This window comes from Ruegeria sp. CI5 (assembly GCF_056536885.1).
The window spans coordinates 618,831-730,272 of record NZ_JBQFQN010000001.1 but is presented as its reverse complement, the minus strand read 5'-3'; the positions used below and the strand labels follow the sequence as shown (position 1 = coordinate 730,272).

General features: G+C 59.8%; 115 protein-coding genes and 2 tRNA genes (1 of these 117 running past the window's edge). 52 read left to right on the top strand and 65 right to left on the bottom strand.

Annotation, left to right across the window (positions count from 1 at the left end):
* Positions 1-346: the 5' portion of a tRNA 2-thiouridine(34) synthase MnmA gene (gene mnmA / locus ACR0BA_RS03665; RefSeq protein WP_170367080.1), read on the bottom strand. It extends 800 nt beyond the left edge of the window; only the first 346 of its 1,146 coding nucleotides appear in the window; the start codon lies at positions 344-346; its stop codon lies off the left edge, out of view.
* A gap of 130 nt (positions 347-476) precedes the next feature.
* On the opposite strand from mnmA, the gene sciP reads away from it, so the two are divergent.
* The 5 genes from sciP to ACR0BA_RS03640 all read left to right on the top strand — a co-directional run bounded on the left by sciP (position 477) and on the right by ACR0BA_RS03640 (position 6,140).
* Positions 477-770, top strand: coding sequence for a CtrA inhibitor SciP (gene sciP / locus ACR0BA_RS03660; protein ID WP_480726488.1), 294 nt, complete (start codon positions 477-479; stop codon positions 768-770).
* Between the two features lie 84 nt (positions 771-854).
* Entirely contained in the window at positions 855-1,571 is a 717-nt protein-coding gene (ctrA, locus tag ACR0BA_RS03655; protein ID WP_170339250.1) for a response regulator transcription factor CtrA, read from the top strand.
* Positions 1,572-1,693: 122 nt separating this feature from the next.
* Positions 1,694-3,820, top strand: a complete 2,127-nt coding sequence (ligA, locus tag ACR0BA_RS03650; protein WP_480726486.1) for an NAD-dependent DNA ligase LigA — start codon at positions 1,694-1,696, stop codon at positions 3,818-3,820.
* On the top strand, positions 3,817-5,907 hold the full coding sequence (gene recG, locus ACR0BA_RS03645; RefSeq protein ID WP_170371084.1) for an ATP-dependent DNA helicase RecG: 2,091 nt from the start codon (positions 3,817-3,819) through the stop codon (positions 5,905-5,907). The genes ligA and recG overlap by 4 nt, the downstream gene beginning before the upstream one ends.
* 110 nt (positions 5,908-6,017) lie before the next feature.
* Positions 6,018-6,140 carry a hypothetical protein gene (locus tag ACR0BA_RS03640; RefSeq protein ID WP_261391793.1) on the top strand — a complete coding sequence of 41 codons (123 nt, stop codon included), beginning with the start codon at positions 6,018-6,020 and terminating at the stop codon, positions 6,138-6,140.
* A gap of 186 nt (positions 6,141-6,326) precedes the next feature.
* Here the strand turns inward: ACR0BA_RS03640 and ACR0BA_RS03635 are convergent, their stop codons facing one another.
* Positions 6,327-6,965, bottom strand: a complete 639-nt coding sequence (locus ACR0BA_RS03635; RefSeq protein WP_093962021.1) for a MarC family protein — start codon at positions 6,963-6,965, stop codon at positions 6,327-6,329.
* Between the two features lie 58 nt (positions 6,966-7,023).
* The gene (locus tag ACR0BA_RS03630) at positions 7,024-7,476 is read right to left on the bottom strand and encodes an iron-sulfur cluster assembly scaffold protein (protein ID WP_480726484.1); all 453 of its coding nucleotides are present in this window, start codon (positions 7,474-7,476) and stop codon (positions 7,024-7,026) included.
* Between the two features lie 48 nt (positions 7,477-7,524).
* Between ACR0BA_RS03630 and hisI the strand changes: the two genes are divergently transcribed.
* Positions 7,525-7,914, top strand: a complete 390-nt coding sequence (gene hisI, locus ACR0BA_RS03625; RefSeq protein ID WP_480726482.1) for a phosphoribosyl-AMP cyclohydrolase — start codon at positions 7,525-7,527, stop codon at positions 7,912-7,914.
* Between the two features lie 15 nt (positions 7,915-7,929).
* On the opposite strand, the gene gluQRS is transcribed toward hisI, so the two are convergent.
* The 4 genes from gluQRS to ACR0BA_RS03605 form a co-directional block, all read right to left on the bottom strand.
* A complete protein-coding gene (gene gluQRS / locus ACR0BA_RS03620) occupies positions 7,930-8,808 on the bottom strand; it encodes a tRNA glutamyl-Q(34) synthetase GluQRS (RefSeq protein ID WP_260066065.1) in 879 nt (292 codons plus the stop codon).
* Entirely contained in the window at positions 8,805-9,419 is a 615-nt protein-coding gene (locus ACR0BA_RS03615; protein ID WP_480726480.1) for a class I SAM-dependent DNA methyltransferase, read from the bottom strand. Before ACR0BA_RS03615 ends, gluQRS begins: the two co-directional genes overlap by 4 nt.
* 37 nt (positions 9,420-9,456) lie before the next feature.
* Positions 9,457-10,797 (bottom strand): methylenetetrahydrofolate--tRNA-(uracil(54)-C(5))-methyltransferase (FADH(2)-oxidizing) TrmFO, encoded by a 1,341-nt coding sequence (gene trmFO / locus ACR0BA_RS03610; protein ID WP_480726478.1) that lies wholly within the window; start codon positions 10,795-10,797, stop codon positions 9,457-9,459.
* Between the two features lie 274 nt (positions 10,798-11,071).
* On the bottom strand, positions 11,072-11,857 hold the full coding sequence (locus ACR0BA_RS03605) for an enoyl-CoA hydratase (RefSeq protein WP_480726476.1): 786 nt from the start codon (positions 11,855-11,857) through the stop codon (positions 11,072-11,074).
* A 58-nt stretch (positions 11,858-11,915) separates the two neighbouring features.
* Here ACR0BA_RS03605 and ACR0BA_RS03600 point away from each other — a divergent pair, with 58 nt between their 5' ends.
* Positions 11,916-12,359, top strand: coding sequence for a PaaI family thioesterase (locus ACR0BA_RS03600; protein WP_093962028.1), 444 nt, complete (start codon positions 11,916-11,918; stop codon positions 12,357-12,359).
* 62 nt (positions 12,360-12,421) lie between these two features.
* Here the strand turns inward: ACR0BA_RS03600 and ACR0BA_RS03595 are convergent, their stop codons facing one another.
* Entirely contained in the window at positions 12,422-12,649 is a 228-nt protein-coding gene (locus tag ACR0BA_RS03595; protein WP_170367090.1) for a DUF1127 domain-containing protein, read from the bottom strand.
* 99 nt (positions 12,650-12,748) lie between these two features.
* On the opposite strand from ACR0BA_RS03595, the gene ACR0BA_RS03590 reads away from it, so the two are divergent.
* From ACR0BA_RS03590 to ACR0BA_RS03575, 4 genes are all read left to right on the top strand, one after another.
* Positions 12,749-14,152, top strand: coding sequence for an aminotransferase-like domain-containing protein (locus ACR0BA_RS03590; RefSeq protein WP_170339228.1), 1,404 nt, complete (start codon positions 12,749-12,751; stop codon positions 14,150-14,152).
* A gap of 164 nt (positions 14,153-14,316) precedes the next feature.
* Entirely contained in the window at positions 14,317-14,775 is a 459-nt protein-coding gene (gene rplM, locus ACR0BA_RS03585; RefSeq protein ID WP_170339225.1) for a 50S ribosomal protein L13, read from the top strand.
* A 6-nt stretch (positions 14,776-14,781) separates the two neighbouring features.
* Positions 14,782-15,267, top strand: a complete 486-nt coding sequence (gene rpsI / locus ACR0BA_RS03580) for a 30S ribosomal protein S9 (protein WP_005983014.1) — start codon at positions 14,782-14,784, stop codon at positions 15,265-15,267.
* A gap of 222 nt (positions 15,268-15,489) precedes the next feature.
* Entirely contained in the window at positions 15,490-16,209 is a 720-nt protein-coding gene (locus ACR0BA_RS03575; protein WP_480726474.1) for a class I SAM-dependent methyltransferase, read from the top strand.
* 49 nt (positions 16,210-16,258) lie between these two features.
* Here ACR0BA_RS03575 and ACR0BA_RS03570 read toward each other — a convergent pair whose 3' ends face one another.
* The 9 genes from ACR0BA_RS03570 to ACR0BA_RS03530 all read right to left on the bottom strand — a co-directional run bounded on the left by ACR0BA_RS03570 (position 16,259) and on the right by ACR0BA_RS03530 (position 25,038).
* The gene (locus ACR0BA_RS03570) at positions 16,259-17,419 is read right to left on the bottom strand and encodes an ABC transporter substrate-binding protein (RefSeq protein WP_480726473.1); all 1,161 of its coding nucleotides are present in this window, start codon (positions 17,417-17,419) and stop codon (positions 16,259-16,261) included.
* 31 nt (positions 17,420-17,450) lie between these two features.
* Positions 17,451-19,337 carry an AMP-dependent synthetase/ligase gene (locus ACR0BA_RS03565; RefSeq protein ID WP_480726471.1) on the bottom strand — a complete coding sequence of 629 codons (1,887 nt, stop codon included), beginning with the start codon at positions 19,335-19,337 and terminating at the stop codon, positions 17,451-17,453.
* A gap of 5 nt (positions 19,338-19,342) precedes the next feature.
* Positions 19,343-20,116 carry an ABC transporter ATP-binding protein gene (locus ACR0BA_RS03560; RefSeq protein ID WP_170418921.1) on the bottom strand — a complete coding sequence of 258 codons (774 nt, stop codon included), beginning with the start codon at positions 20,114-20,116 and terminating at the stop codon, positions 19,343-19,345.
* Positions 20,113-20,877: an ABC transporter ATP-binding protein gene (locus tag ACR0BA_RS03555; protein ID WP_170338649.1), complete on the bottom strand. Its 765-nt coding sequence runs from the start codon at positions 20,875-20,877 to the stop codon at positions 20,113-20,115. Before ACR0BA_RS03555 ends, ACR0BA_RS03560 begins: the two co-directional genes overlap by 4 nt.
* Entirely contained in the window at positions 20,874-21,971 is a 1,098-nt protein-coding gene (locus tag ACR0BA_RS03550) for a branched-chain amino acid ABC transporter permease (RefSeq protein ID WP_149775120.1), read from the bottom strand. Before ACR0BA_RS03550 ends, ACR0BA_RS03555 begins: the two co-directional genes overlap by 4 nt.
* Positions 21,972-21,975: 4 nt before the next feature.
* Entirely contained in the window at positions 21,976-22,851 is an 876-nt protein-coding gene (locus tag ACR0BA_RS03545) for a branched-chain amino acid ABC transporter permease (RefSeq protein WP_005983028.1), read from the bottom strand.
* 75 nt (positions 22,852-22,926) lie between these two features.
* Positions 22,927-23,955 carry a zinc-binding dehydrogenase gene (locus ACR0BA_RS03540; RefSeq protein WP_480726468.1) on the bottom strand — a complete coding sequence of 343 codons (1,029 nt, stop codon included), beginning with the start codon at positions 23,953-23,955 and terminating at the stop codon, positions 22,927-22,929.
* A 232-nt stretch (positions 23,956-24,187) separates the two neighbouring features.
* A complete protein-coding gene (locus ACR0BA_RS03535) occupies positions 24,188-24,739 on the bottom strand; it encodes a hypothetical protein (RefSeq protein WP_480726467.1) in 552 nt (183 codons plus the stop codon).
* A 209-nt stretch (positions 24,740-24,948) separates the two neighbouring features.
* Positions 24,949-25,038, bottom strand: a tRNA-Ser gene (locus ACR0BA_RS03530).
* 123 nt (positions 25,039-25,161) lie between these two features.
* Between ACR0BA_RS03530 and ACR0BA_RS03525 the strand changes: the two genes are divergently transcribed.
* The 9 genes from ACR0BA_RS03525 to ACR0BA_RS03485 all read left to right on the top strand — a co-directional run bounded on the left by ACR0BA_RS03525 (position 25,162) and on the right by ACR0BA_RS03485 (position 32,632).
* The gene (locus tag ACR0BA_RS03525) at positions 25,162-26,004 is read left to right on the top strand and encodes a DUF2059 domain-containing protein (protein ID WP_170357817.1); all 843 of its coding nucleotides are present in this window, start codon (positions 25,162-25,164) and stop codon (positions 26,002-26,004) included.
* Positions 26,004-26,810: a DUF2059 domain-containing protein gene (locus ACR0BA_RS03520; RefSeq protein ID WP_170600559.1), complete on the top strand. Its 807-nt coding sequence runs from the start codon at positions 26,004-26,006 to the stop codon at positions 26,808-26,810. The genes ACR0BA_RS03525 and ACR0BA_RS03520 overlap by 1 nt, the downstream gene beginning before the upstream one ends.
* 208 nt (positions 26,811-27,018) lie before the next feature.
* Positions 27,019-27,633, top strand: coding sequence for a 50S ribosomal protein L21 (locus ACR0BA_RS03515; protein WP_480726464.1), 615 nt, complete (start codon positions 27,019-27,021; stop codon positions 27,631-27,633).
* An 11-nt stretch (positions 27,634-27,644) separates the two neighbouring features.
* Positions 27,645-27,914: a 50S ribosomal protein L27 gene (gene rpmA, locus ACR0BA_RS03510; RefSeq protein WP_005983052.1), complete on the top strand. Its 270-nt coding sequence runs from the start codon at positions 27,645-27,647 to the stop codon at positions 27,912-27,914.
* A 96-nt stretch (positions 27,915-28,010) separates the two neighbouring features.
* A complete protein-coding gene (locus tag ACR0BA_RS03505; protein ID WP_170368435.1) occupies positions 28,011-28,619 on the top strand; it encodes a LysE family translocator in 609 nt (202 codons plus the stop codon).
* On the top strand, positions 28,616-29,152 hold the full coding sequence (locus tag ACR0BA_RS03500; RefSeq protein ID WP_170523758.1) for a GNAT family N-acetyltransferase: 537 nt from the start codon (positions 28,616-28,618) through the stop codon (positions 29,150-29,152). Before ACR0BA_RS03505 ends, ACR0BA_RS03500 begins: the two co-directional genes overlap by 4 nt.
* 37 nt (positions 29,153-29,189) lie before the next feature.
* Positions 29,190-30,224, top strand: coding sequence for a GTPase ObgE (obgE, locus tag ACR0BA_RS03495; protein WP_480726462.1), 1,035 nt, complete (start codon positions 29,190-29,192; stop codon positions 30,222-30,224).
* Entirely contained in the window at positions 30,212-31,318 is a 1,107-nt protein-coding gene (gene proB / locus ACR0BA_RS03490) for a glutamate 5-kinase (RefSeq protein ID WP_480726461.1), read from the top strand. The genes obgE and proB overlap by 13 nt, the downstream gene beginning before the upstream one ends.
* Positions 31,319-31,369: 51 nt before the next feature.
* Positions 31,370-32,632 carry a glutamate-5-semialdehyde dehydrogenase gene (locus ACR0BA_RS03485; protein ID WP_480726459.1) on the top strand — a complete coding sequence of 421 codons (1,263 nt, stop codon included), beginning with the start codon at positions 31,370-31,372 and terminating at the stop codon, positions 32,630-32,632.
* 9 nt (positions 32,633-32,641) lie between these two features.
* Here the strand turns inward: ACR0BA_RS03485 and ACR0BA_RS03480 are convergent, their stop codons facing one another.
* Positions 32,642-33,238, bottom strand: coding sequence for a histidine phosphotransferase family protein (locus tag ACR0BA_RS03480; protein WP_170371080.1), 597 nt, complete (start codon positions 33,236-33,238; stop codon positions 32,642-32,644).
* Between the two features lie 45 nt (positions 33,239-33,283).
* Here ACR0BA_RS03480 and ACR0BA_RS03475 point away from each other — a divergent pair, with 45 nt between their 5' ends.
* The 5 genes from ACR0BA_RS03475 to tsf all read left to right on the top strand — a co-directional run bounded on the left by ACR0BA_RS03475 (position 33,284) and on the right by tsf (position 37,071).
* Positions 33,284-33,466 (top strand): DUF3553 domain-containing protein, encoded by a 183-nt coding sequence (locus ACR0BA_RS03475; RefSeq protein WP_170339192.1) that lies wholly within the window; start codon positions 33,284-33,286, stop codon positions 33,464-33,466.
* A gap of 108 nt (positions 33,467-33,574) precedes the next feature.
* Positions 33,575-34,330 (top strand): L-ornithine N(alpha)-acyltransferase, encoded by a 756-nt coding sequence (olsB, locus tag ACR0BA_RS03470; protein WP_170363472.1) that lies wholly within the window; start codon positions 33,575-33,577, stop codon positions 34,328-34,330.
* Positions 34,317-35,171, top strand: a complete 855-nt coding sequence (gene olsA / locus ACR0BA_RS03465) for a lyso-ornithine lipid O-acyltransferase (protein WP_480726457.1) — start codon at positions 34,317-34,319, stop codon at positions 35,169-35,171. Before olsB ends, olsA begins: the two co-directional genes overlap by 14 nt.
* A 168-nt stretch (positions 35,172-35,339) precedes the next feature.
* Positions 35,340-36,119 carry a 30S ribosomal protein S2 gene (gene rpsB / locus ACR0BA_RS03460; protein ID WP_170418899.1) on the top strand — a complete coding sequence of 260 codons (780 nt, stop codon included), beginning with the start codon at positions 35,340-35,342 and terminating at the stop codon, positions 36,117-36,119.
* A gap of 76 nt (positions 36,120-36,195) precedes the next feature.
* Positions 36,196-37,071, top strand: coding sequence for a translation elongation factor Ts (gene tsf / locus ACR0BA_RS03455; protein ID WP_170580407.1), 876 nt, complete (start codon positions 36,196-36,198; stop codon positions 37,069-37,071).
* Between the two features lie 345 nt (positions 37,072-37,416).
* On the opposite strand, the gene ACR0BA_RS03450 is transcribed toward tsf, so the two are convergent.
* From ACR0BA_RS03450 to ACR0BA_RS03440, 3 genes are all read right to left on the bottom strand, one after another.
* Entirely contained in the window at positions 37,417-38,169 is a 753-nt protein-coding gene (locus tag ACR0BA_RS03450; RefSeq protein WP_093962957.1) for a LuxR family transcriptional regulator, read from the bottom strand.
* On the bottom strand, positions 38,169-38,618 hold the full coding sequence (aroQ, locus tag ACR0BA_RS03445) for a type II 3-dehydroquinate dehydratase (RefSeq protein ID WP_170339183.1): 450 nt from the start codon (positions 38,616-38,618) through the stop codon (positions 38,169-38,171). Before aroQ ends, ACR0BA_RS03450 begins: the two co-directional genes overlap by 1 nt.
* Before the next feature lie 130 nt (positions 38,619-38,748).
* Positions 38,749-39,744, bottom strand: a complete 996-nt coding sequence (locus tag ACR0BA_RS03440) for an NADPH:quinone oxidoreductase family protein (protein ID WP_480726455.1) — start codon at positions 39,742-39,744, stop codon at positions 38,749-38,751.
* A gap of 154 nt (positions 39,745-39,898) precedes the next feature.
* On the opposite strand from ACR0BA_RS03440, the gene ACR0BA_RS03435 reads away from it, so the two are divergent.
* The 3 genes from ACR0BA_RS03435 to ACR0BA_RS03425 are packed head-to-tail and all read left to right on the top strand — an operon-like array spanning position 39,899 to position 42,580.
* Complete coding sequence (locus ACR0BA_RS03435) at positions 39,899-40,717, top strand: SDR family NAD(P)-dependent oxidoreductase (RefSeq protein WP_093962059.1); 819 nt, start codon at positions 39,899-39,901, stop codon at positions 40,715-40,717.
* Between the two features lie 32 nt (positions 40,718-40,749).
* Positions 40,750-41,775 (top strand): phosphotransferase, encoded by a 1,026-nt coding sequence (locus tag ACR0BA_RS03430; protein WP_480726453.1) that lies wholly within the window; start codon positions 40,750-40,752, stop codon positions 41,773-41,775.
* Positions 41,776-41,785: 10 nt separating this feature from the next.
* Positions 41,786-42,580: an IclR family transcriptional regulator gene (locus ACR0BA_RS03425; RefSeq protein WP_480726452.1), complete on the top strand. Its 795-nt coding sequence runs from the start codon at positions 41,786-41,788 to the stop codon at positions 42,578-42,580.
* 4 nt (positions 42,581-42,584) lie between these two features.
* Here the strand turns inward: ACR0BA_RS03425 and ACR0BA_RS03420 are convergent, their stop codons facing one another.
* The gene (locus ACR0BA_RS03420) at positions 42,585-43,190 is read right to left on the bottom strand and encodes a DsbA family protein (protein ID WP_480726450.1); all 606 of its coding nucleotides are present in this window, start codon (positions 43,188-43,190) and stop codon (positions 42,585-42,587) included.
* A 217-nt stretch (positions 43,191-43,407) separates the two neighbouring features.
* Here ACR0BA_RS03420 and ACR0BA_RS03415 point away from each other — a divergent pair, with 217 nt between their 5' ends.
* Both ACR0BA_RS03415 and ACR0BA_RS03410 read left to right on the top strand, forming a co-directional pair.
* Positions 43,408-44,625 carry a serine hydrolase domain-containing protein gene (locus tag ACR0BA_RS03415; RefSeq protein WP_480726449.1) on the top strand — a complete coding sequence of 406 codons (1,218 nt, stop codon included), beginning with the start codon at positions 43,408-43,410 and terminating at the stop codon, positions 44,623-44,625.
* Positions 44,626-44,674: 49 nt separating this feature from the next.
* Positions 44,675-45,544 (top strand): acyl-CoA thioesterase, encoded by an 870-nt coding sequence (locus ACR0BA_RS03410; protein ID WP_480726448.1) that lies wholly within the window; start codon positions 44,675-44,677, stop codon positions 45,542-45,544.
* On the opposite strand, the gene ACR0BA_RS03405 is transcribed toward ACR0BA_RS03410, so the two are convergent.
* Together ACR0BA_RS03405 and ACR0BA_RS03400 are read right to left on the bottom strand one after the other, a co-directional pair.
* Complete coding sequence (locus ACR0BA_RS03405) at positions 45,541-46,308, bottom strand: SDR family oxidoreductase (protein WP_480726446.1); 768 nt, start codon at positions 46,306-46,308, stop codon at positions 45,541-45,543. The two genes, ACR0BA_RS03410 and ACR0BA_RS03405, sit on opposite strands and share 4 nt — an antisense overlap.
* Before the next feature lie 130 nt (positions 46,309-46,438).
* Positions 46,439-47,668: an acyl-CoA dehydrogenase gene (locus tag ACR0BA_RS03400; protein WP_170600540.1), complete on the bottom strand. Its 1,230-nt coding sequence runs from the start codon at positions 47,666-47,668 to the stop codon at positions 46,439-46,441.
* Between the two features lie 96 nt (positions 47,669-47,764).
* On the opposite strand from ACR0BA_RS03400, the gene ACR0BA_RS03395 reads away from it, so the two are divergent.
* On the top strand, positions 47,765-48,676 hold the full coding sequence (locus ACR0BA_RS03395) for a LysR family transcriptional regulator (RefSeq protein ID WP_480726444.1): 912 nt from the start codon (positions 47,765-47,767) through the stop codon (positions 48,674-48,676).
* 1 nt (position 48,677) lies between these two features.
* Here ACR0BA_RS03395 and phoB read toward each other — a convergent pair whose 3' ends face one another.
* The 7 genes from phoB to ACR0BA_RS03360 all read right to left on the bottom strand — a co-directional run bounded on the left by phoB (position 48,678) and on the right by ACR0BA_RS03360 (position 54,088).
* Positions 48,678-49,367: a phosphate regulon transcriptional regulator PhoB gene (gene phoB / locus ACR0BA_RS03390; RefSeq protein ID WP_480726442.1), complete on the bottom strand. Its 690-nt coding sequence runs from the start codon at positions 49,365-49,367 to the stop codon at positions 48,678-48,680.
* Positions 49,368-49,379: 12 nt separating this feature from the next.
* Positions 49,380-50,081 (bottom strand): phosphate signaling complex protein PhoU, encoded by a 702-nt coding sequence (phoU, locus tag ACR0BA_RS03385; RefSeq protein ID WP_480726440.1) that lies wholly within the window; start codon positions 50,079-50,081, stop codon positions 49,380-49,382.
* A gap of 16 nt (positions 50,082-50,097) precedes the next feature.
* Positions 50,098-50,877: a phosphate ABC transporter ATP-binding protein PstB gene (gene pstB, locus ACR0BA_RS03380; RefSeq protein ID WP_260066122.1), complete on the bottom strand. Its 780-nt coding sequence runs from the start codon at positions 50,875-50,877 to the stop codon at positions 50,098-50,100.
* A gap of 70 nt (positions 50,878-50,947) precedes the next feature.
* Positions 50,948-51,994 carry a sensor histidine kinase gene (locus ACR0BA_RS03375; protein WP_170339160.1) on the bottom strand — a complete coding sequence of 349 codons (1,047 nt, stop codon included), beginning with the start codon at positions 51,992-51,994 and terminating at the stop codon, positions 50,948-50,950.
* Positions 51,995-52,010: 16 nt separating this feature from the next.
* Entirely contained in the window at positions 52,011-52,544 is a 534-nt protein-coding gene (locus ACR0BA_RS03370) for a gamma carbonic anhydrase family protein (RefSeq protein WP_480726438.1), read from the bottom strand.
* Entirely contained in the window at positions 52,541-53,182 is a 642-nt protein-coding gene (gene gmk, locus ACR0BA_RS03365) for a guanylate kinase (protein ID WP_480726437.1), read from the bottom strand. The genes ACR0BA_RS03370 and gmk overlap by 4 nt, the downstream gene beginning before the upstream one ends.
* Before the next feature lie 15 nt (positions 53,183-53,197).
* Complete coding sequence (locus tag ACR0BA_RS03360; protein WP_480726435.1) at positions 53,198-54,088, bottom strand: YicC/YloC family endoribonuclease; 891 nt, start codon at positions 54,086-54,088, stop codon at positions 53,198-53,200.
* Between the two features lie 237 nt (positions 54,089-54,325).
* On the opposite strand from ACR0BA_RS03360, the gene ACR0BA_RS03355 reads away from it, so the two are divergent.
* The gene (locus ACR0BA_RS03355; protein WP_480726434.1) at positions 54,326-55,000 is read left to right on the top strand and encodes a PAS domain-containing protein; all 675 of its coding nucleotides are present in this window, start codon (positions 54,326-54,328) and stop codon (positions 54,998-55,000) included.
* 54 nt (positions 55,001-55,054) lie between these two features.
* Here the strand turns inward: ACR0BA_RS03355 and ACR0BA_RS03350 are convergent, their stop codons facing one another.
* A complete protein-coding gene (locus ACR0BA_RS03350; RefSeq protein ID WP_170339151.1) occupies positions 55,055-56,425 on the bottom strand; it encodes a class II 3-deoxy-7-phosphoheptulonate synthase in 1,371 nt (456 codons plus the stop codon).
* A gap of 169 nt (positions 56,426-56,594) precedes the next feature.
* On the opposite strand from ACR0BA_RS03350, the gene ACR0BA_RS03345 reads away from it, so the two are divergent.
* Complete coding sequence (locus tag ACR0BA_RS03345) at positions 56,595-57,599, top strand: GlxA family transcriptional regulator (protein ID WP_093962075.1); 1,005 nt, start codon at positions 56,595-56,597, stop codon at positions 57,597-57,599.
* Between the two features lie 3 nt (positions 57,600-57,602).
* Here the strand turns inward: ACR0BA_RS03345 and ACR0BA_RS03340 are convergent, their stop codons facing one another.
* On the bottom strand, positions 57,603-58,013 hold the full coding sequence (locus tag ACR0BA_RS03340; protein WP_480726432.1) for a hypothetical protein: 411 nt from the start codon (positions 58,011-58,013) through the stop codon (positions 57,603-57,605).
* Between the two features lie 32 nt (positions 58,014-58,045).
* On the bottom strand, positions 58,046-59,143 hold the full coding sequence (locus ACR0BA_RS03335) for a PQQ-dependent sugar dehydrogenase (RefSeq protein ID WP_480726430.1): 1,098 nt from the start codon (positions 59,141-59,143) through the stop codon (positions 58,046-58,048).
* Positions 59,144-59,310: 167 nt separating this feature from the next.
* Between ACR0BA_RS03335 and ACR0BA_RS03330 the strand changes: the two genes are divergently transcribed.
* The 7 genes from ACR0BA_RS03330 to ACR0BA_RS03300 all read left to right on the top strand — a co-directional run bounded on the left by ACR0BA_RS03330 (position 59,311) and on the right by ACR0BA_RS03300 (position 65,872).
* Positions 59,311-60,492 (top strand): ABC transporter substrate-binding protein, encoded by a 1,182-nt coding sequence (locus tag ACR0BA_RS03330; RefSeq protein WP_170338589.1) that lies wholly within the window; start codon positions 59,311-59,313, stop codon positions 60,490-60,492.
* A gap of 131 nt (positions 60,493-60,623) precedes the next feature.
* Positions 60,624-61,412 (top strand): ABC transporter ATP-binding protein, encoded by a 789-nt coding sequence (locus ACR0BA_RS03325; RefSeq protein ID WP_093962961.1) that lies wholly within the window; start codon positions 60,624-60,626, stop codon positions 61,410-61,412.
* Positions 61,409-62,239, top strand: a complete 831-nt coding sequence (locus ACR0BA_RS03320) for an ABC transporter ATP-binding protein (RefSeq protein ID WP_170338588.1) — start codon at positions 61,409-61,411, stop codon at positions 62,237-62,239. The genes ACR0BA_RS03325 and ACR0BA_RS03320 overlap by 4 nt, the downstream gene beginning before the upstream one ends.
* A 107-nt stretch (positions 62,240-62,346) precedes the next feature.
* Entirely contained in the window at positions 62,347-62,898 is a 552-nt protein-coding gene (locus tag ACR0BA_RS03315; protein ID WP_480726428.1) for a hypothetical protein, read from the top strand.
* 210 nt (positions 62,899-63,108) lie between these two features.
* A complete protein-coding gene (locus tag ACR0BA_RS03310) occupies positions 63,109-64,119 on the top strand; it encodes a branched-chain amino acid ABC transporter permease (RefSeq protein WP_093962081.1) in 1,011 nt (336 codons plus the stop codon).
* Positions 64,116-65,429, top strand: coding sequence for a branched-chain amino acid ABC transporter permease (locus ACR0BA_RS03305; protein WP_480726426.1), 1,314 nt, complete (start codon positions 64,116-64,118; stop codon positions 65,427-65,429). Before ACR0BA_RS03310 ends, ACR0BA_RS03305 begins: the two co-directional genes overlap by 4 nt.
* A 188-nt stretch (positions 65,430-65,617) precedes the next feature.
* Entirely contained in the window at positions 65,618-65,872 is a 255-nt protein-coding gene (locus ACR0BA_RS03300) for a hypothetical protein (protein ID WP_170371053.1), read from the top strand.
* 42 nt (positions 65,873-65,914) lie between these two features.
* Here ACR0BA_RS03300 and ACR0BA_RS03295 read toward each other — a convergent pair whose 3' ends face one another.
* Positions 65,915-67,462, bottom strand: a complete 1,548-nt coding sequence (locus tag ACR0BA_RS03295; protein WP_480726424.1) for a helicase HerA-like domain-containing protein — start codon at positions 67,460-67,462, stop codon at positions 65,915-65,917.
* A gap of 470 nt (positions 67,463-67,932) precedes the next feature.
* On the opposite strand from ACR0BA_RS03295, the gene ACR0BA_RS03290 reads away from it, so the two are divergent.
* The gene (locus ACR0BA_RS03290) at positions 67,933-68,544 is read left to right on the top strand and encodes an invasion associated locus B family protein (protein ID WP_480726423.1); all 612 of its coding nucleotides are present in this window, start codon (positions 67,933-67,935) and stop codon (positions 68,542-68,544) included.
* Positions 68,545-68,594: 50 nt separating this feature from the next.
* On the opposite strand, the gene ACR0BA_RS03285 is transcribed toward ACR0BA_RS03290, so the two are convergent.
* Genes ACR0BA_RS03285 through ACR0BA_RS03270 form a run of 4 tightly spaced genes read right to left on the bottom strand, consistent with a single transcriptional unit; the run spans position 68,595 to position 72,842 of the window.
* Positions 68,595-69,803 (bottom strand): beta-ketoacyl-[acyl-carrier-protein] synthase family protein, encoded by a 1,209-nt coding sequence (locus tag ACR0BA_RS03285; RefSeq protein WP_480726421.1) that lies wholly within the window; start codon positions 69,801-69,803, stop codon positions 68,595-68,597.
* 9 nt (positions 69,804-69,812) lie between these two features.
* A complete protein-coding gene (locus tag ACR0BA_RS03280; protein ID WP_093962086.1) occupies positions 69,813-70,070 on the bottom strand; it encodes an acyl carrier protein in 258 nt (85 codons plus the stop codon).
* Positions 70,071-70,102: 32 nt separating this feature from the next.
* Positions 70,103-71,194: a UDP-3-O-(3-hydroxymyristoyl)glucosamine N-acyltransferase gene (lpxD, locus tag ACR0BA_RS03275; RefSeq protein ID WP_480726420.1), complete on the bottom strand. Its 1,092-nt coding sequence runs from the start codon at positions 71,192-71,194 to the stop codon at positions 70,103-70,105.
* Positions 71,195-71,231: 37 nt separating this feature from the next.
* The gene (locus ACR0BA_RS03270; RefSeq protein ID WP_480726418.1) at positions 71,232-72,842 is read right to left on the bottom strand and encodes a L,D-transpeptidase family protein; all 1,611 of its coding nucleotides are present in this window, start codon (positions 72,840-72,842) and stop codon (positions 71,232-71,234) included.
* Positions 72,843-73,196: 354 nt separating this feature from the next.
* Here ACR0BA_RS03270 and mepK point away from each other — a divergent pair, with 354 nt between their 5' ends.
* The gene (mepK, locus tag ACR0BA_RS03265) at positions 73,197-73,766 is read left to right on the top strand and encodes a peptidoglycan L,D-endopeptidase MepK (RefSeq protein ID WP_170338571.1); all 570 of its coding nucleotides are present in this window, start codon (positions 73,197-73,199) and stop codon (positions 73,764-73,766) included.
* 131 nt (positions 73,767-73,897) lie between these two features.
* On the opposite strand, the gene ACR0BA_RS03260 is transcribed toward mepK, so the two are convergent.
* The 10 genes from ACR0BA_RS03260 to iscR all read right to left on the bottom strand — a co-directional run bounded on the left by ACR0BA_RS03260 (position 73,898) and on the right by iscR (position 81,711).
* A tRNA-Arg gene (locus tag ACR0BA_RS03260) sits at positions 73,898-73,974 on the bottom strand.
* Between the two features lie 78 nt (positions 73,975-74,052).
* Positions 74,053-75,273, bottom strand: a complete 1,221-nt coding sequence (locus ACR0BA_RS03255) for a cysteine desulfurase (protein WP_170437553.1) — start codon at positions 75,271-75,273, stop codon at positions 74,053-74,055.
* An 11-nt stretch (positions 75,274-75,284) separates the two neighbouring features.
* Positions 75,285-75,851 (bottom strand): Yip1 family protein, encoded by a 567-nt coding sequence (locus tag ACR0BA_RS03250; protein ID WP_480726416.1) that lies wholly within the window; start codon positions 75,849-75,851, stop codon positions 75,285-75,287.
* Complete coding sequence (locus ACR0BA_RS03245) at positions 75,848-76,333, bottom strand: YIP1 family protein (RefSeq protein ID WP_480726414.1); 486 nt, start codon at positions 76,331-76,333, stop codon at positions 75,848-75,850. The genes ACR0BA_RS03250 and ACR0BA_RS03245 overlap by 4 nt, the downstream gene beginning before the upstream one ends.
* The gene (sufD, locus tag ACR0BA_RS03240) at positions 76,333-77,613 is read right to left on the bottom strand and encodes a Fe-S cluster assembly protein SufD (RefSeq protein WP_480726413.1); all 1,281 of its coding nucleotides are present in this window, start codon (positions 77,611-77,613) and stop codon (positions 76,333-76,335) included. Before sufD ends, ACR0BA_RS03245 begins: the two co-directional genes overlap by 1 nt.
* Positions 77,613-78,368: a Fe-S cluster assembly ATPase SufC gene (sufC, locus tag ACR0BA_RS03235; RefSeq protein ID WP_170339117.1), complete on the bottom strand. Its 756-nt coding sequence runs from the start codon at positions 78,366-78,368 to the stop codon at positions 77,613-77,615. The genes sufD and sufC overlap by 1 nt, the downstream gene beginning before the upstream one ends.
* Positions 78,369-78,416: 48 nt before the next feature.
* Positions 78,417-78,614: a hypothetical protein gene (locus tag ACR0BA_RS03230; protein ID WP_093962095.1), complete on the bottom strand. Its 198-nt coding sequence runs from the start codon at positions 78,612-78,614 to the stop codon at positions 78,417-78,419.
* Entirely contained in the window at positions 78,614-80,134 is a 1,521-nt protein-coding gene (sufB, locus tag ACR0BA_RS03225) for a Fe-S cluster assembly protein SufB (RefSeq protein ID WP_170508487.1), read from the bottom strand. The genes ACR0BA_RS03230 and sufB overlap by 1 nt, the downstream gene beginning before the upstream one ends.
* A gap of 18 nt (positions 80,135-80,152) precedes the next feature.
* Entirely contained in the window at positions 80,153-81,196 is a 1,044-nt protein-coding gene (locus ACR0BA_RS03220; RefSeq protein ID WP_222456673.1) for a cysteine desulfurase family protein, read from the bottom strand.
* Between the two features lie 56 nt (positions 81,197-81,252).
* Positions 81,253-81,711, bottom strand: a complete 459-nt coding sequence (gene iscR / locus ACR0BA_RS03215; protein ID WP_093962098.1) for a Fe-S cluster assembly transcriptional regulator IscR — start codon at positions 81,709-81,711, stop codon at positions 81,253-81,255.
* Between the two features lie 178 nt (positions 81,712-81,889).
* On the opposite strand from iscR, the gene ACR0BA_RS03210 reads away from it, so the two are divergent.
* From ACR0BA_RS03210 to ACR0BA_RS03190, 5 genes are all read left to right on the top strand, one after another.
* Entirely contained in the window at positions 81,890-82,543 is a 654-nt protein-coding gene (locus tag ACR0BA_RS03210) for an alpha/beta hydrolase (protein WP_093962099.1), read from the top strand.
* Positions 82,543-82,788 carry a hypothetical protein gene (locus ACR0BA_RS03205; RefSeq protein WP_093962100.1) on the top strand — a complete coding sequence of 82 codons (246 nt, stop codon included), beginning with the start codon at positions 82,543-82,545 and terminating at the stop codon, positions 82,786-82,788. Before ACR0BA_RS03210 ends, ACR0BA_RS03205 begins: the two co-directional genes overlap by 1 nt.
* 365 nt (positions 82,789-83,153) lie before the next feature.
* A complete protein-coding gene (locus tag ACR0BA_RS03200) occupies positions 83,154-83,489 on the top strand; it encodes a DMT family transporter (RefSeq protein WP_480726412.1) in 336 nt (111 codons plus the stop codon).
* Between the two features lie 74 nt (positions 83,490-83,563).
* Positions 83,564-85,381 carry a translational GTPase TypA gene (gene typA, locus ACR0BA_RS03195; protein WP_170338557.1) on the top strand — a complete coding sequence of 606 codons (1,818 nt, stop codon included), beginning with the start codon at positions 83,564-83,566 and terminating at the stop codon, positions 85,379-85,381.
* Between the two features lie 1,071 nt (positions 85,382-86,452).
* Positions 86,453-86,827: a hypothetical protein gene (locus ACR0BA_RS03190; protein ID WP_480726410.1), complete on the top strand. Its 375-nt coding sequence runs from the start codon at positions 86,453-86,455 to the stop codon at positions 86,825-86,827.
* A gap of 103 nt (positions 86,828-86,930) precedes the next feature.
* Here the strand turns inward: ACR0BA_RS03190 and ACR0BA_RS03185 are convergent, their stop codons facing one another.
* From ACR0BA_RS03185 to recA, 4 genes are all read right to left on the bottom strand, one after another.
* Positions 86,931-87,554: a transglutaminase-like cysteine peptidase gene (locus tag ACR0BA_RS03185; protein WP_170339104.1), complete on the bottom strand. Its 624-nt coding sequence runs from the start codon at positions 87,552-87,554 to the stop codon at positions 86,931-86,933.
* 378 nt (positions 87,555-87,932) lie between these two features.
* Positions 87,933-88,220, bottom strand: a complete 288-nt coding sequence (locus tag ACR0BA_RS03180; protein WP_093962104.1) for a DUF1330 domain-containing protein — start codon at positions 88,218-88,220, stop codon at positions 87,933-87,935.
* A gap of 1 nt (position 88,221) precedes the next feature.
* Positions 88,222-90,894, bottom strand: coding sequence for an alanine--tRNA ligase (alaS, locus tag ACR0BA_RS03175; RefSeq protein ID WP_480726409.1), 2,673 nt, complete (start codon positions 90,892-90,894; stop codon positions 88,222-88,224).
* A gap of 141 nt (positions 90,895-91,035) precedes the next feature.
* The gene (gene recA, locus ACR0BA_RS03170; RefSeq protein ID WP_170339099.1) at positions 91,036-92,100 is read right to left on the bottom strand and encodes a recombinase RecA; all 1,065 of its coding nucleotides are present in this window, start codon (positions 92,098-92,100) and stop codon (positions 91,036-91,038) included.
* A 306-nt stretch (positions 92,101-92,406) separates the two neighbouring features.
* Here recA and ACR0BA_RS03165 point away from each other — a divergent pair, with 306 nt between their 5' ends.
* Positions 92,407-93,000 carry a gamma-glutamyl kinase gene (locus ACR0BA_RS03165; RefSeq protein ID WP_480726407.1) on the top strand — a complete coding sequence of 198 codons (594 nt, stop codon included), beginning with the start codon at positions 92,407-92,409 and terminating at the stop codon, positions 92,998-93,000.
* On the opposite strand, the gene ACR0BA_RS03160 is transcribed toward ACR0BA_RS03165, so the two are convergent.
* The 3 genes from ACR0BA_RS03160 to guaB all read right to left on the bottom strand — a co-directional run bounded on the left by ACR0BA_RS03160 (position 92,997) and on the right by guaB (position 98,030).
* Complete coding sequence (locus ACR0BA_RS03160) at positions 92,997-95,288, bottom strand: ATP-binding protein (protein WP_480726406.1); 2,292 nt, start codon at positions 95,286-95,288, stop codon at positions 92,997-92,999. The two genes, ACR0BA_RS03165 and ACR0BA_RS03160, sit on opposite strands and share 4 nt — an antisense overlap.
* Before the next feature lie 104 nt (positions 95,289-95,392).
* Complete coding sequence (locus ACR0BA_RS03155; RefSeq protein WP_480726405.1) at positions 95,393-96,553, bottom strand: RsmB/NOP family class I SAM-dependent RNA methyltransferase; 1,161 nt, start codon at positions 96,551-96,553, stop codon at positions 95,393-95,395.
* 28 nt (positions 96,554-96,581) lie between these two features.
* Positions 96,582-98,030, bottom strand: a complete 1,449-nt coding sequence (guaB, locus tag ACR0BA_RS03150; protein WP_480726403.1) for an IMP dehydrogenase — start codon at positions 98,028-98,030, stop codon at positions 96,582-96,584.
* Between the two features lie 215 nt (positions 98,031-98,245).
* On the opposite strand from guaB, the gene ACR0BA_RS03145 reads away from it, so the two are divergent.
* The 4 genes from ACR0BA_RS03145 to ACR0BA_RS03130 all read left to right on the top strand — a co-directional run bounded on the left by ACR0BA_RS03145 (position 98,246) and on the right by ACR0BA_RS03130 (position 102,768).
* Entirely contained in the window at positions 98,246-100,288 is a 2,043-nt protein-coding gene (locus ACR0BA_RS03145) for an ASKHA domain-containing protein (RefSeq protein ID WP_480726401.1), read from the top strand.
* Positions 100,289-100,312: 24 nt separating this feature from the next.
* Positions 100,313-101,170: a class I SAM-dependent methyltransferase gene (locus ACR0BA_RS03140; protein ID WP_480726400.1), complete on the top strand. Its 858-nt coding sequence runs from the start codon at positions 100,313-100,315 to the stop codon at positions 101,168-101,170.
* A gap of 273 nt (positions 101,171-101,443) precedes the next feature.
* Positions 101,444-102,277: a helix-turn-helix transcriptional regulator gene (locus ACR0BA_RS03135; protein ID WP_170367134.1), complete on the top strand. Its 834-nt coding sequence runs from the start codon at positions 101,444-101,446 to the stop codon at positions 102,275-102,277.
* A complete protein-coding gene (locus tag ACR0BA_RS03130) occupies positions 102,274-102,768 on the top strand; it encodes an A24 family peptidase (protein WP_480726398.1) in 495 nt (164 codons plus the stop codon). Before ACR0BA_RS03135 ends, ACR0BA_RS03130 begins: the two co-directional genes overlap by 4 nt.
* 75 nt (positions 102,769-102,843) lie before the next feature.
* On the opposite strand, the gene ACR0BA_RS03125 is transcribed toward ACR0BA_RS03130, so the two are convergent.
* The 9 genes from ACR0BA_RS03125 to ACR0BA_RS03085 all read right to left on the bottom strand — a co-directional run bounded on the left by ACR0BA_RS03125 (position 102,844) and on the right by ACR0BA_RS03085 (position 111,337).
* Complete coding sequence (locus tag ACR0BA_RS03125) at positions 102,844-103,830, bottom strand: type II secretion system F family protein (RefSeq protein ID WP_170359189.1); 987 nt, start codon at positions 103,828-103,830, stop codon at positions 102,844-102,846.
* Positions 103,831-103,845: 15 nt separating this feature from the next.
* On the bottom strand, positions 103,846-104,874 hold the full coding sequence (locus ACR0BA_RS03120) for a type II secretion system F family protein (RefSeq protein ID WP_480726396.1): 1,029 nt from the start codon (positions 104,872-104,874) through the stop codon (positions 103,846-103,848).
* An 11-nt stretch (positions 104,875-104,885) separates the two neighbouring features.
* On the bottom strand, positions 104,886-106,280 hold the full coding sequence (locus tag ACR0BA_RS03115; protein ID WP_480726395.1) for a TadA family conjugal transfer-associated ATPase: 1,395 nt from the start codon (positions 106,278-106,280) through the stop codon (positions 104,886-104,888).
* 46 nt (positions 106,281-106,326) lie between these two features.
* On the bottom strand, positions 106,327-107,532 hold the full coding sequence (locus ACR0BA_RS03110; protein WP_170359183.1) for a CpaE/TadZ family protein: 1,206 nt from the start codon (positions 107,530-107,532) through the stop codon (positions 106,327-106,329).
* Positions 107,533-107,543: 11 nt separating this feature from the next.
* Positions 107,544-108,164 (bottom strand): TadE/TadG family type IV pilus assembly protein, encoded by a 621-nt coding sequence (locus ACR0BA_RS03105; protein WP_480726394.1) that lies wholly within the window; start codon positions 108,162-108,164, stop codon positions 107,544-107,546.
* Between the two features lie 14 nt (positions 108,165-108,178).
* Positions 108,179-108,670, bottom strand: a complete 492-nt coding sequence (locus ACR0BA_RS03100) for a TadE/TadG family type IV pilus assembly protein (RefSeq protein ID WP_170338526.1) — start codon at positions 108,668-108,670, stop codon at positions 108,179-108,181.
* Positions 108,667-110,148: a pilus assembly protein TadG-related protein gene (locus ACR0BA_RS03095; protein WP_480726392.1), complete on the bottom strand. Its 1,482-nt coding sequence runs from the start codon at positions 110,146-110,148 to the stop codon at positions 108,667-108,669. Before ACR0BA_RS03095 ends, ACR0BA_RS03100 begins: the two co-directional genes overlap by 4 nt.
* 19 nt (positions 110,149-110,167) lie before the next feature.
* On the bottom strand, positions 110,168-110,992 hold the full coding sequence (cpaB, locus tag ACR0BA_RS03090) for a Flp pilus assembly protein CpaB (protein WP_170363423.1): 825 nt from the start codon (positions 110,990-110,992) through the stop codon (positions 110,168-110,170).
* Positions 110,993-111,154: 162 nt separating this feature from the next.
* Complete coding sequence (locus tag ACR0BA_RS03085) at positions 111,155-111,337, bottom strand: Flp family type IVb pilin (RefSeq protein WP_093962121.1); 183 nt, start codon at positions 111,335-111,337, stop codon at positions 111,155-111,157.
* Between the last annotated feature and the right edge of the window lie 105 nt (positions 111,338-111,442).

Genomic DNA, 111,442 nt, shown 5'->3' with positions numbered 1-111,442 from the left:
GCACCGGAGTCGCGCCGGCCAGATAGCTGTCGGCGAACTCGTCAATCACGGCGTCCTTGAAGATGTTTTCATAATCCAGAACGTAGTGCGGGAAGCCGCGTTCCTCGGCCACACGGCGGGCGTCGTGGATGTCGATCCCGGCACAGCACGCACCCTTCTTGGCCAGCGCCGCCCCGTGGTCATAGAGCTGCAGCGTAACCCCAACAACGTCATAGCCCTGATCCGCCAGATACGCCGCCACGACCGAGCTGTCGACACCGCCCGACATGGCGACGACCACCCGCGTTTCCGACGGGGGTTTGGCAAAGCCAAGCGAGTTGAGCGGAGTCTCGGTATCGAGGGCCATGGGCTGTTCCAGTCCGGGTTAAGAAAGACCGGCAGAATATAGGAAAATTCTACGCACTCTCAAGGGGCGGTTTCACCGCGCATTAAGTAGACTGCCGTCAGCTTTGTGGCACCAGAAAAAGGGTCGAAAGATGTATTTGCACAAAGTTGAGGGACCAAGGTCAGTTACCCTGCCGGATGGGTCTGTTTTGTCCCGAGCGGATTTGCCGCCTGCGGATACGAAACGCTGGGTCGCATCAAGAAAGGCCATTGTCGTTCGAGGCGTGCTTTATGGATTGATCTCCTTGTCGGACGCCAAGAAACGATACGGCCTGAGTGACGAAGAGTTCAACACATGGGTGTCCGCGGTCGCCGAACACGGAATCGAGGCTTTGAAAGTGACGGCGCTAAAAAAATATAGACAACCTAAAGGCGAAAACGAATAGTTGATTCAACGGTAACGTCAGATTAACCATTTGTGATCAGGGTTAACCCGAACTGGAATAGTTGACCTGAATTGGAGCAGTGCAATGCGAATTCTTCTTGTCGAGGATGATCCGACCACGTCCAAAAGCATCGAGCTGATGCTGACGCACGCCAACCTGAACGTGTATGCGACAGACCTGGGCGAAGAAGGCATAGATCTGGCCAAGCTGTATGACTACGATCTGATCCTGCTTGATCTGAACCTGCCGGATATGAACGGACATGAAGTCCTGCGTCAGTTGCGCATTGCAAGGGTTGAAACGCCGATCCTGATCCTGTCCGGAGCCGACGACACCGAAAGCAAGATCAAGGGCTTCGGTTTCGGGGCCGACGACTACCTGACCAAACCGTTCCACCGCGAGGAGTTGGTGGCGCGGATCCATGCGATCATCCGCCGATCCAAAGGTCATTCGCAATCGATTATCCGAACCGGAAGAATCGCGGTCAATCTGGATGCCAAGACGGTCGAGGTCGACAATCAGGCGGTGCATCTGACCGGCAAGGAATACCAGATGCTTGAGCTTCTGAGCCTGCGCAAGGGCACGACCCTGACCAAGGAGATGTTCCTCAACCACCTTTACGGCGGCATGGACGAGCCGGAACTCAAGATCATCGACGTTTTCATCTGCAAGCTGCGCAAAAAGCTCAGCAACGCCACGGGCGGCGAGAACTACATCGAAACGGTGTGGGGCCGAGGATATGTATTGCGCGATCCGCAGACGGACACGGTGGAAAACACTCGCTTGGCCGTCGGCGCTTGAAAATCTGACCCATCTGCCACCGCGGTCCAGGGTGGCACTCGCACTCACGGCTCAGCACATCTGGACCTGACCATGACCTCGCCCTATCACTGGGGTCCAAGACGATGTGACAGGGCGAGGCCATGAGCAATTTGATTGCAGTAGAAGATCTGACCGAGGATCAGGCTCGAGAGGAGTTGGCACGTCTTGCGGAACTCTTGCAGCGGGCCAACGACCTGTATCACGGTCAGGACGCGCCCGAGATCTCGGATGCCGAATACGATGCCCTGAAACTACGGAATCTCGAAATCGAGTCGCGGTTTCCGCAGCTAAAGCGCACCGACAGCCCCAGCGATCAGGTTGGTGCGCGGCCGGTGGACGGTTTCGGCAAAGTGACCCATGCGGTCCGCATGATGTCGCTTGGCAACGCATTCGACGATGAGGACGTAGCAGACTTCGTTCGGTCCGTTCGAAACTATCTTGGGCTGAGCGAGGAGGCGCCCCTCGAATTCACGGCCGAACCAAAGATCGACGGTTTGTCGCTGTCCTTGCGTTATGTGGACGGCGAACTGGTGCAGGCGGCAACACGGGGCGATGGGGAAGTTGGCGAAAACGTCACGGCCAATGCGTTGACCGTTTCAGATATCCCTCAAAAGATCGCCGACGCGCCCGGGATCCTGGAGGTTCGCGGCGAAGTCTATATGTCTCATGACGATTTCGAGAAGCTGAATGCCAAGCAGGCAGAGGCGGGGGCGAAGTTGTTTGCGAATCCGAGAAATGCGGCCGCCGGTTCGCTACGCCAGCTTGACCCAGAAGTTACGCGCGCAAGGCCCCTGCGGTTCTTCGCCTATGCCTGGGGCGAACTGTCCGAGCCGTTGGGAACCACCCAGTCGTCTGCGTTGGATCGATTGAAGTCCTTTGGCTTTTCCACCAACGACCTGACTGCCGTTTGCAGCTCGACCGCGCAAATGCTGGAGCACTACCGCGCAATCGAAGAGCAGCGCTCTACGCTTGGCTATGACATCGACGGCGTCGTCTACAAAGTGAACGATTTGTCGTTGCAGGCCCGTCTTGGGTTTCGCTCGACCACACCAAGATGGGCGATCGCTCATAAATTTCCTGCCGAACTCGCCTGGACCCGGCTTGAGGCGATCGACATTCAAGTTGGCCGTACCGGCGCGCTTAGCCCGGTTGCGCGGCTGCACCCGGTGACGGTTGGCGGTGTTGTGGTGTCCAATGCAACCTTGCACAACGAAGACTACATCGCCGGTCGGGATTCGAAAGGCGAGCAGATCCGCGACGGTAAAGATATCCGTGTTGGCGATTGGGTGCAGGTGTACCGCGCCGGCGATGTGATCCCAAAAATAGCCGACGTCGACCTGAGCAAAAGGCCGGAACAAGCTGTCCCGTTTGAGTTTCCGACGAAATGTCCGGAATGCGGCAGCGACGCGATCCGCGAGGAAGGCGACTCGGTGCGGCGCTGTACCGGAGGGGTGATCTGCCCGGCGCAAGCGGTCGAGAAACTGAAGCACTTCGTTTCCCGCAAGGCGTTTGACATCGATGGGTTGGGGGCCAAGCAGATCGAAATGTTCTACAACGACCCGGACCTGCCGATCCGTACGCCGGCAGACATTTTCACATTGCAAAAGCGGGACGCTGCAAATCTGAACAAGCTGGCCAACCGAAAAGGCTGGGGCAGTCAGAGCGCCGCAAAACTCTTTGCCGCGATCGAGGAAAAGCGGACAATTCCGCTGGGCCGCCTTCTGTTTGCGCTGGGTATTCGACACCTTGGTGAAGCCGCCTCGAACCTGATCGCCAATCACTACGGCACGTGGGACGCGCTCGAGCAGGCTGTCACGGCTGCCAGCCAATTCAGCGGACCCGAATGGAATGAACTGCTGAATATCGACGGCGTCGGTGAAGTCATGGCCCGGACCCTGGTTTCGACATTTGCTCAGGACGCAGAGCGCCAAAGCATCGATGCGCTGGTCGCCCAACTGAACGTACAAGAGGCCAAACGGCCGGATACATCGGGCAGCCCAGTCGCGGGGAAAACGGTTGTCTTTACGGGTACGCTCGAAAAAATGACCCGGGCCGAAGCAAAGGCCCGCGCGGAAGCCTTGGGGGCCAAAGTGGCTGGCTCAGTCAGCGCAAAAACGGACTATCTGGTGGCCGGCCCCGGCGCAGGTTCCAAGGCCAAGAAGGCGGCAGAGCTGGGGATCGAAACCTTGGATGAAGACAGCTGGCTGCAGTTGATCGGGGACGCATGAGCGGCCGACCAGAGCAACTGTTCCCGCTTTTTGCAGGGCTCGAGAGGCTGGATGGTATCGGTCCCAAGACCGCACGCCTGCTGGCGCAGACCGGGCTGGAAACGCCACGCGATCTGCTGTTTGCATTGCCATATGCAGTGGTTGACCGGCGGCGGCGTGATACGATCCGGGGCGTCGATCTGCCCAAAACACTCACGGTGGAAGTCACCGTCGGCGCCCACCGCCCGCCGCACAACAGGGGAGGAGCCTATCGGATTTTCGTGCAGGACAGTCAGACCGATTTCCAGCTGGTCTTCTTTCACGCCCGGGCCGACTACCTGAAAAAGGTCCTGCCTGAGGGGGCGAGACGGGTGGTGTCCGGCAAGCTCGAACTGTTTGACGGTACAGCGCAAATGGTTCACCCGGACCACATTCTGCCGGTCGAACAGGCGAACAGCATCCCCGAGTTTGAACCGGTCTATCACCTTACCCAAGGTGTCACCCAAAAGACGGCCTACAAGGCGGCGCAAAGCGCGCTGGCACGCCTGCCAGATTTGGCGGAATGGGCGGATCCTGCACAGGTTGCCCGCCAGAGCTGGCCGACCTGGGCCGATGCAGTCCGGGCGGCTCACACACCGCAAGGTGCCGATGACGTGGCAGCGTTTGCTCCCGCGCGCGAACGTCTGGCCTATGACGAACTGTTCGCCCATCAACTGACTCTGGCTCTGGCCCGACTGCGAGAACGCAAAACTCGTGGAACCGTAAGTGTCGCGACCGGGGCGTTGCAGACCCGTGTACTGGATGCGCTTCCGTACAAACCCACTGGGGCGCAGTTGCGTGCCATACGCGAGATAACCGAGGACATGGGTGCTCCGACCCGAATGAACCGCCTGCTGCAGGGGGACGTCGGATCCGGCAAGACACTGGTTGCGTTCATGGCGCTTCTGGTTGCGGTAGAGGCCGGTGCTCAGGGTGTCATGATGGCTCCGACCGAGATCCTCGCGCGCCAGCATCTGGAGGGCCTTCGCCCCCTGGCCGAGGACGCCGGCGTGGTTCTCGAAATCCTGACGGGACGGGACAAGGGGTCCGAGCGCAAGGCGAAGCTGGCCGCGCTCAAGGCGGGTGACATCCAAATTCTGGTGGGTACTCACGCGGTTTTCCAGAACGATGTGGCATTCCATGACTTGCGTCTGGCGATTGTCGACGAACAGCACAGGTTCGGTGTCCGCCAGCGGATGGAGCTCTCTGAGAAGGGGCAGGGGGCCGATGTTCTGGTCATGACAGCCACACCGATCCCACGCAGCCTTGCGCTTGCACAATATGGGGATATGGACGTCTCGGTCCTGGATGAGAAACCGCCGGGACGCAAACCGGTCAAAACTGCGATTGTCAGCACTTCGCGCATGGAGGAGGTGGTCGATCATCTGCGCCGCGCGATCGAAGACGGAAAGCAGTGTTATTGGGTCTGTCCGCTGGTCGACGAATCCGAGGTCTCCGACCTCACCGCGGCCGAGGAACGGTTCAAACACTTGCGGGCCCAGCTGGGTGACGGAATCGTCGGCCTTGTGCACGGACAGATGCCCCCGGCCGAGAAAGATGCGGCAATGGCCGCCTTTCAGGACGGGCGGACCAAGGTTTTGGTTGCGACGACGGTCATTGAGGTGGGAGTAAACGTCCCCAACGCCACGATCATGGTCATTGAGCGGGCGGAAATCTTCGGGCTGGCCCAGTTGCACCAGTTACGCGGCCGGGTCGGACGCGGGCATGACGCGTCAACCTGTCTGTTGATGTATCAAGCGCCGCTCAGCGAAGGGGGCCGAAGACGGCTGGAAGTTCTGCGAGAAACCGAAGATGGATTCAGAATTGCCGAAACGGACCTCGAGATGCGCGGGGCAGGGGACCTGATCGGGACCGCTCAATCCGGTCTTCCCCGGTTCCAGATTGCCGACCTAGAACGGCAGGCTGGACTTATGGCTGTTGCCCAATCTGACGCGCGTGCGCTGCTGGCTTCGGACCCGAAATTGACCTCGGAACGAGGTCAGGCCGCGCGTGTTCTTCTTTGGTTGATGAAACAGGATCAGGCCATCCGTTTGATTTCAGTGGGTTAGCGGGTTGCGCGCAAAAAGTTCACAAATGTTCTCATAAAGTTCTTTACTGATCCCCGGAAATATGAGAACAAAAGGTCAACAAAGGATTAATTCCCGACCGGAGGTGAAACATGCTGACCCAGATCAAAAGCGCTTTCAGCCGTTCGCAAGCCACGCTTTTGCAGGATGCAGCCGGCGTAGCTTCGCTGGTTGTCATGCTGATGGTGGCGCTTCACGTGCCCGTCGGGTTCTAAGCCTTTCTGCCTGCGATCTCGTGCCGATCAACCCGCGTATGTCATCCCCATTTCAGTCAAGGGTGACCTGCCTGTCCCAAACCCCTTGAAGGGGCCGTGCCTCGGCCCCACGCGGTAATCCGGACCCCACGCGAGAAACGCATTGACTGCCGCCGCCCTTTCCGCCCGGAAGGAGCGGCGGTTTTTTTACAATTGACCGGTTTTGAAGATCTCAAGCAGGGCTGACAGGACCGAGTTGACGGCCACCGAGGCCAGAATCATTCCCATGACCCGGCTGATGATTGCCGCCCCCGAATGACCGATCAGCCGGATGATTGGCTCGGCCAGTAGCATCAACACAAAGGCGCAGGCCAGCACGGACAGCATGACCAGCGCAGTAATGCCCTGATCCGCCACGCTGTAGCGGTGGTTGTCCGTCAGAATGACGATGGCCAGCATAGCACCGGGTGAGGCCAATGACGGGACCGCCAAGGGGAAGATCGCCGGGTTGTGCCTGTGCAGCTTGTCTTCCATGTCTTCTTCGGCCTGGCGCTGTTCGATTTCCTGTTTGCTTTCACCAAAAATCATCGTCAGCGCGAACAGGAACAGGATGATCCCGCCGGCGACCTGAAACGAGTTGAGGCCGATATCCAGCGCCTCGATCAGCAATTGTCCAAAGACCAGAAAGAACAGAAGGATGCCGGCGCTGATCAGTGCGGCCAGCAGGGCAGTGCGCCGGCGCGCGGCGGCTTCGATACCCGCAGTGACGGCAATGAAAACCGGGATGGTTCCGATCGGGTCGATGACGACCCACAAGGTTACAAAATGTTCCAGAAGGTTGTTCAATTGGCTTCTCCGTCAAATTGGTCAGGAGGTTAGCCGCCTTCGATTCAAAAGACCATGTTCAGGCGCAGTTGGCTTGTTCGGCCTTCTCGAAAGCCTCGGCGATCGCGTCCAGGGCAAGCATGATCGACGCGTGCCGGTTCTTGTAATCGCGGGCGGGCCGCAGAACTTCCAGTTCGTCAAACGGCGCATCCGGGGTGGGGCCGTCACTCTTGAGCATGGCCGCCAGCTGGTCGCGCGCGGTTTCGATTTGGGGGCGGGTTGCCCCGATGACCGATGCACCGACCACTGCCGCTGCGGCCTGACCCAGTGCACAGGCTTTCACGTCCTGGCCAAACTCGGCAATCCGGCCGTCCCGCACCTTAATGTCCACGGCAACCGTCGAGCCGCACAAGGGCGACCGTTTCTTGACGGTCGCTTCCGGATCGTCCAACCGCTGCAGGTGCGGAATGTCGGCCGCCAGCGCCAGAATGCGCCCGGAGTAGAGCTTGATCAGGTCGGTTTCGCCGGACATGGGTTTCCCTCGGTGGATGTTCCCCATACATAGTGGCCATGTTCTGGGATGCAAAAGGTTTTTGCGATGTCGCGCTCTGCTACGTTCGACCCGTCGACGCTCAAATTCAATGAGGCTGGGTTGGTCCCGGCCATCGCGCAAGAGGAGAGCACCGGCGAGGTTCTCATGATGGCTTGGATGAACGCCAAGGCGATCCGAAAGACGCTGGAAACCGGGCGCGTCACCTATTGGTCGCGCTCGCGCCAGTCCTTCTGGGTCAAGGGAGAAAGCTCGGGACACGTACAGGAGTTGGTGGATTTTCGCGTCGATTGCGATCGGGATTGCCTGTTGGTTCTGGTACGACAAAGCGGCCCCGCTTGCCACACAAACCGCCGAAGCTGCTTCTACACCGCCGTCCGGGACGGGGAAGAGGTCGAATTGATGTCGCCGATGGCCTGAGGGCGCCTAGCGGGCCTAAAGACCGACCATTGCGCGGACGTCTTCGGGCGTCGCTCCTTCGGCCCGGTATTTCGCAATCGCCCTGGCGTCGTCTCGCTTGGCCAGCCGTTTTCCCGTTTCGTCCCGGATCAGTCGGTGATGGTGATAGGTGGGCGTCTCCAACCCCAACAAGCGCTGCAGCACCACGTGAATCCCGGTTGCGTCAAACAGATCCTGACCGCGAACCACATGTGAGATGTTCTGGGCCGCATCATCCAGTACGACTGACAGGTGATAAGACGTGCCCATACCCCGCCGGGCGAGGACGACATCGCCGACGCCGTGCAGCATCTGTTCGCCCGACAATTCTATCCAGCCAGTCGCGCCATCCGGACCGGACCCGCTCTCGTGAAACCTCAACCCGGTGGCGTCCCTCGCGATCCGGCGCAGCGCTTCGGACATATTGAGACGCAGGGCCACATCTTCCGGGATCGCGGACTGCACCTGATATGTCCATTTTTCACGGCATGTTCCGGGATATATGACGCCGTCAGGTCCGTGCAGAGGATACCCTTCCTGCGGCGCACTGGCGGCGGCCGCGATATCCTTGCGATTGCAGGTGCACGGATATAGCAGCCCTTGGGACCACAGCCGGTTCAAGGCCTGCCGGTAGACCGGCATACGATCGGATTGCCGCAACACAGGGCCAGGCCACGTCAAACCCAACCACGTCAGATCGTCATAGATCTGATCCTCCCAATGCCGACGCGCCCGGGACTGATCGATATCCTCGATCCGCAGCAGGAACGTGCCGGAGTTTCGGTCAGCGAGGCCATACGCAAGCAATGCAGAATACGCATGACCAAGATGCAATGGCCCGGTTGGAGATGGGGCAAATCTTGTGGTGAATTTCACGTCTTTTCAACGATATATACGTCGGATTTCAAGTCCAGACCTGGCAGGTGCGGTCCGTGTTCACGAAACAGGAGGCGCGCCGCTCCCATGTCCAGCCATTCGTTCAGGCGCCCGGTATAGCCGGGGTCGTCCAATGTATGGTCGTTGAACGAAAACGCCAGCAGGCCACTCTTTGGCAAGACTTTCATAAGCATGTCGAATGTCTGGGGCGGCGCGGCGCCGGCGCCGATCACTCCGATCGCGGCGATTGCCTTGTATGCCCCCGTCTCCAACGGGTTGGGATCGGTGATGTCGATGGCAGCAAGATTGCGGTAGACGCCCTTGGCAGCAGCACCTTTCAGCATCTCGGGTGTCGGAGCGACGCCGTCGATTGCCCGGTATCCGGCCTTGTGCAAGGCGACACCGGACAACCCGGTCCCGCAGCCATAGTCAAGGATAGGCGTGTCCGGTTCCGGCAACTTGGACCACAACGCCTCGGCCACGCGGCCGGGCGTGGCATACCCGTGCTCGGCCACCTCATCTTCGTAAGAGGCCGCCCATTTCTGGTAATGCGCTTGGGTTTCCTGCGGCGTGTTCAGATCATATGTGTTTTTGAGGAACTTCTCGCTCATGCCGTCAGTTTAGGCGCGTGGCCCGGTCTGCGTCCAGTCAGCTTTGCGTCAGCCACTGCTGCCATGCCTCCTTGGCGCGATCGGTATAGGCTTTGTAGCGATCCTTGCGACCACGGCGCCCACCTTTCAACCCGTCGACCGGTCGGAACAAACCAAAATTCACGTTCATAGGCTGAAAGGTTTTGGCCTCTGCGCCGCCGGTGATGTGATGAATCAGCGCGCCCATGGCGCTGTCCTGTGGAACCGGGGGCAGGGAGTGGCCAAGGATCTCTGCCGCTGCGAGACGACCCGCCAGCAGACCCATCGCGGCGCTCTCGACATATCCCTCAACCCCGGTGATCTGCCCGGCAAATCGGATGTTTGGCTTGGATTTCAGGCGCATCTGCGCATCCAGCAAGGTGGGCGAGTTGATGAAGGTGTTGCGATGGATGCCGCCCAGACGGGCAAAACTGGCATTCTCGAGCCCCGGAATCATCCGGAACACCTCGGTCTGGGCGCCATATTTCATCTTGGTCTGGAACCCAACGATGTTGAACAGCGTGCCCAAAGCGTTGTCGCGACGCAGTTGAACCACGGCATGAGGTTTTACGTCCGGCTGATGTGGATTGGTCAGGCCCACCGGTTTCATCGGCCCGTGACGGAGAGTCTCGCGCCCACGCTCGGCCATCACCTCGATCGGCAGGCAGCCATCGAAATAGCCAGCTGTTTCACCTTCGTGGAACTCGGTCTTGTCAGCGGCCAGCAGCGCGTCGATGAAAGCCTCGTACTGGTCACGGTCCATCGGGCAGTTCAGATAGGCGGTACGCTCTTCCTCGGTCTCACCTTTGTCATAGCGCGACTGCATCCACGCCTTGCTCATGTCGATCGTGTCAGCGTAGACGATCGGGGCAATCGCGTCGAAAAAGGCCAGCGCTTCGGCCCCGGTCTCGCGCTGGATCGCTGCGCCCAACGCTGGCGAGGTCAGCGGACCGGTGGCAAATATCCAATGTCCATCGTCCGGAAGCGTGGTGACTTCCTCACCGGTGACGGTGACGCGTGGGTGCGCCTTCAACTTGGCGGTCACCGTTTCGGCAAAGGGATCACGGTCCACGGCAAGAGCGCCGCCCGCAGGAAGTCGGTGGGCGTCAGCGGTGGTCATGATCAACCCATTGGCCGCGCGCATTTCCCAATGCAGCAAACCAACGGCATTCTGCTCGTCATCATCAGACCGGAACGAATTGGAACAGACCATCTCGCCCAGGTTGCCGGTTTGATGTGCAAAAGTGCCCACTTTGGGGCGCATTTCGTGAATCACGACGTCCACGCCCATTTCGGCGGCCTGCCAGGCGGCCTCGGATCCGGCCATGCCGCCGCCAACGATATGCAATTTCTGTGTCATGTGCGTCCAAATAGGGCAGGTGGCACGCGCGTGCAACGGCCAACGAAAAATGCCGCCAACAAGGCAGCAACGCTATGATTTTATTGGGAAGTCTTGGGGTCGCCGCTGCGGGAATGTCTGCGCCGGTGAGAGAAACCAGCTTGGAGGGACCTTCCGCCCACGGCGACCCAAAAGATAGTGAGGGCCTAAGCCCTGTCTCAGCTTTGCCACAGAGATGCCCTTTTGAAAAGTGCAAAAATGCGAACAGTCGATAATTTTAGCCATAACAATTGCGTCATTGGGTCCAATTTGGTGAACGTTTTTCGATAAATGCGGAAATACCTTCCTCGGTATCCCGGTGCAGCATATTTTCGGCCATCACGCCGCCGGTATAGGCATATGCCTGATCCAAAGGCATCTGAAGTTGCTGATAAAACGCCTGTTTCCCGATCTTTACCGCCGCGCCCAGTTTGGAGGCCAACTGCTCGGCCAACGACAGGGTCTCATGCTCCAACAGCGCTTCCGGAACGACACGATTGACCAGGCCCAGCTCGGCGGCCCGCTCCGCTGGTATGAAATCACCGGTGGTCAGCATCTCAAACGCTAGTTTGCGCGGAATGTTGCGGCTCAGCGCCACCATCGGCGTCGAGCAGAAGAGACCGATGTTCACGCCATTGACGCCGAATCGCGTTCCTTCGGCCGCCACGGCCAGATCGCAGGTCGCCACCAGTTGGCAGCCGGCGGCCGTTGCAATGCCATGGACCTGCGCGATCACCGGTTGGGGCAGGGATTGGATCGACATCATCATTCGGGCGCAGCGATTGAACAGTTCGGTGAAGTAGGCCTTGCCTCCATCTTCAGCCTGCCGGCCCGCGGTCATCTGCTTGAGGTCATGACCGGCACAAAACGCCTTGCCTGCCCCTGACAGTATCACAGCGCGGATCGTGCGATCATCGCGCAGCGTATCCAATTCAGATTGCAGTGCCTCCAGCATTTCGTCGCTCAGCGCATTCAGCCGCTCGGGCGTATTCATTTTCAGATGAGCGATCGCGCCCGTGTCGTTACGTTCCAAAATTGCCATCTTGCCCTCCTGCCGGCTGTGGGGCCAACTCTAGGTCGGCAAATCGAGGAGGGGAAGCATGTCATTGGCAATGAACAAGGAAGAGCTGACGGAATATCTGGCGCAGGTCTTCCCGCAGGTGCACAAGGATTTCGTCGTCATGGATCTGACCGACGACTCGATCCGCATGCGCCTCGTTGTCGAAGATCGGCATCTGCGTCCGGGCGGAACCGTGTCCGGGCCCTCGATGTTCGCCCTGGCCGATGTCTGCGTCTATTCGATGGTTCTAGCGCGAAAGGGCCGGCAATCGCTGGCGGTGACCACCAGCAGTTCCATGGATTTTCTGCGCAAACCTGCCGGTGGGGCCGACATGATTGCCGAGTGCAGGTTGCTGAAACTGGGGCGTACGCTGGCTGTTGGTGACGTCCTGATGTACTCGGAAGGGCAGGAGGCGCCGGTGGCGCGCGCCAGCATGACCTACTCGCTGCCACCTGCCGGGTCCGCCGCAGCTGCGTTCGGATAAAAAAAATGCCGGGGACAAGCCCCGGCACAGGAAGAGGTCCCGTAATTGGGACTGGGGAAATTCTAGCCAAGCCAGAATTGGCGGCGTGCTTCGCGGTCAGCCTCAAAGCGCGTCAGTCCGACATCCTTCAGCAGACGGTCGTCCAGCCTGCTCAGGTTGACGCGACTGCGGCGCCGGCGTTCCCATTGGGTGACAGTCGCCGCAAAACGCACGGCCAGCGCAGCGATCAGAGGCAGCCGGGGGCTGTCGTTCAGCAGCAAGAGGGCGGAGGTGTGCATTGCGCGTGTCATGGTAAGTATCCTTTCAAATTGTATTGACACAAAGCATAAATGTTCGGTACATTGTTGTGATACATTCGGGATTGTGTTGAACGCAAAGGAAGAATTGTAATGGATACAATTTGGCCGACAGACCTGCCAAAATCCAAGGGGCCAAAGTACACACTGGTCGCAGATACAATTCGAAAAGCCATCGAAAACAAGCAGCTGGAAGTCGGGGTGAAACTTCCTCCGGTGCGGGAGCTGGCGTATCGATTGCAAATCACACCGGGAACGGTCGCCCGGGCTTATTCCATTCTGACCGAGGAGGGGTTGCTGCAGGCCGAGGTCGGGCGTGGTACATTCGTGGCACCACCGAAAATGCCATTGCTGGACGATGTCTGGTCACGGCAGCTTCATCTTCGGGATGACAAGTATGACGCCAATGTCAGCCTGTTCAGCCCGCGACTGCCAGATGTCGGGCAGGTGTCCCTGATACGGTCATGCCTTGCCAAGGTGGCGCAGGGGGATCCGAAGATGTTCATGAACTATCCCACCCGTGACGCTTACCTGCCGGTGCGCCAGGCTGTTGTTGATTGGCTCTCCGACTTGCCGCTGGGTGCTTTGAACGCCGATGACATCGTTCTTACGCATGGCGGACAAAGCGGACTGTGCGTCGTGTTTCAGACCGTTCTGCGCGATCCGAAACCCGTTGTTCTGGTCGAAGACCTTTCTTATGCGGGGTTCCGTCGCGCCGGTGAGTTGATGCGCGCCGAAGTTGTCGGTGTGAAAATGGACAAATGGGGTATCAGCCCCGACGCGCTGGACCACATCCTTCGTCAAACTCGTGCGCAGGCGATCTGCGTGTCGCCCGAAGTTCAGAATCCGACCGGTGGCCATTCTCCTCTTGAACGCCGCAACGAGGTGATCGAGATCGCCCGCCGCCACGATCTGCAAATTATCGAGGACGATTGCTATCGTATGGGCGAGGCGCGCGCACCCAGTTACAGGGCTCTTGCGCCTGAACGGGGCTGGCACGTGTCGTCGATTTCCAAGACCCTTACGCCGGCGTTGCGCGTGGGGTTCGCCATCGCTCCGCGGGAACGCAGCGGAGACCTGCGCCGATCGGCGGAATACGGGTACTTCGGGTTGGCGCAGCCATTGGCCGAACTGACCCGCTTGCTCCTCAGTCACCCTCAATCCCGGCAAATGGCGCGGGATGTTCGCGCGAAGATGGGTGAGTATGTACGGGTGGCCGTCAATGCACTGGGTGGCTTCAATCTGAACTGGGACGCCGACATTCCCTTTGTCTGGCTAAGCCTGCCCTCCGGCTGGCGTGCTGCAGCCTTCAGCAGAGCCGCCGAGCGGGAGGGCATTCAACTCCGATCGGCAGATGAATTCGCGCTGAGGGATGGACGAGCGCCAAATGCCGTGCGCATTGCCATGAACGGGCATGTCTCGCTGAAGCAGTTCGAATCCGCCATGCTGCGTCTGCGCGCCTTACTGGACAATCCGCCCGAACAAATCAGCGTTTGATTTGGGGTAAATAGATACCTATTTTATAAGCTAATGTTTTATAATAATTAATTGGACGCTACCATTCTTGACGTGCACTTACGGGCCGTCTAAATACCCATCCATCGAATTCGGGCCGGTCCACCTTTGGGGCGGCCTTTCACATCAAACAGGATTGTCCTGACATGAAAACCTTCTCTGCAACTCCTGCAGACATCGACAAGAAGTGGATCCTGATCGACGCCGAGGGCGTTGTTCTGGGCCGTCTTGCCTCGATCGTCGCCATGCGCCTGCGTGGCAAGCACAAGCCGTCGTTCACCCCGAACATGGACATGGGCGACAACGTCATCGTCATCAACGCCGACAAGATCCAGATGACCGGCAAGAAGCGCGACGAGCACTTCTACTGGCACACTGGCCACCCGGGCGGCATCAAGTCGCGCACCAAGCAACAGATCCTGGAAGGCGCGCACCCCGAGCGTGTGGTCTTTCAGGCCGTCAAGCGCATGCTGCCGGGCAACCGTCTGTCGCGTCAGCAGATGACCAATCTGCGCATCTATGCCGGTGCCGAGCACCCGCACGAAGCCCAGGCCCCCGAAGTTCTGGATGTCAAATCCATGAACAAGAAAAACACCCGGAGCTAATGACCGATGGCTGATCAGATCAATACTCTCGAAGAGCTGAGCGCCGTCGCAGGCGTTGAAACCGTGGCCGAAGAAGTTGTTGTGCGCGAGCCCGTGCGTGACGAACTGGGTCGCTCCTATGCAACCGGCAAGCGTAAAGACGCTGTTGCCCGCGTTTGGATCAAGCCGGGTTCCGGCAAGGTCACCGTGAACGGCAAGGACCAGGACGTGTATTTCGCACGCCCCGTTCTGCAGCTGATCCTGCGCCAGCCGTTCCAGGTTGCCGGTGTCGAAGGTGAATTCGACGTTGTGGCAACCGTCAAGGGCGGTGGCCTGACCGGTCAGGCCGGTGCGGTCAAGCACGGCATCTCGAAAGCGCTGCAGCTGTACGATCCCAGCCTGCGCGGTGCCCTGAAAGCCGCGGGCTTCCTGACCCGCGACAGCCGCGTCGTGGAACGCAAGAAATACGGCAAGCGCAAAGCCCGCCGTTCGTTCCAGTTCTCGAAGCGTTAATCTACTCGCGTCTCGAGAATCAAGTATCTGGGCGCCTGCGCAAGCGGGCGCCCTTTTGCATTTGCATTGTGCAACAAGCCACAAAAGAAATTTGCGTTCGGGTACAATGCATTTGGCCAACCAGCTTCGGTGTAAGAACATTTTCCGGTGGGCTGCATCGATTTCAGGACAGCGGATCGTTAGCTGGCGCGTCAACAAGTAGCACCTGACCCCGGGACAGCAATGGACGACAAATCGATTGACCAAATTGTCGAACACTCGATCCTTGGGAGTTCGAATAGACAAGAGCTTTGGGTCAATCTGGTCGCGGGACTGGAGTGTCGAACGATTTGTGAAGTAGGTGTCTGGAAAGGGCGATTTGCCGAAGTATTGCTGAACGGCGTCCCATCAATCGAGAGCTACACCCTAGTCGATCCTTGGCGCAACCTCCCCGATTGGAACAAGCCTGCGAACAAGTCGAGCATTGAGTTCGAAGGCATACGGAACGAAGCGCTGACCCGCGTCGCACCTTTCAAGACCAAAGTGTTCGAGATCCGAGATACGACGAAAAACGCTCAATCACGAATACCTAATGGCTCCCTGGATATGGCCTATATTGACGGCGATCATACGCTGCGCGGGATAACCATCGACCTCTATTCGATGCTGCCCAAAATAAGACCGGGAGGTTTCATCGGTGGGGACGATTTTACCAAGTCGATCTGGCAACACTCCGAAGAATTCAGCCCCAGCGAAGTGTTCCCATACGCCATCTATTTTTGCGAGGCGCATGATTTGCCGATTTACACTTTGCCGTTTGATCAGTTCATGATCGTCAACACTGCAACCGGCTTTCGCGTGGTTGATCATGGCGAATACGCGGGTTTGGAACCGAGAGAAATCTACGCTCTTCCAAAGAGGCGTTCGTTCAGGAACAAGTTGAAAAAGATATTCAAGTCTTGAAACCGGAAAGGGGCTGCGGCCCCTTTCCGTTGAGCTATAGGTAGAGGCCTTACTCTTCGTAGACCATTTTCCACGCGCCGTTTTCCACCACGTTGACGTAGACCGTATCGGCGCCCTGATGGTCATCGGGGCCAAATGTCATGTGGTTGCCGACCAGTTCATCCTGATAGTCCAGCGTCTCCATTGCCGCGATAAAGCTTTCCTGGGTCAGGTCGGGGCCTGCCGCCTCCAGCGCCTTGACCATCATTTCGGCCGCGGCATAGCCCAGCATCGAAAAGCCCACCGGGTCTTCGCCGGTGGCGGCCTTGTATTCCTCGATGAAGGCCTTGGGGGCAGGTTCATCCGCGCGGGCCCACAAGTCCTGCCACGAGGCGGCGGCGTAGAAGCCGTCGGTCACTCCACCCGGCACCTGTGCCACCACGGTCAGGAAGCTGGCCGAGGTGCCCAGGAATTTCATGTCGGTCAGGCCCATCTTCTTGGCGGTGCCGACCACGGTGATGGCCTGCCGCACGCCCAGCGCGATGGTAACGATTTTGCAGCCTTCTTCCTTCAGCTTGCTCAGTGAGCCCACGAAATCGGTTTCGTCAGGTTTGTGAGTGGTTTCCGCGGCAAAGGTAATGCCGGCTTCCTTGGCGCCTTCTTGGCTGCCTTCCAGGATTTCCTTGCCGAAATCAGTCGGCAGATACATCGTGCAGACCTTGTCGCCACCGAATTCCTGAGCCAGATATTTCACGCCCACGCGCGCCTGGTCAAAGTAGCTGGAAAACGAGGTGAACTTGTTCTTCATCGGCTCCTGCAGCATCTGCCGCGCGGCCGACAAGGGGGCGACGTTGGGAATGCCTTTGGGGTCCAGCAGTTTGAATCCGGCCAGGTTCATCGGCGTGCCCAGCGATTGCAGCATGGCAAACACCTTGTCACGGTTCAGCAGCTTGTTGTAGCCCTGCATCGCGCGCGGCATTTGGTATCCGTTGTCCTCGACCACATAGCGGATCTTGCGGCCATGCACGCCGCCATTTGCATTGACCCGGTCGAACACCACGTTCGCGCCCTTGGTGGCCGGAACCCCGACGGCGGCGAAAATGCCGCTGAGGTCGTTGACCGAGCCGACGACGATTTCATCGTCGGTCACGCCTTGCGTTTCGGCCCAGCCCATCGAGGCCAGGGCGGACAGGGCGGTTGCCGCCGCCAGCCGTCTGATTGCTTTGGTCATGTGTCTTCCTCCCTTGGGATTGATCCCTGTTCTATTTGTACATGTCTTCAATGAGATGCGCGTGTTTCTTTTCCACCAAGCTGCGTTTCAGTTTCATCGTCGCGGTCAGTTCGTCATCTTCGGCAGTCAGCAGCACGTCGATCAGGCGGAAATCCTTGATCTGCTCGACCCGCGCGAATTCCTTGTTCACCGCCGCCACTTCGGCACCGATCAGTTCGCGCACCTCGGCTGCAGCGCAGAGCGAGGCGAAGTTCGAAAACGGCACCTTGCGGTCCTGCGCGAACTTCTCGACGTTTTCCTGATCGATCATCACCAGCGCCGTCAGGTACTTGCGGCGGTCGCCGATGATCACCGCGTCCGAGATGTAATGCGAGAACTTCAACCGGCTTTCGATCTCGGCCGGGGTGATGTTCTTGCCGCCGGCGGTGATGATGATGTCTTTGAGGCGGCCGGTGATGGTGACATAGCCGTCCGCGTCCACGTGCCCCATATCGCCGGTGCGCAGCCAGCCATCGGCGGTGAAGGTCTCGGCGGTTTTGGCATTGTTGCGCCAATAGCCCTGGAACACGTTCAGGCCGCGGATCTGGATTTCGCCCTCGTCCGAGATACGCAGGTCGATCCCCGGTGCGGGCTTGCCGATGGTACCGATGTGGTTGGCCTCGGGCGTGTTCAGCGTGGCGATGCCCGAGGTCTCGGTCATGCCGAAGCCCTCGACCAGCGGCACGCCGATGGCCCAGTACCATTTCAGCAACTCGGGCGAGATCGGGGCCGCACCGGACCCGCCGCGCCGCAGCCGGTCCATGCCTAGCATCCGGCGCAGGTTGCGCAGCACCAGCCGGTCCCACAGCCAGAAATTCGCGGCCACCGCCGGCGGCACCGGTTTGCCCTGCAGGATGTACTCGGCCCGTTTCATCCCGGCCTTCAGCGCCATGCCAAAGGCGGCGCGCCCGGCCGGGGTGGCCTCTTGCGCCATGATCAGCACCTGCGAATAGATCTTCTCCCACACGCGCGGGACGGCGGTAAAGGTCGAGGGCGACACTTCCTGAAGGTTGGCAAAGACCGTCTCGGGGCTTTCGGCGAAATTCACTGTGCATTTCGAGGCCAGCGGGAAATAGATCGACACGTCGCGCTCAAGGATATGACACAGCGGCAAAAAGCAAAGCTGCTCGTCCGTTTCCAGCGCGGGCAGGCAGCGTGCGCCGCATTCGATCGCGGCCATGATGTTTTCGTTGCTCAGCATCGCACCCTTGGGCATGCCGGTGGTGCCCGAGGTATAGATCAGCAGCGCCGTGTCCTGCGGCGTGGCCAGCGCGATTTCCGCCTCGAACCGGCCCGGTTCTTCGCGCTCGGCCGCGCGGCCGAGGGCATAGAGATCCTCGATCATCATGCAACGGGGATGGGCCAGGTCGTGCAGGCCTTCGTCTTCAAGGATGATGACCTTCAACAGGCCGGGCACGTCGTCTTCGATGTCCAGAAATTTGTCCAGCTGCTCTTCGTCCTCGACGATCAGAAAGCGGCTGTCGCTGTCATTGACCAGGTATCTCAACTGGCTGGCGGAATCGGTGGTGTAGACGCCCGAGGCGATGCCGCCGACGCATTGGATGCCCAGATCGAACCAGGCCCACTCCTTGCGGTCCTCGGACAGGATCGAGACGACCTCGCCGCGTTGCAGTCCCAGCTTGCGCAGCGCCAGCCCGATCCACTTGGCGTGCTGCCAGTAGTCGGCCCAGGAGTAGGATCTCCAGATGCCCAGATCTTTTTCCCGATGCGCGGTGCGGTCGCTCAGGGCGGCGCAGCGTTTCTGGAACAGCTCGGGGATGGTGACGCAGCCATCGACCCGCACGGGGCGCTGGCCGGGGGTGGCGTTGAACTGAACGCCGTTGATGGTGGTCTGCGGGGGCAGGGTGGTCATGTTCATCCGGCTCACCTCCACGTCTTCTTGCGTTTCCAGCGGCGGTTTTCCCGCGCGCCTTCCTCCTGCACGCCCAGATAGAAGTTCTGGATGTCCTCGGACCGCATCAACACGTCGGCGGGGCCGTCCATCACGATGCGCCCGACCTCCATGACATAGCCATGATCGGCCAGTTCCAGCGCGGCGTTGGCGTTCTGCTCGACCAGCATCATGGTCATGTTCTGCTCGTCATTTAGGCGTCTGAGGATGCCGAAGATCTCTTGGACCAGCAGCGGCGACAGGCCCAGCGAGGGTTCGTCCAGCAGCATGATGCGCGGGTTGGCCATCAGGCCGCGGCCGATGGCCAGCATCTGCTGCTGCCCACCAGACAGTGTGCCGGCCTCTTGGTTGCGACGTTCCTTCAGGACCGGGAAGTAGGAAAACACCAACTCGCGATCGCGCTCGATCTGGGCCTTGTCATGCAGGGTGTAGGCCCCGAGGCTGAGGTTTTCGTTCACCGTCAGCAGCGGGAACACCTCGCGCCCCTCGGGCACATGCACGATGCCCTTCTGGACGATCTTGTGCGGCTCCAGCCCTTGGATTTCCTCGCCGTCGAAGGTGATCGTTCCCTTTTCCGGGTCCATCACGCCCGAGACGGTCTTCATCAGCGTCGTCTTGCCCGCCCCGTTGGCGCCCAGGATTGAGACGATCTGGCCCGGGTGCACGTCCAGCGACACGCCGCGGATCGCCATAATCGGGCCATAGAAGCTTTCGATGTTGCGGATGCTCAGGATCGGTGCGCTCATGAGGCTTTCCCCAGATAGGCTTCGACGACGGCGGGGTGCGATTGCACCTGCGCCGGTGTCCCAAGGGCCAGTTTCGCCCCGTCGGCCATGGCCAGCACCCGGTCGGACACGCCCGAAACCAGCCCCATGTCATGTTCGACCATCAACACCGTGATCCCCATCTGCCGCCGGATGTCGTCGATCCACCAGCGCATGTCTGTTGTTTCCTCGACCGACAGCCCCGAGGCCGGTTCATCCAGCAGCAGCAGCTTGGGGTCGGTGGCCAGCGCACGCGCGACCTCGACCACCTTGCGCACGCCGTAGGGAAGCCCGGCGATCATCTTGTCGCGATAGGCCTGCAGATCGAGGAAATCGATGATCTCTTCGACCTTCTCGCGGTTCTCCAGCTCTTGCCGGCGGGCCGAGGGGGTAAAGAACACCTCGGACAGCAGGTTGGTCCGCCGGTGACGGTGCCGCCCGACCAGCAGGTTCTGCAACACGGTGGCATGTTCGAACAGCTCGATGTTCTGGAAGGTGCGCGCAACGCCATAGGCGGCCACGCCCGAGGGTTTGACCTGCAGCAGATCGTGACCGTCGAACCGGATCTGGCCCGCGAACGGGTCATAGAAACGCGAGATCAGGTTGAACACCGTGGATTTGCCGGCCCCGTTCGGGCCGACGATGGCAAAGACCTCGCCTTCTTCGACCGAGAAGGACAGGTCGTTCACCGCCGTCAGGCCACCGAATTTCAGGGTGACGTTCTCGAATTCCAGCAGGCTCATCTCAGGCGCTCCGTCTTGAGATAGGATTTCTGCCGCTTGAACATGTCCTTGCGGTAGAAGGGGAACAGCTCGAACCAGGTGCGGATTTTCAGCCATCGGCCGTAGATGCCCATCGGCTCGAACAGGATGAACCCGATCAGGATCATGCCGAAGATGCCGAATTCTAGCCCCGGAATGGCGACGGTTCCGCCACCGAAAAGGGCGCCCGCGTATTCCTTGGCGATCGACAGGAACTGCGGCAGAAACCCGATGACGATGGCGCCCAGAAACGCGCCGTGGATCGAGCCCAGTCCGCCGATCACGATCATCATCAGCAGCTGGATCGAGATCACAACGCTGAAGGTTTCGTTGTTGAAGGCCCCGGCATACAGGCCCATCAGCGCCCCCGCCCATCCAGTCACGGCGCAGGACAATGCGAAAGACACGGTCTTGGTGCGCGCGATGTCGATGCCCATCGCCTGCGCGGACACTTCCGAGTCGCGCACCGCGATGAAGCTGCGCCCCAGCGGCGTACGCAGAAGGTTGATATAGCCCAGCGTGACCAGAACCGTGACGGCCAGAACCAGCCAGTAGAACTGCTCGGGCGTGCCCCAGCGATCGACCAGATGGCCGAATATCTCGACCCCGCCCATGTATTTGCCCGCCACGCCGCCGGTGATCGGTTCGGCCAGAACGATGAGGTCGTCCATCAGGATCGACAGGGCCAGGGTGAAGATCGCCAGATAGATTCCGTGTAGCCGCAGGGCAGGGATGGCGACCGTGACCCCGGCGATACCGGTCAGGATGCCGGCCAGCGGAAAGGCCACCAGAAACGGCACGCCGGACTCGATCAGGATCACGTTGGCATAGCAGCCAAAGGCCAGAAACGCCGCGTGGCCCAGGCTGGCCTGGCCGGTATGCCCGGTCAGGATCATCAGACCCAGCCCGGCGATGGCCCAGATCAGAACGTTCGTCAGCTCTCCCAGATAGAACGCGTCCAGCCACCACGGCGCGGCAAAGACCACCGCCAGCAGGATCAGGTAGAGCGACAACTGGTATCCGTCCTTCCACGGGCGGATGTCCTGCATGTAGTCGGTTTTGAAAACGATCCTCATGCGCTCAGACCTTCTTGACCCGGACCTGGCTGAACAGGCCGTGCGGACGGAAGATCAGCACCGCCAGCAACAGCGCATAGGGCGCGATCTGGCTATAGCCTGCGGCGATGTAGCGGCTGGCGAAGGGTTCGATCACGCCGACGATCAGACCGCCCGCCAAGGCTCCGGGCAGGCTGCCAAACCCGCCGATGACCGCGGCCGCAAACGCCTTGATTCCCAGCAGCCCGGTGGTCGGATCGACCGAACCCTTGGCGGCGAACAGGATGCCCGCGATCCCGGCCACGACGCCGGCCAGACCCCAGATGAAACCCTGAACACGCTTAACCGGTACCCCCATGTAATAGGCCGCCAACTGGTTCTGCGAAGCGCCCTGCATCGCCAGCCCCAGCTTGGTCTTGCTGAAGAACACATAGAGCCCCCAGGTCAGCAGCACGGTCACGACGATGACCGCCACGTCCTCCATCCCCAGAACCAGGCCGCCAAAGCGGACCTCCTTACCGGCAAGCGGGTTTTCCAGCGTCTGCGGCTCGTGACCCCAGATCAGCCCGGCGACAAAGCGGATCACGAAGCCCAAGGCGATGGTCAGGATGACCACGGCGGTCTGGCTTTCCCCGAACAGGCGGCGGATGATCAGCCTGTCCAGCAGGTACCCCAGCGCGCCCATGATCCCCAGCGAGATGGGCAGGGCCAGCCAGAAGGGCAGGCCCATATATTCGGTATTGGTCAGCCCGATGGTGACGAAGGCGCCCAGCATCATGAAATCGCCCTGGGCGAAGTTCACGGCCTCGGTCGCCTTGTAGATCAACACGAAGCCAAGCGCGATCAGGCCGTAGACACAGCCATTCGCCAGCCCGCTGATCAGCAGCTGTGCGTTGTCCAAATTCTCCTCCCCATGCCGGTTTGCCCGGCGTCCTGACGCCCCGGATCTCCTCCAATCACCGGGGCGCCTGTTCTACTATGGCGTGATTATTACCTTACCGTCACTCTTTTTCAGTGCAACTGCCAGATCGGAAACGATTTTGTTCAGCGGGACATGCGCCGAGACATCCGTTTTCCACCGTCCGTCCGTAAAGCGGGCCTGCACCTCGGCAACCGCGCGCATCTGCTCTTCGGGCGGAGTGGACATCATCCATTTGGTCAGCCAGAAGCCCTCGATCCGTTTGCTCATAAAGATCAACTGGCCCATTTGGGTCAGCTTCGGAGGCTCGCTGCTGAGCTTGCCATAAGACACCCAGCGCGCGCCGTTGGGCATGGCGCAGAAGACCTGCTCGGACAGCTGATCCGAGACCGCATCCAAAAACACCCGCGGCTTGAGTTGCGCGCTGATGGAAGCAAACTTGGAGACGGCATCATCTTCGGTGGTTACGATGACCTCGGCCGCTCCGTGGCTTTTGAGCAGTTCGACCGTTTCAGGGCGCCGCACCATCGCAATCGGCTTCAGGCCAAGGTCTCGGCCCAGCCCGCACATCAGCTTGCCCAACTGGCTGGTGGCCGCGGAAACGACAAAGGCCTCTCCTTCGGAACGCGCGATCTCAACCATTGCCATCGCGGTCAGCGGATTGACGATCTGTGCGGCACCGTCATCGTCCGATATCTCGGGCCGTAAAGGAATGCACATCTGCGCCTGTGTCAGGGCATACTCGGCCCATGCGCCGGACCCGGAGGCGACGAAGGCGACCCTTTGCCCCTTCAGCGCTTCGGCGCCCGCGCCGGTGGCGACGACGTCCCCGCACCCTTCGAAACCGGCCGGTGCACCTTTGACCCGCGGCTGACCGTACTCACCTTTGATGAAATGGAGGTCTGAGGGGTTCACCGATGCGGTGCGCAATTTGATCAGCACCTGGCCAGGGCCAGGCGTGGGCACCGGGATCTCGGCATTCTCAACCCAGTCGGCGGCGTCCTCGATCGCCGGGCCCGTGGCGGTACCCGAGTATCCGTCAAATTTCTGGATCACGGCAAACATGGATTTGGGGAGGTCAGTCATTCTTTTTCCTTTGTTTCCGACATTTTCAAGCAAACGGGTCGATCCGAGTGCGCGCCCCGGGGCAGGGCGCACCGATGCCGACAATAGGTCGTCCCGACTTGATGCGACTGGTTGAGCCAAGCCAAACAAATGGCACCGGACAGGTCAATCGACCACAGGGTTAACGTTGGGGAATTGGGAAACCGGTGCAGGCGTGACAAGGCCGGACTATTGCCGGCCTTGTCGAATGATCTTACTGCGTCAACAGGTTGCGCAGTTCCTGGATCTTGAGTGCAGCCGTTTCCGGCGCTTCCTTGATGCCATCTAGGATCTTGATCACCTGGTCCTGGATTTCCTGGCTCAGCTGGCTGTTTTTCACGGATTCAACCATCGCGTCATAGTCGAACTGCTCGGCCGACAGCATGCCTTCGTCAACCCAGGTTTTCAGCAACTCCTGCCCTTGGGCAGTGAGTGATGCAACCTGATCGCCTGCCTGGTTGGCCAGATCCGTCGCAGCATCACCGGCCTGGTTTGCCAGATCCGTGGCTGTCTGACCGGCTTGCTCGGCGGCTTCACCGGCCTGTTCGACGGCGGCCGAGGCTGCGTCACCTGCTTGCTGCGTGGCCGTCGACAACGCCTCGCTGGCAGCTTCCTGGGCTGCGGTTGCGGCCTCGCCAACGGCCTCACCGGCTTCTTTGGCGGCAGATTGCAGTTTCTCGGCCGGGGTGGGCTCGGGCTGATTCAGGTAGAAATACGCGCCGGCACCCAATCCGGCGATGATAATCAGGATGATAATGCGGGACATTGGGGTCTCCTTTTCGGATGTGTGCCGCTGATGTGGGGAGAAACTACCTGAGATCAAAGGGGAAATCCCAAAGATTCGGCGCATGTTCGGGGTTTGGGCCACTCGGCGCTGATCAGTCAGACGATCGGCGGCAACAACACGCCACCGATGAAAATACACGGTTGCAACCAGCAGGCGAACAAGAAAGGGGGGGCTTCATTGGGAAGTAGTGGCGGAGAGACAGGGATTCGAACCCTGGGTGGGCTTGCACCCACAACGGTTTTCGAGACCGCCCCGTTCGACCACTCCGGCACCTCTCCGCGGGGGTCTGTGAGGGGGGGATTTAGTTGTGATCGCCGAGGGGTGCAAGCAGAAAATTCCCGAATTCGCCAAACCGTGGATTTTCCATTGCCAGTCCTACGAAATCTCCTAGGCTGACATGTATGAGACATCTTCTGCACCGCATTTCGCTTCTGCTCATCCTGCCCGTGTTCGCGTTCGCTCTGACGGCTCAAAACGCCTTGTCCGCCAGCCGGGATCGGATTGAGGCTTTTCTGACGACGACGGGTTTTGACGTGGCGCTGGAAAGCATCGCATTGGCCTCGGCTTCGGCGCCTCAGATGCTGGGGATCGACCCCGAGGGTTTTGGCTCGCAATGGACGCGTCTGACGGAAGAGGTGTTCGACACCGACGACATGCATGAAACAGCGGTTGCGATTCTCGAACAGACGCTGAGCGACGAGGCCCTGAACCACGCGGTCGAGTTTTATGCCTCGGATCTGGGACAACGGCTTGTCGAGGCGGAAAATGCCTCGCACCTTGTCGAGGATGACGAAGCCAAGCAACTTGAGGGGCAGGAGATCATATCCGATCTGGTCAAGTCCGGTTCGAGCCGCATCGAAAGCCTGAAGCGGATGAACAGCGCCATCGATGCCAGCGAAACCTCATTGCGGGCGCTGCAGGAGATCCAGCTGCGGTTCCTGCTGGCCGCCAGCGCCGCCGGAGTGATCGACCTGCAGTTGGACGCGGACGGGCTGCGCCAGATGATGAAGCTGAACGAACCCGAGATGCGGCAGTCATTGCAACTGTCCGCCTTGGCCAACGCGGCCTACACCTATCAGGATTTCTCTGACGCGGATGTCGACGCCTATACCAAAGCGCTGGAACAGCCGCTGATGCAGGAAGTCTACGAGCTGTTGAACGCAATCCAGTACGAGATCATGGCCATGCGGTTTGAAGTGCTGGCGGCGCGCATGGCCGAACTGCGTCCGGCTCAGGACATCTGATGCGGCTGTTTCTGGCTCTGTGGCTGGTTTTAGCCGGTTGGGCCAGTGCGGTCACGGCGGACCAGGTCGACCGTCTGACCAAGGCAATGCATTTGTCCGACGTGATGCAGGTTCTGCGTGATGAGGGTGTCGCGCAGGGGCGCGAACTGGACAAAAGCCTGCTGGACGGTGAAGGCGGATCGTTTTTCGAGGCCCAGGTTGAAGATTTGTACGACAAGGCGTGGATGCAGGCCAAGATTTATGACGCGCTGGCTGGCGGTATGTCCGAAGGGCAACTGGAGCAGGCTGCGCTGTTTTTCGAAAGCGATCTGGGCCGCGCCGTCGTGTCTCTGGAAAACTCGGCCCGTCGAACTTTTTCCGACGAAGCCATCGAAGAGATGGCCATGGCCGCCTATCGGGAGGCCGATCGTGATGCGGCCTATTTTCGTCTGATCGATGAGTATGTCGAGATCAACGACCTTGTTGATCGGAACGTGCGCGGGGCGTTGCAGGCCGATTACAATTTCTTCCGTGGGTTGGCGGACGGGCAGGGCATCACGGGCGACGACGGGGAAATGTTGGCCCAATTGCTGGCGCAGGGAGCGCAGTCCGAGCAACAAACCCGCGAGTGGCTGTACTCGTTCCTGCTGTTTGCGTACCAACCGCTCAGCGAGGCCCAGCTGCGCGAGAATATCGCCTTTTCACGTACCGAGGCAGGGCAAGCCTTGAACAACGCCTTGTTCGCTGGTCTGGACACCATGTTCAACGAGTTGTCATACCAGCTGGGCGTGACGGTGGCGCAGGTTCTGCAAGCGTCGGATCTTTAGGCCGGTTTGCTGTTGACTTTGCCGTGTGATCCGTGGATAAGCGCGCATCCCGGCCGGAACCTCCGCGCCGGGTATCGTTATTGTTGGCCTGACGGGTGCGCCCTGACGGTCGTTCATCCGCCCGAAAAGGGCGCGCTGTTCGAGGTGGCCTTGGCCGAAACACCCGTCTGACGGGGACCACAGAACGCGGTAGAAAAAGGAAAGACGCATGTTTGCAGTCCTCAAGACTGGCGGCAAGCAGTACAAGGTTCAGGCGGGCGACGTGCTCCGCGTTGAAAAACTGGCTGCCGACGCAGGTGAAAAAGTCCAATTCAACGACGTTCTGATGCTGGGTGGCGATGCTCCCGTTGTCGGTGCGCCGTTCATCGATGGCGCGGCCGTTCAGGCGGAAGTGATCGAACAGATCAAGGGTGACAAGGTCATCAAATTCGTCAAGCGTCGCCGCAAGCACAGCTCGAAGCGCACCGTTGGCCACCGTCAGAAGCTGACCCTGGTCAAGATCACCGACATCCTGCCCTCGGGCGCGGACAAGTCGGGCGTCAAGGCCGCTACCGGTTCGGCTCCGGCAGGTGAAGTTGCGAAAGCAGCGAAACCCGCCAAGAAAGCCGCTGCCAAGGCAGAGGCTCCGGCCGCTGCTGCTGCCGCTGACGATCTGACCCAGATCACCGGTGTTGGCCCCGCAGCTGCCAAGAAACTGGCCGAAGCTGGTATCGACAGCTTTGCCGCTCTGGCCGCCTTGTCGGACGAGCAGATTGCTGCTATCGAGACGGTCAAAGTGAAACCCGAATGGGTTGAGCAGGCCAAAGAGCTGGCCAAAGGCTAAGGAGAGAGAGAATGGCACATAAAAAAGCTGGCGGTTCCTCCCGTAACGGCCGCGACTCAGCGGGTCGTCGCCTTGGCGTGAAACTGTATGGTGGCCAGGCCGCCGTTGCAGGCAACATCATCGTGCGTCAGCGCGGCACCAAGTTCTGGCCGGGCGAAGGCGTGGGCATGGGCAAGGATCACACCATCTTTGCAACTGTCGATGGCGCCGTGAAGTTCCACAAGGGACTTAAAAACCGCACCTTTATTTCGGTCCTGCCAGTGGCGGAGGCCGCAGAGTAAGCCGAAACCCAGAAGGTTTAAGAAAAATTCATGGGGGACCGGCACAAAGTGCCGGTCCCCTTTCTCGTTTTGACACAGATTTGATCGAAAGCCCCGATGCCCGTTGCAACCACCAGTTTCCTGATCTTTGCCGCCAGCCAGGTCGGCACGCCGGGACCGGCCAACATGGTCCTGTTGGGAACGGGTGCGCGCTTTGGGTTCCGCGCGGCGCTGCCTTTCGTGGCAGGCGTGATTCTGGGCAAGCAGCTGATCATCTGGCCGCTGGGCTTTGGCCTTCTGCAACTGGCAGAACAGGCTCCGACAGCGTTCGCGGTTCTGAAATATGCTTCGGCGGCCTATATTTGCTGGCTTGCGTGGAAAATCGCCAACCTGCGCCTATCGCATCAGGACGCGGGCGAGGCGGTTCCCGGATTCTGGGCCGGGTTGGTGGTCCATCCGCTGAACCCCAAGGCCTGGGCGATGATCATCGCGGGATTCACCGGGTTCGTCGCGGCGGGAACATCGGTGCTGAGTGCGACGCTCACGATCGCGCTCGTTTTGTTGACCTGCCAGGTGGTCCTGCACCCGATCTGGACCTTTGCGGGCGATAGAATTGCCCGCGTGGTTGCGGGACGGCCGGCGGAAAAATATCTGATGTGGACTCTCGCGGGTCTGACTGTTGCATCCGTACTTTTCGTGTTGTTCGGAGGAGGAACACACCAATGAAACTTGAGGCAATCATAAATCAGCCGGTCATTGAAACCGAGCGGTTCGACCTGCGCCCGCTGCGCCGGTCGGATATGGGCCTGATCGAGCACTACGCAGGGGACGAGCGCGTGGCGCGCATGACCACGTCGATCCCGCACCCCTTGCCGCCCGGTTCGATCGAAGCTTTCGTGACCCGCGCCATGGCCGAGGACCGGGACGAGGACGTCTGGGCGATGGACGCCACCAAGGACGGCGGGCCTGAGTTGATCGGGGTGATCTCGCTCAAGCGGCTGGATCGCAATCAGTCCGAAGTGGGCTATTGGGTCGCGCCCTTGTATTGGAATACGGGCATCGCCTCGCTGGCGGTGGAAACGCTGGTTCATTCGAACCCGCTGGAAAACGCCACGATGTTTGCCAGCGTGTTTCAGGACAATCCCGCCTCGGCGCGGGTCCTGACTCATTGCGGGTTCCAGTACCTTGGCGATGCCGAAAGTTTCTCGGTGGCGCGCGACGCAAATGTGCCCACCTGGACGTACAGCAAAAAACTCTGACTTGTGGCCGATGGGGCCTTTGCAGTAGGGGACTGACATGAAATTTCTCGATCTTGCAAAGGTCTACATCCGGTCCGGGGCCGGCGGTAGCGGGTGCGTCAGCTTTCGACGCGAAAAGTACATCGAATACGGCGGCCCCGATGGCGGGGACGGCGGCAAAGGCGGGTCCGTCTGGGCTGAGGTCGTGGACGGGCTGAACACCCTGATCGACTTCCGCTATCAGCAGCATTTCTTTGCCAAGAACGGACAGCCCGGCCGGGGCCAGCAGCGCACTGGCAAGGACGGCGACGACATCATCCTGCGCGTGCCGGTCGGAACCGAGATCCTGGACGAGGATCAGGAGACGGTGATCGCCGACCTGACCGAAGTGGGGCAACGTGTCCTGCTGGCGCGGGGTGGCAATGGCGGTTTCGGCAACCTGCATTTCAAATCGGCCACAAACCAGGCGCCGCGCCGGGCCAATGCGGGACAGCCGGGCGTGGACCGTACGATTTGGCTGCGCCTGAAGCTGATCGCCGATGTGGGCCTGCTCGGCCTGCCGAATGCGGGCAAGTCAACCTTTCTGGCCGCCACCTCGAACGCCCGGCCCAAGATCGCCGACTATCCCTTTACCACGCTGCACCCAAATCTGGGCGTCGTCGGCGTGGACAATGTGGAATTCGTGGTGGCCGACATTCCCGGCCTGATCGAAGGCGCGCATGAAGGCCGCGGCATCGGCGACCGTTTTCTGGGCCATGTCGAACGCTGCGCGGTGTTGCTGCATCTGGTCGATGGCACGTCTGAGACCATCGCGCAGGACTATCACACCATCATCCACGAGCTTGAGGCCTATGGCGGCGCGCTGGCCGACAAGCCCCGGATCACCGTGTTGAACAAGATCGACGCGCTGGACGAAGAACAACTCGAACTGGCCAAGGCCGAGTTGGAAGAGGCCGTGGGCGGCCCGGTCATGACCATGTCGGGCGTGGCCCGACAGGGCGTGACCGAGGTTCTGCGGGCCCTGCGCTCCCAGATCGACGAAAACCGCCTGCGCCAGAAACCCACCGAGGAGCGCGAGACGTGGCAGCCCTGACCGACGCAAAGCGCCTGGTGGTCAAGATCGGCTCGGCGTTGCTGGTCGATCGTTCGACCGGCAAGCTGCGTTCGGACTGGTTGCATTCGCTGGCGCAGGACGTGGCGTGGCTCAAGGGGCAGGGGGCCGATGTGGTTCTGGTCTCCTCCGGGTCGATCGCCCTGGGGCGCGGTGTTCTGGGCTTGCCCGCAACCACCCTTTCGTTGGAGCAGTCCCAGGCCGCCGCCGCCGTCGGGCAGATCAGGCTGGCGCGGGCCTATGAAGAGGCGTTGGCCCCCCACGACATCACCACGGCGCAGGTTCTGGTGACGCTTGAGGACAGCGAGAACCGCCGCCGGTACCTAAACTCGCGCGCGACGCTGGAAACTCTGCTGGGGTTGGGTGTCGTGCCCATCGTGAACGAAAATGACACGGTGGCCACGGATGAAATCCGTTACGGCGACAATGATCGCCTGGCCGCGCAGATCGCCGTGACCGTCGGTGCGGATCAGTTGATCCTGCTGTCCGATGTCGATGGGTTCTACACCGGCAATCCAGCCGAAGACCCATCCGCCACCCGGTTTGACGTGATCGACGCGATCACGCCCGAGATCGAGGCGATGGCCGGTGACGCCGGTTCGGGGCTGTCCAAGGGCGGCATGAAGACCAAGCTGATGGCCGCGCAGATGGCGACGGCGGCGGGCTGTGACATGGCGATTACGGAAGGATCGCCTTTGAACCCGCTGAAACTGCTGAACAATGGCGCGAACAGCACTTGGTTCAAGGCCAAGCTGGACCCGCATGCGGCGCGCAAACGCTGGATCTCGGCGATGAAGCCGCGGGGCGAGATCACGGTCGATGCAGGGGCAGCGCAGGCGCTGGAGAATGGCAAAAGCCTGTTGCCGGCCGGCATCGTCGAAGTGACGGGCGATTTTGGACGGGGCGACCCGGTGGCCATCAAGGATCACGAAGGCCGGCGTTTGGGATTGGGCCTCAGCCGCTATACCGCGCACGAGGCCGACACCATCAAGGGGCGCAAATCCTCCGAGATCGAGGACGCACTCGGCTATCCCGGCCGTGCGGTGATGATCCACCGTGACGATCTGGCTTTGTAGCTGCGAAAACTGATAGATTTGGCTGGTCCGACGACCGGAAAGGCAGATGACATGAAGGACTTTGACAGCATTCCCGCCCTGATGGCCGATCTTGGCAAGCGCGCCAAGGATGCGTCTCGGGATCTGGCTTTCGCCTCGGCCGAGCGCAAACACGCCGCGTTGATCGCCGCGGCCGACGCCGTGTGGAAGAACCGCGCACAGATCATCGAGGCCAACAAGAAAGACCTGGACTATGGCCGCGACAAGGGTCTGAGCCCGGCCATGATGGACCGGTTGATGCTGGACGAGGCGCGCATTCAGGGCATGGTCGACGGGTTGCGCACCGTGGCCGAACAGACCGATCCGGTGGGTGAGGTTCTGGCCGAATGGGATATGCCCTCGGGGCTGAACATCCGCAGGGTACGCACCCCGCTGGGCGTGATCGGCGTGATCTATGAAAGCCGCCCGAACGTGACCGCGGATGCCGGGGCGCTGTGCCTCAAGTCGGGCAATGCCGTGATCCTGCGCGGCGGTTCCGAAAGCTTTCATTCTTCGACCGCGATCCACGCCTGCCTGGTCGAGGGGCTGAAGGCCGCAAACCTGCCCGAGGATGCGATCCAGTTGGTCCCGACCCGTGACCGGGCGGCGGTGCAGGAATTGCTGACCATGACCGACTATGTCGACGTCATCGTGCCGCGCGGCGGCAAGGGGCTGGTCGGGCTGGTCCAGCGCGAGGCGCGGGTGCCGGTCTTTGCTCATCTTGAAGGGATCGTGCACATCTACATCGACAAGGCTGCGGATCCGCAGAAAACGCTGGACGTGGTGCTGAACGCCAAGACCCGCCGCACTGGCATCTGCGGGGCGGCCGAATGCCTGCTGGTGCATCAGGATATCGCGGAAACGCTGGGGCACGACGTGATCGCCGCGCTGCTGGCCGCGGGCGTCGAGGTCCATGCCGCAGGTGCGCTGGCCATCGACGGCACCTTGCCGGCCAGCGATGACGATTGGGGCAAGGAGTTTATGGACAGCATCATCGCCGCAAAACCGGTGGCCGATATCGACGATGCAATCGCGCATATCCGGCAATACGGATCGAACCACACCGATTGCATCATGACCGAGGATCAGTCCGCCGCCGACCGCTTCTTTGAACGGCTCGACAGTGCGATCCTGATGCACAACGCCTCGACCCAGTTTGCCGACGGAGGTGAGTTCGGAATGGGCGCCGAAATCGGGATCGCCACGGGCAAGATGCACGCGCGCGGCCCGGTGGGGGCGGCGCAGCTGACCAGCTTCAAATACCTGGTGCGCGGCAACGGCACGACGCGCGCCTGAGGCGCTGCGTCAAAACCGCAGCACCACGCGGGTCGCGCCCGTCTCGGCCGACACCCGGCGGCCCTGAGCGGCCGCCGTCTGCGGAAGCAGGGCGAATTGCACCTGCGCCGGCGTGACCTTTTTGGCGAATGTGCCGGTCGGGAGGCCTTTCCACAGGTCGGGATCGACATTCATGCGGTCGGCCGTACCGGTGACCGTCCATTTATCGCCCACGCTGTCAATCTTGACCTCGCCGCCCATGGGCATGGCGCTTTCGCAGCACATGATGGCCAGAAAGGCCAGTTTGATCTGATTGCGCGGCATCGCCTCCGTGACGTTCCAATGCACCCGGACACGGCCCGCACGCTCAACATCGCGCAGCAATTCCGTCACTTCGCTGCGGCCCAGCGGCTGATCGCTGGCCGCGCCGAAGGCCACGCGGAAGAACCGGATCCGCGCCCCGGCGCTGCCGACGCTGCCGGTAATCAGCTCCATCTCGGGGCCCTGGGTGCCGCCAACCATCTCCAACAGTTCCAGACCGTTCGTGATCGCGCCGATCGGGCTGATCAGATCGTGGCAGATCCGAGAGCCGATCAACTCGGCTAGGTTGACGTTGGTGTCGCCCATGCGTACCTCCTGTGGTATCCCCCATGCCCGACCCGGAGCCGCCGCATGACAGATCTGAATGCCATTCTTGCACCGGGCATGTTTGTCCGCCACCCAGATTTCCCCGACTGGGGCGTTGGACAGGTCCAGTCCAATATTGGGGGCAAGATCACCGTGAACTTTCGCGACCAGGGCAAAGTGGTGATTGACGGAACACGCATCGCCTTGATGCCGGTTCTTGATCCATGAAACTGGTTTAGGAAAGGTTAACGGGGCTCGCCACCCGGTTCGTGTTGCCATTCGCCGCGCAGCTGCGGTATCAGCGCTGGGATCGCAACAAGACGACGACCATTCCACATGCCGGATACGGGCCCTTCATTCACTGTCAAACTTGCCGAAACCGACGAGGAACTGCGCGCGGCGCAACGGCTTCGTTATGACGTCTTCGTGCGTGAACTGGGCGGCGGCGGCGAGATGGTCGATCATGCAGAGGGCCTGGAACGCGACCAGTTCGACCCGTATTTTGATCACATGCTGGCCTATGACGACGCCACTGGAGAAGTGGTCGGTGTCTACCGGCTGTTGCCGGGTGACCGCGTAGCTGAAGTCGGACGGTTTTACTCCGAGGATGAATACGACCTTACCGTTCTGAAAAACAGCGGCCGCAAATTGCTGGAACTCGGCCGGTCCTGCCTGCATCCGGACTATCGCGGCGGAACCGCAATGTATCATTTGTGGAATGGCCTCGCGAAATATGTGTCCGAACGGGAGATCGAGGTTCTGTTCGGCGTTGCCAGCTTTCACGGCACAGACGTCAAGCACCTTGCCCAGCCTCTGTCGATGCTGCATCACAACCACCTGGCTCCACCCGAACTGCGGGTGCGGGCGCAGCCGGAAGTTTTTCAGAACATGAACTTGGTTCCGAAAGATGCGCTGGATCGACGGAGTGCGATGTTGCAGGTTCCGGCCTTGATCAAGGCCTATCTTCGATTGGGCGGGTTTGTGGGCGAGGGGGCATTCATCGACCATGCATTCAACACCACCGACGTTTGCCTGATCCTCGACACCACACGGATGAACGAAAGACAGAGACGCATCTATGGCGGAGCGTGACGTGCCAAACGGCGCTGTCTGGCACAGCTCGGACGACCCCGACCCGGTTGAGTTGGGTGTATGGGGTTGGATTTTGGTGATCCTGCGGGGGCTCCCTTTGGCTGTGCTGGTGTTCGGTGGTCTGATCGTTCTGTTGCTTGTGCGCCTGGTCGAAAGACCCATCTTTGGCCTGCGTCGGCCGGTAACGCCGTTCATTGCCCAATTCGTATGTCGCAATGCGTTTCGAATTCTTGGGATCGGATTTTCCAGCTCGGGTGAGTTGATGCAGCAGCGCGGGGCAGTTGTCGCCAATCACACGTCCTGGCTGGACATTTTCGCGCTCAACGCCCGCAAGCGTGTGTACTTCGTGTCCAAGGCCGAGGTGGCGAATTGGCCCGGCATCGGTTGGCTGGCCCGGGCCACCGGAACCGTGTTCATCGAACGTAATCCAAAAAAAGCGCGCGAGCAGACCAAGTTGTTCGAAGACCGTCTGAAGGCCGGGCACAAGCTGTTGTTTTTTCCAGAGGGCACATCGACAGATGGCCTTCGGGTTTTGCCATTCAAAACAACGCTTTTTGCGGCATTCTTTGCAGATGAACTGCGTGATTTCATGTATGTTCAGCCGGTTTCGGTTGTCTACCACGCGCCCGATGGGCAGCCGGACCGGTTCTATGGCTGGTGGGGCGACATGGATTTTGCTCCGCATCTTCTGAAGACGCTGGGCGCGCGGCGGCAGGGGCGGGTCGAATTGATTTATCATTCTCCGGCGCGGGTCAGCGATTTCGACAACCGCAAGGCTTTGGCCGCGCATTGCGAGCAGGCCGTCCGCCACGGGCATGCCTTGGCGCGGCCAGAAAAATAGGGGTAAAAGCCCCTTGCACCATCAGTCAACCTGCCGTATACGCGCGGCATTCAAATCCGCAGGCGGGGTTTGGTCGTTTTGAGGGAGACATCCTCATCAAGGCCGCCGGTTGGAGCAAACGCTTCTTTCACCCCCGCCAAGGCGAAAACCGGAAAAGGAAAACATAGCATGGCTCTTCCCGAGTTCACCATGCGTCAGCTGCTGGAAGCTGGCGTTCACTTTGGTCACCAAACACAGCGTTGGAACCCCCGCATGGCGCCGTTCATCTATGGCGCGCGCAACGGCATCCACATCATGGACCTGACCCAGACCGTTCCGATGCTGGATCAGGCGCTGCAGGCGGTACGTGACACCGTCGCCAAAGGTGGCCGCGTTCTGTTCGTCGGTACCAAGCGTCAGGCTGCACAGCCGATCGCCGAAGCCGCTGAAAAATCGGCCCAGTATTACATGAACCACCGCTGGCTGGGCGGCACGCTGACCAACTGGAAAACCGTTTCCCAATCGATCAACCGTCTGAACCAGATCGACGAAGCCATGGAATCGGGCGCTGAAGGCCTGACCAAGAAAGAGCGTCTGGGCATGGAGCGTGACCAGGCCAAGCTGCAGGCTTCGCTGGGCGGCATCCGCGAGATGGGCGGCGTTCCTGACCTGCTGTTCGTCATCGACGTCAAGAAAGAAGCCCTGGCCATCGCCGAAGCCAACAAGCTGGGTATCCCGGTTGTGGCTGTCGTCGACACCAACTGCTCGCCGGATGGTGTGGACTACATCATCCCCGGCAACGACGATGCTGCCCGTGCAATCGCACTGTATTGCGACCTGGCCGCACGCGCTGCGCTGGACGGCATGACCGCTCAGCTGGGCGCCGCCGGCGTCGACCTGGGTGAGTTCGAAGAAGCACCGGTTGAAGAAGCCGTTGCAGACGAAGCCGAAGCGTCGGCCGAAGCGTAAGCTGCCCGTCACGTAAATGACATATGGGGCAGGGTAGACCTGCCCCAATTCCGTTTGAATTGAGGAGAGCCAAGAGATGGCAATCACTGCAGCAATGGTGAAAGAACTGCGCGACTCGACCGGCGCAGGCATGATGGACGCGAAAAAAGCGCTGACCGAAACCGGCGGCAACATGGACGAGGCCGTTGACTGGCTGCGCACCAAAGGTCTGGCGAAGGCCGCAAAGAAATCCGGCCGTACCGCAGCAGAAGGCCTTGTTGCCGTTCACGTCGAAGGTGGCAACGGTGTTGCTGTCGAAGTGAACTCGGAAACCGACTTTGTCGCGAAGAACGCCGAGTTCCAGGAAATGGTCGGCAAGATCACCTACGCAGCCCAGGGCGTTGACTCGGTTGAGGAACTGCTGGCCGCTGATCTGGGCGGCAAGTCGGTTGCCGACACGCTGACCGACAAAATCGCCACCATCGGCGAAAACATGTCGGTCCGCCGCATGGCTAAACTGTCGGGCGACACCGTGGTCTCGTATGTCCACAACGCCGCAACCAACGGCATGGGCAAGATCGGTGTTCTGGTTGCTCTGTCGGGCGGCGATGAAGCCATCGGCAAGCAAGTCGCGATGCACATCGCAGCCGTGAACCCGGCCGCTCTGTCCGAAGCCGACCTGGATCCGGCCGTTGTCGAAAAAGAAAAGCAGGTTCAGATGGACATCGCGCGCGAGTCCGGCAAGCCCGAGCAGGTCATCGAAAAGATGATCGAGGGCCGCATGAAGAAATTCGTAGCGGAATCGACCCTGCTGAGCCAGCAGTTCGTTGTGAACCCCGACCTGACCGTGGAAGCAGCGGCCAAGGAAGCCGGCGCAACCATCACCGGTTTTATTCGCCTGGAAGTTGGCGAAGGCATCGTGGTCGAAAAAGAAGACTTTGCTGCCGAAGTCGCCAAAGCGGCTCAGGGCTGACACCTGTTCAGCCCGGGTTTTCCGGGCTGATCCATAAAACGCCCGAAACCGGTTGCGCGACGCGCGACCGGTTTTTTTTAGCGAATTTCCGATTGATTAGAGGAGTAATTGGAGGGCCCCGCAAGATGGGGATGGTCGAGGCCCCCCAAAATTTCCGACATCGGCACGTGGACGAATAAGCGCCCTTTGTCAGAGCGAACGGAGAGCCTTGGCAATACAAAGATCCGTCCAAATGTTCCTTGGCTAAAGCCACCACTCACGGAACAGTATCAATGTGCAATTTCTGCGCAGTTTTAGGAAGTCATGTATTCCTTACCTAAGGTCAACTGCCGCGCGACAGCGGATTCAGACCTCCATGACGAACATCTGATTCTGCAGCGAAGCCTTCAAAACCGCCTGTGCAGTCGTCTCGACAGAGAGAGCCTCGCGCGCCAGCCTGAGGTGTTTTTCAACAGTTGCCGAAGTCAATCCCATCAGCAGGGCAATGTCCTGGGTCGTTTTTCCGTCACCCACCCATTCCAGAGCCTCTCGCTGCCGCTTGGTCAAGGCGCGGTTCGGGGGATTGTAGGGCAGAGTCAGAATTTTGAGGTGGGCGATGTTGTTCATCAGCAGGATATCATCGCCGTGCTCAGCCCACATCTCGTCCATCTCGTCCTGGCTGCGGTTCAGAGCGGCCAGCGAAATTGCCCCCTTCGACCGCATGGACACCGAAGTGAAACTGATCGTGTAGCCGACGGTGATCCCTTTCGAGCGGTTGAACTCGTACACCTTGCGTTCTTCGTTGGTCATCGTGCCGCTGGACATCATCTCGCGGATCATGCTCCAGCTTGCGGCCCCTTCGTGATCCAGCGCCCATTTCAGCATGGGCGCATGGAAATAGAGACCATCCCGAAGGAAACCGTCCATGTATTCCTTGCAGTGATTGGTCAGGATCACGAAGTCTTCGGGGTCGCCCAAAGACGTTTGGGTGCGGTATTGTGTGTGTCCGTACAACAGGCGGTCAAAACCATACTTGGCCATCTGTTCGGTGTGCGCGGCCCAAAGCTCCTCGAGGGTTTTTACATAGCTCAGAAAGTTGAGGTATTCCTTGAGCGTCATCATGCGCCGCCACCCTCCTGAAGATGCGCGGCCAGCGCTTCCAGCGCTAGAACATAGCTTTGAGCGCCAAAGCCGCATATCTGCCCGATGGCGACGGCCGAGATGTAGGACTTGTGCCGAAATGCCTCGCGGGCGTGGATATTGGACAGGTGAACCTCGACCACCGGCAGTTGAGCCGACGAAATGGCATCCATCAACGCTATTGACGTGTGGGTATACGCGCCGGCATTCAGGACGATCCCGTCATGGGTTCCGCGCGCGGCGTGGATGGCATCGATCAACACACCTTCATGGTTTGATTGGGCGCACTCGACACGCAACCCGATCGATGCGCCATGCGAAACGCACAAGTCTTCGATCATCTTCAAGGTGGTATGACCGTAAACCTCGGGCTGCCGTGTGCCCAAAAGGTTCAGGTTCGGTCCGTTCAATACAAGAATACTACGCATTATTTTTCTGTCCCCATACCTGTTTCATAGCCGCGAATTGAAAACGCGTCTACCGGCTTTGCTCTCATGAGGCGAGCAGGCGCAGGTCAGGTCTTGGGGACAGGCGGTGAAACGACCGTGAATGTCGTTCCTAGTCGATGGACACGACAACTTTGCCGAGAACCGACCGGTCGCCCAACATCTCCAAAGCTTCGGCGGCGCGGGGCAAGGAGAAGCGGGCGCTGATACGCGGCTTGATCTTGCCGCCATGATACATGGCAAACAGTTCCCGCAAGTTTTCGGCATGTCCGGCCGGATCGCGGAATACGGACGCGCCCCAGAACACGCCGACGATCTCACAGCCTTTGAGCAAAGGCAGATTCAACGGGATGTTGGGGATACCGGCCGGAAAACCAACGACCAGAAACCGCCCCTTCCAGGCCATCGCGCGCAATGCTGGCTCGGCGTAGTCGCCGCCGACCGCATCATAGACCACGTCAACGCCATCACCGCCCGCCAGCTTCTTGACTTCGGCCGAGAACGCTTTTTGCGCCTCTCGCGTCATCTCCTTGGAGTAGACGATCGTTTCATCAGCGCCCAAATCCTTGCAGAACTGAGCTTTGTCTTCCGTGGACACCGCGGCAATTACGCGCGCGCCCATCGCTTTGCCCAACTCAACCGCGGCCGAGCCGACACCACCGGCGGCCCCAAGAACCAACAAGGTCTTACCGCCCTTGAGCCCGGCGCGATCCTTCAGCGCATGGTAGGACGTTCCGTAGGTGAAGATGAAACAAGCCGCATCCTCGTACGGCATGGACTCCGGGATCGGAACGGCGCTGGCGGCCGGAATGCACAGCTGCTCGGCGAAACCTCCGTGGCCTGTCAGGGCCAGAACGCGGTCACCGATCTTCAGATCGGAAACACCATCTCCGACGGCGATCACATCGCCTGACACTTCCCCTCCGGGCGCGAACGGGCGCGGTGGTTTCATCTGGTACAAATCGCGGATGATCAGCGTGTCAGGATAATTCACACCTGCCGCACGTACCCGGATCAGCACCTGACCCTTTTTGGGCGTTGGATCGGGCAGGGTGGTCAGTTCCAGTGTTTCCGGACCACCCGGGGCGACGCTGAGTAATGCTTGCATTTCGTATTCCGATCCTCGCCATTTGTCGGCCCGAAGGTCGGGTCCTGACACCATGTTGTCAAGGCAGATGTGAAATGCAATTCTGCACAGTGAAACTGATCCGACCTGAAATAGAACTCAGGACGCAACAAAAACGAATTATGGGGAGAGGCCGATGACACCGGAGAACTTATTTTCGCTAGCGGGCAAGACTGCTCTGGTCACGGGCGGCGCGACCGGCATTGGTCGGATGGCAGCCGAGGCTTTGCTGCGCGCGGGTGCGCGGGTGCTGATCGCCTCGCGCAAGGGCGAAGCTTGCGAAGCTGTAGCCGCCGAACTGAACGCGCTGGATGCTCCCGGAACCGCAGAAGGGTTTGCAGGTGACGTCAGCAGCGAGGCCGGCATTGACGCGCTGGTCGAAGAGGTGAGCAACCGCACCCAAAGGCTTGATATCCTTATGAACAATGCCGGCGTGTCATGGGGTGCGCCTATGGGACAGTTTCCCTATGACGCCTGGGACAAAGTCATGTCCGTGAATGTTGCCGGCATCTTTCATCTGACCCAGAAGCTGCTTCCTCTGCTGATGCAATCGGGCTCGGACGATGATCCTGCACGGGTAATCAACGTCGCATCGGTGATGGGAGAAGTTCCGATGGGTGATGGCGCCTACAGCTATTCCGCGTCGAAGGCGGCCGTCATCCATCTGACCAAGATCATGGCAAAGGAGCTGTCGCCCTACCGCGTGACTGTGAATGCTCTGGCACCGGGACCGTTCGTTTCGCGCATGACCGCCTTTGCCACGGCTGACGAGGAAAAACGCGAGAAAGTGGGCAAGTCGGTCCCGCTGGGCCGTGTCGGGCGCGACGAGGACATCGCGGGCTGTATGCTGTTCCTCAGCGGACGCGGCGGCAGTTACGTGACCGGCGCCGTGATCCCGGTCTCGGGTGGTATCAACGTTCTGACCGGAGGAAACATCTTTGCTGATGCCCTGTGAAACCCGGTCCAGTATCAAGCGAGGCCGATCGCATGAGCGATGACCCGAACACTCTCGACCTTGTCGCCGTAGATGACTATCTGCGCGCCAACCTGCAAGGCTATGCCGGTCCGCTTGAGGCGACGAAGTTCACAGTGGGTCAGTCCAATCCGACCTACGAACTGCGCACGCCTGGCAAATCTTATGTTCTCCGGCGCAAGCCGCCCGGAGTTCTGCTGAAATCTGCCCACGCGGTCGACCGCGAATTCCGTGTTCAGACCGCGTTGGCGCACAGCAAAGTGCCGGTGCCGCGCATGTACTTGCTGTGCGAGGATGACAGCATCATCGGCTCTGCCTTCTATGTCATGGAGCGTCTGGACGGTCGGAATTTTCTGGAACCGACCATGAAGGGCGAAACCAACGAAACCCGTAGCGCCGTTCTGGATGAGATGAACCAGGTTCTGGCCGAATTGCACATGGTCGACATCGACGCAGTGGGCCTGTCCGACTACGGACCGACCGGCAACTACTTTGAACGCCAGATCGCGCGCTGGACCAAACAGTATCGCGCCTCGGAAACCGAAACGGTTGCCGACATGGATGCGCTGATCGACGCGCTGGAAAGCTCGATCCCGGCGGATGATGGTCAACGAACGCTGGTTCATGGCGACTATCGCATCGACAATCTGATGTTCGAGCGGGACGGCACCCGTTGCATCGGGGTCCTGGATTGGGAACTGTCCACCATCGGCCATCCCTATGCCGATCTGGCGGCCGTAATCATGCAATGGCAGATGCCGCCGGGCAAAGAGGGTCGGGGGCTGGCCGGCGTTGACCGCGGCAGCCTGGGGCTGCCCAGCGATCAGCAGTTCATCGCCTCATATTGTCAGCGGCGCGGACTACCGGGCATCGACAATTTCGGCTTCTATCTTGCGTTCAATTTCTTCCGCATGGCCGGAATTCTACAGGGCGTCTACAAACGCGCGCTGGACGGGAACGCCTCCGATCCGGCCCGGGCGCGCGCTTTCGGAGCCTATGTGCCCATGTTCGCCAAACATGGCCTTGCAGCGCTGGGATAGAGGGGCAGGCGTGGTTTCCGAGACATCATCTAGCGCCGACACTGGCAAGGATCGGAACTTCGTCACCGCACTGGCGCGGGGGCTTGAACTGCTGCGGTGCTTTCGCCACGGCGAAACGGCCCTGACCAACACGGATTTTGCGGAACGCACGGGTCTGCCCAAGCCAACGATCTCGCGGTTGACCCATACGCTGTGCCAACTGGGTTACCTTGTTCAGGATCACGCAGGCGGTTCGTATCGGCTTGGCGTCGGAGTGCTGCGGCTGGGATACGGAGTTCTGGGTGCGGCTGACATATGCGAGCGTGCCGTCGAGGTGCTGAGGGAACTGCGCGATGGAGCCAATCCGTACCTGACGGCCGCCCTGGGCGAAGCGCATCGGGCCGAGGTCGTATACGTCGCGGTCAGCAGGTCGACGCAGAACGTGGCGCTTACCATGCATGTCGGATCCCGGCTGCCGTTATTCTCCTCGGCCATGGGGCGGGCCATTCTGGTCGGCATGACCGAGGATCAAAGGGAAACGGCGATTTACGCTGCTCGACGCGATCTGAACCTGCCCGAAAATCACCTGCGCGACTCGATAAAAACCGCGTTGGATGAATACGATACACAAGGCTATTGTACCGGATATTCTCTGTGGCGGGACGACGTCCATGCCATTTCCGTTCCGGTGTCCACCGCCAGCGACGGGCGGGTATTTGGATTGAATATCGGCGGACCCAGCTTTTACGTGACCCCGGAAGAGCTTGAAGGAGACCACGCGCACAAGCTGATAGATGCCGCCCGGCAATTGGGACTGCGTCCATGAAACCTCAGTGCAACGCCTCGAGTTCAAGTTCTACGTTGGCCAGGCTGTTCTTACCAAAAAACATCTCAGACCCGACAAACAGGCAGGGCACCCCGAAAACTCCGCGGCGAACGGCCGCTTTTGTCTGATCTTTCAGAGTCTGCTTTGCCAGATCGCCGGTGATCGCCTCACGGATTTTTCGTACGGGCAGGTCACGTTCTTGAATGATGTCGGTCAACACATTCAGGTCGTCAATTTTCTGTCCGTGCACCCATATTGCGTCAAAAACGGCGTCTACATATCTGTCTTCCCATGATTTTCCCATCGCTGCGACCGCGCCACGCATGGCGAATTTCGTGTTCAGCGGAAAATAGGGGCTCATATGAAAGTTCAGGCCGCGCCGCCGTGCAAAGCGGTGCAGGTCATGGGTCAGATACGCCGATTTCTTCCGATTTTCCGAGAACGCCTGAAATGGGCTCTGGTTGTTGGTAGCCTTGAAAACTGTACTCAGCAGAACCGGCACAAAGCGAATCTCAGCCCCATGACGCTCGGCGAGATCTGGCAAAACCTTATGAGCGAGGTAAGCGTTCGGGCTGCAAAAGTTGTATACGAATTCCACGTTCTGCGTCATCTGGCACCTCCGGCCGGTGGCGAATTCAGGGGTAACGGATGCAAATCACGAATCCAGAACGCCGTCAGTCTAGCAGCGTCGCGGGTCGTGGCCGAGAGCAGACTTGCAGACCGCTCGCCCGGCAATTTTCGCCGGCTGTGTTTTTGGGCTGTTTTTCTTTGCCACGGGGCGGCAGGATTGCGCGTAGATGAAAGAAAAAACGGGGAAATTTCGGCCAATGCAATTTGATCGGACGAGGCTGGACCGCATTCAGACATGGATGCAAAGGTATGTGGACGAACGAAAATACCCCGGGTGCGCCTTTCTGTTGAAGCAGCACGGGCGCGAAGTTTTCTTTCACGATTGCGGATTGCGCAGTCTCGAGAGTGATTTGCCGTTCAACCGCGAGACCTTGGTTCGCATCTATTCGATGACCAAGCCGGTAACCACGACAGCGCTGATGATGCTGGTAGAACAAGGTCTGATGCACCTTGAGGCGCCGGTATCCGAGTTTCTGCCGGAATTCGCCGAAATGAAGGCGTTGCGGAAAGACGCGCAATCCATTGAACAAACAGAAGACTCGAAGCCGCCGACCCTGCATCAACTGCTGACCCACACCAGCGGGCTAAGCTATCCGTTCAATCCGGGCGTTCTGCCTGCCGCAATGGATGCTCAGGACCTGATGTTCAAACCGGACCAGGGTCTGCTGGCCGATCAGGTTCGGGCCGTGGCTGCATTGCCGTTGGCGTTTCAACCGGGCAGCCGTTGGGAGTATTCGGTCGGCATCGACGTTATCGGACGGGTAGTCGAAGTCGTGTCCGGCAGGAGTTTGGACCAATTCTTTGCCGATGAGATCTTTGGGCCGCTTGGGATGGCCGAAACCGGGTTTTCGGTTCCCAAAGGGGCAGGGGACCGGTTCGCCTCGCTCTACACACCACTCGAGGGAGACGCGATGGCCCTGAACGCGGCCAGGTCCGGCGGCGAAACGTTGCGATTGGTGGATCAGGCCGGAAACTCGCCATTCGAAGCGGCCACGCTTTTTTCCGGCGGTGGTGGGCTGGTCAGCACGATCGACGATTTTGCCCGTTTCGCCGAGATGCTGCGCGCAAAGGGGAAAGTGGGTGATCAACGACTGCTGGGCCCGAGCACGGTGGATTTCATGATGCGCAACCACTTGCCGGGCGACATCGCGTCCATGGGGCCCCAAAGCTTTGCCGAACAGCCGATGGACGGCATGGGGTTCGGGCTTGGCGGCGCTTTGGTTTTGGACCCGGGCCGTGCACGTACCCCCGGATCGGTCGGAGATTTCAGTTGGGGCGGAATGGCGTCGACCTTTTTCTGGGTCGACCAAAAGAACGACATGTCGGCTGTTTTCTTTACTCAGTTGTCGCCCTCCAGCTCTTACCCGTCACGCTCAGAACTCAAAGCCCTGGTTCACGCCGCCCTCATTGAATGACCCGCGCGGGCCTGCTAGGCCGATCACGAACAGAACCAGAGAGAGTCGAATGACCGAAGCCGAACGCATCCTGTTGGATTTGCTGGACATTGAACGCCTTGAGGTAGACTTGTTCCGAGGCACCGGATCCGGCGGTGAAACGCCCACGCGGATATTTGGTGGTCAGGTCATCGCACAGGCTTTGGCAGCAGCATACCGAACGGTCGAAAACCGCCTTTGCCATTCACTGCATGCCTATTTTATCCGTCCGGGAGATCCGGAAATTCCGGTTATCTATCAGGTAGATCGCGCGCGGGATGGTGGGTCGTTCACCACACGGCGCGTGGTTGCAATCCAGCACGGCAAGCAGATCCTCAACATGTCGGCCTCGTTCCACATTCAGGATGAAGGCTGGAACCATCAGCACGCGATGCCTGATGTCCCATCGCCCGAAACGCAACCGTCCCGCGATGAATTGCGGCAGAAATACCTGAACCGCGTTCCCGATAGGCTGCGCGCCGAACTGCTGCGCGATCGTCCGATCGAGGTGCGCGAGATTGATCCCTTGGACATATTCCAGCCTGAGAAAAGCGACGACCGAAACCATCTGTGGTTCCGCATGGGAGCAGCGGAACAGGCTGATCACGTGACCCAACACCTGTTGCTGGCCTATGCCTCGGACATGGCGCTGCTGAGTTCCGGCATGCGGCCGCACGGGTTGAGCTGGTTCACGGGCGAAATCAATGGCGCGAGCCTGGATCACGCGATCTGGTTTCATGCACCGGTTCAATTCCAGAATTGGCATCTCTATTCCATGGAGTCGCCATGGACGGGGCAGGGACGCAGCTTCAACCGCGGGTCAATCTATGCGCAGGACGGAACCTTGGTCGCCTCCGTCGCGCAGGAAGGCCTTCTGCGCCGCGCCCGAAAGAAAGTCTAGGTATCGCCTGCAAACTGCTGATTTAACTTGTTCATTCCTGAAATCCAACGGTCGTAATCGGCGGTTTTCAAGCGCATGTAGTCCAGAACCTGCGGGTGCGGCAGAACCAGAAAGGTCTCGGTGCCAATGGCCTCGACACATGCCTGTGCCACGTCCTCGGGTTCTAGCATGCCATCAATCGCGGCAACTGAGTCTTCAAACCCTTTGGTCATTTCCGATCGGACGGCCTGAGGACACAAGACCGAGACCCGGATGCCTTTGTCGGCATAGGTCAAAGCCAGCCATTCCGCGAAACCAACCGCCGCATGTTTGGTGACTCCGTATGGCGCGGCTCCGGGCTGGTTGAGCAGCCCCGCAGCGGAAGCCGTGATCAATATGTAGCCGCCGTCGCGCGCAATCATCCGCGGCACCAGATGGCGTGCCGTCCACACATGAGACATGACGTTGATCTTCCAGATCCTTTCCCAATGCGCATCGGGAACATCGAGACCGCCAAGCGTCAGAATGCCGGCGTTGGCACAGAACAGATCAATGGGGCCGATCCTGGATTCAACGCTTTCGATCATTTGCTGGATATCGTGTTCGTCGGCCACATCGCATTTGAACGAATGCCCGCCAATGTCCTGGGCGACTGCTAGGGCGCCGGCTTCATCAATATCCGCACAGATCACACGCGCGCCGTCCGCCGCGAAGCGCGTCGCCATACCTTTGCCGATGCCTTGGGCTGCACCGGTAACAACTACGATTTTTCCCTGAAGGTCCATCAGCGCATCCTGTCTTGGGGTCACACAGGACCGTAACAGGTTGAAATAGCACCGCCAACGCGAACGTAGCGGTGCCAGGTCTCATAGTCTTATTTACATAATACCGATTACGCGCACTTTAGATTGCGGATCAGTAGAATGCCTGCAACCCGGTCTGCGCCCGCCCCAGGATCAACGCATGAACATCATGCGTGCCCTCGTAGGTATTGACGGTCTCAAGGTTGACCATGTGACGAATGACTTGGAACTCCAACGAGATCCCGTTGCCACCATGCATGTCCCGCGCCATCCGCGCGATATCCAACGCCTTGCCGCAATTGTTCCGCTTGATGATCGAGATCATCTCAGGCGCAGCTTCGGCATTGTCCATCAACCGTCCGACTGTCAGGCTGGCCTGCAAGCCCAACGCGATTTCGGTCTGCATGTCCGCCAGTTTCTTTTGGAACAGCTGTGTCTGCGCCAAAGGACGATTGAACTGCTTGCGATCCAATCCATACTGACGAGCCGCGTGCCAGCAGCATTCTGCGGCCCCCATGACACCCCAACTGATGCCATAGCGCGCTCGGTTCAGACATCCGAACGGCCCTTTCAGGCCCTGGACGTGCGGCAGCAAGGCACTTTCTTCAACCTCCACGCCATCCATCACGATTTCGCCGGTGATTGACGCGCGCAGGCTAAGCTTGTTTTGAATCTTGGGCGCGCTCAGACCTTTGGCGCCTTTTTCCAGTACGAAGCCGCGGATCTTTCCGTCATGCGCTTCGGACTTAGCCCATACTACAAACACATCGGCGATTGGCGCGTTTGAAATCCACATTTTGCTGCCGGTCAGACGGTAGCCGCCGTCGATCTTTTCTGCCCGGGTTTTCATTCCAGCCGGATCAGACCCCGCATCCGGTTCGGTCAGGCCAAAGCAACCGATCCATTCACCACTAGCCAGTTTCGGCAGGTATTTCCGGCGCTGCTCTTCACTGCCATAGGCATAGATCGGATACATCACCAGCGAGCTTTGCACCGACATCATCGAGCGATAGCCGGAATCCACACGTTCGACCTCGCGCGCGACGAGACCGTAGGTGACGTAACCGGCGCCAATCCCGCCGTATTCTTCGGGAATGGTGGTGCCCAGCAGGCCCATTTCGCCCATCTCACGGAAGATTTCAGGATCGGTTTCCTCGTTCTGAAACGCCTGAGTTACCCGAGGCTGCAGCTTTTCCTGCGCATACGCACGCGCGCTGTCGGCGATCAGGCGTTCATCCTCGGTCAGTTGATCAGACAGGCGGAACGGATCGTCCCAGGTAAAGCGGCCAAGATCGGGCGCATCCTTTGCGCGCAATGCAGGTTTGGTGTCGGGGGCGTTCATCTTCTGGCTCCAAACTGAAGTTCATACGCACCCTACCCTGCAATTTACGCAAAAAACAGCGAGACATTTGCAAGTTTTCATGAGTAAAACGCATAGATGGATACGCCTCGTCGACTTTTTCCGTCAATTTCTTCGCTTCGCGCGCTCGAAGCATTGGACAGGCTGGGGTCCGCCTCGGCCGCCGCGGAAGAGCTTGCGCTGACCCAGAGCGCCGTCAGCCGGCAACTGCAGACGCTCGAGACCCAACTGGGCGTGCAACTCATTCTGCGTGACAAGAAGCGATTGGCGTTGACGCCGGTGGCGCAGGACTATGTCGCGGAAATACGGCAAGGTCTGAACCAAATTGCGCAGGCCTCCCTGAAACTACACGTCGCGCCAGTGGGTGGAACGTTGAATCTGGCAATCCTGCCGACATTCGGAATGCGTTGGCTGGTGCCACGGCTGCCGGATTTTGCCCGTTTGCATCCTGACATCACCATCAACATGTCCACGCGCCTGAGGCCTTTCAATTTCTCGTCGGAACCCTTTGATGCTGCGTTACATTTCGGGGAACCGGATTGGCCCGGAACCGATCGTCTGCTGCTGAAGGTGGAAAGGGTTCTGCCGGTATGTGCCCCCTCGCTGCTGCCAGGAGGCGCACCGGACGATCCGCGCGAATTGCTGAAACTGCCCCTACTTCACATCCAGACCCGCCCGCGCGCCTGGCAAGACTGGTTCAAGCAAATGGGCGTTCCGCACACGGGCGCCCTGCCCGGTACGTTGCACGATCAATTCACGACCATTAATCAAGCCGCCCTGCATGGGCTGGGCGTCGCCCTGCTGCCCAACTATCTGATCGAGCAAGACCTGGCGACCGGCAGGTTTGTTGCAGCCTGCAAGGATCCGGTTGAAACCATGGGGGCCTATTACCTGGTCTGGCCAAGCTCAAAGTCCGAAGATCCGACACTTCGGCGCTTCCGTCACTGGTTGGCGTCTCAGGCCCAAAACGACGAAACTCTGCCCAGATAGGCTAATCCAGCGCGTATCCAGCACCTCGCACCGTTCGGAGGGGGTCGGCTCCGCCAAACGCCGTCAAAGCCTTGCGCAATCGACCAATATGGACATCCACGGTGCGGGAATCGACATAGACGTCGCGCCCCCAGGCACGGTCCAATAGCTGATCGCGACTGAACACGCGCCCCGGCTTTTCCATGAAGGTGCAAAGCAGCCGGAATTCGGTTGGCCCCATCCGGAGCGGCTTGCCCGCCCGACTGGCCTTGTGGCTTTCGAGGTCCACGACGATGTCGTGATATTCGAGGGTTTCCGCAGCCGCCGCCGGGCGTACCCGACGCAGTTGAGCTCGGATCCGCGCCATCAGTTCCGCCATCGAATACGGTTTGGCTACATAGTCATCGGCCCCCGTCTCCAAACCGCGCACCTTGTCCGCCTCATCGGACCGCGCCGACAGCATGATAATCGGAATCGCGCGGGTCTGCGGGCGTGCCTTTAGCTGACGACACAGCTCGATCCCACTGAGATTGGGCATCATCCAGTCAAGAACGATCAGATCAGGCGCCACCTCTTGGACCAGCACCAGGGCTTCTTCGCCGCTTGCCGCCTGAACCACTTCGTACCCGGCGGACTGCATGTTGTACGCCAGCACCTCGCGCAGTGCGGGCTCATCATCGACGATCAGGATAGTCGGCTGGCCCATTGGCATGCCGGCCACCTCTTACAGAGATTGCGAGGTGTTGTCTGCTTTCGGGCGGGCTTCGGTCGGCCGTTCGCCGGTCACCAGATAGATCACCTGTTCGGCGATGGCAGTGACGTGGTCGCCCATCCGCTCGATGTTTTTGGCGATGAAATGCAGATGCATGCAGGCCGTGATGTTGCGCGGGTCTTCTGCCATGAAGGTCAGCAACTCGCGGAACAGGCCGTTGTACATCTGATCCACTTCCTGGTCCCGATCGATGACGTCACGGGCCAACTCAGCATCCCGTTGAATATAGGCGTCCAATGCGTCACGCAGCATCCGCTCAACCTCACGCGCCATGCGGCGCAGTGCGGCGGTGCTGCCGCCGATCTGGTTGGCCTCGACCAAAATGGTGGTGCGCTTGGCGATGTTCTTTGCGTAATCGCCGATGCGTTCCAGGTTGGCCGAAACCTTGAGAACGGACAGCACCAACCGTAGGTCGCCGGCGGTGGGCGCCCGCAGAGCGATCACCCGGGCGGTTTCCTCATTGATCAGGTCCGCAAGCGCATCAATCGCCTTGTCGCCCTGCCGCACCTGCTGCGCAAGCTCCTCGTCCCGCGTTTCCAGCGAACGGGCCGCACCTTTAATCGCGGCTTCGACCAGACCACCCATTTTCATGATGTGGGCCTGAACCGCCTCAAGATCGCGGTCGAAGGCAGATGCAATATGTTGTTCGCTCATGGTCTTTTACCTGTTCTCAGCCGATGCGGCCGGTGATGTAGCTTTCGGTACGCGGGTCTTCGGGGTTGGTGAAGATTTGGGCGGTATCACCGAACTCGACAAGATTGCCCAAGTGAAAAAACGCCGTTTTCTGGCTGACGCGCGCGGCCTGTTGCATCGAATGGGTGACGATCACGACCGAAAACCTCTCACGCAGTTCATCGATCAGCTCTTCGACCTGGGCGGTGGCAATCGGGTCCAGTGCCGAACAGGGCTCGTCCATCAACAGAACTTCGGGTGCCGTGGCGATGGCGCGTGCGATACACAGGCGCTGTTGTTGCCCTCCTGACAAACCAGTACCAGGGGCATCCAGGCGATCCTTCACCTCGTCCCAGATGGCGCCGCGGCGCAAGGATTTCTCGACGATCTCGTCAAGTTCGGCCTTGGTCTTGGCCAGACCATGAATGCGCGGGCCGTATGCGATGTTGTCATAGATCGACTTTGGAAAAGGGTTGGGTTTCTGAAACACCATGCCGACCTTGGCGCGCAGTTGCACGGGGTCGATCCGCTTGTCATAGATGTCTTCCCCATCCAGGCGGATTTCACCCTCGACCCGACAGATGTCGATGGTGTCGTTCATCCGGTTCAGACACCGCAAAAAGGTAGACTTGCCGCACCCCGAGGGCCCGATGAACGCCGTAACGGTCTTGTCCTGGATTTCTACATTCACGTCCTTGATGGCGTGCGTGTCACCATAGAACACGTTCACGTTCCTGGCTGAGACCTTGAGGGTTTCGGTTTCCAATGCGCTATCCACGGGTGGCGGGTCCTTCGTTTTTTGGTCCGAGTACTCGGCTTGACCGTTCCTAGCCTATCACGCGCCAGTCTTACATGGGCAAAATGACGGTGAACACCGCGCCCTTTCCCAAATCACTTTCCACCCGCAACCGACCGCGGTGGCGGTTGATGATGTGCTTGACGATAGCCAGGCCCAGCCCCGTCCCCCCCAACTCGCGCGAGCGGTGGCTGTCGGCGCGGTAAAACCGTTCGGTAAGTCGAGGCAGATGAACCGGATCGATGCCAGGGCCCTTGTCGATGACCCTCACCCGGGCGGCCGGTCCCCGGATCGCGGTATCCTGATCTGAAACCGTCACTTGCACATCGACACCGCCACCGCTGCCGCCATATTTGATCGCGTTTTCAATCAGGTTGGTGAAGACCTGCCGCAGCTGGTCATTGTCGCCCGGAAGGCGAACGGGGTTATCCGGGGCGCTCAGAGACAGGCAAACGCCCGCGTCATCCGCCAAGGGGCGCAACGTCTCGAGCGTCACGCGCAGCAGCTCGATCAGTTCAATCTGCTGCCTTGGCCGAACGCGCTCTTCGCTCTCGACCCGATTCAACGACAGCAGGTCACCGACCAGACGGTTCATCCGGTTGGCCTCGGCTGTCATGATCTTCAGGAATCTGTCCCGGGCCGCCGCGTCATCCTTCGCCGGTCCTTGCAAAGTCTCGATGAAGCCCATCAGAGCGGTCAGTGGGGTACGAAGTTCGTGGCTGACATTGGCAACGAAGTCACGGCGCATCTGGCTGGCCTGTTCAAGGTGGGTCACATCCATGAACGTTGCCAGAACCGCGCCACCGGAAACCGCGCCAACGCCCTGCATGTACCGACAGTGGACCTGAAACGCAGTGTCCTGTGCGCCGTCGTTCGCCAGATGCCGGCTGTTGGCCGGCCCCTTGCTCCGCAAGCTTTTCTCCATCGCTTCGATGACCTGCGGCTGTCGCAGGATCGTCGCAAAATGGCGACCGTCGATGTTTCGGCCCAACAGCGCACGCGCATCCGCGTTCGAGGCGATGATCCGCTCGGTCTGATCGACCATCAATGCGGGCATCGGCAAAGCAGAGACGACTTCGGCAAGCAGTTCGTTGCTCATGACCGGTTCACAGGACCTATGCGACGGGCGAAACGGGCGTCAGCGTTTCCCGGAACTTGCGCATGTTCTCTTGATAGTGGAGCGCGCTGAACGTGATCCGCCGGGCCGCCGCTTCGTCCAGTTGCCGGACCACCTTGCCAGGGGCTCCCATCACCAGCGAGTTGTCGGGGATCTCCTTGCCTTCCGTGATCAGGGCCCCTGCCCCGATCAGGCAGTTCCGGCCGATCTTCGCGCCGTTCAGGACGATGGCTCCCATACCAATCAGGCTGTTGTCACCGACGGTGCAGCCATGCAGCATCACTTTGTGGCCGATGGTGCAGTTCTTTCCGATCGTCAGAGGAAAACCAGCGTCGATATGCATCACGCAGTTCTCCTGCACGTTGCTGCCCTCGCCCACGCGGATTTCTTCGTGATCGGCTCGGATCGTGCACCCGAACCAGACGGATGCACCTTGCTCAAGGACGACTTTGCCGATCAGGTTCGCGTCCGGTGCAACCCAGCTGTCTTCGTGGATCTGCGGGACGTCCTGTCCCAATGCGTAAATGGTCATGACATGCTCTCGAATTCGTATTGAAGGGCGCGGACGTGATCCTGCAACCGGGGCTGCTGAATACGGCGCATCCGCTCGGCGCTGACGATCGTCTTCAGCTTTTCCTCGGTTGCGGCCAGATCGTCATTGATCAACACATAGTCGTAGTATCCCCAATGGCTGATTTCGTCCCAGCTTTTCATCATGCGCTTGGAAATGACGTCGGCGCTGTCCTGACCGCGGGTTTCAAGCCGGCGGCGCAGCTCTTTGATCGATGGCGGTAGAATGAAAATGGACAAAGCATGTTTGCCCAGCTCGGAATTCCGGATCTGCACTTCACCCTGCCAGTCTACGTCAAACAGCACGTCCCGCCCGCTCTGGATCGCTTCGCGCACTGGTCCAGCGGGTGAGCCATAGAAATTGCCGAACACATGGGCATGTTCCAGCATCTGACCATTTGACACCTGCTGGCGGAAATCATCTTCGCTGAGAAAATAGTATTCGCGTCCATGTTCCTCGCCCGGGCGCGGGGCGCGGGTAGTGGCCGAGATCGAAAACTCGAGATCGGTGTCCCACTCCATCAGGCGACGGGCCAAAGTGGATTTTCCGGCACCCGAGGGCGACGAAAGGATGATGAGTAGACCGCGGCGATTCGCCATTACACTTTTCCTTGCTTATTCAACATTTTGCACCTGCTCTCTCAACTGATCGATCACCGCCTTCAACTCCAGTCCGATCGTTGTCAGGTCCGAATTCTGGGATTTGGAGCACAGCGTGTTGGCCTCGCGGTTGAATTCCTGCATCAGGAAATCCAACTTGCGGCCGACCGGGGCCTCCTGCTCCAGCAGAGCGCGCGCGGCTACGACATGCGCGGCCAGGCGGTCCAGTTCTTCGGTGATGTCCGCCTTGACCGCGATCAGAGCCAACTCCTGCGCCACCCGGTCGGGATCGGCGCCCTGGCTGTTTTCCATGACCCGCGCAAGGTTCTGGCGCAGAGTGTCGGCCATGGCGTCCTTGCGCCGCTCGGCCAGCTCGGTGGCCTGCTCGGTCAGGGTCTGGATCTGATCCAACTGGGCCGACAGGATGGAAGCCAGGGCTTGCCCCTCATCCCTGCGCATTGTCACAAACTCGGCCAGCAGGCTGCCAAATTCGGATTTCAACGCCTCGACCAGCGGCGCGGGATCGTTGTCTTCGGCTGCTGCGTCCAGCATCCCTTTGAGCATCAGCAGATCGCTGGCCTTTGACGGTGCAAGCGCGACGCCCTTAGTGACCGCCAATTCCTCGGCCTGCGCCAACGCATCCAGCGCGGCGCTCATTGCGCCTTCGTTCAGCTTCAGCTCGGCGGCGGTTTCTTCGCGGGCGACGCGCAAGCTCAACGTCACGTTGCCCCGGCTGATCTGTTTGGACATATCCGCGCGCAGCGCAGCCTCAAGTCCCGTCAGCCAGTCCGGCACCCGCAACCGCATGTCCAGACCCTTGCCGTTGACACTGCGCAGTTCCCAGCTCCAGCTGTGCGGCCCCAATGCGCCCTTTCCGGATGCAAAACCGGTCATGGATTTGATCATGCCTGCCCTTTCCCACTGCTGCGCAGCCTTGTTCTGCTGCACCTAAAGCTATCGTACCCCATAGGGCAAGACCTTGCCGGATGTGCAATTCATCGCAAGAAGTTAACCATTCCTTAAAGATTTGGTCCAAAATTGAATAAACCCGTGTCAATCTGTCAGTCGAAGGATGGGTCGGCCGCTATCGCTTTGCATGGCGCACGGACCGGATGGCCGCCAATCGACACGAGGTGCATGGTAATGAAAACCTTCTTCTGGAATGGTTCCGGGTCGAAAGCTGGAAAGATCATCGCAATGGATCGCTTTGACAGTGGGCGCAGTCTGTCCCCCATCCGTCAGGCTGAGGCGTATTGGACCGCGCTGCTGAGCGGCGACGGCGTTCCCAAGCGTTCCCAGATCGACCCACGCGGCCTCGAAAACATTCTGGAATACACATTCATTCTGGAACGCATCGCGCCCGGCCTCGCCCGGTTTCGACTGGCGGGAAGTCATCTGAACAAGATAGCGGGGATGGAGGTGCGCGGAATGCCTCTGACCGCCTTCTTTGATCCCAGCGCCCGTGATCAGGTGTCAGAGGCGCTGGAAGAGGTGTTCGCCGCTCCGGCGATCGGTGAGTTCAGCCTTGTTTCAAAAGGCAAGCTCGGCCGGACGCGGCTGCAGGCCCACATGATCCTGTTGCCCCTCAGAAGCGATCTGGGGGATGTCAGCCGGGTGCTGGGTGTGATGGTCAGCGATGGCACGATCGGCGCTACGCCGCGACGGTTCGGAATCGAGGACACTCGGATCCGCGCACTCGTGAACATTCAGGATCAAGCCCACAACAGCCGGCCTGTTGAGGCGGGCTTTGCCGAGGATCAGACCGATTTCCAGAGACCGGCGAAACACCTGCGGCTGATATTCTCTCGCGACGAGTGAAAAGCAGAACGGCGGACCCGAGGGCCCGCCGTTTGCGTTTCAATCCGACATGCCTCAGCTTGCCGCGCGGTCCTTTCGGTCACGGCGCAGGTTGGTCAGCTCTTCAGCCACCAGGAACGCCAGCTCCAGCGACTGCGATGCGTTCAAACGCGGGTCGCAGGCGGTGTGGTAGCGGTCCGACAGGTCCTCTTCGCTGACGGCACGGACGCCGCCGGTGCATTCGGTCACGTCCAGACCGGTCATCTCGAAATGCACGCCGCCGGGGATCGTGCCCTCGGCCTGATGCACGCCGAAGAAATCCCGCACCTCGCGCAGGACCGATTCGAACGGACGGGTCTTGTAGCCGGTGGCCGACTTGATCGTGTTGCCGTGCATCGGGTCGCAGACCCAGGTCACCTTGGCACCCTCTTCCTTGACGGCCTTGATCAGGCGCGGCAGGTGCTCGCCCGCTTTGCCCGCGCCGAAGCGCGCGATCAGGGTCAGACGGCCTTCTTCGTTGTCCGGGTTCAGCTTGGACATCAGAACCTTTAGGTCTTCGGCCGTTGTCGTCGGGCCGCATTTCAGGCCGATCGGGTTGAGCACGCCCCGGCAGAATTCGACATGCGCGCCGTCGGGCTGACGGGTGCGATCGCCGATCCAGATCATGTGGCCCGAGCCGGCCAGCCATTTGCCCGAAGTCGAATCCAGTCGCGTCAGCGCTTCTTCGTACTCCAACAGCAGTCCTTCGTGGCTGGTGTAGAACTCGACGGTCGAGAATTCATGGGTGGTATCCGCGGTGATACCGGCGGCCTCCATGAAGTCGATCGTGTCCTGAATGCGGTCGGCGATCTCGGAGTATTTCTGCACGTCCTGTTCGTTGGTAAAGCCCAAGGTCCAGGAATGCACACGGCTCATGTCCGCGAAACCGCCGGTCGAGAACGCGCGCAGCAGGTTCAGAGTGGCCGCAGCCTGGGTATAGGCCTGCAGCATCTTTTCCGGGTTCGGGATACGTGCTTCGGGCGTGAAGGCCAGTTCGTTGATGATGTCACCACGGTAGCTGGGCAGTTCCACACCATCGATCACTTCGGTCGGCGCGCTGCGCGGCTTGGCGAACTGGCCAGCCATACGGCCCACCTTGACCACCGGAACCTTGGCACCATAGGTCAGAACCATCGCCATCTGCAGCATCACCTTGAAGGTGTCGCGGATCGCATCGGCGCTGAACTGGTCGAAGCTTTCGGCGCAGTCCCCGCCCTGCAGCAGGAAGGCCTCGCCACGGCCGGCCGCGCCCAAGTGCTGTTTCAGACGCCGGGCCTCGCCCGCAAAAACCAGCGGGGGATACTGCGAAAGCTTGGCCTCGACTTTGGCCAGCGCGGCCGCGTCGGTATAGTCTGGCATCTGAACCCGCGGCTTGCTGCGCCAGTTCGTTTTTTGCCACTCGGTCATAGCTTTGATCTCCGCTGAGGTAATTCAGGTGGTCTCTATACAAAATCCATAGACCAGAGACCATATCCGATTTGCGCCTCTTGACGTCGGAAACAAGCTTTGAGCATGGTGTCGGTCAAATTCGCCGCAGGCCTCGGGCCTCGGCCCGCCGAATCAAGGACAGTTCGCCATGCAAGAGCAACGCCAAGTTGTCACTGTGGACAAGCGCGCGGCCAAGCCGCTCAATTTCGTATTCGTGTTGCTCGACAAGTTTTCGTTGCTGTCTTTTGCCTCGGCACTGGACAGCCTTCGGATTGCAAATCGTATGGCGGATCAGCAGATCTATACTTGGTCGCTGGCCGGCGAAGGCGGAGAGGTCGTCACCTGCTCGGCCGGCACGACGTTCGAGCTTGACCGCGACCTGGACGAACTGCAGCGGGACGAGGTGATCCTTGTTTGTGGCGGCGTCGATGTTCAGGCGGCGACCACCAAAAAGGTCTTGAACTGGCTGCGCCGCGAGGCCCGCAAAGGTCTGAAGATCGGTGGCTTGTGCACCGCGGCCTATACCCTTGCCAAGGCCGGCCTGCTGGACGGCAAGCGGGCCACCATCCACTGGGAAAACGCCGACAGCTTTGCGGAAGAGTTCGAAAACGTCGAACTGACGAAATCCGTCTTTCTGATCGACGGCAACCGGATGACAACGGCCGGTGGCACCTCGTCAATCGACCTAATGCTGAAACTGATTGCCGATGATTACGGCGAGGAGTTGGCCAATGCCGTGGCCGACCAGATGATCTATTCCTCGATCCGCACCGATCAGGACACCCAGCGCCTGTCGACGCCCACGCGGATCGGCGTGCGTCACCCCAAGCTGAGCCAGGTCATCCTGATGATGGAGAAGAACATCGAGGAGCCGATTTCGCCCTCGATCCTCGCCAAGGATGTTGGCATGTCGACCCGCCAGCTCGAACGGTTGTTCCGTCGGTATCTGAGCCGTTCGCCCAAGCGCTATTACATGGAACTGCGGTTGCACAAGGCGCGCAACCTGCTGATGCAGACCGACATGAGCGTGATCAACGTGGCCTTGGCCTGCGGTTTTGCCAGCCCCAGCCATTTCTCGAAATGCTACCGCGCGCATTACAACACCACGCCCTATCGCGAGCGTGGGACACAGAGCGGGCGGCTGTCGGTCTGACGCCTAGAACATGCCCAGAATGGGCTCGGCGCGTGTGTTGATGCTGAACTGCAGAACTAGCACGCCGTCGTCGCGTTGATGCAAAAGAGCATAATAGTAGAGATAGCTGTTCTTGTCGTTCCAATAGATCCGCATTTCCTGCGCGAACCCGTTCTCAAGCTCGACCCGTTTGGCAACGTCGGCATTGGTCAGGTAGTACGGAACAAGGTCACGTAGCTGCCCTTGCAGGACTTGCATCTGCTGCGGCGTGTAATCGTCGGCGCCGCCCAACCGGGTGATGACGTTCGAGAACTCGCGGTTCTTGATCTTGGTGTCGACGAAAGTTTCGTAACCGGCATAGGTCGGAAAGACCTCGTCGGCCGCGGCGGGAAGTGTCGAAAGGGACAAAAATATCGCTGCGAGAATGCGGAACATATTAATCCTCTTAGAAGTGTATCGCTGCACTCCTAGGACGAACGGGAAATCCTGTAAACCGCACCCTGCCCGACCGAGATGAACCAGATCGCACCGTCTGGGGCCTGCACGATGTCACGGACCCGTTCGGTCTCGGCGCCTTTGATCTGCTCGACCTCGCGCAACGGGTTTCCGGACAATCGTGCAATATAGTCGAATTTCAGCGAGCCCACGAAAATGTCACCGCGCCATTCGGGAAACATCCCGCCCGAATAGACCATCAAGCCCGACGGAGCGATGGACGGATCCCAATACAAGCGCGGCTGTTCCATTCCGGCCTTGCTGGTGCCTTCGCCAATCTTCTCTCCGGAATAATGCTTCCCGTAGGAAATGGCCGGCCAACCGTAGTTGGCGCCGGGTTTCACAAGGTTCACCTCGTCCCCGCCCTTTGCGCCATGTTCCGAGACCCACAACCGGCCGCTCGTATCAACATCAGCGCCTTGCGGGTTGCGATGACCAAAGGACCAGATCTCGGGGCGGATGCCATCTTGCGTGACAAACGGATTATCCGCCGGGATCGAGCCATCGCGGTTGATCCGAATGACCGTCCCCATGTGGTTCGAGCGGTCCTGCGCGCTTGGCCTATCGCCACGATCCCCCAAAGTGATGAACAGCGTCCCGTCCTGCGCCTCGACCAGGCGCGATCCGAAATGCCGGCCGCCCGAGCCCCCGGGAACGGCTTCGAATATCACCTTCAGGTTGGTCAGCCGCTTGCCGTTCTCGGACAGGCGCGCCACTGCAACCGCCGTACCGACCCCGCCGCTCTGCGGCTTCGAGAATGTGAGAAACACCTCTCTGGTGCGGTTAAACTCGCGGGCGATGGTTACGTCCAGCAGACCGCCCTGCCCCTGCGCCGCGACCTTCGGAACGCCCCGGACCTTGGTGGCCTTGCCATCACGCGCCAAAAGCAACTGGCCGTCGCGCTCGGTGACCAAGAAACTGCCATCCGGCAGCAGGCCGATCGCCCAGGGTGTATCGAGGCCGGCAAGCATGGTCGTGACCGAGACCTCGCCTGCGGATGTCTTCAATGACTCGCCCGACGCGACGCTGCCGCAAATCATCAGAATGAGAATCGTGAAAACCCTGATCATATCTATCGCTCCAATCCCGGTAAGAATGAGCCGCCCGGGAACCAAACCCTAGAAAACAAATAGAGTTGTTCAGCCAAAAGACACATTCCTGTTTGGACTTTTCTTTTCTGAACAGCTTGCCTAGGGTCTTGCTCAGAACGAATACGTTCCAACAAGGGAGTAACCTAATGAAAAAGCTGCTTACTGCGACTGCAGCAACCGCATTGCTGGCCGGTGCCGCAATGGCCGAAGACGTCAAACTGGGCGTTCTGTTCGGATTTACCGGGCCGATTGAATCACTGGCCCCGGCAATGGGTTCGGGCGCTGAACTGGCGATGGCCGAAGTGACCGAATCCGGCAAGCTGCTGGGCGGCGCCACCGTCACCCCGTCGCGCGCCGATACCGGCTGCATCGACAACGGCCTGGCCACCTCGAACGGCGAACGCATGATCGCCGATGGCGTTGCCGGCATCATCGGCGGCGACTGCTCGGGTGTGACTGGCGCAATCCTGCAGAACGTCGCTATTCCGAATGGCATGGTCATGATCTCGCCGTCGGCGACCTCGCCCGGTCTGTCGACGATGGAAGACAACGGTCTGTTCTTCCGCACCGCCCCGTCGGATGCGCGTGAAGGTCAGGTTATGGCCGACATTCTGAAAGACCGCGGCATCAACTCGATCGCTCTGACCTATACCAACAACGACTACGGCAAAGGTCTGGCCGACGCGATCCAGTCGTCGTTCGAGGCCGTGGGCGGTGAAGTGACCATCGTTGCAGCACATGAAGACGGCAAAGCGGACTATTCGGCCGAAGTCGGCGCACTGGCCTCGGCGGGTGGGGACATCCTCGTGGTTGCCGGTTACCTGGATCAGGGTGGTCTGGGCATCATCCAGTCCGCTCTGGACAGCGGCGCGTTCGACACGTTCGGTCTGCCGGGCGGCATGATCGGTGACTCGCTGCCTGCGAATGTCGGCCCCGATCTGGACGGCTCGTTTGGTCAGATCGCCGGTTCCGGCGGTGAAGGCGCCGAGAAATATTTCGCGATGGCCGAAGCCGCGGGCTTTGACGGCTCGTCGCCCTACTCGCCCGAAAGCTATGACGCTGCCGCGCTGTTCATGCTGGCCATGCAGGCCGCAGGGTCGGCCGATCCGGCCCAGTACGGTGGCAAGATCCTGGATGTGGCCAACGCCCCCGGCGAGAAGATCTATCCGGGTGAACTGGCCAAGGGTCTGGAACTGCTGGCCGCTGGTCAGGACATCGACTATGTCGGCGCTTCGGGTGTCGAACTGATCGGTCCGGGCGAAAGCGCTGGGTCCTACCGCGAGATCGAAGTGAAAGACGGCAAGAACGAGACCGTCAAGTTCCGTTGATCCGTCAGCTGACCGCATGATACCAAGCAGCCCGGGCCTTGTGCCCGGGCTGTTTCAATGACAAAAGGCGCCACCTTATCTTTGGGATGGGGCAACACGAAGAACCGCGAAAGCCGCGGACAGGGGAACACATGATCGTCGTCGAGGACGTGCACAAGCATTTCGGCGGTTTCCATGCGGTGGACGGGGCATCGCTGGAGATCGAAAAGGGCTCGATTACTGGCCTGATCGGTCCAAACGGGGCCGGAAAAACCACTCTTTTCAATGTGATCGCGGGTGTTCTGCCTCCGACCAGCGGCAAGGTCTGGATGGATGGCGAAGACATCACCGGCCTGCCGCCCCATGATCTGTTTCACAAGGGGCTGTTGCGCACCTTCCAGATCGCGCATGAGTTCTCGTCGATGACATGCCGCGAAAACCTGATGATGGTCCCCGGTGGCCAATCCGGTGAATCGCTGTGGAACACATGGTTCGGCCGCAAGCGGATTGCGGATGAGGAACGCGCCCTGCGCGCCAAGGCCGACGAGGTGCTGGAGTTCCTAACCATCGAACACTTGGCCGACCACAAGGCGGGTCAGGTCTCGGGCGGCCAGAAAAAGCTGCTGGAACTGGGCCGCACGATGATGGTGGACGCCAAGATCGTGTTCCTGGACGAGGTCGGCGCAGGCGTGAACCGCACCCTGCTGATGACCATCGCCGATACGATCCTGCGTCTGAACAAGGAACGCGGCTATACCTTCGTCGTGATCGAACACGACATGGATTTCATTGGCAAGATCTGCGATCCGGTGATCTGCATGGCCGAGGGCAAGGTGCTTGCGCAAGGCACGCTGGACGAGATCAAGGCCAACGAGCACGTCATCGAGGCCTATCTGGGCACTGGGCTCAAGAACAAAGACCAGTTGGAGGCCGGGGCATGAGCGACAATCCCTATCAGGACGACAAGGGCAACAAGGACGCCTCGATTACCAACACGCATGGCATCGGCACAATGACGCCGGCCCATCGGGTCAGCGGCAAGACCCACCGGGTAGAAGGCGGTCCATTCCTGATCGGTGACACCATGACCGGCGGGTACGGCAAAGGCCCCGACATTCTGCACGATTGCACGATCGCCGTGGACAAGGGCGAAATCGCCGTGATCGTCGGCCCCAACGGCGCTGGCAAATCCACCGCGATGAAGGCCGTTTTCGGCATGCTGGACGTGCGCGCCGGATCGGTGCGGTTGGATGGAGAGGACATCACCAACCTCAGCCCGCAGGACCGGGTGATCAAAGGCATGGGCTTTGTGCCCCAAACGCAGAACATTTTCACCTCGATGACGGTTCAGGAAAATCTGGAAATGGGCGCGTTCATCCGCACGGATGATTTCTCGGACACGATGGAACAGGTGTTCGAGCTGTTCCCGATCCTGAGAGACAAACGCAACCAGGCGGCGGGTGAACTCTCGGGCGGACAGCGCCAACAAGTGGCCGTCGGCCGCGCGCTTATGACCAAGCCCAAAGTGCTGATGCTGGACGAACCGACTGCGGGCGTTTCGCCGATCGTGATGGACGAACTGTTCGACCGCATCATCGAAGTGTCGCGCACTGGCCTTCCGATCCTGATGGTCGAGCAGAATGCCCGCCAGGCACTTGAGATCGCCGACAAGGGCTATGTGCTGGTCCAAGGCCGCAATGCATACACGGGAACCGGTAAGGAACTGCTGGCGGACGAGGAAGTGCGCAAGTCGTTTTTGGGCGGCTAACCGACGGTTTTCAGAATTCGGTTTTTTCATGGGGTCGGTCGGGATTCTCGACTGGCCCTTTTGCTTGATCGCTTTGCGCAAAATTGAAGGCCAGAAGATGGCAATAGGTGTTTCCGGCCACACCCTTCTTCCTTAAAACCCTTATTAGGCATCTGAAAAATATAAATTATTTCCTGGCAGCGCACCGCTTCAAAAAGCCTGTGGATTTTCCCGGAATGCCAATCTGCTGCTTTAATCAGGTCAAATTTCAAAAATATCGCTGCGCCCGAACCACTACACCAATCCCCGAAACGCGCCCCAATTGGGGGGCACAAAAATTGGAAGTCAAAATGAAGAAATGGATGATCGCCGCACTGGTCGCACACTTGGCAACTGGCGCTGTGGCTCAGCAACGCGAGTTTGTGTGCATATCGGATATTGATGGAACCGAGTACCGGCTGACACGGCTTGAAGGCGAGCAAAAGGGATCGGTCAAATTCGGTGACACGACCGGGGATGCTCAGGTGTTTCCTGGACTGAACAACATGACGTTCATCCTGGCGACCGAACAGCATGTCATGACCTTCTTCGTCAAAAGCCCTGATCTGTCCTACAACCTGTCCATTCGCCGTCCGGTCCTTCAGAATGACCGCGGCCAATGCATGGAAACCGGAGCCTAGTCCCGCAATCATCTGCGATTTCAGGCCGCGTCCCACATGGTGGCGCGGTCTTTTTCTTTCGGGGATCGGCAGACGGTTGGAGCGCGTGTGATGAATGTCCGCCAAACCGCATAAAAACATGCACAAAGCCGCAAAAATCATGCTCCAAATTGTTGTGTCTTTTGTCGGCGTCATGCCATAAAGCCGCACCCGGACAGTGAGAAGAACATAATGGACCTACTGAATGCGCTTGTTGCGCTTGCGAACTTTGTGATCGTGCCTGCGGTTGCCTATGGCAGCCAGTTGGCACTTGGGGCGCTGGGGGTCACCCTGATCTACGGCATCCTGCGGTTTTCCAACTTTGCCCACGGGGATACGATGGCCTTCGGCGCAATGATTGCCGTGCTGGTCACCTGGGGTCTTCAGGCCGCAGGGATCGGGTTCGGGCCCCTGCCGACGGCGCTTCTGGCGCTTCCGTTTGCGATCCTCGGGTGCATCCTTCTGGTGCTGATCACCGACAGGCTGGTCTATCGGTTCTACCGCGAGCAAAAGGCCAAACCTGTGATCCTTGTGATCGTGTCCATGGGTGTGATGTTCATCATGAATGGGCTGGTGCGCTTCATCATCGGCCCCGATGACCAAAGGTTCTCGGATGGGGCACGGTTCCTGATTTCTGCGAGGGATTTCAAAAAGATGACCGGGCTGGATGAGGGGCTTGCGATCAAAACCTCGCAGGGTATCACCGTGATCGTCGCCGTCGTTGCCGTAGCCTTGCTGTTCTGGTTCCTCAACAAGACCCGCACCGGTAAGTCGATGCGCGCTTATTCCGACAACGAGGATCTGGCCTTGTTGTCCGGCATCAACCCGGAACGTGTGGTGATGATCACCTGGATCATCGTTGCGGCACTGGCCACGACGGCCGGGGTTCTCTATGGGCTGGACAAGAGCTTCAAGCCATTCGTCTATTTCCAGCTGCTTCTGCCGATCTTTGCCTCGGCCATCGTGGGCGGATTGGGTAACCCGATTGGGGCTATCGCAGGCGGATTCATTATCGCCTTTTCCGAAGTCACGATCACTTATGCCTGGAAGAAGGTGCTGACTTACCTTGCCCCGGAAAGCCTGGAACCTTCGGGCCTGGTGCAGTTCCTGTCCACCGATTACAAATTCGCCGTCAGCTTCGTCATTCTGCTGATCGTGCTTCTGTTCAAGCCAACAGGTCTGTTCAAGGGGAAAGCGGTATGAACGAAGCAGTCAAAAACACCCTGCTTTTCGTGATTGTCGGCGGGCTGATCCTGCTGACCGGTTTCGTTCAAAGCTGGAATACGGCGATCTTGATTCTGAACATGGGTCTGATTTCCGCGATCATGGCGATCGGTGTGAACCTGCAATGGGGCTTTGCCGGACTGTTCAATGTCGGCGTCATGGGTTTTGTTGCGCTGGGCGGACTTGCGGTTGTGCTGGTCTCGACCCCTCCGACACCCGGAGCCTGGTCCGCGGGCGGATACGGGATCGTGCTGGCGCTTCTGCTGGGGGCGGCGACCGTTGTCGCAGCCGTGATGGCCGCGCAAAAAATGCCCAAGGGCCGGGCACGAACGCTGGCGATCATCGCAATCCTCGTCGTCGGGTTCTTCGTCTATCGCGCGGTGTTCGACCCGAGCATCGCTGCCGTCGAAGCCATCGACCCAGCCATTGCGGGAAATATCGGCGGGCTGAATCTTCCGGTGCTGCTTGCGTGGCCGGCGGGTGGGCTATTGGCCGCGGGCGCTGCCTGGCTGATTGGCAAGACGGCGTTGGGTCTGCGCTCGGACTACCTTGCGATTGCTACGCTGGGCATCGCCGAGATCATCATTGCGATCATGAAAAACGAGGACTGGCTGGCCCGAGGGGTCAAGAACGTCTACGGCATCCCCCGCCCCTCACCTATCGTGGGCTATGAGATTGACCTGCAGAGCGACCCGTCCTTCGTCGAACGTGCAGCCTCATTCGGGCTGGACCCGGTGACCGCTTCGACCCTGTGGGTGAAACTGGGTTATGCATTCCTGTTCCTGATCGTGCTTCTCATCCTGCTCTGGATGGCTCAGATGGCGCTCAAAAGCCCGTGGGGCCGCATGATGCGCGCGATCCGCGACAACGAGGTCGCCGCCGAAGCCATGGGCAAGGACGTCACCCGCCGTCATCTGCAGATCTTCGTTCTGGGCTCGGCCATCTGTGGCATTGCCGGGGCGATGATGACGACGCTGGACGGCCAGCTGACACCCAGCGCCTACCAACCGCTCCGGTTCACCTTCCTTGTCTGGGTGATGGTGATCGTCGGCGGTTCCGGCAACAATTTCGGCTCGGTCCTGGGGGCCTTTCTGATCTGGTTCCTGTGGGTCGAGGTCGAACCCATCGGTCTGTGGCTTATGAACCTGATCACCTCCAGCATGCCGGACGGCAGCGCGCTGAAGGCCCACCTGATCGAAAGCACGGCACATGTGCGCCTGTTCACGATGGGGCTTATCCTGCTGATTGTTCTCAGATTCAGCCCAAGGGGCCTGATCCCCGAGAAGTAGACATCTTTCATCACGAAACCGTCAGGCCGCGCCATGCGAATGGCGCGGTTTCTTGATTGCGGCTTGAAAAATCAATAGACGGCTTCACACTCTATGAACCATATCGGCGCATATTGTTCGAAACACCACTCACCTGATGCGCCGATCTTAACGAGTAAACTCTGACCCAGAAGAAAAGTTCTTGCACCATGAAGACTTCCACAAAGAAAATTGCCCTTATGGTTCCGGTCCTGGCTGTTGTGGCCGGATGTATCCCAAGCCCCCGTGAACTGGAAACCACACCCGTCCAGGTACAGACGCCCAAGGGCGTCGTGACCTGCCAACTGTATCGTCAGGATCGGGTTGACTGGGATCGCGCGATTGATTTCCCGGCCACCAAGATGTCGGTTCCCGAAGCTGACGCCTATTGCCAGCAGGAAGGACAGCGGCGCCTCAACCGCTGACGCGGCACGCCCCGCCAGTTCCGGCTGGCAGGGCGATGAAATTCAACGGTTGCGAAACAGCCCGCCTAGGATGCCGCGAACGATGCGGCGTCCTGTGGTTCCTTTCAGCTCTTTGATGACTGCCTCGCTCATGGCAGAGGCAAAGCTGTCTTGCTTTCGGACCGATCGTGCAGACGATCGCCCTACTCTGCTGCCGCTGTATCTGCGCGCCGCCGAATACTCCCGCTCGGACACCGACCGGGTGTCGTCTTGCTCCTCTGGTTCGGCCTCCTCGGCCTCGGCCGCGGCCTTGGCCGCGCGGGCCTGCAGGATTTCGAATGCCGATTTGCGATCCAGAAGCGTTTCGTATTTTCCGGCCATCGGAGACGCCTCAATCACAGCCTTGCGCTCGGCGTCGGTAATCGGGCCCAGTTGTGAACCCGGCGGACGTATCAATGTCCGCTCGACCATACCCGGCGCGCCCTTTCGTTCGAGCATCGAGGTCAACGCCTCGCCCACTCCGACCTCCCGGATCGCGGTTTCCGTGTCGAAGGCCGGGTTTTCCCGATAGGTTTCCGCGGCCAGCCGCAAATTCTTGCGATCGCGCGCGGTGAAGGCGCGCAAAGCATGTTGGACGCGGTTGCCCAACTGTCCGAGGATATCTTCGGGAATATCGGCCGGGTTCTGAGTAATGAAGTAAACCCCAACGCCCTTGGATCGGATCAATCGCGCGACCTGCTCGACCTTGTCCACCAGAACCTTGGGCGCATCATCGAACAACAGATGGGCTTCGTCGAAGAAAAAGACCAGCTTGGGCTTGTCGGGATCGCCGACTTCGGGCAGTTCTTCGAACAGTTCGCTCAGCAGCCACAAAAGGAACGTGGCATACAGCCCGGGCGCGCCCATCAGCTTGTCAGAAGCCAGGATGTTGACCATCCCGTGGCCGTTTTCATCCGAGCGCATCAAATCCGACAGTTCGAGCGCAGGCTCACCAAACAGCCGTGCGCCTCCTTGGTTCTCCAGCACAAGCAATCGTCGCTGTATGGCGCCAATCGAAGCGGTCGAGACATTTCCGTAGCGCAGCGACAGCTGTGACCGGTTTTCACCAATCCAGACCAGAAGAGCCTGCAGGTCCTTGAGATCCAGCAGCGGCATCCCCTCTTCATCCGCAACCCGGAAGGCGATGTTCAGCACACCTTCCTGCGCTTCGCTCAGGTCCAGAAGCCGGGAAAACAACAGCGGCCCCATCTCGGTAACCGTTGTCCGGACAGGGTGGCCCTGCTCACCAAACAGATCCCAGAACGTGACTGGGCACGCGGCATAGGAATAGTCTGCAAACCCGATACGCTGGGCACGGTCCATGAAGGCCTGATGCAACTTGTGATCGGGGCTGCCGGCACGCGCCAGTCCGGACAGGTCACCTTTGACGTCTGACAGGAAAACAGGTACACCCTGCTGCGAGAACCCTTCGGCTAGGATTTGCAGGGTCACGGTCTTGCCCGTCCCCGTTGCACCGGCAATCAGACCGTGCCGGTTTGCATATTTCAGCGTCAAACCCTGCGGCTGCTTGTATTCAACACCGCCACCGCCAACAAAAACGTTTTCCGTCATATTGATACGTCCCAAAACTTAGCGTCCCGGCACCACCATACAAACTTAACCTTTGACTGCGATAGTGATTTTGCCCGCCTCGCAATTCCCTCGTGTGGTGGGCAAACTTCCTCCCTGTCGACTGGCTGTGCTTTCGGGCACAGCCCTTTTTTTTTGATATTGCCAAGTTTCTGCTTGTGGAAACATTAAATTTCGCTGTTAGCAGTTGACCACTGGGTTCGCCTCTCGTAACGTTCGGGCATAACTAAGTCGGCCAGTCCGACGGGGAGATACATTGATTGAAGGGAGCCGCACGTACGGCTCCCTTTGTCGTTTGTACTCAAAGGCTTCTCGGCGTCACTTCAGGTGGCCTCCGATGTGTCGGCGAAAATCCGTCCAATCCCGCGTGCAGCGCGCGCTTTGCAACTGACATGGCCGAGCAGGAATGCTAGAGACGTTTGAAAAAGCTGTATCAGCACAATGAGGCAATGATGATCACCAAACTTGTTCCAGCCACCCTGGTAACGGCTGCATTGCTGGGCTCAGGCGCGTTCGCCCAGGAAGCCACGACTGAAACTCAAGAGCTGACCCAAGCCGGTCAGACCACGGATACCGGCTCCGACCTGGATCTGGGTCAAAGCGGCCCGCGTGTCGGCGAGCAATATGTCCGCGAGAAGTCGGGCGACTGGGAGATCTCCTGCATCAAGGCGCAATCCGGCGATGACCCCTGTGCGATGGTTCAGATTCTCAACGGTGCGCAGAATGAACCTCTGGCCGAGATCACCGTTGGCAAGCTGCCCGCCGGTGGTGCCGCCGCGGCCTGGGCGAACGTCATTGTTCCTCTGGAAACTCTGCTGCAAGCACAACTGGCCATCTCGATCGATGGCGCACCTCGCAAGCTGTACAACTATCATCACTGTGTTCCGGTCGGTTGTGTTGCGCAGCTGGGTCTGACCCAGGGCGACATTGACGCGATGAAAGCGGGAACGAAGGCTACCATTTCACTGGTGCCCGCACGCGCGCCCGATCAGGTTATCAACATGGATCTGTCGCTGAGCGGATTTACCGCTGCCTTTGACGGCCTGGAGGTCAACACCAACTGATCACGCCAAGATGAATGACCAAAGCCGCCATCCCCCGATGGCGGCTTTTTTCATACCTTCTTGAGGGCTAAGACCGCGTTCAGACCGCCAAACGCAAAGGCGTTGCTCAATGCCACATTCACCGCGGCCTCGCGCGCCTCGTTTGGTACGACGTCCAAAGCGCATTCCGGGTCGGGTTCTTCATACCCGATGGTCGGCGCTATCACGCCGTCACGGACAGCCATAATACAGGCCAGCAGTTCAACCGCGCCGGTCCCTCCAATAAGGTGGCCGTGCATGGATTTGGTCGATGAGATCATCAGATCGTCGGCATGGCGTCCGAACACATCCGCGACTGCTGCGCATTCGGTCTTGTCATTGGCGGCGGTTCCGGTGCCGTGGGCGTTGACATAGCCCACGTCACTTGCGTTCAGCCCCGCATCCTTCAGCGCCCCGGCCATGGCCCGTGCCGCGCCCTGTTTGCTGGGCATCACAATATCCGTCGCGTCCGATGACATCGCATAGCCCGCAACCTCACACAGGATTTCAGCGCCGCGAGCACGCGCATGTTGGTATTCCTCGAATACGAACACACCGGCGCCCTCGCCCTGGACCATGCCATTGCGATTTGCGCTGAACGGCCGGCAGGCGTCCTTGGACATAACCCGAAGGCCTTCCCAAGCCTTGACCCCCCCAAAACACAACATGGATTCCGACCCACCGGTAACCATCGCCGGGGCGGCGCCACTGCGCACCATCTGGAACGCCAGCGCCATCGCGTGGTTCGACGATGCACAGGCCGTCGAAACGGTGAAGCTGGGGCCTTTGAGATTGTGCTCCATCGAAATGTGGCTTGCCGCAGCGTTGTTCATCAGCTTCGGCACGACGAACGGATGGACCCGGTTCTTCCCGTCTTCGTAGACCGAGCGATAGTTGTCATCCCAGGTCGAAACACCACCGCCGGCCGTTCCCAGAACGACCCCCGACCGAACGGCCAATTCGCCGTGAAACTCCAGCCCCGACTGGTCGATCGCCTCTTTGGCCGCAGTCAGAGTGAATTGCGTGAAACGGTCATACAGCGCCATCTGTTGGCGATTGAACCGGCCTTCGGCCTCGAACCCGCGGACCTGACCGCCGATTTTTATGCTCAGTCGGTCGACGTCACGAAATTCAAGCTCGGAAATGCCGCAACGGCCTTCGCGCATCGCCTCCAGGGTGTCGGGCACGGAATGGCCCAGCGAATTGATCGTGCCAGCGCCGGTAATGACAACCCGTTTCATGACCGCGGATCAGACCTTTTCCGCGACCAGTTTTTCGATCCCGGCAATGATCGCTGCAACATTCGAGATGTCGAAATCGCTTGCCGTCGGTTCGTTGGCGTTGAAGGGGATCGAGATGTCGAATTCTTCCTCGATGGCAAAGATGCTTTCAACCAGGCCCATGCTATCGATTCCGAGATCTTCCAGAGAGCTTTCGGGCGTCACGTCGGACGGCTCCAGCACGGCCTGCTCTGCAATGATTGCGATGACGCGGTCGCTGATGCTCATGTCGTTCCCCTGATTGTCGCGTTGCGGTTGATTTAATCGCTCGACGAGGGTTTGAAAACCGTCTTTTTAAGCGCCTCTACGTCACGGGCCATGCGTGGAAGCCGACGCTGTGCCTTGTAGATTTCGGTGTGCGTTTCCATTTTCACGCCCGGATAGCCCATGATCACACGACCTGCCGGGACATTCGAAAGTATCTTGGTTCCGCCGCCCGCGATCACGCCGTCACCAATGAAGATATTGTCGACGACTCCGGTCTGGCCACCCAAAACCACGTTGTTGCCGATCTCGACCGAACCGGACACTCCGGTTTGACCGCACAGCAGACAGTCTCTGCCGACCTGGGTGTTGTGCCCGACATGAACAAGATTGTCCAACTTGGAACCGTCTCCGATGACGGTGTTGCGGATCGTTCCGTTGTCGATGGTGCAGTTCGCGCCAACCTCGACATCATTGCCGATCTGGACTGCACCGAGCGAATGGATGCGCAACCAGCTCTGCGCCTTGGCGTCTCCGGCGTCGCCCATGGTCTTGCGCACGTTTTCCACACCCGACACCTCGGGCGTGACAAAGCTGAACCCATCCCCGCCGATCCTGGCTCCGGGTTGCGCAATAAAGCGATCGCCAATGATGGCACGCGCGCCGATGCTGACCATCTCGCGCAACAGGCAGTTCTGGCCCAACACGACATCCATACCAACGTGGCACTGGGCGCCGATCACCGTTCCGGATCCGATGCGGGCCCGGGGGCCGACAACGGCCAGAGGCCCGATGGACACATCTCCGGCGATCTCGGCCGTCGGGTCCACGACCGCCGAAGGATGGATCCCGGGTGCGACGCCCTGCCCCCGGTCCAGCATCGTGGTAATTCCGGCCATTGCCATACGGGGGCGGCCAACGAACACGGCGCCCTCCAGACCCAGTGCGCGCCAGTCGGCACCCTCCCACAGAACGGCACAACGCGCCTGACCCTCAGCCAGCGCCTCGGCGTATTTCGGAGCCATCGCCATAGCCAGATCGGTTGGGCCGGCATCCTTGGGCTCGGCCGCCCTCAGAATCGTCAGGGTGGTGTTTCCCTCGGCCGGCGCCCCCAGAGCATCGGCGATTTGCTGTAAGGTGAACTGCATCGCGGGCTTCCTTGTCGCAGGATTTTGCGCCCCGTGCTTACCCCTGAACGTTCGGCAGGGCCACCCCTGCTTTTTGCAGGGCATCCCAAATCTTCTGATCCCGCCCGTAGACATCGCGCCGATACTGCACGTCGCCCTTCGGCCCGACGAATGCGGTACGGTAAATCAGATGAACCGGAACCGGCTGTTTGAGGTCAACCTTGGTTTCACGCCCGGTACGCAGCACCCTGTGGAAAAAGGCCTTGGGGTCCTCTTCCTGTTTTGCCAGCAAAGCATAGGCGAAATCAAAAGGTTGCGCCAAACGAATGCACCCGTGAGAGAAGGCGCGCACTTCGCGTGCGAACAGGCTCTTCTGCGGGGTGTCGTGCAGATAGATGTTGTACTTGTTGGGGAACATGAACTTGACCAGCCCCAAAGCGTTGCTCTGCCCTGGAGGCTGGCGCATCGCAAACGGGAAGCTGCGAGCCGTGAACTGGTTGAAGTCCACCGCATTGCGGTTCACCTGCCGCCCGCGCCGATCGGTGATCTCAAGATGCCGGACGGCATTGGGGTTGGCCCGCAACTTCGGCAGGTATTCCTTGGTGATGATCGAGCGCGGCACATGCCAGCTGGGATTGATCACCATGTGTTCCATCACGTCCGAAAACTCGGGGCTTTGACGATCGCTGGTGTTTTTGCCGATCACCGCACGGGTTTCAAATGTCACCCGACCATCGTCGACGATTTTCGCGGAAAAGTCGGCCTGATTGACCAGTACATGCCGTGCACCCCTCTCGCGAGGGAGCCAGCGTTCACGTTCCATCGCAACCATCACCGCCTTGAGCCGATCAGAAGGTGAACGGTTGATTTCGGCAATCGTTCCCTGGCCGGCGACACCATCTGGTTCAAGTCCATGGGCGCGTTGGAAGGCTTGCACCGCGGCCACCATAGAGTCGTCATATTCCGGGCTGGCCGTGGGCTTGAGGAACCCCATCGCAACCAGACGATTACGCAGCTTTAGTACACTCGGCCCTGTATCGCCGCGTTCGTATTTTCCGGTTGGAACGGTCGGCCCCCATTCACCATGTTCGTTCAGTGACTGCAGCGCCATCTTCTGCTTGAGCAGCGCCCGGTACTGACTGGACTGCGGCGGAAGCTGCGCGAGATAAGAGCCGTCGGTGGAATTCATCATCGCCGCAAGATGTTCCGAGGCCGGCTTCCGTTCGACCGCACGCACGAGGCCGGCGTCGATCTGAGCCGGGCGCAGCAGCCCGGACTGAATATCCTGCGCATAGCGGACAAACGCCTCGCTCAGCGCCGCCTCAAGCGCTCCGAGATCGCGGTTTGACCGAGCGCTCTGCATCTTCGCCATCAGGCCATCAACGTCATATCGTTCGGCCGGAAGCCCATGCATCTGGGCATGGGACAATGCTTTGATAAGTGCCGATCGGCGTGCCGCGTGACCAGAGGTAGCACCGACCCAAATCGGCGCGAACTCCTGCTCTCGGTAAAAGGACGCGATTTCCGGGGTTGTCCCTGCACTTTCCGCGACAGCCATCCGAAACGCGAAACTCTCAGCCTGGGTCGGAGCCGCCTGAACGGATGTGGCCGACACGGCGATGCTTGCGGCAAACAGAAAAATCGTACAGGTCCGACGGACAGAATTCATGGGATAGCCTTGGTTTTCAATAACTTGGAACACTAGTTTTCGCGCCCGACAATTATGTTTCACGCCTCGGGGGATTGTCCACTCACATTTCCAACAGCACATCACACCGCTGGCCCCCTGATGCGCGTTTGCATCGTCTGGAAAAAAACGAAAGGGATTCAGGCCTGTCCGCCACATTTTTTGTCACTTGCGCAGATTTTCGCCGAAAATTCCCCGTAAGAAAGCACAAGACCAAAAGATCACTTGGCGCAAGAATCCCTCTGTGGCATAAAATCCGCATCTGGGATGGGAAAGAATTAAGAAAGCGCACGTAACATCGTGTGCAGGCAGGAACTGTACGGGACGAAACACGTTATGACCAAGAGCAGTACCTCGGGGATGACCCGGCGTGCCCTATTGGGCGCATTCGCGGCAACGGCAGTTGTTGCAGCACCAACCTACTCAAACGCAGCAGGCTTCCTTCGCGGGGGTGGAGACATCCGCAGGATCCGTATGTATTCGGGTCGTACCGGCGAGCGCTTGGACATGATCTACTGGGTCGATGGTAAATACGTCAAAGACGCGGTCAAGGAAATCAACCACTTCATGCGTGACTGGCGCACCGATCAGTCAAAGGACATGGATCTGCGCACGATCGACATCATGGCCGCGGCCCACAACCTGCTGGATGTGAACGAGCCCTACATGCTGTTGTCGGGCTACCGCTCTCCGCAGACCAACGCCATGCTGCGCCGTCGGTCGCGCGGTGTCGCCAAGAACTCTCTCCACGTTAAAGGTCAGGCTGCGGACCTGCGGCTTGCCTCCCGCTCGGTCTCACAGATGGCCAAGGCAGCCATTTCGTGCCGTGCCGGCGGTGTCGGCCAATACTATGGATCAAATTTCGTGCACATGGATTGCGGCGACGTTCGCTCCTGGCGCGGCTAATACACTACCACTCACCAACCCCGCAAAAAGCCCCGGCGCATCACTGCCCGGGGCTTTTTGCTGCGCAGCGCCCATCTGGCAATGACGGACACAGGCGCGGAAGCGCTACGCCTTGAAACGCTGGAAGAAAGTGGCGCACCTGAGAGGATTCGAACCTCTGGCCTCTGCCTTCGGAGGGCAGCGCTCTATCCAGCTGAGCTACAGGTGCGTTGGCCGTTAGCTAACCTTGTTCCGATCCGGGTGCAACTGGATTTTGCATGTCGGAACTCGGTTTAGCGACGAACAATCAGGCAAACAATTCGTGCGCCAGTTCCAGCGCATCGATCAGTGTGTCGACCTCATCGGTGGTGTTGTACAGACCAAAACTCGCGCGGCAGGTGGCCGTAACCCCGAGATAATCCATCAACGGTCCGGCGCAATGGTGCCCCGCCCGAACGGCGACGCCCTTCTTGTCGAGAATGGTGGATACATCGTGTGCGTGGCCCGCACCGTCCAGCGTAAAACTGAAGATAGCGGCCTTGTCGGGCGTCGTCCCCTGAACCTGCAGCCAGTTCAGCCCGGTCAGGCGCTGCATTGCATAGTCGCGCAAGCCCGCCTCATGGGCCGCGATGTTGTCCATCCCCAAACTCATCATGTAGTCCAGCGCAACGCCCATGCCGATTGTCTGGACGATACCCGGAGTGCCGGCTTCGAATTTCATCGGCGGATCGTTGTAGATCACCCTGTCTTTCGACACTTCCTTGATCATATCGCCTCCTCCGATGAAGGGGCGCATCTCGGCCATGCGTTCCGATTTGATAAAGATCGCGCCGGATCCCGACGGGCCGTACAGCTTGTGTCCGGTAATAGCATAGAAATCACACCCGATATCCTGCAGATCCACCGGCATGTGAACCGCGCCCTGGCTTCCGTCGACCAGCACAGGCACGCCTTTGGCATGGGCGCCTTCGGTGATCGCCTTCACGTCAACCACGGTACCCAGAACGTTGGAACACTGGGTCACCGCCACCAGTTTGGTCTTGGGCCCGATGGCGTCGATCACGGCCTGCGGATCCAGCGCACCACTTGCATCCACGTCCACCCATTTCAGAACGACGCCCTGGCGTTCGCGCAGAAAATGCCAGGGTACGATGTTGGCATGATGCTCCATGACGCTCAGAACAATTTCGTCGCCGGCCTGCATCCGCGGCATGGCCCACCCATAGGCGACAAGGTTGATCCCCTCGGTCGTCCCGGAATTCAGGACGATCTCATCCTCATTCTCGACATTCAAAAACCGGGCGACGGTTCCGCGCACGGATTCGTACTTTTCGGTCGCCAGGTTCGACAGGTAGTGCAATCCGCGATGCACGTTCGAATACTCGTGCGCATAAGCATTGGTGACTGCATCTATCACCACCTGAGGTTTCTGCGCCGAGGCCCCATTGTCGAGATACGTCAACGGCTTCCCGTTCACCTCACGCGAGAGGATCGGGAAATCGGCGCGGATTTTCTGGACGTCATACATGAACGAATTCCCTAAACAGGCCCGCTTGGGGTCATCAACAGGACGAAGGGTATCGCCAGCAACCCCGAGATAAGGATGACCACGAAGGATTTGCCCAGCGAGTGGAACTGGTGCGCCTGATTGATGAAATGCAGGCTGATGTAGAGGCTGTACAGGCTCATCCCCAATACGAGGATCAGGAACATCGTCGGCGCAACCATCACCATGACGAAGATGATCAATTGGCCCAGAATCTGCAGAAATTGCAGCCAGACCATTAGCAGCATCATGCCTTCCAGGCTACCGGTGCCGCCAAGCATCCTGCCGACAAAATGGAACGCGAAGATGCCCAAGAGAACGGCCCCGGCCGAAGTCGCCAACGACTGCACGACCGGTTCAAACGCCATATCCAGAGATGGATCAAGCGCCGGAAACACAAGGGTCGACAGTGATTGAGACAAAGCGTTCAGGACAACGACCAGTGCCAGCGCTGTCCAAAGCACATCCCGACCGGGTACTCCGGCCAACAGACGCCTTGCCGCCTCGGCCGGATTTGCCAATGTCAGAACGGCCAGATGTCCCAGAAATGCGGCGTTCATGCCGGCGCCCTTCGTGTTTGAGAAAATCCGGAAAACCAGAACCAGACGAATACCGCAACCCACAGGGCCCCGGTCAGCGTCTGGACAGGGCCCGGACCGATGAAACCAGCCACCAGCCCGTTCAACAACACCAGCGGTGATGAGGCGAGCAGAGCCCAGAACAGCGCAAGCCGCGCCTGATAGGACGTGGTTGCACCGCCGAACATACGAGAAATCAGGTGAGTCCCCCAGGCAAGGACGTAAAGCAGCAAGGGTAGAATGAAGACCGACCCCAGCAAGGCCCCACCCATCAACATGTTCAGATCCAGCCCCTCTAGATGGGCACGGCGCGCAAGGCCCGGCAACTGCGCGATAAAGCCAATCACACAGAACGCCATGACAAAGGCCAGCGCGCGGTCTTCGCGCGGGCCCATGTCCAGCAGTCGACGCACAACCCGACCGGGCCCGCGATACGAGGCGACGATATCGGTGGTCACCGGCATCAGCTGTGCCGCGCCAACCAGCCTTCCAGCCGCGAGACGATGTCCTCGGCCAGCGCTTCGTCTTCGATCTCTTCGACGGCTTCGGCCAAAAAGGCCAGCGTCAGCATGTTGGTCGCCTCCTTTGCCGGAACCCCGCGCGAGCGCAGGTAGAACAGCGCGGTCTCGTCGATCGCGCCCGAGGTCGAGCCGTGCGAACAGGCCACGTCGTCGGCATAGATCTCAAGCTCGGGCTTGGCCAGGAACTGACTGTCGTCATCCAGAAGCAAAGACTGGCTGATCTGATACCCATCGGTCTTCTGGGCGCCTTCCTTGACCAGAATCTTGCCCTGGAACACGCCGGTCGCGCCGTTACGCAGAACCTTCTTGAACACCTGACGGCTTTCGCAGTTCACCGCGTCATGGGTGATGAACACCGTGTCGTCATGGTGGAAGTCGCCATCGCCCACGCAGGCGCCGGCCACATGCGCCACCGCATCGTCGCCGGTCAGCTCGACCACCTGTTCATTGCGCGTCAGCACACCATTCACGGTCAGGGTGAAAGACTTGTAGACGGAGTCCTTGCCCAACCGGGTGAACATATGCGTCGCGGCACGGCGCTGATGGTCCCTGCCCTGCGCCCGGACATGGTGCAGCGTGCCGCCATCGGCGATGTCGATCTCGATGCACTTGTTGAACCGCGAGGCCGCCGGGCCATTCTCGAGAATCGTCACCTCGGCGCCGCTTTCCACGCGGATCACGTGGTGCAGGAACGCGTCCGAGGTCTCGGAGTCGTGGCGATAGATCAGACTGATCGGCTTGGACGGGTTGCCGGTCACATGGATCGCCACGCCGTCCTGCGCAAAGGCGGTGTTCAGCGCCGCCAGCGGGCGTTGAACCGGGGTCTGGCCCCGCTCCTCGAGCACGCCGTACAGTTGCTTGGCCCAGTGGATGTCCTTGCAGCAGATATCCTCGAGCCGGTCGATGCTCACGCCTTCCAGCGTCAGGTCATCGCTGTCCTCGGGGCTGAACACGCCATCGACGAAGACGATTTTAAGGCGGTCGAACCCGTCAAAGACCATCGGTTCGTCGGTGTGGAATACCTCGGCCGTTGGGGCCTCGGGCGAGGTAAGCGTATCGGGACGCGTGTATTTCCAATACTCGTCGCGCCGCCCGGGCAAACCCATGGCGCGCAGCCGGGCCAGGGCCGCCTCGCGTGCGTCGCGGGTGCAGCCGGCTTCGGGCATGCGCAGCGTGGCCAGCCGCGCTTCGGTCGCGGATTGTTTCACGTCGGGCAAGGCCATCAGTTCACCTCGGCAAGAATGTCGGCGTAACCGTTGTTTTCGACTTCCAGCGCCAGCTCGGGCCCGCCGGTCTTGACGATCCGGCCATCGGCCATGATGTGCACCACGTCGGGTTTGATGTGGTCCAGCAGACGCTGATAGTGGGTGATCACCAGGAACCCGCGGCCTTCGTCGCGCAGCGCGTTCACGCCCTCGGCCACCAGCTTCATCGCATCCACGTCGAGGCCCGAGTCGGTCTCGTCCAGGATGCACATCTTGGGCTCGAGCATGGCCATCTGCAGGATTTCGTTGCGCTTCTTCTCACCGCCCGAGAAACCAACGTTCACGGGGCGTTTCAGCATGTCGGCGTCAATCTTCAGCGACTTGGCCTTTTCGCGCACCAGTTTGAGGAAATCCGCGGCCGAGAGTTCTTCCTCGCCGCGCGCCTTGCGCTGGGCGTTCACGGCGGTGCGCAGGAATGTCATGTTGCCCACGCCCGGGATCTCGACCGGGTATTGGAACGCGAGGAACACGCCGGCGGCGGCACGCTCTTCCGGCTCCATCTCCAGCAGGTCGGCGCCATCCAGAGTCGCCGAACCCTCGGTTACCTCATACCCGTCACGGCCCGAAAGCACATAGCTGAGCGTCGATTTGCCCGAGCCGTTCGGCCCCATGATCGCGTGTACCTTGCCGGCCTCGACCGTCAGATCCACGCCCTTGAGGATCTGCTTTTCCTCTTCCTCAAGTTTGACGTGCAGGTTATTGATTTCCAGCATGTTTTTTCCTTTTGCGTATCGTCGGGACGCGCCGGCCCCGGTTTATCCCTATCCCAGCACTCTGCGCAGCAGCCGCGCCGCGATCCATCCCAGGACCGCCCCGCCGCCGATTGCCCAGACCGGGTTGATGAAATCGGTGTAGTTGACGTTGACATAGGCCACGCCCAGCAAGCCGCCCAGAACCGGCAGTGCATAAGACGCTGCGGTCAACGCATCATCCCTGCGGTTGCGCGGCGAGCGAGCCATCAGCCGACCGAGCCTTCCAGCGAGATCGCGACCAGTTGCTGGGCTTCCATGGCGAACTCCATCGGCAGCGCCTGCAGCACGTCCTTGCAGAACCCGTTGACCACCAGCGCCACGGCCTCTTCCTCGTCCATGCCGCGCTGGCGGCAATAGAACAGCTGATCGTCATCGACCTTCGAGGTTGTGGCCTCGTGCTCGACCCGGCTGCTGTTGTTCTTGACCTCGATATACGGAACGGTGTGCGCCCCGCATTTGTCGCCGATCAGCAGGCTGTCGCATTGGGTGTAGTTCCGGCTGTTCTTGGCCTTGGGGTGCATCGACACCAGCCCGCGATAGGTGTTCTGGGCCTTGCCCGCGCTGATGCCCTTGGACACGATGCGCGACTTGGTGTTCTTGCCCAAATGGATCATCTTGGTGCCGGTATCGGCCTGCTGCATATTGTTGGTGATGGCGATCGAGTAGAACTCACCTTGGCTGTCATCGCCCCGCAGGATGCAGGACGGGTATTTCCAGGTCACGGCACTGCCGGTCTCGACCTGCGTCCACATCACTTTGGACCGGTCGCCCCGGCAATCGGCGCGCTTGGTCACGAAGTTGTAGATGCCGCCCTTGCCGTTCTCATCGCCCGGGAACCAGTTCTGGACGGTCGAGTATTTCACCTCGGCGTCTTCTTCGACGATGATCTCGACCACTGCGGCGTGCAGCTGCGCGGTATCACGCTGCGGCGCGGTGCAGCCTTCCAGATAGGACACGTACGAGCCCTTGTCGGCGATGATCAGAGTCCGCTCGAATTGGCCCGTGTTTTCCGCGTTGATGCGGAAATAGGTGCTCAACTCCATCGGGCAGCGCACGCCGGGCGGCACATAGACGAACGAGCCGTCCGAGAACACAGCCGAGTTCAGCGTGGCGTAGAAATTGTCCGACACCGGAACAACCGAGCCCAGATATTTCTTGACTAGTTCGGGGTGCTCCTTGATCGCCTCGGAGATCGAGCAGAAGATGACGCCGGCCTTCTTCAGCTCGGCTTGGAAGGTCGTGCCAACCGAAACCGAGTCGAACACCGCATCCACGGCGACCTTGCGGCCCTCGGCCGGGGCATCCTCGGCGCCTTCGACGCCTGCCAAAATCATCTGTTCTTTCAGCGGGATACCCAGCTTTTCGTAAGTGGCCAGCAGCTTGGGGTCGACTTCGTCCAGCGACTTGGGCTTGGTCTCCATCGACTTGGGCCGGGCATAGTAATACTGGTCCTGAAAGTCGATTTCAGGATAGTGGACCATGGCCCAATTGGGCTCTTCCATCTGGGTCCAGCGCTCGAAGGCCTTCAGACGCCATTCGGTCATCCACTCAGGCTCTTCGTTCTTTTCCGAGATCAGTTTTACGATATCGGGGTTCACGCCTTTGGGCGCGTACTCCATCTCGATATCCGTATCCCACCCGTATTTGTAGGTCCCGACCTCGCGCACCGCGTCAACGGTTTCCTGATCGACACCTTCTTTTACCTGGGTCTGGTCCAAAGCGGCCATGTTCCACCCTCCGTCAGATCACGCGGCCCGCGCGCGATGCTTTTTCTCTTTTTCCAGCCACGTCTCGGCGAAACGCAGCACGTCTTCTTCACTCGTCTCGGGGCCCAGCGAAACGCGTACCGCGCTGGCCGCCGTGGCCTCGTCATATCCCATCGCGGTCAGTACCGCGCTTGCCCTCACCTTGCCGCTGGAGCAGGCCGAACCGGCGCTGATCGCAAAGCCCGACAGATCCATCTGCATCACCTGCGTTTCGCCCTTCCAGCCGGGCGTCGCAAAGCACAGGGTGTTGGGCAACCGATCCTGATCTTTCCCGACAAAAATAGTAGATTTAGAACCAGCCTCAAGGGCCTTTTCTAGAATATTTCTAAGTTCTGCAACCTTTTCCCAAACCCCGTTTGCCAGATCTCGCGCCGCCGCTTCAGCCGCAGCGCCGAACCCCGCGATTCCAATGACATTTTCCGTCCCCGACCGACGCCCCATTTCCTGGCCACCACCCTTGATCCGGGCGTCCAGGTCGGTGCCGCGTTTCATAACCACGCCGCCCACACCCTTTGGCCCGCCCAGCTTGTGCGCCGAGACCAACGCCATCTGCACATCCAGCCAGTTGAAGGCGATCGGCAGTTTCCCGAACGCCTGCGTGGCATCGGTGACGGCCAGCCCCTTGGGCAAGGCCTGAATGATCCCGGTTTCAGAATTGGCGAGTTGCAACGTGGATCGGCCCGGGTCGGCCACGGTGACAACACCTTGGTGCGAAACCGGCAAATCCTCGACAGTCCAGGCCCTTACGGCATCATGTTCGATCGCCGCGCCATGCAGGTCGCGCCCTTCCAAGACCAACGCCGCGCCTTCGGTGGACCCGGATGTGAATACGATATCGGCCCCATCCGCGCCAAAGGCCGCGGCCACCTGAGCACGCGCCTTTTCGATGACGGCTTTGGCCGCACGCCCCTCGGCATGTACCGAGGAGGGGTTGCCGCAGACCTCCATCGCGGCGATCATTACGTCGCGCGCCTCGGGGCGCAGCGGGGTCGTGGCGTTGTGATCCAGGTAAACACGTCTCATGGACTCACCTTTTCATCCACGGCCACGCCCCTCGAGATTCCCAATCCGCTCACCGGTCAATCATCCACGACCGAGAACAGCCCCGGCACCGCCGGACACGGCGCAAGGTCGTTCTGGATCACATCGGACAAGCGTGTCTGGTGCAGGAATACGTAGACATGCGCGCTGAGACTTTCCCACAGGCGGTTGGTCAGCGACTGCGCCCGGCTGCCCGAGGATCCCCCCGACGCCCCGGCCCCCTTGTGCATGGCATCAACTGTTTCATCCACGGCTGACAGAATCTCGACCACGCGGATCTCCGACGCCGGCCGCGCCAAACGATAGCCGCCGCCCGGCCCGCGCACGGATGCAACCAGATCGGCACGGCGCAGCTTGACGAACAGCTGCTCCAGATAGGGCAGCGAAATGTCCTGACGCTCGGAAATCTCTCCCAGGGTCACCAGCGTGTCGGCGGGCTGAAGCGCGATGTCCGCCAACGCAACCATCGCGTAACGGCCCTTTGTTGACAGCTTCATTCTTCGATCCTCGTGGCTTGAACCGCGTGAAAACATTGACGTCGCCGCGGTCAGTGCGTATCTCCGACTGACAGCGTGTTCACGCTGCGATACTCAATTAGAACCGTTCTAAGGTGCCTGACGATAACCGTCAAGTATATCCCGGCGCCCGCGAGAAAAAGACAGGACAACCGCACACATGCCCGAGGTGATTTTTCCCGGACCTGAAGGCCGACTGGAAGGCCGTTACCACCCCCAAAAGGAAAAAGACGCACCGATCGCCATCGTGCTGCACCCGCACCCCCAGTTCGGCGGGACCATGAACAACAAGGTCGTCTACAACCTGCACTACGCGTTCTACAACATGGGCTTTACGGTCCTGCGCTTCAATTTCCGGGGCGTCGGCCGAAGCCAGGGCGAGTATGACCAGGGCGTCGGAGAACTCAGCGACGCGGCATCGGCGCTGGACTATCTGCAGTCGATGAACAACAACTCGAAACACTGCTGGGTCGCAGGCTTTTCGTTCGGAGCCTGGATCGGCATGCAGTTACTGATGCGTCGCCCCGAGATCACCGGCTTCATCAGCGTGTCGCCGCCCGCGAACATGTATGATTTTTCGTTCCTTGCCCCCTGCCCCTCGTCCGGGCTGATCATCAACGGGACGGCCGACCGTGTAGCACCGCCGGCGGACACCACCGCACTGGTCGGAAAACTGCACGAACAGAAGGGTATCACCATCACCCATACCGAGGTTGAAGGAGCCGACCACTTCTTCCAGGGTGAGCACATGGATACGCTGATGACCAACGTGACCGACTACGTCAAACGCCGCCTGACCGAGAACACGCGCTGATGTCCGACACCATCACCATTCTCGCGGCGAAACTGGCCGAGGATACGATGAAGGTCATGGACGAAACCGGCCAAGATCGGTTCTACGTCGAAGTAGGTGACGTGCTTGGCGCAGCCTCCCAATCGCTTGAGGAGGCCTTCCTCACCGAAATCCGCGTCCGGTTGGCCGAGCGCAAGGCGCGGCAATTCCTGATCAAGAGGCTGTCGGATCACCGATCCAAGGTGAAGGCGATCGAAAAGCAATAGGCGCACAAAAAAGGAGCCCGCGGGCTCCTTTTTCGTTTCATTCGTAGCGTTCAAACTGTTGTTGCGCTTGACCTATCAACCAATTTGGCTGCGTCAGTATCGACGGACCCCCCGTCAGCAAGCCACCCAATCGCCACGATTATTGCCGAAGCAAACACGACCGTTTTTGCAAATGTCGTCATGAAACACACTCGTTAAAAAGTAATCGAAAACGTGGAGTAGTTTACACGCTTTCCGGCCTTGCCATAGTCGGGTTTACCTGACCCTAGGTGAACCAACGAAAGGGGCGGCTGCCTGAATTTCCTTGCGCCGTTTCTGAATTCTGTGCTCAACGTCCCAGCAGATGCATCAAGGGTTCAAGAACCATGCCCCACGCCTACCTGATCCTCCTTCTCGCCGTTATTGCCGAGACAATCGGAACGACCGCATTGCAGGCCAGCCAGCAATTTACCCGGTTCTGGCCCTCGGTGCTGGTGGTGGTGGGCTATGGCTTTGCCTTTTACCTGATGGCGCTGACGCTGAAGGTAATGCCCGTCGGCATCGTTTACGCGATCTGGTCCGGGCTTGGCATCGTTCTGATTGCGCTGATCGGCTTTGTGGTTTTCGGCCAACGGCTGGACTGGCCGGCGGTTCTGGGCCTTGCGATGATTCTGGGCGGTATTCTGGTCATCCACCTCTTTTCGCAGACTGCGGGCCACTGATCGCGCGTTAGGGCTGGTAACTTGTGCCGTGCCGCGTTATGCGCGCGGCAACTTCCCGTTCAAAGGCTGACCTCATGGACCTGCGCAACATCGCAATCATCGCTCACGTGGACCACGGTAAAACGACCCTGGTTGACGAGCTACTCAAACAATCCGGTGCATTCCGGGAAAACCAGGCCGTGGCCGAGCGCGCCATGGACAGCAACGACCTGGAACGTGAACGCGGCATCACCATTCTGGCCAAGGCCACCAGTGTCGAGTGGAAAGGCACGCGCATCAACATCGTTGACACCCCCGGCCACGCCGATTTCGGCGGCGAGGTCGAGCGTATCCTCAGCATGGTCGACGGTGTTGTGCTGCTGGTTGATGCCGCCGAAGGCCCGATGCCTCAGACCAAGTTCGTGACCTCGAAGGCGCTGGCGCTGGGTCTGCGTCCGATCGTGGTGCTGAACAAGGTCGACAAGCCCGATGCCGAGCCCGACCGCGCCCTGGACGAATGCTTTGACCTGTTCGCCAACCTCGGCGCGGACGATGACCAGCTGGATTTCCCGGCCATGTACGCCTCGGGGCGGTCGGGCTGGGCTGACATGGAACTGGACGGCCCGCGCAAGGACCTGTCCGCCCTGTTCGACTTGGTAGTCGACCACGTTCCCGCCCCCAAACAAGCTGAGCGCAAGGATGAACCCTTCCGCATGTTGGCGACCACTCTGGGCAGCGACCCGTTCATCGGTCGCATCCTGACCGGCCGCGTCGAAAGCGGCACGCTCAAAGCGGGTGACAGCCTCAAAGCGCTCAGCCGTGACGGCAAGCTGATCGAGAATTTCCGGGCCACCAAGATCCTGGCCTTCCGTGGTCTCAGCCAGCAACCGATCGACGTTGCCGAAGCGGGCGACATCGTAACCATCGCAGGCATGAGCAAGGCCACCGTGGCGGATTCGCTGGTGGCGCCCCAGGTGGATGAGGCCCTGCCCGCCCAGCCGATCGACCCGCCGACCATCACGGTGACCTTCGGCATCAACGACTCGCCGCTGGCGGGTCGGGACGGCAAGAAGGTCCAGTCGCGCGTCATCCGCGACCGCCTGATGAAAGAGGCCGAATCGAACGTGGCCATCCAGATCACGGACACCCCCGGTGGCGAAGCCTTCGAGGTCGCGGGCCGCGGTGAATTGCAGATGGGCGTTCTGATCGAGAACATGCGTCGCGAAGGGTTCGAACTCAGCATCTCGCGTCCGCAGGTTCTGTTCCGCGAGGAAGACGGCCAACGCCTGGAGCCTATCGAGGAAGTCACCATCGACGTGGATGACGAATTCTCGGGCGCAGTCATCGAAAAGGTGACAGGCGCGCGCAAGGGCGAGTTGGTTGAGATGCGCCCCGCAGGCGTTGGCAAAACCCGCATTATCGCGCATGTACCGTCGCGCGGTCTGATTGGCTATCACGGTGAATTCCTGACCGACACCCGCGGCACCGGCGTTCTGAACCGCGTCTTCCACGGCTGGGCACCGCACAAGGGCCCGATCCCCGGCCGCCGCGCCGGCGTTCTGATCTCGATGGAGAACGGACAGGCCGTCGCATACGCGCTGTGGAATTTGGAAGAGCGTGGGCGGATGTTCGTCGGCCCCCAGACCGATGTGTATCAGGGCATGATTATCGGCGAACATTCGCGGGACAATGACCTTGAGGTGAACCCGCTGAAAGGCAAGAAACTGACCAACGTGCGGGCCAGCGGTTCGGACGATGCCGTTCGCCTGACACCGCATGTCCAGTTCTCGCTGGAGGAGGCCATTGCTTACATCGACGACGATGAGCTGGTCGAAGTAACCCCGAACGCGATCCGACTGCGAAAGCGGTTCCTTGATCCGCACGAACGCAAGCGTATGGCCAAGTCAGCCTGACCCCCGGTCCGTTCGATTTTGGACGGGTCGGAAACAATGGCGCGAATGTGACATTTTTGCGTCCATCTGAAACGGTGTTTTCTCAGGGAAGCCATGAATGGATCATGGCTTCCCTTTTGTTTTGCCTGCAATTTCGTCCATAAGATGAGTTAATTCCGCATCGCTATCGCGGTGTTGCCCTTGAAAATGCGACGTGATAGGGGTGTATTTGTGTTCAAAGTATGTCATCGCCAGGTTGTTCGGTGATGAGTTTAACGAGTTTAAGGAGGCGCGATATGCGCATCAAATCCCGTCTACTGACAATAGTATTTGCTTCAGCTTCATTGCCGCTGATGTCCGGTGGGCCTGTTGTCGCCGCGGACAAATGTACGATCCAGACAGCCCGGCAGTCGGTTTCCACAGAAACCCTGTGTGCCTGTACGGTCGTGGATGCACGGATGCTGCGTTACATCCAGCGTCGTGCCGATTTTGAAGACATTCTTGCCCGCACTTTGCAGACCTGCCCGGCTTTTGCAGCCGTACTGACGGATTTCCCTACCGCGTCGATCGGGACGGTTGATCAAAGATCCGGCGACGGCCCTTCGGAACAGAGCGGGAGCTCAGGCGGCGGTAGCTCAAGCGGCGGTAGCTCAAGCGGTGGTAGCTCCAGTGGAGGCGGTTCCAGTGGTGGCAATCCTCCACCGGCGGCACCTCCGGGAGGTTCAGGCGGTAGCTCCAGTGGTGGCAGCTCCAGCGGTGGTAGCTCCAGCGGTGGTAGCTCCAGCGGTGGTAGCGCCAGCGGTGGTAGCTCCAGCGGTGGTAGCTCAAGCGGCGGCAGCTCCAGTGGTGGGTCCGGCGACGGCGGTGGCAGCTCCAGCGGCGGCAGCTCCAGCGGCGGTTCTGGCGATGGTGGAAGCTCCAGCGGAGGCAGCTCCAGCGGCGGTTCTGGCGATGGTGGAAGCTCCAGCGGAGGCAGCTCCAGCGGCGGTTCTGGCGATGGTGGAAGCTCCAGCGGAGGCAGCTCCAGCGGCGGGTCCGGCGATGGCGGTGGCAGCTCAAGCGGCGGTAGCTCCAGCGGTGGGTCCGGCGATGGTGGTGGCAGCTCAAGCGGCGGTAGCTCCAGCGGTGGATCTGGTGACGGCGGCTCTGGTGGTGGCGACGGCGGTGACGGCGGCGGCTCCGGCGATGGCGGCTCGGGCGGTGGCGACGGCGGTGACGGCGGCGGCTCGGGTGATGGCGGCTCGGGCGGCGGCGACGGTGGCAGCTCAAGCGGCGGCAACGGTAACGGCGGCGGCAACGGTAACGGCGGCGGCAACGGTAACGGCGGCGGCAACGGTAACGGCGGCGGCAACGGTAACGGCGGCGGCGTTAACGGTAATAATGGCGGTGGAAATGGATCGGAAGGCGCAAGCCCTGGTCAGGGCAACAACGCCAACAACGACGAGGACTAACCGCCTTTGGGCGTGATGCCACGTTTCAATGGCAATCTGGCATACAAATGACAAAGGGCGATGAATTCATCGCCCTTTTTTGCTGGAGGCTCCAAGAAACTTAAATTCTCTGTTGCTTCTCAGCTCCGCCCGTAGATCCCCACCCAACGCTGGGGTTGTTTCGGGTCCTGCATCCGCAGGAACAAATAGCGTGTGGCCGACCAGGGTTTGATCCGATTGGTCAGGTTGTCCAGCACGAGATCACCTTGATTGGAGCGGTAAACCAGAACCGCGTGGGGGCCGCGGCGGGTGTCCAAAACGGTCGCCAGCAAAAGCTTGTTGGGATCAATGCCAGCCTTGATCAGGTCACGCTTTTTCAGCAGCGCAAAATCCTCGCAATCACCGCCGCGCGATGTTGGCAGGGCCCAACGCTCCCGCGTCTTGTACTGCACTTGGTCCGTGACCTCACGCGTTGTCGCATTGACCTGGGCATTGATTTGCTTGACCAGTCGCAATTCCTGATGGCTGGGCAGCGAAACCGACTTCTTGTTCGCACAAGCCCAAGCATACTGGCGGCACAAGGTCCGTGCGCCCGACGGCGGTGGCGAAGCCGAAAACCCCGAAATGAAAGCTGTCTCTGAAGCGCTGGCTTGTCCTGTCGCAAGAACGGCACCGCCGATCACTCCCAACACACCCAGAGCCAATGTGGCCTTGCTGGCCGCGCGACTTGCCACTGTGTTGAGCCTGTCCAAAACCCGTTTCATGCCTGTCCCTCGATCCCATACGTTCGACTGACTGCCGCTTCTGAGGACCATATTCTGCTTTTGGAAACTATCCGTTAACAGACTGGCTCTGGCAATCCTCGGTCAGGTTGTCGGCAAAAAACGGCGGAAATTCGTAACTCAATATGACCTTTTCCGCGCAAGAAAATGGCGAAGCCTGACACAATTAGAGGTAGAACGTCATGGTTTCGCCGCCACAAAAAAGCTCAACCCATTGAAAGTATTAGGGAATTTTTGTTGCGGGACGTGATCACCGGAACACTATCGGCCCAATTACAGGATCGGCGTCGCAACTTTGGCTGACGTTGCGTCACCCAAAGCGGGTTCCGGAGCCAATCCAAGACCGGATCCGGTTGATTCTCACTCGGTCGTTTCGACGACCAGCAATTCGCGCTCGCTTGCGCCCCGGGCGTGGCTCAGGGCTTCTTGGTATTCAGCCGAGTTGTAACAGGCGACGGCGGCTTCAACCGACGGGAACTTCGCCACGACATTGCGGGGCCGCTCTTTGCCTTCCAGTTGGACATAGCGTCCTGCACGGGCAATGAACGTGCCCCCATGTTTGGAAATGGCCGGGCCGGCAAGCTCGGCGTATTTGCCATAAGCTTCGGCATCAGTAACCGTGACATGTGCAATCCAGAGTGCTGGCATCTTATCCTCCCAAAACCTCTTCCGCGGCCTTGATGGCCGCCGCGGCGTTGGCGGCATCGCGACCACCGCCCTGCGCCATGTCGGGACGCCCGCCGCCGCCCTTGCCGCCCAGTTCCAGCACGGCGGCCTTGACCAGATCGACGGCCGATATCGACTGCGTCAGGTCGCTTGTGACACCGGCGGCGACTGCAGCCTTGCCGCCTGTGTCCGCGATCAGAAGAACGGCGCCCGATCCAAGCCGCGCTTTGTGCTCATCAATGAGGGCCGGCAGATCCTTGCCCGACACACCATTCAGAGCCTGTGCCAGGAACTTGACGCCGTTGATCTCTTTGGCCTCCGCGCCGCCGCCTTGACCGGCTCCACCGGCCATCGCCAGATCGCGGCGCAGCTGCGCCACTTCGTTCTGCAACGACTTGCGCTCGTCCAGCAGAGCTTTGATGCGATCCACGACATCATCCGGCTGCGCCTTCAACTCGGCAGCAATCTGACCGAGGCGCCGATCCTGCTCGGTCAAGTACCGCAATGCAGCGTCCCCGGTCAGAGCTTCGATCCGACGCACGCCCGCGCTGCTTGCACTGTCACCCAGAATGACAAAGGTCCCGATATCTCCTGTCTGGCGCACATGCGTACCGCCACACAGTTCGATCGACCAGGTTTGGCCGTCATGGCCCTTGCCGGTCTGGGCCTTGCCCATCGAGACGACCCGGACTTCGTCGCCGTATTTCTCACCGAACAACGCCTGTGCCCCCAAGGCGCGGGCATCGTCCGGGGTCATGATACGGGTTTCGACCGTCGAGTTCTGACGAATGAACTCATTCACCTCGCGTTCCACGGTCTGCAACTCAGCCTGTGTCAGCGCTTTGGCGTGGCTGAAATCAAACCGCAGACGGTCGGCAGCATTCAACGATCCGCGCTGTGCAACATGATCGCCAAGGGTTTCTCGCAGCGCTTCGTGCAGCAGGTGGGTCGCCGAGTGGTTCGCTCGGATGGCCGAACGCCGGTTGTGATCAACTTCGAGCTCGACGGCATCTCCTTTGGCGATCGCACCGCTGTCCACGACGATCTTGTGTGCATAGACCTTGCCATCCGCGAACTTCCGGGTGTCTTCGACCGTCGCGCTCTGGGTGCGATCTTCAAGACGGCGGATGCTGCCGGAATCGCCAACTTGGCCACCAGCCTCGCCGTAGAAGGGTGTCTGGTTTACGACCACCCAGCCGGATCCGCCCTGCTCGATACGGTCCACAAGGTCACCTTCGACCACCAGGGCCACAACCTGGCCCTCAGCCATTTCCGTTTCGTAGCCCAGAAAATCGGTCGCACCGCTTGCGTCCAGTATGTCGAACCAGACCGCCTGATCTGCTGCCTCGCCCGAACCAGCCCAGGCGGCGCGCGCCTTCGCCTTCTGCTCGGCCATGGCGGTGTCGAACCCATCGGTATCAACCGTCCGACCTTTTTCGCGCAGGGCATCCTGGGTCAGGTCAAGCGGGAAGCCATAGGTGTCATACAGCTTGAAGGCGGCATCCCCGGGCAGCGGCGCCCCGTCCGGCAGGCCCGCCACTTCGTCATCCAGCAGCTTGAGCCCCCGGTCCAACGTCTGCTTGAACCGGGTTTCCTCCAACAACAACGTCTCTTCGATCAGAGCCTGAGCACGACCCAGCTCGGAATACTGCGCGCCCATCAATTGAACCAGTGTCGGAACAAGTTTGTGCATGACCGGATCCTTGGCGCCCAGAAGATGCGCGTGGCGCATGGCCCGGCGCATGATCCGGCGCAGGACATAACCGCGACCATCATTCGAGGGCATGACCCCGTCAGCAATCAGGAAAGAGGTCGACCGCAAGTGGTCGGCAATTACCCGATGGTGCACATTCTGATCGCCGTAGGGGTCCACATGCGTGACTTCGGCCGAGGCCTCGATCAGTGTCTTGAAAAGGTCGGTGTCATAGTTGTCATGGCTGCCCTGCAGCAACGCGCCGATCCGTTCCAGACCCATGCCGGTATCGATCGACTGCATGTCCAGTTCACGCATCGAGCCGTCTTCGAACTGCTCGTTCTGCATGAAAACGATATTCCAGATCTCGATGAACCGGTCACCGTCTTCCTCGGCCGATCCCGGAGGTCCGCCCCAGATGTGGTCGCCGTGATCATAGAAGATCTCGGTACAGGGGCCGCAGGGACCGGTCGGGCCCATTTGCCAGAAATTGTCGCTGGTGGCGATGCGGATGATCCGGTCTTCGGGGACGCCGACTTTCTTCCAGATTTCAAACGCCTCGTCATCGGTATGATAGACCGTCGTCAGCAGACGGTTCTTGTCGATCCCGAACTCCTTGGTGATCAACTCCCAAGCGAACGGAATCGCTTCCGATTTGAAATAATCGCCGAACGAGAAGTTGCCCAGCATCTCGAAGAACGTGTGGTGGCGGGCCGTGTAACCGACATTGTCCAGGTCGTTGTGCTTGCCGCCGGCGCGCACGCATTTCTGCGCCGTGGTAGCACGTGTGTAGTCGCGGGTCTCAAGGCCGGTGAACAGGTTCTTGAACTGCACCATGCCCGAGTTAACGAACATCAGCGTCGGGTCGTTGCGCGGCACAAGCGGGCTCGACGCGACCACTTCGTGCCCTTGTTTGGCAAAGTAGTTCAGAAAGGTTGAGCGGATATCGTTCAGCGTGGGCATTGGGCTCTCTCAGCGCGCATTCATGATCTATCGCGACGGTTTAGCCCCCTGCCCGCCGATAGTCCACAGGATTGCTGCACCGCAAACGAAACAAGGTGAACCCGAAGGATCACCTTGCCAGTGTTCTCTCGGATCTTCCGATCAGGCTTCGAGAATATCATCCTCATCCGCCGCAGGCGGCATGTCGAAATCAAGTCCGTGCGCGGCACGGATCTTATCCTCGATTTCCAGCGCAACCCGACTGTTGTCCCGCAGGTATTGCTTGGCATTTTCACGCCCCTGCCCAATCCGCTCATCCCCATAGCTGAACCACGAGCCGGACTTTTCGACCACACCGGCTTTGACGCCAAGATCCAGCAGTTCGCCCATCTTGCTGATGCCCTCGCCATACATGATGTCGAATTCCACCTGCTTGAACGGCGGGGCCACCTTGTTCTTGACCACCTTCACGCGGGTCTGGTTGCCGACCACCTCATCGCGGTCTTTGATCGCGCCGATGCGGCGGATGTCCAGACGGACCGAGCTGTAGAATTTCAGGGCGTTGCCCCCGGTCGTAGTTTCCGGGCTTCCGAACATGACGCCGATCTTCATGCGGATCTGGTTGATGAAAATCACCATGCAGTTGCTGCGGGCGATCGAGCCGGTCAGTTTGCGCATCGCCTGGCTCATCAGCCGGGCCTGCACACCCACATTGCTGTCGCCCATGTCGCCTTCCAGCTCGGATTTCGGCGTCAGCGCCGCCACCGAGTCCACCACGACCATGTTGACCGCCCCGGAACGCACCAGCGTATCGGTAATCTCCAGCGCCTGTTCACCCGTATCGGGCTGCGAGATCAGAAGCTCGTCCAGATCCACCCCAAGCTTGCGGGCGTATTGCGGGTCCAGCGCGTGTTCCGCATCGACGAATGCACAGACGCCGCCGCGTTTCTGCTGCTCGGCGATACAATGCAGGGTCAGGGTCGTCTTGCCCGAGCTTTCTGGGCCGTAAATTTCGACAATCCGACCCATCGGAAGTCCGCCGATGCCAAGGGCGATATCCAGTCCAAGTGAACCAGTCGAACTGGCTTCGATCTCCTGACGAGCACCATCGCCCAGTTTCATGATCGAGCCCTTGCCGAACTGCCGCTCGATCTGCGCCAACGCGCTGTCCAGCGCCTTTTGCTTGTCGGGGTTTTTCTTGTCGTTCATTGTCAGAAGATCCGCCATTGTCCTGTCGCCTTCCCTTTTGTCACACCCATCACCGGGCGGCAATCGCTGCTTTGTTCGCCTCTTGTTCCTTATGAGATCAAAAAGAGAACATTTCAACAAAAACTTTCATTCCTTACCATTCGACGAAGAGGTTAAAGAGTCGTTTACTCTGATCTCGAAACTGCTCAATCATGCCCAAGGCTCTGTCTTTGCAATGAAACTTTGCTTGCACAGGCTGGCGATTTTGTGCGGAAGCAATTGACCTCGGCGGCTGAGGCGGACAATCATGCGGCACGACAGCCTTCGGCGCAGGAAAGACATAAAATGCTGATCTTCTTCAAGGAACGCCTTGCGCTTCTGTCTCTGCCCAAAACCGGAAGCACCGCCTATCAGGTCGCGTTGCGGGACCGGGCGGATATCGTGGTGTCGGGCCCACCGGATCTGAAACATGCGCCGGTGCGTCGCTACGACCGTTTCTTCCAGAACATTTTCCGCAAGATGTACGACACGGAAATGGAAATCATGGCCGTCGTGCGCGAACCCGTCGATTGGCTGGGCAGCTGGTATCGGTACAGGACGCGTACCGAATTGACGGGCCACCCGCATTCGACCGACGGCATGTCTTTCGACAAGTTTGTCCAAGCTTATATGCAGTCGCCCCGTCCCGCGTTTGCCGATGTCGGCAGTCAAACTGAGTTCTTTCGGACCCGCAGCAACGGCGCCGGTGCTTCGCATATCTTTCGCTACGAACACCAGGACGGGATTCTGAACTTCCTTCAAGATCGACTGAACGCCCGGATCGATCTGACCCGCGAAAATGTATCGCCCAAGCGGGAACTGATACTTTCGGACCAGACCTTGGATACATTCCGCAAGGCTCATGCCGCCGAGTTTCGTCTGCATCAGCAGGCGCGTTAATTGAGGTGCTGAAACACCGCCTCGGTCAATTGTGTCAGTGAAAAAGGCTTGGGCAGGAAGGTCGAGTGTCTGATCTCGGGCCCAGCATCCCCAAACGCGCCTTCGGTATAGCCCGACATGAAGACCACCCGCACATCGGGCCGGCTTTCCAGCGCCTTGGCAACCCAGGTTGGACCATCCATTCCGGGCATGACCACGTCCGTGACGAAGACGTCGACGTGCAGGTTCTGATCCTCGAGAATGCGCAACGCGTCCTCGGCCGAGCCCGCCTCAAAGACGGTATAGCCCTTGAGGCGCAAGGCACGGGTGGCAAAGGCGCGTACCGGTGCCTCATCCTCGACCAGCAAAACGACACCTTCGCCTTGATGCGCATTCGGCTCGGGTTGTGCCGGCGGTTCAATCGCAACCTCGGGGTCCCGTGCCAAGCAGACCGGCAGCATGACGTTGAACTCGGTCCCACGCCCTTCGGTGCTGTCCACGAAGATGAAGCCGCCGGTTTGCTTGACGATGCCATAGACCGTCGACAAACCCAGCCCGGTCCCCTCGCCTGTCCGTTTCGTCGTATAGAAGGGTTCGAAAATCTTCTGCAGCTTGTCTGACGGAATACCGACGCCACTGTCGATGACCTTGACCGAAACATATTCACCCACCGGAACGGTCGCCCTGTCCCGCATCAGCGGCTCGGTCAAAGAAAACACCTCGGTTTCGATACGGATTTCTCCGCCGTCGGGCATCGCATCGCGCGCGTTCACCACCAGGTTCATGATGACCTGTTCCAACTGCCTCTTGTCTGCGCGAACGGGCTTGAGAACCGGATCATGACTGAGGATCAGCTTAACCTTCTCGCCCACCAGGCGGTTCAACAAGTGGATCAGGTCGGAAATGGTATCGCGCAGATCCAGTACTTCGGGTCGCAGAGTCTGTTTTCGGGAAAAGGCCAGCAACTGGCTGACCAACGCAGCGGCCCGGTTGGCATTCTGGTTTATCTGGACGAGATCGCCGTAGTTCGGATCACTTTGATCATGGCGCAGCAGCAGCAGGTCGCAATGTCCGGAAATGGCGGTCAGCAGGTTGTTGAAATCATGCGCCACACCGCCCGCCAGCTGCCCGACTGCCTGCATCTTTTGCCCCTGGACGAACTGAGCCTCCAGCGTCTTGAGTTCGGTCGCGTCGTTCAGCACGGCAACAAGGCGCACCTCACCGTTCTTGACGATGCGGGTCAGGGTCAGTTGCACGAAGACCTCTCGGTCCTTTCCACCCAGCCGCAGGAATTCGGAACGTGGTGGCCCATCGCACGCGGCAACCTGAAGCAGCCAGTCCCGCAAGGGATGCCCCAACCCGCTCAGAATTGTGTCGATATTGGTCTGACCAAGTTCAACATCACCGATCAGCTTGCGTGCCAATCGATTGGCATCCAGAATCTCTCCGTCTGGAGCGAGGTGCATCATGGGCACCGGCACGTCGGCGAAAGTCGTGGTCCACTGATCTGCAGGCGCGTCGTCAAGCACGACCAGCGCTATATCCCGGCCCGCACTGGTTTTTTGAACCTCGCACAAGAGTACCCGCCGCGAACCTTCTTGAGCAGGCACGCGCAGAACCGTTTCACCTGATATGACCTCCGGCGTCAGAGCCTCGGCCGCGCCAACCTCGCTGCCTCGGAGCATCGCCTCGGCGGCGGCATTCATGTTCAGGACCACGTCGTTTCGCCCGAGCGTCACGATTGGAAGCGAAGCAGACGCCCAGGGTTGCCGACCCGAGGCCTTGATCCGCCACAGGTACAGATCATCGCCAAGGTCGATCGCCAGAACTGGAATTGTCGTGCCCTTTGTCACGATGTCTTCTGCCGCGCGCCCTTCGACTTGCGCCAATGACTGCATCCGAACCAGTATCGCCGCAGGATTGGCGAAAACGGACTGCAAACACATGTCCAGCCTTGCGCCTGTCGAGGCGTTGAACTTGTCCCGCGCTGCGGAGTTCACGATCAGCACCCGCCCGTTGGCATCCGTGATGAAACCCGGAGCGGGCTCTTTTTCCAGAAACGACGCGAGTATGGTCTGCGCCTGTTTGTCAACGCGGTACGAGAACCATCCGCGCAACAGAACAAACGCGCCAACGGCCAGAAAAGACCCTCCAACCGCCAGCAGGCCCGAAACCAACTGGGGTGAGATCGGAAAGAGTTGGGCGAGAATGACCAACAAAAGCGCGACACCGACCAGAGAAATGGCCCGCGACCAACTCGGAAAATGTCGTCCGGTCAAGCTTGGCGTAAATTGAGCGACCTCGGTCATCAACAACTCGATTCAAAATCAATCCACGGCATATCGTGGCACAAAGAGTTAATATCCGCTTAAGAAATCCAGCGGATATTCTCCTTTAAGTTGTTTTCAGCATATCAGCGTCGCGTCAAGTGGGCGGAATAGAAGCCGTCGGTGCCGTGTACAACCTGCCACAATCGGCTGAACGTGCATTGCCATTCCGGATGCGCCGACAGGAACGTGTCTATGACGCCTCTGTTTTCGACATCCAGCATCGAACAGGTGGCGTAGGCCAATACACCGTCATCACAGACGAGGGGTGCGGCCGCGTCCAGAATGGACAATTGTGTCTGAGGCAACTGGGTCAATTGCTCGGGCGTCAATGCCCATTTGCCCCCAGGTGCGCGCCGCCACGAGCCGCTCCCGGAACAGGGGGCGTCAGTCAGCACCAGGTCAAACGGGCCGTGTTCTTCCAAGTCATCCGTAGACAGGATGGAAATGCGCGCTCCCGCCCGTCGTGCTCGGTCAGGAAGGTCACGCATGCGCCCGGGGTTGGCGTCATGGGCGAAGACTTCGACACCGCCAGAGGCGGCCATGGCCAACGCCTTGCCGCCACCCCCGGCACAATAGTCCAGAACCCTCATGCCGGGTCTTAGGTTCAATGCAGCAACGACAGCCTGGCTCGCCGCATCCTGCAACTCGACCAAGCCGTCACGATAGCTTTGGGATTGCGAAACCTTCCGGGCACCATCGACGACTTCAAGCGCCGTCTCGCAGGCCGGGTGCGGCGCAGTGGAAATCCCTTCCCGCGCCAGTGCATCCACCGCCTCTTGCATGCTCGTGCGGGCCAGATTGACCCGCAGGTGAACCGGAGCGCGTGATTGCAGCGCGGCGGCGGCCTCTCTGGCATTTTCACCAAGCGACCGCTCGAAGACCGGCCAAAGCCACTCGGGTATGTCAAACTGCTCGGCTTCCGTATCGATTGGACGTCCGACCTCGTCCGCCGTGACGGGGTCTGGGGCGTGACCAACTCCGTTGAACAGATCGACCGGGTCCTGGCCCCGGGACCGCAGAGCGCCCAACATCAGGCCTCGCCCGGTCCTTGCACCGCCGATCGCAGCGTAAGAACGAAGATGCCGAAGCGCGTCAAAGACATGGTCGCGGATCGCCGCCCTGTCTTTCGATCCCGCAAAACGGCTGCGCCGCGCCCAGCCCGTCAACGCTTTCTCGGCGGGAGTTCCGCCCAGAAAATCGTCTAGGATTTCGATAGCGGCCTGAACGCGCGCGCCTGGGGTCATGTCGAGGTCCTGAGTCCGACGGAAACCGTCACATCACGCGGTAGTTGGGGCTTTCGCGTGTGATCTGCACGTCATGCACGTGGCTTTCCTTCAGACCCGCTCCGGTGATCTTCACGAACTGACAATTGCGGCGCATTTCATCAACAGTCGCGCAGCCGGTATAGCCCATGGCCGCACGCAGACCGCCGACCAGTTGATGAACGACGGCGCTGGCCGAGCCCTTGTAGGGCACCTGTCCCTCGATCCCCTCGGGCACCAACTTGTCATTCGCGGCGTCTTTCTGGAAATAACGATCGGCCGAGCCGCGCGCCATCGCGCCCAGGCTGCCCATGCCGCGATAGGATTTGAACGAGCGCCCCTGATACAGGATCACCTCGCCCGGGCTTTCATCGGTGCCGGCGATCATCGAGCCGACCATGGCACAGGACGCGCCCGCCGCGATGGCCTTGGCGAAATCGCCCGAGAACTTGATGCCGCCATCGGCGATGACCGGCACGTCACCAGCCGCAGCCGAGCAATCCATGATTGCCGTCAACTGGGGCACGCCGACACCGGCCACCATGCGCGTGGTGCAGATCGAGCCCGGCCCGATCCCGACCTTCACCGCGTCGGCACCGGCATCGATCAGGGCCTTGGTCGCGTCGCCCGTTGCCACGTTGCCCGCGATGATCTGCACTTCGTTCGACAGGGACTTGATCCGCTTCACCGCGTCCAGCACCCCTTGGGAATGGCCGTGCGCCGTGTCGACCACGATGATGTCGACACCAGAGTCGACAAGCTGCTCGGACCGTTCAAAGCCAGCATCGCCAACCGACGTGGCCGCCGCAACCCGCAGCCGACCCAGATGGTCTTTGCATGCCGTGGGGTTCAGCACCGCTTGTTCCGTATCCTTCAAGGTCAGCAGACCGGTCAGTTTGCCCGATCCATCGACGACCAGCAGCTTTTCGATCCGGCGAGCCTTCATCAGGCTTTTTGCCTCTTCCAGGTCGGCCGGTTCCTGCAGCATCGCCAGATTGTCCGTGGTCATCATCGCGCGGATCGGCTGGTCGTCCGACGTGGCAAAACGCATGTCGCGGTTGGTCACGATGCCTACGACGCGCCCGTCGTCATCCACCACCGGGAATCCAGTGAAGTTATAGCGCTCGACCAGGGCCTTGGCATCGGCCAGCGTTTGATTGGCGCGCAGGGTGACGGGGTTGTAGACGATGCCGGATTCGAAGCGTTTGACCCGGCGCACCTCACGCGATTGCTCCTCGACGGTCAGGTTCTTGTGGATCACCCCGATGCCCCCGGCCTGCGCCATGGCGATGGCCATCCGCGCCTCGGTCACCGTGTCCATGGCCGAGCTGAGCAGCGGTATGTTCATGGTGATCTCGCGCGTCACGCGCGTGGACGTGTCCGCCGTTGCCGGCAGCACCGACGAGGCCGCCGGAACCAAAAGAACGTCATCAAAGGTGAGTGCCTCACGAATCTGCATCTGCTAACCCCATGCAAAACCCCGTTTGGCGGTGACCCTATTGCATGGTTTCGACCAAAGGAAAAGCCCCTGCCCCAACTTGTTCGCCCACAAACCGCCGTGATGGCGCGGAAAACGACGCAAGCCGCGCAAAACCTGCCGCGGATTGGCCTTTCCCTTTGCCGCGAAACCCATATCTTGCCGCCATACGCGCGAACACCAAAAAGGCATCCGTCATGACCACCGATCCCCTTGTCGTCTTTACCCCTTCGGGCAAACGCGGACATTTCCCCGTTGGCACTCCGATCCTGACGGCGGCCCGGCAACTGGGGGTCGATCTGGATTCGGTCTGCGGTGGGCGCGGGATCTGCTCGAAATGCCAGATCACGCCCAGCTATGGCGAGTTTCCCAAACACGGCGTCACGGTCCGCGAAAACGCGCTGAGCGAATGGAACGCGGTCGAGCAGCGCTATGACGACAAGCGCGGGCTGAAACCGGGCCGGCGGCTGGGCTGTCAGGCCACCGTTCAGGGTGACGTGGTGATCGACGTTCCGCCCGAAAGCCAGGTGCACCGCCAGGTGGTGCGCAAGGCCGCCGCCGCGCGGGCCATTACCATGGACCCGGCCACGCGCCTGTATTTCGTGGTGGTCGAAGAACCCGACATGCACTCGCCCACCGGCGATCTTGAACGGCTGGAGCGTGCGCTGCGCGAGCAGTGGCAGATCGACGCCGTCACCGCCGACCTGTCGCTTCTGTCCAAACTGCAGCCGACCCTGCGCAAGGGCAAGTGGGAGGTCACGGTCGCCCTGCACAAGGGCCACAAGGACAGCGTGGCGCGCATCGTTGAAATCTGGCCCGGCCTGCATGAAGGCGGGTTGTACGGGCTGGCCATCGATTTGGGCTCGACCACCATCGCCGCGCATCTGACCGACTTGGAAACCGGCGAGGTGAAGGCCTCGTCGGGCCTGATGAACCCGCAGATCCGGTTCGGCGAGGACCTCATGAGCCGCGTCTCGTACGCGATGATGAACCCCGGTGGTGATCAGGAAATGACCCGAGCCGTGCGTGAGGCGATCAACGATCTGGTCACCTCGATCGCCGACGAGGCCGGGATCGACCCGGCCCTGATCGTGGAAACCGTTTTCGTGTGCAACCCGGTCATGCACCACCTGCTGTTGGGCCTGGATCCAGTTGAACTGGGCCAGGCGCCGTTTGCGCTGGCCACATCGGAAAGCGTCTCGCTGCCCGCGCGCGAGATGGAACTGACCACGATGAACCCCCGTGCGCAGGTCTACATCCTGCCATGCATCGCGGGCCATGTGGGGGCCGACTGCGCCGCCGTGGCGCTGAGCGAAGAGCCGGGCAAGTCGCAGGATCTGGTCCTGATCGTGGACGTCGGCACCAACGCCGAGATTCTGCTGGGCAACACGACCCGCGTGCTGGCCTGTTCCTCGCCTACCGGACCGGCCTTCGAAGGTGCGCAGATAAGCTCGGGCCAGCGTGCCGCGCCCGGCGCGATCGAGCGCATTCAGATCGACCCGGTGACCAAGGAACCCCGGTTCCGGGTGATCGGCTCGGACAAGTGGTCGGACGAAGAGGGTTTCGACGCCGACATCGCCACCACCGGCATCACCGGCATCTGCGGGTCGGGCATCATCGAGGCGGTGGCCGAACTGCGCATGGCCGGCCTGCTGGACGAGAGCGGCCTGATCGGCTCGGCCGAGCAGACCGGAACCAGCCGCTGCATCCCCGAGGGGCGCACCCATTCCTACCTGATCCATGATGCCAGCGCCGAGGGCGGCCCGCGCATCACCGTGACACAGGGCGACATCCGGGCGATCCAGCTGGCGAAATCCGCGCTCTATGCCGGGGCGCGGCTGCTGATGGACGAGATGGGCGTGGACCGTGTGGATCGCGTAGTGCTGGCCGGGGCGTTCGGCGCCCATATCTCGACCAAACACGCGATGGTTCTGGGCATGATCCCCGACGCGCCGCTGGACAAGGTCCAAAGCGCGGGCAACGCCGCCGGCACCGGCGCACGCATCGCGCTGTGCAACATCGCCGCCCGGGCCGAGATCGAACGCGTGGTGCGCGAGATCACCAAGGTCGAAACCGCGATCGAGCCGAAATTCCAGGAGCATTTCGTCGCCGCCAACGCGATTCCGCACAAGACCGACCCGTTCCCGGAACTGGTTAAGATCGTCACCCTGCCCGCTCCGTCCTTCAACACCGGAGGCGATGCGGAAAAAACTGGCCGCCGTCGCCGCAGAAAGGCATAGTCCGAAAAACTGCGGAGGACCCCCATGCAAACAGCAAACGAAGATCAGGCTGAATACTGGGGCAACTCCGAATCCGGCACCAAGTGGCTGACTTTTGAGGACAAACTGGACCACATGCTGGCCCCGGTTCTGGACCTCGTTCTGGATCAGGCCGAACTGGAACCCGGAATGCGCGTGCTGGACATCGGCTGCGGGACCGGCGCCAGCACCATCGCGGCCGCCCAGCGTGTCGGACCGCAGGGCCATGTTCTTGGCGGCGACATTTCTGAGCCGTTCCTAAGCCGAGCGCAGGAAAGGGCCTTTTCCGCGGGTGTTGAAAACGTCGATTTCCAATGCGTCGACGCTCAGGTCGCCCGGTTCCCCGAGGGCGCGTTCGACGCTGCGATATCGCGGTTCGGTGTCATGTTCTTTCAGGATTCGGTTGCGGCGTTCGCCAACATCGCCAAGGCTCTGGCCCCCGGCGGACAAATGACTTTTGCCGCATGGGGACCTCTGGCTGACAATCCCTGGTTCAGGATTCCCCACATGGCCGCCACATCGCATCTGGGCCACCCGCCAAAATATGGTCGGTACGCACCCGGCCCACTGGCCTTTCATGACATCGACCATGTGACCGGGATGATGGCAATGGCGGGTTTGGATGACATCTACGCCAACCCTGTAAGCCTCCGACTGCCGGGGCTTGTATCGGTGGAGGCCACCGCCGAGCTTTGCACCCGGGTCGGGCCGGCTGCGCGCGTGATAGCGCATTTTGAAAGCGATGAGGCCGACGAACGAAAAATCCAGAGCGCCGTGGCCCAGGAGTTTTCGAGTTTTCAAACGGCAGATGGGTTTGGCATCCCGGCAGTCATCAACGTCTTTCAGGCCCGTAAGCCCTCCTGAAATACCAGAGCGTGTCGCCCTTGGCCAATCACACCCGCTGACTGTTATTGTTTCTGATTGTCAACTCTTTTCAGCCTTTTGAGCCTAATTGTCTGCTTTTTTTCGTGTGTTTTTCTCCCCATCCGGAAACTTAATAAGATTCTTGGTGATTTTTGCGTAAAAATCGTAAAATATGAATGTATTGGGCAGAGTAATTCAAATCTACAGAAGCCGCTGAACCGGCTCGCTTTAGTGAGTAAGACGTTTACCAGTTGGTGCTACATGGACAGGGGGATGGGCCGTGCAGGTGCGTGGCTACCGAACACGCAACACACACGCGCATTGATCAATTTCATTCAATGGAGCCAGGGCGGAGTGGTTCTGGACGCTGCGTTGACCGAAGTTGTCAACGCGTTTGGAGCCGATTGCGGTACCCTCAGCCGTGTCTGGCTCAATAAAGTTGGCAGCCGAGTAGCTGCGCGCGCAGATACCCGTGACACGACAATAAGTCGGCCGCTTTTTCTTTCCTTCACGAATGACGTGATTGGTCCGTTTGCAAGCAAGCCAAAGAAAGGTGTCGTCTTCAGCCTCAAGGATCACGGGAAACCCGTAAACGAGTTTTCTGCCGTTGTTCTGGACTGGATCTCGCACCGCAAGCTGCACGATATCCTGTTCGTCTGTCTCGACAACCAAGGCTGCGAAATCGATTTTCTGGAGCTGCATTTCGCCAAAGGTCTCGAACCCGGCTGGCGCGAAGCGATAGAGACAGTCGCACCCGAAATTTCCGAAATCTACCGCAACAGACGCGCCGGTCTGATTACGGAAGCAATTTCCCGCCAATCCGTAACGACCATCCAAAGGGCGGTGAATGACGCGCCGCTGATGAGCCTCGAAAACCCAGCGGGCCTGACACGGGCCGAATGGCGGGTCTGCGTTCTGATTTCCCGGGGACTGTCGCAACAGTCTATTGGATCCGAGCTCGAGATTGGTCCCGCGACTGTGAGAACGCATCTCAAGCATATCTACGGCAAGACAGGAATGGAGAACTTCCACATGTTGGCCAGACGGCTGGTTTCGATCGAAGAACGCGAAGCCTTGCACGGCAGACACAATCAGGCACGCGCATGATGATTGATCTGCCTTGGCATATCTGGGTACCTCTGTGGTTGATGGTGCCGCTGTTTGTAGCGGTGGCGTGGACGGACCTAACCGAATACCGGATACCGAACCTGTACTGCCTGATAGGGGTTGCCCTGTTTCTGGTCGGGTCCCCTGCCCTCGGTTTGCATGAAATTGGATTGCGATTGATTGCCGCCGGGCTTTGCTTTGGGATCTGTTTTGCCCTTTTCGCCGCCGGTTGGCTGGGGGGCGGAGACGCCAAAATGCTACCGGTGGTCTTCCTGGCGATACCGACCCAAGCCCTTTCGACATATATGCTGCTGCTTTCTGCCGCGATGGCGTTTGGACTGACCAGCTTGACCCTGCTGCGCCTGTTCGTCCGACAACCGACAGGAAAGCTTGCAGCAACGCTCAGCGGACGCGAGTTTCCTCTTGGGATTGCCATAGGCCTTTCGGGCCTGATCCTGGCCGGCTGGTCGATGCTGCTTTACAGCGCCTGAAAGAACGCGACCCAAGTCGGGGACGCACAGTTGACCTCGTGTGGACCCGGGAGCGCCGCACCCACAAAAACAACGTCATTTCACGAAGGTTTCGACGTATCGAATGATGATCGGTGCAAGGATCAGCCCCGCGATCGAGGGCAACATCAGGCTCGCCATGACCGCGGACATCTGCACCGGCAACTTGTTGGCTTTCTCCTGCGCGCGAAGCTCTCTCAGTTCGCGCATTTCTTCGGAATACGTAGTCAAGGCGGCCGACAACGGGACGCCGAACCGGGACGACTGGAGGACGACGCTCACGAACGAACTCATTTCGTCGATCCCCGTTCGGCGCGCCATTCTCATCAACGCAACTTCACGGTCGCGCCCGGCCTGAATCTCGCTCAGTGCAATCAGAATTTCCTCGGACATTTCGGGCGATACAGTCTGCATTTCCACTGCAACTTTGAGAAGCGCCTGGTCAAAGCCCATTCCCGCCTCGATCCCAATCTGGAGCAAGTCCAGCATGTTCGGGAACGCATTCTCCATCCGACGTTTACGCTCCTTGATCCGAGCGCTCATCCAAAGCTGGGGGATGAAGAACCCGATGCCGCAGAGGATGCCAAGGTTCCGCAAGATCTGAAATGAATTCAGACCAGACACATAATCGTTGATCGTGGCGCCGATACTGGACGCAGGCTGCCAAGACATGAGGACAAGAAAGACAAGCGGCAGAAACGTCGCCAAGCCCAAACGGATCAGATAGAAATTGGCGATTGCATTCCGGCCGCGAAACCCTGAGCGCGCAAGCACTTGGCCAACTTCAAACCTGACACTTGCATCGCTGGGGATAAGTGCGGCGCTCAGCCCGGTCGGTGTATCGCCCTCCACCTTTTCCGGCACAAGACGTGCAAGGCTCTGGCCCCTTGTTCGTTTGGGCAGCATACGTTCGGCCGCTGTGGATCGATCGCCGAGCGACGATGATATCCCAAAGAATGCAACGATCGCGCCGGCGGCAACAACGCCCAGGATCATGAGTTGGGAAAAAAGACCAGTGTCGAGTAGCGAGTTCACGATTTCCATTTCGACAACCCTCCCTCAGATCCGGAAATTGACAAGCTTGAACAAAACGATGGCGTTCAGAACGATGGCCGCTGAAATGACGCTCATGACGGGCCAGAAAATCGGGTATTGCACCACGCTTCCGTAATAGTCCGGCGTCATGACCGTCATCACGAGGGCAATCCCGACAGGAATGAACGACAGGATATAGGCGGTCATCCGACCCTCGGCAGAAATGGCCTTGATCTTGCGCCGCAGAGACATGCGGGCACGGATGACGCGCGCCAATGTCCGCAGAATGCCGGCCAGATCGCCACCAGTGCCATGCTGCATCGTCAGCGCGACCGAGAGGTACTGGATATCCTCTTCATCTACCCGGTCTGCCATGTTGCGAATGGCGGTCGTCAACTCTTCCCCATAAGCGACTTGGTCCACGACCAGACCGAATTCAGTTCCGATCGGATCGGGCATTTCGTTTGCCACGCTCTGCAAGGTCGTGTTCAACGGATGTCCGACCTTCAACCCACGCGACATCAGGTCCAACGCATCCGGCAATTGCTTGATCAGCGCGGCCTTGCGCCGTCTGAGGTTGGCGCCAAGGTAGACCAACGGGGCCAACAGGAAGCACACAGCGCTCACAGGTATGACCGTCAGTGGGTTGGCCACCAGTGAGCCTCCGATTGCCGAAACCAGAAAAGCACCGCCACATCCCAACAGGAACATTTCCGGCACCATTTGCAGGCCCGATGCCGCAAGGGCACCCGGCAAGTCGCCGACCAGCGGAAACGACTTCATGAGAGGTTTGCTCTCCCGCGGTTTGAGCAATTCCAGAACGTCCTCGCCAGTCTTTCCCTGGTTCAGCATCTGGATGCGCCGGTTTATCGCCTCTTCCCGGTTTTCTCCGCGCTTCAAAAGCTGACGGACCCCTTCGAAGGCAATCAGGGCGCCGAGAAATATCAAGAGTGACAGAACAAAGCGGACATCGTAACCGCCCACTTCCATCTCTGGTCCGATCAACGAGTCTATGCTGTGCGTCGAAAAGAAGGATCTGAGATCTTCCAACATGGCCGGGTCCCTCAGTTGAACTTGATCGATAAAAGGTCGACACCCGCCGCCGCCAGCGCATCGCTGGATTTCGGTCGGATACCGGTCGGCATGAAGCGCCCGAGGATGTTGCCGGCCTCGTCCTTGCCTTCACGTTTGAAGACGAAGATGTCCTGCATGGTCACGATATCGCCCTCCATGCCGGTGATCTCGGCAATCGAGGTGACACGGCGGGTACCATCAGACAGGCGGTTCAATTGCAGAACAAAGTGAATTGCCGAAGCGATAGTCGCGCGGATTGCTGCATGCGGCAGCTCCAGCCCGCCCATTTGCACCATCTGCTCGACCCGGGAAAGTGCATCGCGTGGGCTGTTGGCGTGTACCGTCGTCATCGACCCGTCATGGCCGGTATTCATCGCCTGCAACATATCGAATGCTTCGGAGCCGCGCACCTCGCCGATGATGATCCGATCCGGACGCATCCGCAGCGCGTTTCGCACAAGGTCTCGTTGGGCAACGGCGCCAGTACCGTCGAGGCCAGCAGGCCGCGTTTCCATGCGCAAGACATGTTCCTGCTGAAGCTGAAGTTCGGCCGCGTCTTCAATCGTGACGATCCGCTCCCGAGGGCTGATATACGACGACAATGCATTCAGCATCGTGGTCTTGCCCGATCCGGTTCCGCCCGAGATCAGCACGTTCATCTTGGCTTCAACCAATCCCCGCAGCAGTTTGGCCGCGCTTTCGTTCAAGGCCTCATTCTTGATCAGGCGTTCCATCGTCAGCGGAACCCGCGAGAATTTTCGAATGGAAAGCGCCGGCCCGTCCAGTGCGCAGGGCCGAATGATCGCGTTGACGCGGCTGCCATCTTCCAACCGCGCATCCACCCACGGTTGCCGTTCATCAATACGGCGACCGATCCGGCTGACGATCTTGTCGATGATCCGCAGCAGATGACGTTCGTCACGGAAACGTGCCGATGTCTTTTCGAGGATGCCCGAGCGCTCGACAAAAATCTGCGTGTGGCCGTTCACGAGGATATCGTTGATCGTGGGGTCGGCCAACAACGGTTCCAGCGGGCCCAGGCCAAGCACCTCGTGCATCAGCTCTTCGACAAGCTGCTTGACCTCCTCGCTGCGCATCGCACGGCCTTCGGCGCGCAGCAGTTCGGTGACATGTCGCCCAATTTCACCCCGCAGTGTTTCTTCCTCGACCTTTTCGATAACGGCGAGGTTCAGCTTGTCCAGCAACGAGTTATGCAGTCGTGCCTTGAGATCTATCCGATCGTTCTGGATGTCATGCATCAATACGAGGTCATCGCCGGAGCCATGAACCGGCTTGCCGATCTGAGCAAACTGCCTGGTGTCCAACGGCACAACTTTCGAAGCGTCCGGTTTTTCCTGGCCTGGTCGGTCGAATTCTCGAAACATCTACTTAACCTTCTGCAAATATTTAACTATTCCGAAACACTCTGCCTCAGTGCTGGCCGACCCGAGGCGGCAAAGACAGGCATGTCTCGTGTGCCAGCTTTCGGATTGCGCGTGTCATCGGTGCGCGGGATGAAACATCTTCCAACGGCACGCCCCGATCGACCGACTCGCGTACTGTGCGCTCGTCGCGAGGCACCCAAAATGCAAAGTCCTTTTCAAGGAGTTTTGCCGCCGCTCTGTGGTGCGCCGCCGGAATGATGGGTTTCTTTTCAAGGTTGGCGACCAGTTGAATTTCCAGTGCTGGGTTTTCCGCTTGGTAGAAATCCATCAGCTTGCGGGCCGAGCGAACGGACGGAACGGCAACGTCCGTCACCAAATATAGGCGGTCAGCTTGCGTCAGGACGGGCGTAATCCATTCCACCAGCGCCCGCGGCAAATCTACCACGACGTAGTCATGGGTACGTTTGAGGGAATCCAGAATGGCCGAAATCTGCTCTTCCTTGATTGCAGTCAACGGACCATAGCGCGACGGAGCCGCCAGGATATCGACCCCGCAGGGCGACTTGACCATCGCCTGTTCCAAAAAGGCACTGTCGGGAATGCTGCCTTCCATGGCCATGCGCCACATCGCGTCGCTTTCGGCGACATCCATCAAGGCAGCAATCGAGCCGAACTGAAAGTCCAGATCCACCAGCGCAACCGAGTTCGACGCCGTCTTTTTCAGGAAGCCGGCCTTGGATTGAAGCTCGTTCGCCATATTGGCGGCAACCAAGGACGATCCGACGCCACCGCGAGATTTGCCAACCGCGATCAACTTGCCAAGTGTGGCTTGTCCACCCCAAACGGCGGGAAGCTGCGCCTGCCGTCGGGCACGGATCGCATCCACCTGCGGAATGATCTCCTCATGGATTGCATTGCGCGGCAGCACGTCATCAACTCCAAGCTTTTTGAGCTGTCGGGCCTTCTCAAGCGGCAGATCTTCAGACGCCAGGGCGATAATGATCGCATTGGGCATGCGCGCATCACAAATCTGCTTTGCGGTCTGCAACAGCTCTGGCGAACTGTCATCCACATCGAACAGAACCACGTCATGACGCGCTGACAAGGCAACGGCCGTCCCGTTGACCCGCGCGACAGTGTCCTTGCGGCCCGTAAAGCGGCAATTGCTCAGCCCCTCCAACGACGTTTCGATTGCCGCGAAAATCTCTTCGTCCGGTGAAATCAACAGCACTGAAATCTGCTTGGCACTCATGACTCTTCTCCTTACTCAACGGCACCGATGGCAAGATCCTCGGCCGGGACGGATGTGCTCATCGTTGGGATTGAAATGGTGTTGGGGCTGCTGGCGGATATGGCAGGGTTGCCAGCAGCAAGGGCGACCAACGGCCCAATTGGCAGCGCGAAATCGTAGTCCAGGTTTACCAGTTCGGCTGTAACCACCGGTGTATAGGGTCCACCAAGAAAACCAAGACGAGGATCGTGCGAATAGGTAATTTGCACATTTGCCGCGGTGGCCCCGGGTGGCAGCAGCATTTCGATCTCGTCCCAGATCCGGCTGCCATAGGCGCTTGATGCGTCAAGCTGACACGGCGCCGGCAGGTTCGGAGTGGCGCAGATGCTGCCGCTGCGGCACAGCGCGCCGAACTTGGTTGTTGCGGGGGCGCCACCGGCCAGCGTGTGCGTGTTTGGCATCGCGCCACACAGTGGCGGCCCGACCGTGGCAAGCCGAGAGGCCTTTTGCATCGCTTTCTGCGCCATCGTCGTGGACCAGTAGAGCCGTCCGTACTCGAGAATTCCAAACACGAGCACCAGGAACAACGGAACGACCATGCCAAGCTCGACCAGGGCCGATCCGTTTTCACGTCGCCAAAAAGCGCGCAGCATATGCAGGTTACCCGTCATACCCCAAACACTCGGCTCTGGTCCGAAATCTCGGTGTCGAGAGGCCCCAGCGCCGCCCCAAAAAGGCTGAAAACGTTTCCAAAAAGGTACTCGATCCGGATCTGAGCCGTGACCTCGACCACCGAAGTCGGATTGATCCGGTACACGCCAGCCCGCGAGATACAGCGCGGCGTGACGTCGATAACGGTTGTGCCATGCGGCATGATCGACGAACCGCCCAACTGGTTTTGGACGATGTCCGTGGCCAGAGCGTCATAGCTGCCGACTCCGCCCGCTGCGCACAAGTCCAACGGTGCGATCCGCGCGATCATACGCGAGGCATCGCGCACCCCGGCCGACGTTGCCTGATGAATCCAGGTGATACGCCCACCTTCGATGATCACGGCAAAGAACAGCAGGATCAACGGAAGTACGATCCCGAACTCGACCATCGGGGCGCCGGCCTCGCACGACCGCAACCGTCGGATATGCCGAACGAGCCGAGTCATCGATACAACCTCACGACATCGCGAAAGATTCCATCATCGCTGCTGCCACCGACTCCACCGCCGACCTGCTCGACCACCTCGACATAGATGTCAAAATCAGTCCCCGAGGATTCTTCGAGCGGCTGGATCAGGAAAACCTTTACAAACTCCTGCACCGGAACGTTCTCCGCGCGTCCCGCGACCGGATTGGCAGCGCAGTTTATGGCGGCTGCGATAAATGTGCGGCGGTCAGGGTCGTCCAGCGTTGTGCTCGCGCATTGCGGGCGACCGGACTCGCTGCGCCCGAACAGCACATCACCCGTGCCAGCCCTGGCGATCTCGTCGAGATACATTTCGTATCGCGTGTTTCCAGTCGGGTTGCCCAGCGGGTGTGGCGTCAGATCGTTGGCGGGGCCGTCGCCATAGTTCATGTCCAGATAAGCTGCTCTACCGGAGGTCCAGACACCGTTCCCAAAACGGCCCCCATGCGCGCAGGTGCCGGCGGCGAAGCAATCGTCGGGCGGAAACGGCATCGAGTCGGTCGAAACCTCGGGATTGTTCTTCAGGCAGCTTCCGCCAGAGTTTTCCCAGCCCGCGATGACCTGCGGTCCGGGCGCATAGTCTTCATCATTCTTGAGCTTGCTCATCGTCGAGTGAAAAATATCGAACCGTGAATTGTAGATTGCGCTGCCAATGCCATTGCGCTGACCGGGCTCGGTATCAACACCGCGCTGAGACACGCATTGCGTCAGGTTTCCATGCGCCGCGATCAGGCAGATATAGAGTTTTGATCCGGTCTGCCCCGCGCAAGGACCGTTGGGGTTTATGCCGATGTCCGTCGGGTCGAGGAAACCAAAATTCCCCGGACCCCAAGCGGCACCGTTACCTCCAGTGCGCAACTTGATGGTTGACCCTTTGTTTGCATTCGCTGTCCAGCCGGGAGGGATGCAGAACATCAACGGCGTCACATCACAGGCATATTGGGTGTAACCCGCAATCGCGACGGCCTCGACATCCTCATCCGGGCGCGTCACCCCCAACAGATCCGCGAGGGCCCGACCGAAAGGAAGGAAAACGGTTCTAGGGGTCGCGGTCACCTCAACCAGAACGGCAAGAGCGGGATCGGTCGTAACAAACCCATCGACTGGATCATTGTCATCCGGATCGGCGGCAGGATCGGGCAGTCCCGACAGAAACCGCAGCGAATAATCTGCGGCCGTCCCCAGATCTTGGCTGCCCTCGGCAAAGAACTGGGAGTCTTCGATCATTCCGGCTGCTGCAGCCGTGGCGCGTGTGATCGCGTCACTGCCGCCATCCAGTTCTCCGGCGGCGGCCAGAGCCACGTGATCGGTATAAGCCTGCAGGTCGGTCTGCGTAGAAGCCAGTCGCCCAAGATCAAAGGTCAACGCCGCCATGCCAACGATCACGGTCATGCAAATTCCGACGAAAACCAGAATGGTCCCCTGTTCGTCGTCCTTTATGTTGCGCAACGTGGGCATGAACAGACCTCGCGAGCGATCAGTTGGACACGGTTGCATTCGTGGGGTTGCCGGCAACAGGAACTTCCTGGACGTCCGTGGTACCCCGACGCACCTTCACGATCGGCTTGGGCGCGCCCTCTGCAACCGGCGACTTTTCAAGCAGAATGTCGCTGAGGCGGATGGCCTCCAATGGCTTGTCTTCCTGGATTTGCAGGGACCGCAGCGACAGGCTGAGTTGCCCGGCCTTCTGAGCCAATGCCAACCGCTGTCCCTGGTCCGGCGTGACTTCGACAGTCACCGTTCGGGCAATCCCGGGCTGGTCGACATCTTCATCAGCCGTCTGATCAACCCCAATGACACGGATGTTTTGCAGGATCGTCACCGCCCGCAGCGACTCGTTCTTGCCCTGCGTCAGCACGATATCAACAAAGTCACCTGGTGTGACGAACCCGCCAACACCGGTCTGCGCATCCACATTGATAGCCATTGCACGATTGTTCTCGCCCAAGGTCTGAACGATGGTGACCTTCTCACCGAAGTCAGAAACCTTTGATGCCAAAAGGATTTCACCCTGCGCCAACGCGCGCTTGGCGCGTCGCGGATCGACACCTGCTGTGGGCAGAACATCTTCGAAACTTGTAAACACACCTGCCGGCACGGAATCCGCCGGCCAGTCGATGGCGGTCAACTTGTGACCTTCAATCGGAGATCCGAACGGGATCTCTTCTGCTGCTGCGACCACGCGAACGATCGTCGGATCAGCGGCGGCCTGGCTGCGTCTCAGCTGCTCCTGCGCGATCATCACGGCGCCACCCGCCAGACCCACGCCAAGAATAGTCATCATCAAGGATTTCAATCGCATAGGTCCCTCCAAATAGCCGGGCCGGTCATTCTGAAAACGTGGGGCCAGTCCTAGGCCCAAACTGCGTCACGCGGGACGCTGTATGCCGAGACTGGGCTGGTTCTGGCTTCCCGCCGTCCTCGCGGCGGAAAACCAGTTGCTTCTCAGGCCAAAACAGCAGGATTACGGCCGTGTTGCAGCCGTGTTGGCGTCATTGAAGTTGGTGTTGGTTGTGCCGCCCAGACCGGTCAGCAGGGTCCCGCCAACAGCGATCGCGATGAACAGTGCGATACCGTATTCGACAAGAGTGGCGCCACGCTCGTCACGGCGCAGACGAATGAAAAGACTACGAATTGCCTTCGACATGATTTGAACTCCAGTTTGTACTCATTAATGTGCGAATTTCGCACAGGAACGAGGGTTCCCCCGTCAGTTCAAATCGTATCGAGCCCGTATCTGGCAAACCTCCCC

Bases quoted from the DNA above. Each gene is read 5' to 3' on its own strand.
- sciP (WP_480726488.1), top strand. From the start codon at position 477: ATGTATTTGCACAAAGTTGAGGGACCAAGGTCAGTTACCCTGCCGGAT.
- ctrA (WP_170339250.1), top strand. From the start codon at position 855: ATGCGAATTCTTCTTGTCGAGGATGATCCGACCACGTCCAAAAGCATC.
- ligA (WP_480726486.1), top strand. From the start codon at position 1,694: ATGAGCAATTTGATTGCAGTAGAAGATCTGACCGAGGATCAGGCTCGA.
- recG (WP_170371084.1), top strand. From the start codon at position 3,817: ATGAGCGGCCGACCAGAGCAACTGTTCCCGCTTTTTGCAGGGCTCGAG.
- ACR0BA_RS03640 (WP_261391793.1), top strand. From the start codon at position 6,018: ATGCTGACCCAGATCAAAAGCGCTTTCAGCCGTTCGCAAGCCACGCTT.
- ACR0BA_RS03630 (WP_480726484.1), bottom strand. From the start codon at position 7,476: ATGTCCGGCGAAACCGACCTGATCAAGCTCTACTCCGGGCGCATTCTG.
- hisI (WP_480726482.1), top strand. From the start codon at position 7,525: ATGCAAAAGGTTTTTGCGATGTCGCGCTCTGCTACGTTCGACCCGTCG.
- ACR0BA_RS03615 (WP_480726480.1), bottom strand. From the start codon at position 9,419: ATGAGCGAGAAGTTCCTCAAAAACACATATGATCTGAACACGCCGCAG.
- trmFO (WP_480726478.1), bottom strand. From the start codon at position 10,797: ATGACACAGAAATTGCATATCGTTGGCGGCGGCATGGCCGGATCCGAG.
- ACR0BA_RS03605 (WP_480726476.1), bottom strand. From the start codon at position 11,857: ATGGCAATTTTGGAACGTAACGACACGGGCGCGATCGCTCATCTGAAA.
- ACR0BA_RS03600 (WP_093962028.1), top strand. From the start codon at position 11,916: ATGTCATTGGCAATGAACAAGGAAGAGCTGACGGAATATCTGGCGCAG.
- ACR0BA_RS03595 (WP_170367090.1), bottom strand. From the start codon at position 12,649: ATGACACGCGCAATGCACACCTCCGCCCTCTTGCTGCTGAACGACAGC.
- ACR0BA_RS03590 (WP_170339228.1), top strand. From the start codon at position 12,749: ATGGATACAATTTGGCCGACAGACCTGCCAAAATCCAAGGGGCCAAAG.
- rplM (WP_170339225.1), top strand. From the start codon at position 14,317: ATGAAAACCTTCTCTGCAACTCCTGCAGACATCGACAAGAAGTGGATC.
- rpsI (WP_005983014.1), top strand. From the start codon at position 14,782: ATGGCTGATCAGATCAATACTCTCGAAGAGCTGAGCGCCGTCGCAGGC.
- ACR0BA_RS03575 (WP_480726474.1), top strand. From the start codon at position 15,490: ATGGACGACAAATCGATTGACCAAATTGTCGAACACTCGATCCTTGGG.
- ACR0BA_RS03570 (WP_480726473.1), bottom strand. From the start codon at position 17,419: ATGACCAAAGCAATCAGACGGCTGGCGGCGGCAACCGCCCTGTCCGCC.
- ACR0BA_RS03565 (WP_480726471.1), bottom strand. From the start codon at position 19,337: ATGAACATGACCACCCTGCCCCCGCAGACCACCATCAACGGCGTTCAG.
- ACR0BA_RS03560 (WP_170418921.1), bottom strand. From the start codon at position 20,116: ATGAGCGCACCGATCCTGAGCATCCGCAACATCGAAAGCTTCTATGGC.
- ACR0BA_RS03555 (WP_170338649.1), bottom strand. From the start codon at position 20,877: ATGAGCCTGCTGGAATTCGAGAACGTCACCCTGAAATTCGGTGGCCTG.
- ACR0BA_RS03550 (WP_149775120.1), bottom strand. From the start codon at position 21,971: ATGAGGATCGTTTTCAAAACCGACTACATGCAGGACATCCGCCCGTGG.
- ACR0BA_RS03540 (WP_480726468.1), bottom strand. From the start codon at position 23,955: ATGACTGACCTCCCCAAATCCATGTTTGCCGTGATCCAGAAATTTGAC.
- ACR0BA_RS03535 (WP_480726467.1), bottom strand. From the start codon at position 24,739: ATGTCCCGCATTATCATCCTGATTATCATCGCCGGATTGGGTGCCGGC.
- ACR0BA_RS03525 (WP_170357817.1), top strand. From the start codon at position 25,162: ATGAGACATCTTCTGCACCGCATTTCGCTTCTGCTCATCCTGCCCGTG.
- ACR0BA_RS03520 (WP_170600559.1), top strand. From the start codon at position 26,004: ATGCGGCTGTTTCTGGCTCTGTGGCTGGTTTTAGCCGGTTGGGCCAGT.
- ACR0BA_RS03515 (WP_480726464.1), top strand. From the start codon at position 27,019: ATGTTTGCAGTCCTCAAGACTGGCGGCAAGCAGTACAAGGTTCAGGCG.
- rpmA (WP_005983052.1), top strand. From the start codon at position 27,645: ATGGCACATAAAAAAGCTGGCGGTTCCTCCCGTAACGGCCGCGACTCA.
- ACR0BA_RS03505 (WP_170368435.1), top strand. From the start codon at position 28,011: ATGCCCGTTGCAACCACCAGTTTCCTGATCTTTGCCGCCAGCCAGGTC.
- ACR0BA_RS03500 (WP_170523758.1), top strand. From the start codon at position 28,616: ATGAAACTTGAGGCAATCATAAATCAGCCGGTCATTGAAACCGAGCGG.
- obgE (WP_480726462.1), top strand. From the start codon at position 29,190: ATGAAATTTCTCGATCTTGCAAAGGTCTACATCCGGTCCGGGGCCGGC.
- ACR0BA_RS03485 (WP_480726459.1), top strand. From the start codon at position 31,370: ATGAAGGACTTTGACAGCATTCCCGCCCTGATGGCCGATCTTGGCAAG.
- ACR0BA_RS03480 (WP_170371080.1), bottom strand. From the start codon at position 33,238: ATGGGCGACACCAACGTCAACCTAGCCGAGTTGATCGGCTCTCGGATC.
- ACR0BA_RS03475 (WP_170339192.1), top strand. From the start codon at position 33,284: ATGACAGATCTGAATGCCATTCTTGCACCGGGCATGTTTGTCCGCCAC.
- olsB (WP_170363472.1), top strand. From the start codon at position 33,575: ATGCCGGATACGGGCCCTTCATTCACTGTCAAACTTGCCGAAACCGAC.
- olsA (WP_480726457.1), top strand. From the start codon at position 34,317: ATGGCGGAGCGTGACGTGCCAAACGGCGCTGTCTGGCACAGCTCGGAC.
- rpsB (WP_170418899.1), top strand. From the start codon at position 35,340: ATGGCTCTTCCCGAGTTCACCATGCGTCAGCTGCTGGAAGCTGGCGTT.
- tsf (WP_170580407.1), top strand. From the start codon at position 36,196: ATGGCAATCACTGCAGCAATGGTGAAAGAACTGCGCGACTCGACCGGC.
- ACR0BA_RS03450 (WP_093962957.1), bottom strand. From the start codon at position 38,169: ATGACGCTCAAGGAATACCTCAACTTTCTGAGCTATGTAAAAACCCTC.
- aroQ (WP_170339183.1), bottom strand. From the start codon at position 38,618: ATGCGTAGTATTCTTGTATTGAACGGACCGAACCTGAACCTTTTGGGC.
- ACR0BA_RS03440 (WP_480726455.1), bottom strand. From the start codon at position 39,744: ATGCAAGCATTACTCAGCGTCGCCCCGGGTGGTCCGGAAACACTGGAA.
- ACR0BA_RS03435 (WP_093962059.1), top strand. From the start codon at position 39,899: ATGACACCGGAGAACTTATTTTCGCTAGCGGGCAAGACTGCTCTGGTC.
- ACR0BA_RS03430 (WP_480726453.1), top strand. From the start codon at position 40,750: ATGAGCGATGACCCGAACACTCTCGACCTTGTCGCCGTAGATGACTAT.
- ACR0BA_RS03420 (WP_480726450.1), bottom strand. From the start codon at position 43,190: ATGACGCAGAACGTGGAATTCGTATACAACTTTTGCAGCCCGAACGCT.
- ACR0BA_RS03415 (WP_480726449.1), top strand. From the start codon at position 43,408: ATGCAATTTGATCGGACGAGGCTGGACCGCATTCAGACATGGATGCAA.
- ACR0BA_RS03410 (WP_480726448.1), top strand. From the start codon at position 44,675: ATGACCGAAGCCGAACGCATCCTGTTGGATTTGCTGGACATTGAACGC.
- ACR0BA_RS03405 (WP_480726446.1), bottom strand. From the start codon at position 46,308: ATGGACCTTCAGGGAAAAATCGTAGTTGTTACCGGTGCAGCCCAAGGC.
- ACR0BA_RS03400 (WP_170600540.1), bottom strand. From the start codon at position 47,668: ATGAACGCCCCCGACACCAAACCTGCATTGCGCGCAAAGGATGCGCCC.
- ACR0BA_RS03395 (WP_480726444.1), top strand. From the start codon at position 47,765: ATGGATACGCCTCGTCGACTTTTTCCGTCAATTTCTTCGCTTCGCGCG.
- phoB (WP_480726442.1), bottom strand. From the start codon at position 49,367: ATGCCAATGGGCCAGCCGACTATCCTGATCGTCGATGATGAGCCCGCA.
- phoU (WP_480726440.1), bottom strand. From the start codon at position 50,081: ATGAGCGAACAACATATTGCATCTGCCTTCGACCGCGATCTTGAGGCG.
- ACR0BA_RS03375 (WP_170339160.1), bottom strand. From the start codon at position 51,994: ATGAGCAACGAACTGCTTGCCGAAGTCGTCTCTGCTTTGCCGATGCCC.
- ACR0BA_RS03370 (WP_480726438.1), bottom strand. From the start codon at position 52,544: ATGACCATTTACGCATTGGGACAGGACGTCCCGCAGATCCACGAAGAC.
- gmk (WP_480726437.1), bottom strand. From the start codon at position 53,182: ATGGCGAATCGCCGCGGTCTACTCATCATCCTTTCGTCGCCCTCGGGT.
- ACR0BA_RS03360 (WP_480726435.1), bottom strand. From the start codon at position 54,088: ATGATCAAATCCATGACCGGTTTTGCATCCGGAAAGGGCGCATTGGGG.
- ACR0BA_RS03355 (WP_480726434.1), top strand. From the start codon at position 54,326: ATGAAAACCTTCTTCTGGAATGGTTCCGGGTCGAAAGCTGGAAAGATC.
- ACR0BA_RS03350 (WP_170339151.1), bottom strand. From the start codon at position 56,425: ATGACCGAGTGGCAAAAAACGAACTGGCGCAGCAAGCCGCGGGTTCAG.
- ACR0BA_RS03345 (WP_093962075.1), top strand. From the start codon at position 56,595: ATGCAAGAGCAACGCCAAGTTGTCACTGTGGACAAGCGCGCGGCCAAG.
- ACR0BA_RS03340 (WP_480726432.1), bottom strand. From the start codon at position 58,013: ATGTTCCGCATTCTCGCAGCGATATTTTTGTCCCTTTCGACACTTCCC.
- ACR0BA_RS03335 (WP_480726430.1), bottom strand. From the start codon at position 59,143: ATGATCAGGGTTTTCACGATTCTCATTCTGATGATTTGCGGCAGCGTC.
- ACR0BA_RS03330 (WP_170338589.1), top strand. From the start codon at position 59,311: ATGAAAAAGCTGCTTACTGCGACTGCAGCAACCGCATTGCTGGCCGGT.
- ACR0BA_RS03325 (WP_093962961.1), top strand. From the start codon at position 60,624: ATGATCGTCGTCGAGGACGTGCACAAGCATTTCGGCGGTTTCCATGCG.
- ACR0BA_RS03320 (WP_170338588.1), top strand. From the start codon at position 61,409: ATGAGCGACAATCCCTATCAGGACGACAAGGGCAACAAGGACGCCTCG.
- ACR0BA_RS03310 (WP_093962081.1), top strand. From the start codon at position 63,109: ATGGACCTACTGAATGCGCTTGTTGCGCTTGCGAACTTTGTGATCGTG.
- ACR0BA_RS03305 (WP_480726426.1), top strand. From the start codon at position 64,116: ATGAACGAAGCAGTCAAAAACACCCTGCTTTTCGTGATTGTCGGCGGG.
- ACR0BA_RS03300 (WP_170371053.1), top strand. From the start codon at position 65,618: ATGAAGACTTCCACAAAGAAAATTGCCCTTATGGTTCCGGTCCTGGCT.
- ACR0BA_RS03295 (WP_480726424.1), bottom strand. From the start codon at position 67,462: ATGACGGAAAACGTTTTTGTTGGCGGTGGCGGTGTTGAATACAAGCAG.
- ACR0BA_RS03290 (WP_480726423.1), top strand. From the start codon at position 67,933: ATGATCACCAAACTTGTTCCAGCCACCCTGGTAACGGCTGCATTGCTG.
- ACR0BA_RS03285 (WP_480726421.1), bottom strand. From the start codon at position 69,803: ATGAAACGGGTTGTCATTACCGGCGCTGGCACGATCAATTCGCTGGGC.
- ACR0BA_RS03280 (WP_093962086.1), bottom strand. From the start codon at position 70,070: ATGAGCATCAGCGACCGCGTCATCGCAATCATTGCAGAGCAGGCCGTG.
- lpxD (WP_480726420.1), bottom strand. From the start codon at position 71,194: ATGCAGTTCACCTTACAGCAAATCGCCGATGCTCTGGGGGCGCCGGCC.
- ACR0BA_RS03270 (WP_480726418.1), bottom strand. From the start codon at position 72,842: ATGAATTCTGTCCGTCGGACCTGTACGATTTTTCTGTTTGCCGCAAGC.
- mepK (WP_170338571.1), top strand. From the start codon at position 73,197: ATGACCAAGAGCAGTACCTCGGGGATGACCCGGCGTGCCCTATTGGGC.
- ACR0BA_RS03255 (WP_170437553.1), bottom strand. From the start codon at position 75,273: ATGTATGACGTCCAGAAAATCCGCGCCGATTTCCCGATCCTCTCGCGT.
- ACR0BA_RS03250 (WP_480726416.1), bottom strand. From the start codon at position 75,851: ATGAACGCCGCATTTCTGGGACATCTGGCCGTTCTGACATTGGCAAAT.
- ACR0BA_RS03245 (WP_480726414.1), bottom strand. From the start codon at position 76,333: ATGCCGGTGACCACCGATATCGTCGCCTCGTATCGCGGGCCCGGTCGG.
- sufD (WP_480726413.1), bottom strand. From the start codon at position 77,613: ATGGCCTTGCCCGACGTGAAACAATCCGCGACCGAAGCGCGGCTGGCC.
- sufC (WP_170339117.1), bottom strand. From the start codon at position 78,368: ATGCTGGAAATCAATAACCTGCACGTCAAACTTGAGGAAGAGGAAAAG.
- ACR0BA_RS03230 (WP_093962095.1), bottom strand. From the start codon at position 78,614: ATGGCTCGCTCGCCGCGCAACCGCAGGGATGATGCGTTGACCGCAGCG.
- sufB (WP_170508487.1), bottom strand. From the start codon at position 80,134: ATGGCCGCTTTGGACCAGACCCAGGTAAAAGAAGGTGTCGATCAGGAA.
- ACR0BA_RS03220 (WP_222456673.1), bottom strand. From the start codon at position 81,196: ATGAGACGTGTTTACCTGGATCACAACGCCACGACCCCGCTGCGCCCC.
- iscR (WP_093962098.1), bottom strand. From the start codon at position 81,711: ATGAAGCTGTCAACAAAGGGCCGTTACGCGATGGTTGCGTTGGCGGAC.
- ACR0BA_RS03210 (WP_093962099.1), top strand. From the start codon at position 81,890: ATGCCCGAGGTGATTTTTCCCGGACCTGAAGGCCGACTGGAAGGCCGT.
- ACR0BA_RS03205 (WP_093962100.1), top strand. From the start codon at position 82,543: ATGTCCGACACCATCACCATTCTCGCGGCGAAACTGGCCGAGGATACG.
- ACR0BA_RS03200 (WP_480726412.1), top strand. From the start codon at position 83,154: ATGCCCCACGCCTACCTGATCCTCCTTCTCGCCGTTATTGCCGAGACA.
- typA (WP_170338557.1), top strand. From the start codon at position 83,564: ATGGACCTGCGCAACATCGCAATCATCGCTCACGTGGACCACGGTAAA.
- ACR0BA_RS03185 (WP_170339104.1), bottom strand. From the start codon at position 87,554: ATGAAACGGGTTTTGGACAGGCTCAACACAGTGGCAAGTCGCGCGGCC.
- ACR0BA_RS03180 (WP_093962104.1), bottom strand. From the start codon at position 88,220: ATGCCAGCACTCTGGATTGCACATGTCACGGTTACTGATGCCGAAGCT.
- alaS (WP_480726409.1), bottom strand. From the start codon at position 90,894: ATGCCCACGCTGAACGATATCCGCTCAACCTTTCTGAACTACTTTGCC.
- recA (WP_170339099.1), bottom strand. From the start codon at position 92,100: ATGGCGGATCTTCTGACAATGAACGACAAGAAAAACCCCGACAAGCAA.
- ACR0BA_RS03165 (WP_480726407.1), top strand. From the start codon at position 92,407: ATGCTGATCTTCTTCAAGGAACGCCTTGCGCTTCTGTCTCTGCCCAAA.
- ACR0BA_RS03160 (WP_480726406.1), bottom strand. From the start codon at position 95,288: ATGACCGAGGTCGCTCAATTTACGCCAAGCTTGACCGGACGACATTTT.
- ACR0BA_RS03155 (WP_480726405.1), bottom strand. From the start codon at position 96,553: ATGACCCCAGGCGCGCGCGTTCAGGCCGCTATCGAAATCCTAGACGAT.
- guaB (WP_480726403.1), bottom strand. From the start codon at position 98,030: ATGCAGATTCGTGAGGCACTCACCTTTGATGACGTTCTTTTGGTTCCG.
- ACR0BA_RS03145 (WP_480726401.1), top strand. From the start codon at position 98,246: ATGACCACCGATCCCCTTGTCGTCTTTACCCCTTCGGGCAAACGCGGA.
- ACR0BA_RS03140 (WP_480726400.1), top strand. From the start codon at position 100,313: ATGCAAACAGCAAACGAAGATCAGGCTGAATACTGGGGCAACTCCGAA.
- ACR0BA_RS03135 (WP_170367134.1), top strand. From the start codon at position 101,444: ATGGGCCGTGCAGGTGCGTGGCTACCGAACACGCAACACACACGCGCA.
- ACR0BA_RS03130 (WP_480726398.1), top strand. From the start codon at position 102,274: ATGATGATTGATCTGCCTTGGCATATCTGGGTACCTCTGTGGTTGATG.
- ACR0BA_RS03125 (WP_170359189.1), bottom strand. From the start codon at position 103,830: ATGGAAATCGTGAACTCGCTACTCGACACTGGTCTTTTTTCCCAACTC.
- ACR0BA_RS03120 (WP_480726396.1), bottom strand. From the start codon at position 104,874: ATGTTGGAAGATCTCAGATCCTTCTTTTCGACGCACAGCATAGACTCG.
- ACR0BA_RS03115 (WP_480726395.1), bottom strand. From the start codon at position 106,280: ATGTTTCGAGAATTCGACCGACCAGGCCAGGAAAAACCGGACGCTTCG.
- ACR0BA_RS03110 (WP_170359183.1), bottom strand. From the start codon at position 107,532: ATGAGTGCCAAGCAGATTTCAGTGCTGTTGATTTCACCGGACGAAGAG.
- ACR0BA_RS03105 (WP_480726394.1), bottom strand. From the start codon at position 108,164: ATGCTGCGCGCTTTTTGGCGACGTGAAAACGGATCGGCCCTGGTCGAG.
- ACR0BA_RS03100 (WP_170338526.1), bottom strand. From the start codon at position 108,670: ATGACTCGGCTCGTTCGGCATATCCGACGGTTGCGGTCGTGCGAGGCC.
- ACR0BA_RS03095 (WP_480726392.1), bottom strand. From the start codon at position 110,148: ATGCCCACGTTGCGCAACATAAAGGACGACGAACAGGGGACCATTCTG.
- cpaB (WP_170363423.1), bottom strand. From the start codon at position 110,992: ATGCGATTGAAATCCTTGATGATGACTATTCTTGGCGTGGGTCTGGCG.
- ACR0BA_RS03085 (WP_093962121.1), bottom strand. From the start codon at position 111,337: ATGTCGAAGGCAATTCGTAGTCTTTTCATTCGTCTGCGCCGTGACGAG.